The following is a 105,827-nucleotide window of genomic DNA, read 5'->3' on the forward strand; positions in this document are numbered from 1 at the left end:
TTTCGGTGGTTATGGCGAAGGGGAAACACCCGGTCCCATTCCGAACCCGGAAGTTAAGCCCTTCAGCGCCGATGGTACTGCACTGGAGACGGTGTGGGAGAGTAGGACACCGCCGGACATTCACATAGATCAGGAAAGCCCGCCAGGCTACACGCCGGCGGGCTTTCCTGCGTTCTGGACCAATTTCGTGACGGCGGACAGAGGAGCCCTGACAGGTGATCGAGGAGTCCTCGATCGACGATGTGACGGATTGGCTGGCCCGGAATGCCGTGCCGTTGGAGGGCCTGGAAGCCGGCGCCCCCACGGCCGACCTTCAACCCCTCAAAGCCACCCTCCAGGGCGTACGCGTGGTCGGGCTGGGTGAGGCCACCCACGGCACGCGAGAGTTCTTTCAACTCAAGCACCGCCTGCTGGAGTTCCTGGTCACCGAAATGGGGTTCTCCGTCCTCGCGATGGAGGCGAGCGCGTCCGCGGGCCAGGCCGTCGACGCGTACGTCCGCCATGGGACCGGGAACGCCGCGGAGGTACTCACGGGCCTCGGCTTCTGGACGTGGCGCACCCAAGAGGTCCTCGCCATGCTCGAGTGGATGCGCGCCTACAACCACGGCCGCCCGGAGAAGGACAAGGTCGGTTTCGTCGGAATCGACCCCCAGCGATGCGGTGACTCCATCGCGGCCCTCGAGGCCTTTCTGCGCGAGACGGCGCCGGAGCGGATCGAGGACCTGCACGCCACGCTCGGCGTGCTCCGTACGGCCGCTCCCGGATCGCGACCCGATCCGGAGAGGCACCTCGTACGCGAGGCCGAGGACCTCCTGGAGTTCGTCCGCATCGAGGACCCCGACGCCACGGAGGCGATCCGGCACGCCGGGGTCGTGGTGAAGGCCGCAGACCTGGTGACGCGTCCCCGCCGGCATGAGGACCCCGAGCAGACGGTCTTCGCCGCGCGCGACCGGTACATGGCCGATGCGGTGGGGGAGCTGCTGGGCGACCCGTCCGCGCAGGTCGTGCTGTGGGCGCACAACGGCCACATCGCGAAGGGCCGTTACTCCGGCGGGGTGCCGGCGATGGGGAGCCACCTGCGCGCGCGGTACGGCGATGCGTACTACGCGCTGGGCCTGCTCTTCGGCCGGGGCGCCTTCCGGGCCCGCCGGGGATGGCCCGGCCGGTGGGCGAGGAGGGGAAGCCGGAAGCCGGCCGCCAACGCCGTCGATGCCGCTCCTCCCGCCACGCTCGAGGCTCGGCTCGCGGCGGCCCATTCCGGCGATCACCTCATCGACCTGCGCGTGACCGCCGACGCACCGGAGGCGGTCCGTGCGTGGGCACGGGACCGCCACCCGGCCCGGACGTTCGGTTCCTCCGTACCGCGCTGGACCTACCGGTTCGGCTTCGGCCGGACCGCGCCGTCCGAGGAATACGACGGTCTGGCCTATGTCCCGGTCTCGACATGCTCCCGGCCGCTTCCATCCATCTGAACCAGGCGCCGCCGTTCACCATCGCAGGGAAACACCGGCGTGCCGGTCCGCCGTAAGGATCGTGCCGGAGGGTGCCGGCCCAGCCGGTCAGCGGCCTGAGCCGCATCTCGCGAGCATGTTGATCATGCACTGTTATGATCTTGGACCGAATCGCCCCGTCGTCGAGTCGGCTCGCGCGTCAGTGCGGCCACTTCGTCAAAGGAGAGCACATGACGAACCACACTCTCCCCCGTGAGACCGACGCCGCGTCGAACCAGGCGGGTGCCGACCTCGACGCCTTGTTCATCACGGACGTCACCCTGGTGCATCAGCACGCCGAGAACCACGCCGGGTACGGTGTGCCGGCCAACGATGAGACCGTCTATGCCCCGGGTCTGGACGCGTTGTTCACCGGTGATGCCGCTCCGGCGTACGGGCACGGGAACTCCCACGCCACCTTCGGTCTTTCGGCCAACGACGAGACCGTCTACGACTCGGTCTCCTGAGCCCGGCGGATCAGAGGAGGACCACGGCCCGTACCGCGATGGACGAGGCCGTCCGTATGGTTGTTTCCGCAACGGAGTCACGATGCAGAAGGTCTTCTTCACGGGCACTCATCGCGTTCGGGCTCCCGAGGAGACCTTTGCGTCGATCCTGCCGCTGCTGATGGATTACGGCATCACCCGGCTCGCCGATGTCACCGGGCTGGACATCATCGGTATTCCGGTCGTCATGGCCGTACGCCCGCTGGCGACGACGCTGTCGGTGTCCCAGGGGAAGGGCGCGACGCTTCTGCTCGCGAAGATCTCCGGGGCCATGGAGGCCATCGAGCTCTGGCACGCGGAGAACGCCGTTCCGCCGGCGGAGGTCCTGGACACCCCCGGCTCGGCACTCGCCCTGCCGTACCGGATCGCCGAGCTGGCCGGGGCCGAGGGAAGTCTGCTCACCGAACGGACACGGCTGGACTGGATTCAGGCGCGTACGGTGGCCGAGCGCACACCCGTCCTGGTACCCCGGACGGCGGTCCGGATGGGACACCCTCCGGCCGGCTGGCGCGTCCCCGGCTTCATGGAGACCTCCAACGGCCTCGCGTCCGGCAACACCGTGGCCGAGGCGACGGTGCACGCGCTGTACGAGGTCGTCGAGCGCGACGCCGTGGACGGCCTGCGGCGCGTCCCCGCGCCGAGGCGCCGGTACATCGATCCGGTGAGCGTCTCCGAAGGCCACTGCGCGGAGCTGGTGGAGCGCGTCTCTCGCGCGGGCGCGTGGCTGGAACTGGAGCACGCCCCCAGCCGGATGGGCGTGCCTTGTGTGGTCGCCCACCTGTGGCATGAGGACTCACCGGCGTCGATCATGTTCGGCGCCGGCGCCCATGCGGACCCGGCCGTCGCCCTGTCGCGCGCCATCACCGAGGCCGTGCAGGCGCGGCTCACCCACATCACGGGCACCCGCGACGACCTGACGTCGGCGGCGTACCGTCCCGGCCATTTCCCGCGTCCGGTGACCCCTGGCCCCGTGGAGCCCTGGGAACGAGTGACAGGCGGGTTCCCCGACGCGTATTCCGCCACCGACACCGCGGAGGCGGACTGGCTGGCCGAACGGATCGGGGCGGTCACGGGCTCCTCGCCGCTCCGGGTCGTCCTCGCCGATCGGGACGAGTTCGCGGTGGTGAAGGTGCTCTGCCCGGGGATGCGGCAGGCGCCACCGCACCAGGGCGCCCGGGCCACCGACGTGAGAAACGAGAGCGCCGCGTGACCGTCCACGTCTTCTGCGGCCCGACGATCAGCGCCGAGCAGGTCGGGCGGATCATGCCCGAAGCCCGTACGCACCCGCCGGTGCGCCACGGCGACCTGCTCGCTCTCGACTGCCGGCCGGGAGACGTCGTCGTCATCATCGACGGGGTCTTCCACTCCACTCCTCCCGTCCGGCACAAGGAGATCATCCTGCTGCTCGCCTCGGGTGTGGCCGTGGTCGGCGCGTCGAGCATGGGAGCCCTGCGCGCCGCCGAGCTGTATCCGTACGGCATGCGGGGGGTCGGCCGGATCTTCGAGATGTACCGCGATGGCCGGATCGAGGCGGATGACGAGGTCGCCGTCGCGCACACGCCCGATGATCTCCGCCCGCTGTCCATCCCGCTGGTCGACGTCCGGGCGGACCTCGACGACGCCGTCGTCGCCGAGGTGATCACCCCGGTCGAGGCGGACCGGCTGCTCGCCGTCGCACGCGAACTGCACTATCCGGAGAGGACCGCACGCGCACTGGCGAAAGCCGTCGCCGGCGATCCGGTATTGCGGGAGGCTCTCGACCGGATGACGCGCCGGCGACAGCACCGTCCGGAGGCGACCGACGCCAAGCACGCGGACGCGGTCGAGGCACTGACCCTGGTGGCCGAGGGAATGATCAAGCCGCCCGACACGGGCGACTGGGCCGGCGGCTCATGGCGGACGACGCAGATCGACCAGTGGATCACCCGCTTCCGCATCCGCCGCCCGGACGCCGGGAGGATCCCACTGGCGGCGGAGCTGCAGCACCAGCAGCTGTACGACCCGGACTACCCGGCTCGCTGGCGCCACGTCACCTTCTCCTGGATCACCGGTGACCCACTCGATGCCGACCCCGCCGCGGTCGAGCGGCGTGCGATCGAGGTGGCCCGCGCCCACGGTCTGGATCGAGCGTCGCTGAGTCAGGAGCAGGCACTGTACTGGCTCACGCGAGCGGAGTTCGACGGCCTCAGCGAGGACGAACAGCTGTTGCGCGTTCTCGTCCGGTCCGCCCGTTTCGACGCGGCCGGGCACACCCGGCTCACCACTCCGGAGAAGACGGCGTTCCTGCTCGATCCCGAACTGGACAGTGCTGGGGCGGTGCGAGACGCCTGGCGGGTGAATGACGCCGTGGCGGCGACGGCTCCCCACCGTGCGGTGCATCGCCTCCGCCCGGACCTCGTGCGTGCCCATGTCGCCGCCCGGTGGAACCTGTCCGCCCCGGACCCCGGGGCGCTCGACGCCGCAGCCCGCGACCGTGGCTTCCTCGACGCGGCCGCGGCGGTGGAGGTCGCTCGCGCGTTCTACCTGCACGCCTCCGGCGCCGTCCCCCCGACTCTGGGCACCTCTGCGGCGCTCAGCGGCTGAGCGCCGACCTGGTCTCAGTCCTGGGGATGGCGAAGCGCGGCGACCGCGGTTCGCAGCTCCTCGACGCGCTGTTCGAGCGTCGCGACCGCCTTGGCGGCCCCCTCGTCCTGGGCCGCCAGCGGGGCGAGCGCGCCGAGTTGCTCCTCCACGGCCGCCACGCGCCGCTGGAGCTCCGCGGCGAGCTCTTCGGACGGCGCCGCCGCGAACTGCGTGCGCAGCAGCTCAGACTGCTCGCGCAGCTGCTGGTTCTTCCGGTAGAGCTCGACGAAGACCGAGACCTTCGTCCGCAGCACCCACGGGTCGAACGGCTTGGAGATGTAGTCGACGGCGCCCGCGGCGTACCCCCGGAACGCGTAGTCCGGGTCCGCGTCCGCGGCGGTCAGGAAGATGATCGGGACCTCGCGCGTCTTCCGGCGCCGTTTGATCGCTCGGGCGATCTCGAAGCCGTCCATCCCGGGCATGACGATATCGAGAAGGATCACCGCGAACTCGTTCGTCAGCAAGGCCCGTAGGGCCTCTTCCCCCGAACGCGCACGGATCATGTTCTGATCGAGTGAAGAGAGGATCGCTTCCAGCGCGACGAGGTTCTCCTCTCGGTCGTCGACCAGAAGAATGTTCGCCTTCTCGGCCACAGTCAAAGCCCTCCATCAGGTGCGTGGCCGGCTGAGCCACGCTCTCATGATGTCAAGAAGGTGGTCAGCGTCGACAGGCTTGGGCACATAGTCCGATGCGCCCGACTCGATGCTCTTCTCCCGATCGCCCTTCATGGCCTTGGCCGTCAGGGCGATGATCGGCAGGTCGGCGAACTGCGGCATCCGCCGGATGGCCTCGGTCGTGGCGTAGCCGTCGAGCTCGGGCATCATCACGTCCATGAGGACCAGGTCGACGTCCTCGTTGCGGTCGAGCGTGTCGATGCCCTCCCGACCGTTCTCGGCGTACAGCACCTCGATGCCGTACTGCTCGAGCACACAGGTCAGCGCGAAGATGTTGCGCACGTCGTCGTCGACGATGAGGATCTTACGACCGGACAGCACCTCGTCGTCGATCGGCGACGTCTCGAACGCGTCGTCCGGCCCGGGAGGATCGAACGCCACCGTCTCGACGGCCGGAGCCGGCTGCGGGCGGCGCTTCTCCTTCTCCCGTACGGGCGTGGAGGTGCCCTCGCGGCCCTCGAGGTAGCGGGCCGGCAGGAAGAAGGTGAACGTGCTGCCCTCGCCGGGACGGCTGGCCACGTGGATCTCCCCGCCGAGCAGCTGGGCGATGTCGCGGCTGATGGACAGCCCGAGGCCGGTGCCGCCGTACCGCCGGCTGGTCGTGCCGTCGGCCTGCTGGAAGGCCTCGAAGATCGCCCGCAGGTTGTGCTCGTCGATGCCGATACCGGTGTCGCTGACCGAGAACCCGAGGACGTCGGGCGTACGGGCCAGGACCGGGTCGGTGAACTCCACTCCCTCCGCCCGCCGGATGGTCAGCCGCACCTCGCCGGAGGAGGTGAACTTCACCGCGTTGGACAGGAGGTTGCGCAGCACCTGCTGGAGTCGCTGCTCGTCGGTGAAGAGGTGTTCGGGCAGGCCGGGCTCGGCGTACACGTCGAAGCTCAGGCCCTTGTCGACGGCCAGCGGCCGGAAGTTGGCGTCGACGAAGTCGACGACGTCGGCGAGTGCCACCTGCTGTGGCACGAGGTCCATCTTGCCCGCCTCGACCTTGGACAGGTCGAGGATGTCGTTGATCAGCCGGAGCAGGTCGCTGCCCGATTCGTAGATCGTCTTGATCAGCTCGACCTGCTTGGGCGTGAGGTTCTTGTCCGGGTTTCCGGCCAGCAGCTTGGCCAGCACCAGCAGGCTGTTGAGCGGCGTCCGCAGCTCGTGCGACATGTTGGTGAGGAACTCGGACTTATACCGCGAGGACTGGGCGAGCTGTTCGGCGCGCTCCTCCAGGGTGCGGCGGGCCTGCTCGATCTGGAAGTTCTGCATCTCGATCGCGCGGTTCTGCTTGGCCAGCAGCGCCGCCTTCTCTTCCAGCTCGGCGTTGGACCGGCGCAGCTCCTCCTGCTGGCGCTGGAGCTCGCTGGAACGGTCCTGTAGCTCGGCGGTGAGCCGCTGGGACTCGCCCAGCAGCGCCTCGGTCCGGGAGTTGGCGGTGATCGTGTTGATCGTCACACCGATCGTCTCGACGAACTGGTCGAAGAACGCCAGGTGGACCTCGCTGAACGGGCTGAACGAGGCCAGCTCGATCGCGCCGAGCACGCGGTTCTCGAACAGAATCGGCAGCACGATCAGGTTGACCGGCGAGGCCTGGCCCAGGCCCGTACCGATCTTGATGTAGCCGGGCGGCAGGTCGTGGATGAGGATCGGCTTGTGCTGCACGGCGGCCTGCCCGACGAGGCTGTCGCCGAAGTGGAACCGCACATTGTCGATCTTGTCCTGGCTGAGGCCGTACCCCGTCTTGAGCACGAGCTCGGGCTCGCTCTCCTCGGGCTCCTCCACCAGGTAGAACGCGCCGTACTGGGCGGAGGACAGCGGCGTGACCTCGCTCATGATCAGCCGGGCGACCTCCATGAGGTCGCGGTGGCCCTGCATCAGCCCGGCGATGCGGGCGAGGTTGGTCTTCAGCCAGTCCTGCTGCTGGTTGGCGCGGGTGGTCTCGCGGAGGTTCGCCACCATGAGGTTGACGTTGTCCTTGAGCTCGGCGACCTCGCCGCGGGCCTCGACCGAGACCGACCCGGTGAGGTCGCCGCGGGCGACCGCGCTCGCGACCGACGCGATCGCGCGGACCTGCGTGGTCAGGTTGCTGGCGAGCTCGTTGACGCTCTCGGTGAGGCGCTTCCACGTGCCGGACACGCCCTCGACCTCGGCCTGGCCGCCCAGACGGCCCTCGCTGCCCACCTCGCGGGCGACACGGGTGACCTCGCCGGCGAAGGCCGACAGCTGGTCCACCATCGTGTTGATCGTCGTCTTCAGCTCGAGGATCTCGCCCTGGGCGTCGACGTCGATCTTCTTGGTGAGGTCGCCATTGGCGACCGCCGTGGTGACCTGGGCGATGTTGCGGACCTGGCTGGTCAGGTTGTCCGCCATGGAGTTGACGTTGTCGGTGAGGTCCTTCCAGACCCCGCTGACCCCGCCGACCTTGGCGCGACCGCCGAGCCGCCCCTCCGTACCGACCTCACGGGCGACGCGGGTCACCTCGTCGGCGAACGAGGACAGCCGGTCGACCATGGTGTTGAGGGTGTCCTTGAGCTGGAGGATCTCGCCCTGGGCGTCAACGGTGATCTTCTTGGACAGGTCACCGCCGGCGACGGACGTGGCGACCTGGGCGATGTTCCGCACCTGGCTGGTCAGGTTGCCGGCCATGGAGTTGACGTTGTCGGTGAGGTCCTTCCAGACGCCGCTGACGCCGCTGACGCGGGCCTGGCCGCCGAGGCGGCCCTCGGTGCCCACCTCGCGGGCCACGCGGGTGACCTCGTTCGCGAAGGCCGACAGCTGGTCGACCATGGTGTTGAGGGTGTCCTTGAGCTGGAGGATCTCGCCTTGGGCGTCAACGGTGATCTTCTTGGACAGGTCACCGTTGGCCACCGACGTGGCGACCTGCGCGATGTTCCGCACCTGACCGGTGAGGTTCCCCGCCATGGAGTTGACGTTGTCGGTGAGGTCCTTCCAGACGCCGCTGACGCCGCTGACGCGGGCCTGGCCGCCCAGGCGGCCCTCGGTGCCCACCTCACGGGCCACCCGGGTCACCTCGTCCGCGAACGACGAGAGCTGGTCGACCATCGTGTTGACGGTCTCCTTGAGCTCCAGCAGCTCGCCCGTCGCCTCGACCGTCACCTTGCGCGTCAGGTCGCCGCGCGCGACCGCCGTGGTGACGAGGGCGATGTCGCGGACCTGCCCGGTCAGCCGGCTCGCCATCGCGTTGACGGCACCGGTGACGTCACGCCACCGGCCCGACATCTCCCGCGGCGTGGCCTGCCCGCCCAGGCGGCCCTCCGCGCCGACCTCCCGCGCCAGCTGCGTCACCTCGGCGGCGAACTCGTCCAGGTGCTCGACCATCCGGTTGACGCCCGAGCCCATGCGCAGCAGCTCGCCGCGCCAGGGACGGGTGCCGGTGTCGAGCTCGATGCGCTGACTCAGGTCGCCGTCGGCGACCGCGTCGACGACCCGCGCCATCGCGGTCGTGGACTGGACGAGCGTGTCGATCAGCGCGTTGGCGGAGGCGTTGCCCGTCGCCCACGACCCCTCGCCGTCGGCTCTCAGCCGCTCGTCGATCCGTCCCTCGTGGCGAACCTCACGCTGGACGCGTACGAGTTCGCCGGTCAGATGGGACGCGCGGTCCTGAACCTCGTTGAAGACACCGGCGATCTCAGCCAGTATGTCGTCACCCGAGGGATCGAGTCGCACGTCGAAGTCGCCGTCGCGCATCGCGCTGAGCGCGTCGAGCACCGACCGCAGATCGGTCTCCGCGTATCGGGCGCGGGTCGGCGCATGGGACGTGCTTCGAGGCATTGATTTCCTCCCTGCCTTCCCACGGGTATGTACAGTCCACCCAGGGGGTCTGCCACGATGGCAGCGTCCTGCATCCCCGAGACGAATCCAAGTGGCCGTGGAGAAGAACGCAAAGACGTACACGACCTTCCCGCCGGAGGTCGCCTCTGTCGCGGCCGCTCGGCGCTTCGTGGGGGAGACACTTCGTGGCTGGGGTGTGGATGACGTGGATGACGCCATGCTACTCACCAGCGAACTGGTTACGAACGCAATCGTCCATGCGGGGACCGAGGTCGAGGTCGTCTGTGAGCTCGTCGGCGGGCAGGTCAGGGTCGAGGTCCACGACCGGCATCAGGCCCGGCGCGTGCCCGTTCCCGGCGATCAGGTGAGCGGCCGCGGACTGCTGTTCCCCGAGACGCTCGCGATCTCGTGGGGTGTGACGTACGGCCAGGGCGGCAAGAACGTCTGGTTCACCGTGCCCGGCATCGGCGCCACGGAGCACCCGCCGCCGCCCCCGCCCCGCGAGGAGATCATCTCCGCGCCGCAGGCCGCCCGCCCCACCGTCGACCAGCTCGCCCAGCGCACCGCGCAGGCCGCCCAGGACATCCTCGGCGCGGACTGCGTCTACGTCCTGCTCGCCGACGACGACGCCGAGCTCAGCCTTCGGGCCACCGCGGGTGTACGGCCCGAGGGCGCCGCCCTGGAGATCGGCCTCGAGGGCGCCCCGGTCGGCGGCCGGGGGGTCTACGCCGACCTGGGCGGCAGCCCGTACAACCTCCCCGCCCTGCAGGCCGCCGGGATCCGGTCCCTCGTCACCGCGCCGTTCACGGTCGACGGGCGGGCGATCGGGCTGCTGATCGCCGCTTCCCGCGACCCGGGGCACTTCATCGAGGCCGACGTCGAGCGCCTCCAGGAGATCGCCGACCGGCAGGCGCCGTCGATGGAGCGCGCCCGCCTCATGGAGCTGGAGCGGGCCCGCCGGGGCTGGCTCGGGTTCCTCGCCGAGGCGAGCAGCATGCTGGCCGGCACCCTCGACCAGCAGATGACCATGGCGCTGGTCTCCCAGCTGATCGTGCCGCGCCTGGCCACCTGGTGCGCGGTGTTCACCGTCCGCGACACCGACCTGGCGTCCCCCGCGTACGCCTGGCACGCCGACGAGACCATGGTCGCCGATCTGCGCACCCTGCTCGAGCAGCTGCCGCCCGCACCACCGCCCGCCGAGCCCGGACCCTGGGAGGGGTTCACGCCCGCGCCGGCCGGCGACCTGCCCGAGACCGCGCACCGCGTCACCGGCGACGTCGCCCACGTCTTCCCGCTGCTCGCCCGCGGCCGCAAGATCGGCATGCTGGTCGTCGGCGGCCCGAAGGGCGCCCGCTTCACCCGCGACGCGCTCGAGCTGACCGAGGACCTCGCGGGCCGGGCCGCCCTCGCCATCGACAACGCCCGGCTGTACGAGGAGCAGGCGGACATGAGCCGCACGCTCCAGCGCAGCCTCCTCCCGCCCGACATCCCGACGGTCCCCGGCCTGGACGTCGCCGTCGTGTACGAACCGGCCGGGGAGCACAGCGAGGTCGGCGGCGACTTCTACGACGTCTTCAGCGTCGGCACCCGCTGGCGCTTCGCCATCGGTGACGTGTGCGGCACCGGCCCGGAGGCCGCGGCCGTCACCGGCCTCGCCCGCCAGGCGCTGCGCATCCTCGGCCGCGAGAACCACTCCATCCCCGAGGTCCTCGAACGCCTCAACGCGCTGATCCTGGACGAGGGCACCCGCGCTCGGTTCCTGACCCTGCTGCACGGCGAACTGGAGGATCTCGGCGAGGGCCGGTTTCGTGTGACGTACGCCACGGCCGGGCACCCGCCGCCGCTGTTCCTGAGCCCGAGCGGTCTCGTGAAGGCCGAGGAGGACTCCGACCTGATGCTCGGCGTCTTCCCCGACGCGACGTTCACCGTGCGGACAGAGATCCTCAAGCCCGGGCACCTCCTAATGGGGTTCACCGACGGGGTCACCGAGCGGCGGCGCGGCAAGCAGCTGCTCGGCGACGACGGCGGGCTGGAACGCATCCTCGAGGGCTGCGTCGACCTCAACGCCGGCGCCGTGGGGGCCAAGGTCATGCGAGCGGTCCGCGGCTTCTCCGTCGAGCCCTCCCACGACGACATGGCCTTGATCGTCCTGCGCGTCGAGGAGTGAGCCGGGTCGCGGCCCGTACGGCGTCTCAGCGCAGACCCTCCCGGATGGCGATCTCGACGGGGGAGTAGGCGCCGTCAGTGCGCTCCAGCTCATGCGGGACGGCGGGGTGCAGCGGCGGCTGCGCCATGAACCGGGGCCGGTGCCCGTGGTGCGGCTGTGCGGCGTGCACGAGGAACGGATGGCACAGGTAGACGTCGCCGGGCCGACCCGTCGCGTACGCGAGCGGACGGTGTGCGGAGGCCGCCTCCACCCGCGCGGCGACATCGAAGATCGAGACGCCGTCCTCGCCGTACGGCTCGAGGATCGGCGGCACGTCCAGGTGCGAGCCGACGCGGATCCGGGTCGGCGAGTCGGCCTCCCCGACCTCGCTGAACAGGAACAGCATCAGCAGCGCGCGGTCCTTCGACCGCACGTTCGCGTGCGCCCACGCGACGCCGTCGCCCGAGTAGCTCGCCTCGATGTGCCAGCCCGCGTCGTCCGGCTCCTCCTCGTGCGGGAACCGCAGCGGGAACGTGCCCAGCGACCGGCGCGGCACCCAGCGCCCCGGCCCGACCAGCCGGTCGAACACGTCGTGCAGGACCGGCGTGTTCGCCGCCTCGACGAACGGCTCGGCCGTCATGTCCCCGACCCGGTGCACCGGCTTCACCCACGTCGCGGGATCGTCGGGATCGAACCCGGTCTCCGCCCACAGCCGCGACGCACACTCCCGCGCCGTGCGGTCCGGGAACGCCTGCTCGATCTTCACGAACCCGTCCCGCACGAACCGCTCGACCATCGCGTCAGCCATGAGACGGCATTCTGGTCATGGCGGGATGGAAAGGCACCCGGTTTTCCGGGCGGCTGTCCCTACCGCGCCGGTGCCCTGGTGCCGCTGCAGACTGATGCTCGCCGGCCGTCGCTGACCGGGCGGGCCGGGGATCAGAGGTCGAAGAGGCGTTCCGTGTCCGCGTCGGCGAGATCGAGCAGCCGGCCGATGAAGTACACCGTTCCGAGCGCGAGGATCCGCTCGCCGAGCGAGGCGAGGTGGCTTCGGCTCAGCTCCGTGTCGTCGACGACGGTCCAATGCCCCGGCACCGCGTGCGTGAACCTCAGGTGCCGGTAGCTCGGCATCCGTACGTAGGTCACGGGCAGGTCGGCCAACTCGGCGGCGACGCCGGCGACGTCCTTGTGGTCCGGCAGGCAGGCGAGGACATGATCGATGCGGTCCCAGCGGCGGTACGCCTCGGCGAGGGCGGCCGCGGTGCCCGACCGGTCGATCGCCGAGTCGACGAGCAGCGTGGTGTCCGTACCGGCGACGTGATGCCAGGACAGGCGGCCGGGCAGGCGTACGGAGGAGAGGACCCGGTTCAACCGCTCCTGAGGCGGCCGAGGGCACCCGATCGCGTCGAGGAGGCGGTCGGCGGCGGCACAGCCCAGCTCGGCGTTCCGGCGTCCATGGCCGGTCGGCAGCAGGTCGGCCGGGACGCCGCTCGTGCCGATCACTTCCGGCTTCACGCGGCCGCCGGTACGGTCCGCGACGGTCGAGGCGATCGCCTCGGTCACCGCCGGGCGCTGCGGGAGTGAGATGACCGCCGACGTCGCGGCGGTCACGACGCCGGCCTTGTCCTTCGCGATCTCGGCGGGGGAGTCGCCGAGCACGCCGATGTGCTCGGCGAAGACCTCGGTGATCGCGAGGACATCCGGAGGGAACAGGCTCACCTCGTCCGAGATGCCGCCCATGCCCGCCTCCAGCACGATCACGTCGGCACCGGCCGCCCGCGCGTACAGCACGCCGGCCAGCGTGAACAGGCCGCTCGGCGACAGGTAGCCCTCTCCGCTCCGCCGCTCCGGCAGGGAGGCCGTCGCGTCACGGACGCGCCGGCCGAGCCGCGCCAGGACGTCGGCGGAGATCGCCGTGCCGTCGACGCGGATGCGCTCCCGGTCCTCGCGCAGCGCCGGGCTGGTGACCGTGACCACGCGGCATCCGGCGGCGGCGAGACATGCGGAGGCGTACGTCGCCGCCGTGCCCTTGCCCTTCGACCCCACGACCGTGAGCACCGGCACCCCGGCGGCGTCCAAGCCGAGCGCGCGGGCGAGCCGCCGCGCACGCCCGACGCTGCGCCGCGCTCCCGACCCACGCCGATCCCACTCCGCGTAGAAGGTCCCCGTCACGCCTAGACGATAGCCACGTGCGGCGAGCGGAGCGGTCGCCTGATCCCCGGTGGGCACTGTCACCACAGCGCACCGATCGCAGGGGATCATGGGTGGTCTCGGGCGGCGGGCGGGCGTTAGTAGGCTTCTTCCGTGAGTGCGACCAGGTATGAGGAGGCCGTCAAGGGCGTCAGGGCCCGGGGGGTCGAATGGGACATCGATCCGACACTGGACCGGATGCGTGATCTGGCGGATGTTCTCGGGTCGCCGCAGCGGGCGTACCCCGTCATCCACGTCACCGGGACGAACGGCAAGTCGAGCACGGCCCGGATGATCGAGGTGCTGTTGCGGGAGCGCGGGCTGCGGGTCGGCCTGTACACCAGCCCCGAGCTGCATTCGATGCGGGAGCGGATCACGATCGACGGCGCGCCGGTGAGCGAGCAGCGGTTCGCCGAGCTGTACGAGGACGTCCTGCCGTTTCTGGAGATGACGGACGCGAAGCACGACGTGAAGGTGTCGTTCTTCGAGACGTTGACCGCGATGGCGTACGCCGCGTTCGCGGACGCGCCGGTCGACGTCGCCGTCGTCGAGGTCGGCATGGGCGGCACCTGGGACGCCACGAACATCGCCGACGGGGCGGTGGCGGTGGTCACCCCGATCGGCCTCGACCACACCCGCTGGCTCGGCGCCACGGTGGCGGAGATCGCGGCGGAGAAGTCCGGGATCATCAAGCCGGAGTCGATCGCCATACTCGCCCAGCAGCCGGTCGAGGCGGCGGAGGTGCTGATGCGGCGCGCCACCGAGGTCGGCGCGACCGTCGCGCGCGAGGGGCTGGAGTTCGGCGTGCTGAACCGCGAGCTCGCGGTCGGTGGGCAGCTGGTCCGGCTGCAGGGGCTGCACGGCGTGTACGACGAGGTGTTCCTGCCGTTCTTCGGCGCGCATCAGGCCGGCAACGCGGCGTGCGCGCTGGCGGCCGTGGAGGCGTTCGCCCGCGGCCGCGCCACGGGCGAGTCGGAGACCGACAGCGACCAGCTCGATGCGGACCTGGTGCGCCAGGCGTTCGTGAACGCCACGTCCCCGGGACGGCTGGAGGTCGTACGCACCGGGCCGACCGTCCTGGTCGACGCCGCGCACAACCCGGCCGGCATGGCCGCGAGCGTCGCCGCGCTGACGGAGGAGTTCGGGTTCACCCGGCTGGTCGGCGTCCTGGCGATGATGGCGGACAAGGACGTGGCCGGCGTGCTCGAGGAGCTCGAGCCGGTGCTGGACGAGCTGATCGTCACCCGCAACTCCTCGGCCCGGTCGATGCCCGCGGGTGAGCTGGCGGAGCTGGCGCGCGACGTCTTCGGTGAGGACCGGGTGCACCTGGTGCCCCGGCTGGACGACGCCATCGACCAGGGCATCACGCTCGCCGACGAGTCGGGGGAGTTCGCCGGCGCCGGCGTGCTCATCACGGGGTCGGTCACGACCGCGGGCGACGCCCGCGTCCTCCTGAGGGCGGGCGAATGACCGGCCGTACGGGACCGGGCGCTGTCGTCCGGGTCGCGACCCACGCTGTGCCGGCAGGTGACGCATGAGGCGGCTGTGCGCGGTCATGCTCACCCTGCAGGCGGTGGTGACGTTGCTGGCGATCCCGGTGGCGATCTCGGTGGCGCACGCGGACGCGACCACGGCCGGGGCCGTGGGAGGCGTGTTGGCGGTCGCGGGGCTGCTGATCGCCGGCCTGCTGCGGTACCGGTGGGCCTACATCGCGGGCACTGTGCTCCAGGTTCTGGTCATAGCGACGGGTTTCGTGGTTCCGGTGATGTTCTTCCTCGGTGTCATATTCGGTGCCCTGTGGGTGGCGTCGATTTGGGTCGGTCGCCGGGTCGAAGGGGCGCACCCGCGCTAATCTCGCGGGTGGCCTTTTCTCATCGCCCCGTCTTTTCAATCCGGTTAAATGTCTAAGAAACCGACATTTAACGTAAAGCGTCCATTCGGATGGCTGGCGGGAGCGACGATCTCCTGAGGAGATTCCGGATGCCCACGCCCCCCGAGAAACGCGACGCCACGGGATTCGCCGTGCGGCTCGTCGTCATCGCCACGGCCGTCCCCGCCGCCGTCGTCACCCTGCCGGACACGGCCTCCTACGTGATGCCGCAGGCGGTTCGCGACCTCGGCCTGTCCGGCGGCGAGGCGGCCGGGTTCGTCCGCGCCTGCGGCCTGGCCCTGCCCGCCTTACTGCTCGTCACCCCGGCGGCGGCCGCGGTCGTCCGGCGCGTGCCCGCCTGGCTCCTGCTCTTCGCCGGGCTGGCCGTCCTGCTCGCCGCACAGGCGCTCTCGGTGCACGCCACGTCGATCGCCCTGATCGGCGCCGTACGCGTGGCGGAAGGGGCGGGCGGCGGGGTCGTCCTGCCCGCGACGCTCGCGCTCGCCCGGGAGCGGCGGGAGTGCCGGGCGGCGCCCGCCGTGTGGGCCGGCACCCTCGTGGCGTCGCTCCTGCTCGCCACGCCGCTCACGCTGGCCGCGACGGCCGCGCCGGAGCCGGACGGGGTGGAGTGGCGGGCGATCCTCCGTCCCTACTGGTGGCTGGGCGCGATCGCGCTGGTCGGCGCCGCGCTGCTCGGCCTGCTGCGGACGCGATCGGGGCGCAGACACGTCGCGTCGTCCCCGTCGCGCGGGGAGCGCGTCCAGCTGCTGCTGCCCGCCGTCCCGGCCGCGGGGTTCGCGTTCCTCGCCGTGGTCACGACCTATGACTGGTCGCCGGGCGCGCAGCTGCTCCTGGCGGCGTGCGGGATCGCCGGGCTGCTCGGCCTGGCCGTCGTCGGCTCGTGCGACGCGGTCACGGGCAGCCCGCTCGGATACGCCGTCGTCATGCTGGCCGCCGGGCTGCTGACCATGCCGGTGACCGGTCCGCTGGCCGGGCTGGTCGGCGGCCGGGCGGTGCCCCTGACGGCCTTCGCGGCGGGCGCGGCGGGCGCGCTGGTCGCCGCGCTGCCGACCGGCGTGCTCGGGCGGGGCGCCGGCCGCGGCGCGGTGCTGTGCGGGTACGGCCTCGTCATCGTCGCGATCTTCCTGTTGCTCACCATGGGCGCGACGGCGGACCAGTGGACGCTGCTGGCGCCCCTGTGCGCCCTGGGCGCGGGGACGGGCCTGGCGGTCGGGGCCGCGCTGGGCCACACCGACCTCGGCCCGGCCCTGTTCGGCCTGTCGCTGTGCTTTCCCGCGGTGCTCGGCGGCCATCTCGTCGTCGGGCCGCTGCAGGTCGCCAAGGTCGGCGCCGTCACGAAGGCCGGTGGGGGACCGATGGCGGCGCTGTACGCGCTCACCGCGGCGTACCGGCTGTGGCTCGTGGCGGCCGGCGTCCTCCTGGTGGTCCTCGCGGCCGTGACCGCGTGGGTGAGCCGGAGCCGCCCGCGGCCGTCGGCCGCCGGCCCCGCCGAATCGGACGGAGCCGCCCTGCCCGCCGGGTAAGATCGCACCGATATGCGGCGGCCCGGCCGTGGCGACCTGCGGTAACACGGTCAGGGCCCCGGTCGGCCGGCGACCTCTCGCCGTGGCCCGCGCCGACGATCGTAACCTGGCAACCAAGGAGAATCATCCGTGTCCGAACGCAGTCTTGTCCTCGTCAAGCCCGACGGCGTGCGCCGCGGCCTCGTCGGCGACGTCATCGCGCGCATCGAGCGCAAGGGCCTCAAGATCGTCGCCCTCGAGCTCCGCACGCTGGACCGCGAGGTCGCCGAGACGCACTACGAGGAGCACCGCGAGAGGCCGTTCTTCGGCTCGCTCGTCGAGTTCATCACCGGCGGCCCGCTCGTCGCCATGGTGGTCGAGGGGCCGCGCGCGGTCGAGGCGTTCCGGGCCCTGGCCGGCGCCACCGACCCGGTCGCCTCCGCCCCGGGAACCATCCGTGGCGATCACGCGTTGGAGATCCAGGAGAACATCGTCCACGGCTCCGACTCCGCCGCCTCGGCCGAGCGTGAGATCAAGCTGTTCTTCCCCGACCTTTTCTGACATTGGTCGCATAACCGCGCGGGCCCGACGACGTCGGCCCGCGCGTTTGTTTTCCCAGGTAACAAACCCCCAGGACAGCCCTGACCCGGATGACGACGCGCGGGGGTGGGTCTGCGTCAACCGGGATCTCTCGCGTTACCATGAGAATGCGTTCCGCACGCCCGCCAATCCGGAAGGGCTCCCTTTCTTCATGGGTAACAAGCTGTCGTTCCTGGGCCGTGACATGGCAGTCGATCTGGGTACGGCGAACACCCTGGTCTATGTGCGCGGTCGGGGCATCGTTCTGAACGAGCCGTCGGTCGTGGCGATCAACACCAACACGGGCAAGATCGTGGCGGTGGGCATCGAGGCCAAGCGGATGATCGGCCGTACTCCTGGCAACATCGTCGCGGTGCGTCCGCTCAAGGACGGTGTCATCGCCGACTTCGACGTCACCGAACGCATGCTGCGCTACTTCATCCAGAAGGTCCACAAACGCAGACATTTTGCCAAGCCGCGGATCGTGGTGGCCGTGCCCAGCGGCATCACCGGCGTTGAGCAGCGTGCGGTGAAGGAGGCCGGCTACCAGGCCGGCGCGCGGCGGGTGTACATCATCGAGGAGCCCATGGCCGCCGCGATCGGCGCGGGGCTGCCCGTCCACGAGCCGACCGGCAACATGGTCGTCGACATCGGCGGCGGCACGACCGAGGTGGCGATCATCTCGCTTGGCGGCATCGTGACCAGCCAGTCGATCCGGGTGGGCGGCGACGAGCTCGACCAGGCGATCATCTCCTACGCCAAGAAGGAGTACTCCCTGATGCTCGGGGAGCGCACCGCGGAGGAGATCAAGATGGCCATCGGCTCGGCCTATCCGTTCGACGACGAGCCGCACGCCGAGATCCGCGGGCGTGACCTCGTCAGCGGCCTGCCGAAGACCATCGTGATCTCCGCCGACGAGATCCGCCGCGCCATCGAGGAGCCGGTCAACACGGTCGTCGACGCGGTCAAGACGACGCTCGACAAGTGCCCGCCCGAGCTGTCCGGCGACATCATGGACCGTGGCATCGCCCTCACCGGCGGCGGCGCCCTGCTGAAGAACATCGACGAACGGCTCCGGGAAGAGACCGGCATGCCGATCCATATGGTCGACAACCCACTCGACTCGGTCGTCCTCGGATCCGGGAAGTGCGTCGAGGACTTCGAGGCGCTGCGCCAGGTCCTCGTGCCCGAACCACGACGTTAGGGAACCGGCCGGTGAACGACACCCGGCGAACCCGCGCCGTCCTCGGGATCCTGCTGCTGATCTCCCTGGCCATGATCACCATCGACTACCGCGGGGGCGATGACTCACCGCTGCGCGGGCTGCGCTCCTTCGGTGAGGCGATCTTCGGGCCGATCGAGGGCGCCGCGGCGGCCGTCGTCACCCCGGTCGGGCACGCGCTCGACACCATCCTCGGCAGCCCGGGCGCGCACCGGCGCATCAACCGGCTCGAACGCGAGAACCAACGTCTGCGCGAGCAACTGCGCGCCCAGCAGATCGACAAGACCCGTGCCGAGCAGCTGAACCGGCTGCTCGGCACCGCCGGTCTCGGCCGCTACCGGATCGTCGCCGCCCAGGTCATCTCGGCCGGTGAGGGCGTCGAGGAGACCGTCTCCATCGACGCGGGCAGCACGGACGGCGTCCGTACGGACATGTCGGTGATCACCGGGGACGGCCTGGTCGGGCGGATCACGCAGGTCGGGCCCGCGTCCTCGACCGTGCTGCTGGCCACCGACGCGGCGTCGGCGGTCGGCGGCCGCCTCGAGGGATCGGGCGAGATCGGCGTCGTCCGGGGCACCGGCCGGCGCAGCGGCTCGTCCCTGACCTTCGAACTCCTGGACTCCACCGTGGAGATCAAACCGGGCCAGCGGATCGTCTCCTTCGGCTCACAGGGCGACCGGCCGTACGTCCCCGGGGTGCCGATCGGCACCGTCACGAAGATCGAGCGGACGCCCGGCTCGCTCACCCGCACCGCCATCGTCCGCCCGTTCACGCACTTCACCGGCCTCGACGTCGTCGGCATCGTGGTCGCGCCGCCGAAGAAGAACCCCCGCGACGCGGTGCTGCCGCCCGTGCCGAAGACCTCGGCGCCGGCCCCGCCGCCCAAGGCGTCCAGCCCGCCGCCTTCGTCGCCGCCGGCCGCGCCGAGCGCCCAGTCATCCGCGTCCGCCGAGTCCACCGAGCCCACCGAATCACCGAGGTCGCGGAGGCCACGCAGGTCTCCCAGGCCGGGAGATTGATCCATGTCACGCAACGTCCTGGCCACGATCGTCATCACCGCCGCGCTGCTGCTCCAGGTGACGGTCGCCAACCGGCTGCCGCTGCCCGGTTCGGTCAGCCCTGACCTCGTGCTGCTGGCCGTCGTGGCGCTGGCGCTGGTCAACGGCTCGATGACGGGCCTGGTCACCGGGTTCTTCGCCGGGCTGACCACCGACATCGTGCCGCCCGCCGACCACACGATCGGGCGCTACGCGTTCGTCTACTGCCTGATCGGCTACATCTGTGGCCTGGCGGCCGACGAGATGGAGCGATCACCCGTGCTGCCGTTCCTCGCCGTGGCCGCCGGCGCGCTCGCCGGATCCGTCCTGTACGCCATGGTGGGCATGATGCTCGGCGACCCGCGCACCCGCTGGCCGGTCGTCTCGCACCTGCTGCCGATCCAGGTGCTGTACGACGTGATCGCCAGCCCGTTCGTCGTCTGGGTGGTGCTGCGCCTGACCAGGAGGGCCGAACACGAGCGCGGACCCGGTGGACTCGACGCGGTTCCCGGCTTCTACCGCGCACGCTAGGGAGGGAAATTGGGCCCGCGCTCGCACGTACGGCTCGTCGTGCTGCACGTGCTCGTCATGTCGCTGCTGCTGTCGCTCGGCGGGCGGCTCTGGTACCTGCAGGTGATGAACGGCGCGCACTACAAGAAGGTCGCCGCCGACAACCGCATCCGCGACATCGTCGTGCCCGCGGTCCGTGGCCAGATCCTCGACGACGTCGGGCGCCCGCTCGTACGCAACCGGACCGCGCTGGTCGTCTCCGTCGACCGGACGGCGCTCGCCCGCCAGGACGACGGCGGCAAGGAGACGCTGCGGCGCCTTGCGGCCCTGCTCGGCACGCCGTACGAGAAGATCGCGCTGAAGATCCGGCTGTGCGGTCCCGGGATCAAACGGCCCTGCTGGTCCGGCTCCCCGTACCAGCCCATTCCGATCGACGACCGCGTCGACTCCCGCAAGGCGCTGCAGATCATGGAGCGCCAGGAGGACTTCCCCGGCGTGACCGCCCAGCTCGAGCCGGTGCGCGACTATCCCCGCACCGCCGGGGCCACCGCCGCGCAGGCCCTCGGGTATCTCCAGCCGATCACCCAGGACGAGCTGAACAAGCGCAAGGGGCTGAAGGTCACCGGGTTCAGCGGCGTCGACCTGATCGGCCGCGACGGCCTGGAGGCGACCTACGACGGCGACCTGCGCGGTGCCCCGGGAGACCGGAAGGTCCTCGTCGACAGCCGCGGGCGCGTCACCGGCATCGCCTCCGAGCAGCCTCCGGTCGGCGGCGGCACCCTCGTCACCAGCATCGACGCCAAGGTGCAGGGCATCGTCGAGGCGGCCCTCGGCCGCGCGGTCAAGGACGCCCGCCACCGCGGCACGCCGGCCGACTCGGCGGCGAGCGTGGTCATGGACGTCCGCACCGGGCGCGTCATCGCCCTCGCCAGCCTCCCGACGTACGACCCCACCGTCTGGACGGGCGGCATCTCCCAGGACGAGTACGACGGGCTGCTCAGCAAGGCGCACGGCCAGCCGCTGATCTCCCGGGCCACGGACGGGCAGTTCGCGCCCGGATCGACGTTCAAGATCTCCTCGCTGCCGGCCGCCGTCAAGGACGGCTACTCCCTGCACGGCATCTACTCCTGCCCGTCGTCGTACATGGTCGGCGCCCGGGCGTTCAGCAACTTCGAGGGCGAGTCGGGCGGGGACATCAACCTGCACCAGGCGCTCGTCATGTCCTGCGACACGATCTTCTACCGGTTCGCCTACGAGGAATGGCAGCGCGACGGCGCCATGCATCCGGTGAAGAACCCCAAAGACCCGATGATGAAGATGGCCAAGGCGTACGGCTTCGGCAAGCGCACCGGCATCGACCTGCCCGGCGAGGCCTCCGGCCGCATCCCGGACCGCGGCTGGAAGCTCGGCTACTGGAACGACACCAAGAAGACCGACTGCAAGCGCGCCAAGACCGGCTATCCCGAGATCGCCAAGACCGACCCGTCGCGGGCGGCGTACCTCAAGGCGATCTCCTCGGAGAACTGCGTCGACGGGTACGTCTTCCGCGCCGGTGACGCCGCCAACTTCTCCGTTGGCCAGGGCGACGTCCTGGTCACGCCGCTACAGCTCGCCCGGGCGTACGCCGCTGTCGCCAACGGCGGCACGCTGTGGAGCCCGCGCGTCGGCAAGGCCGTCCTGGCGCCGGACGGCTCCGTCGCCCGCCGCATCGACCCGGCGAAGGCCGGGCGCCTGCCGGTCGATCCCAAGGTGCTCGCCTACATCCGGAGCGCGCTCACCGACGTGCCCAAGTCGGGTACCGCCGCCGGCGCCTTCACCGGCTTCCCCTTCGACAAGCTGGCCGTCGCTGGCAAGACGGGCACCGCCGAGGTGTACGGCAAGAAGGACACGTCCTGGTTCGCGTCGTTCGCCCCGGCGAAGAAGCCGCGCTACGTCGTCGTGGCCATGGTCACCCAGGCCGGCACCGGCGCCACCACGGCCGCACCGGCGGTCCGGCAGATCTGGGAGGGCATGTACGGCCTCGGGAAGGATCAGAGCCCCGCGCTACCCGACGGCAACATCCCGGACCGCCTGCCGGCCCTCGCGCCCGACGGCACGGTGGCGGCCCCACCGGGCTTCGCGGACACCGCGAAGACGGAGCGCAAGGCACCCGCGGCGGTCAAGACGCCCCCGAAGGGCAGGAAACCGGCGGCGGGCGACGAGCCCGTGGCGGGCCCGGCGCCGACGGCGGGCGGCACGGCATCGGCGACGGGCACGGCTCCGGCGAGAGGCAGGGACCCGGCGACAGGTGACGAGCCCGTGGCGGGAACGGCCTCCGCGACGGCGCACCACCGGAGACGCCGGTGATCCGGGGTGAGGTGGCGGCATGATCACTGAGTACGGCCCCGCGCTCGGCCGGCGGCGGTCCCTGCCGGCCCGGCTGCTGGCCTCGCCCGCGCGGCGTCTCGACTGGTTGCTGATCCTCGCCGTGCTCGCCCTGTCGCTGATCGGCTCCCTCCTGGTCTACTCCGCGACCCGGGCCGGCCGCGCCGGTGCCGGCGCCGAAGGCTTCCTGGCCAAGCACATCCTCAACCTGGCGATCGGGCTGGTCCTCGGCGGCGTCACGACGGCCCTGGACTACCGGCTGCTGCGCGCGTACGCGCCGATCGTCTACGCCGCCGCCTGCGTCGGCCTGGCCGTCGTGCTGACACCCCTCGGGGCCACGGTCAACGGCTCCCACTCCTGGATCGTGGTCGGCGGCGGGTTCCAGATCCAGCCGTCGGAGTTCGCGAAGGTCGGCATGGTCGTGCTGCTCGCGATGATCCTCGGCGAGCCGCGCGACGGAGAGGTCGGGCCGGGGCGGCGCGACATCCTGCTCGCCCTGGCGCTCGCGGCACTGCCCGCCGGCCTCGTCATGCTGCAGCCCGACCTCGGCACCACCCTGGTGTTCGGCACCGTGATCATCGGCGTGCTCGCGATGTCCGGCGCGCCCAAACGGTGGGTCGGCGGCCTCGTCGGCTCCGGAGCCGCGCTCGCCGTGGCCGTCTGGTGGTTCCACCTGCTGAAGCCGTACCAGCTGCACCGGTTCACCGCCTTCGCCGACCCGACGGCCGATCCGCAGGGCGCCGGGTACAACGCCCAGCAGGCCCGCATCGCCGTCGGTTCCGGCGGCGTCTTCGGCAACGGGCTGTTCCACGGCGAGCAGACCACCGGGCACTTCGTCCCGGAGCAGCACACCGACTTCATCTTCACGGTGGCGGGGGAGGAGCTCGGGTTCGTCGGCGCCGCGCTGATCATCGCCCTGCTGGGCGTGGTCCTGTGGCGCGGGCTGCGCATCGCTCGCGAGGCCGCCGACCTGTTCGGCGGGCTGGTCGCCACGGGCGTCGTCTGCTGGCTGGCGTTCCAGACGTTCGAGAACATCGGCATGACCGTCGGCATCATGCCGATCACCGGCCTGCCCCTGCCCTTCGTGTCGTACGGCGGATCGGCGGCCTTCGCCGACTTCATCGCCGTCGGCCTGCTCCAGACCGTCCACCTGCGCCACAACCCGTACGAGTGATCCGTCACTTTATGTAAACGAGTGGCTACATTCGAGAGTGACCACTAGCGTACGCTCTGTGGCGTACACGATTCGCCGCAGGTGGCACGCATGCGTCATGCATGGCGCATGTTACTGTCGAGACATGGCGAAGACGCTTCAGGTTCGCGATGTTCCCGATGACGTCCACGCGGCCATCACTCGCAAAGCCAAGGCTGCGGGCATGACGATCTCGCAGTACCTCCTTCGCCTGGTGACGGAGGACGCCGGGCACCTCAGTAACGCGGAGGTGATGAGGCGCGCCAGGAATCTTCCGTTCCGCAAGGAGCGGAGCATCGGCACGTCCGACATCCTCGCGGCGCTCGACGAAGGTCGCGGCGAACGATGACGGTCGTAGTCGATGCGTCAGCGATGGTCGAGGCCTTCGTCGGTGTCTTGAGCGGCCAGACCTGCCTTCTCATGGAAGAGATCGAGGAAAACGATGTCGCGGCACCTCATTTGATCGACTCGGAGGTCCTCCACGTGCTTCGTAAGCTCGAGCATCGCAAGGTCTTGAGCGATGAAGAGGCGGATCATGTCCGTGAGTTGTTCACCAGCCTGAAGATCACCCGGTATTCCGCGGATGGCCTTCTAAACCGCATCTGGGCGCTCAGGCACAATCTCACCTGCTACGACGCAACGTATGTGGCGCTGGCAGAGGTGCTCGACGTTCCGTTCTTGACCACTGACGCGAGGATCGCACGTGCCAGCGGGCATGGCGCGGACGTGCGCGTCTATGAGGTGGCCGCCGACCGGTAGGGTGAGGGGAATCCCATACGTGTTCCCGGAGGCTTTCCGTCATGGCCGTCGAGTCGCTCTTCGCCCGTCTGGAGCCCCTGCTCCCCAAGGTGCAAAAGCCGATTCAGTATGTCGGCGGGGAGCTGAACTCCACCGTCAAGGACTGGGACTCCGCCGATGTGCGCTGGGCGTTGATGTACCCCGACGCGTACGAGGTGGGGCAGCCCAACCAGGGCGTGCAGATCCTCTACGAGGTGCTGAACGAGCGTGAGGGCGTGCTGGCCGAGCGCACCTACAGCGTGTGGCCGGACCTCGAGGCGCTGATGCGCGAGCACGGCATCCCGCAGTTCACGGTGGACGCGCACCGGCCGGTCGGCGCGTTCGACGTGCTGGGGGTGAGCTTCTCCACCGAGCTCGGCTACACCAACATGCTCACCGCCCTGGACCTGGCCGGGATTCCGCTGCGGGCGACCGAGCGGTCCGACGAGCACCCGATCGTGATGGCCGGCGGCCACGCGGCGTTCAACCCCGAGCCGATCGCCGACTTCCTCGACGCGGCGGTGCTGGGCGACGGCGAGGAGATCGTCCTGGCGATCACCGAGGTGATCCGCGAGTGGAAGGGCGAGGGACGACCCGGCGGGCGCGACGAGCTGCTGATGCGGCTGGCGCGGTCCGGCGGCGTGTACGTCCCGAAGTTCTACGACGTGAGCTACCTGCCGGACGGCCGGATCCAGCGCGTCGCGCCCAACCGTCCGGGCGTGCCGTGGCGGGTGGCCAAGCACACGGTCATGGATCTCGACAACTGGCCGTACCCGAAGAAGCCCCTCGTCCCGCTGGCCGAGACGGTGCATGAGCGCTTCAGCGTCGAGATCTTCCGCGGCTGCACCCGCGGCTGCCGGTTCTGCCAGGCCGGGATGATCACCCGGCCGGTGCGCGAGCGCTCGATCACGACGATCGGTCAGATGGTCGAGACGGGGCTGAAGGAGTCCGGCTTCCAGGAGGTCGGCCTGCTCAGCCTGTCCAGCGCCGACCACTCCGAGATCGCCGACGTCGCCAAGGGGCTCGCCGACCGCTACGCGGGCACGAACACGTCGCTGTCACTGCCGTCGACCCGCGTCGACGCCTTCAACATCACCCTCGCCAACGAGTTCTCCCGCGGCGGGCGCCGGTCCGGACTGACGTTCGCCCCGGAGGGCGGGTCCGAGCGGATGCGCAAGGTCATCAACAAGATGGTCAGCGAGGACGACCTGATCCGCACGGTCACGACGGCGTACGAGAACGGCTGGCGGCAGGTCAAGCTCTACTTCATGTGCGGGCTGCCGACCGAGGAGGACGAGGACGTCCTCGCGATCGCCGACATGGCCCGGCGGGTCATCCAGGCGGGCCGGCAGGCCACCGGCCGCCGCGACATCCGCTGCACCGTGTCCATCGGCGGATTCGTGCCCAAGCCGCACACGCCGTTCCAGTGGGCCGCCCAGTGCGACCACGAGACCGTCGACCGCCGCCTGCGCGCGCTCAAGGACACCCTGCGCCGCGACAAGGAGTACGGCCGGGCGATCGGCCTGCGCTACCACGACGGCCAGCCGTCGATCATCGAGGGCCTGCTGTCGCGCGGTGACCGCCGCGCCGGAAAGATCATCCAGGCGGTCTGGGAGGACGGCGGCCGCTTCGACGGGTGGAGCGAGCACTTCTCGTACGACCGCTGGACGGCCTGCGCGGAGAAGGCGCTCGCCGACGAGCCGATCGACCTCGACTGGTACACCGTCCGGGAGCGCGACGAGGTCGAGGTGCTGCCCTGGGACCACCTCGACGCCGGTCTCGACCGCGAGTGGCTGTGGCAGGACTGGCAGGACTCCCTCGACGAGACCGAGGTCGAGGACTGCCGGTGGACGCCCTGCTACGACTGCGGCGTCTGCCCGACCATGGACACCGAGATCCAGATCGGCCCGACGGGCAAGAAGCTCCTCCCGCTCACCGTCGTCTGAGCCGCGAACGTACGGCGGGCCGGGACGTTCGGCGTCGCCGGTCGCCGCGTCCCGTCGACGGCGTGAGGTGGGATGCGGGAGGCGACGGGCCTGGAACGAAAAAAGATCCGGTGGGCCCAGGGGGCCCGCCGGATCCGGTGCGTGGTGGGTGTTCGGCGCCGTCGGCCACCGAACATGCTCGATGATCGATCATCCCACTGACGGCTCCAGGCGAGGGTCGACGCGGTCGGCGGTTCGGCGGAGCAGCGCCGCGAGGGCGGTGCGGACGACCGGCGTACGGGGCTCGACGGGCTCGTAGGGGATCTTCGGCGCGTCGGGAAGGGCCGACTGGGCGTGCGCGCGCATCGTCTCCTGCGACGCGATGAAGGTGACGACCTGCAGCGGAGTCATGTCTTCCTTTCTTGATCACTTGATCGATTCAGTTACCTCTTCGAGAGTACGTCCTGCTCGCTTCTTAATCAATTCAGAACTAGGGTTCGTCTCGTGGAACGCGTCACACTACAGACGATCGCCGATCGGGTCGGCGTCTCGCGTACGACTGTGTCCAACGCCTTCTCCAGGCCCGACCAGCTCAACGAGGAGTTGCGCCGGCGGATCCTGCAGGTGGCGAGCGAACTCGGCTATCCCGGCCCGCATCCGGCGGCGCGCACTCTGCGGCGCGGCCGGGCGGGCGTGATCGGAGTGATCTTCACCGAGGCCCTGTCGTACGCCTTCGCCGACTCCTACGCCGTCGGCTTCCTGCGTGGCCTGGCGAGCGTCGCGGAGCAGTCGGGCACCGGGGTCCACCTCATCGGGTGGCCGTCCCCGGACGCCGCCGAAGAGGTGATCGGCGACGCGGTGGTGGACGGGTTCTGTCTCTTCTCGCCCGAAGGGCACCCGCTCGTCGAGACGGTGCTGCGCCGCCGCCTCCCGGTGGTCACCGTGGACTACCCGTACGTCGAGGGCGTGCCGTTCGTGGGGATCGACGACCGGACCGCCGCGCGCCGGGCGGCCGAGCACGTCCTCGACCTCGGGCACCGGCGCGTCGCCGTGCTGGGCGTGCAGCCGGTCGCGGGGCGCACCAACCGCGACTGGCTCGACCTGGACCGGCCTGGGGACCTGCGGTTCGGGGCGGGCCGGGCCCGGCTGGCCGGCTATCGGGACGCCTGCGAGGCCGCCGGTCTGGCCTGGTCGGAGGTTGCCGTGGACCGGACGGCGAACGACCGGGAACTCGCCCGGCAGGCCGCCGCCCGCCTCCTCGACCGGGACCCGCGGCCGACGGCCGTCCTGGCCCCGACCGACGAGGTCGCCTTCGCCGTCCTCGACGTCGCGGCGCAACGGGGAATCGAGGTCCCACGGGACCTGTCGGTGATCGGTTTCGACGATGTGCCCGCCGCCGCGCCCGCCGGCCTGACCACCGTGCGCCAGCCGATCACCGAGAAGGGCACCACGGCGGGGCTCCTGCTCCTCCAGCCGTCCCGGAACGACACGGCCCCCTGCGTACTCATGGACACCGATCTCATCGTCCGCCGTACGACCGCGCCACCGCCCGGCGCCGGAGCGTGACGCAGATCCCCGCCGGTGCCCTACGCCGCCGGCGGAGACGCCTTGGACGACGCGAGAGGTCGACGCGGACCCGCCACTTGGGGGACGCCCTGGACGGGGCGAGAGGTTGACGCGGACCCGTCGGTAGGGGAGACGCCCTGAGCGACGCGAGAGGTTGGCGCGGACCCGTCGGTAGGGGAGACGCCCTGAGCGACCCGAGAGCGTGACGCGGGCCCGCCAGTGGGGGAGAAAGGCCCTGGACGGCGTGAGAGCGTGACGCGGGCCCTACCGGCCTCGTACGGCGTGTCCTACGGTGGCGTCTGCCCGCCGAACGGCGTCGGCCGCGTTCCGGGCGTACGGACGGTCGGCGTCACTCGCGAGAACGAAACGAGAACGGAAGAGCGTGCGTCGAACAGGCGTGAACGAAGGACCCGGGTGCCTCACCGTCCCCGCACTGATCATCGTCGTGCCCATCCGGCTGCTCTGGGAGCTGCTCGCCCTGATCGGGCGCGCCGTCGGCCGGTACGTCCTGCGGCCGATCGGATGGCTGGTGTACCAGGTCCTCCTGCGGCCGCTCGGATGGCTGATCCGCGTGCTGATCGTCATCCCGCTGCGGTGGGTGGGCACGGCGATCCTCGCGCCGCTCGGCCGGGCGATCTACCGCTACCTCCTGCGCCCGATCGGCCGGGGCCTGGCCTGGTGCCTGGCGATCGCCCTGGTGCCGTTCGCGTACGCCGCGCACTGGATCGGCCGGGCCATGGTCGCGCTGTGGCGCGCGGTACGGCCGGTACTGGCCGCCGTCGGCCGGGGGATCGCCTACGTCTGGCGGCTCGCCGGAATCGTGCTCTTCCACATCCTCGTGCGGCCGGTGCGGTGGGTCTGGCGGACGTTCGTCCGTCCGGTCCTGCGCGCCCTGGCCTGGGCGTGGCGGGTCACCGTGCTGACACCCGCCCGGTGGGTTCGTGTCAACGTCCTGAAACCCGCCGGAGCGGCCGTTCGTTCGGCATTCCGGGCACTGGGGCTGGATACGCGGCGCCCGTGACCCCGTACTCTTAGGAGACAGAGACTTCTGGATTGGCACGAGTAGGAAGGACCGAAACCCTGGCACCCATGCCGGAGGGCCCGGCGCCGGCCCCCGTGACCCAGCGCCTGCGCGTGCGGTACGCCAAGCGCGGCAGGATGCGGTTCACCAGCCACCGTGACATCTCCCGGGCCGTGGAACGCGCCGTACGGCGTGCCGGGATCCCGGTGGCATTCAGCGCCGGATTCTCTCCGCACCCGAAGATCTCCTACACGGGTGCGGCGGCAACCGGGGTCGCCAGTGAGGCGGAGTATCTCGAGATCGGGCTCACTGCCCACCGCGTTCCGGACCAGGTGCGGACCGCCCTCGACGCCGTGCTGCCCGACGGACTCGACATCGTCGAGATCGTCGAGGCGCGGGCCGGGGCTCTGGCGGACCGCCTGGAGGCCTCGCGGTGGCTCGTGCGTCTCGACGGCGTCGCCCCTGACGTCGCCGACGCGGCCGTCCGGGTGTTCCTGGCGGCCGATGAGATCGAGGTGGAACGCCTCACGAAGAAGGGACGCCGGCGCTTCGACGCCCGCGCCGCGGTTATCGCGTGCGAGCTCGACCGGCGTGCCATCGAGGACACGGATGTCGACTGTGCCATACTTCGAATGGTTGTTCGGCACATGACACCCGCTGTCCGACCGGACGACGTCCTCACCGGTCTTCGTCAGGTGGCCGACCTCGCGCCGCCGTCACCGCCCATGGTGACGCGGCTGGCGCAGGGGCCGCTCGACGAGTCCACCGGTGAGCTCACCGACCCGCTGGCCTCTGACCGGCAGACCGCACCGGCAGGCGACGACGCCGCCGCGACCGCGGACGCCGTACGGGCCGCCGTGCCGGACGCCGTCGGCGCTCAGTCGTAAACGGATCCGTGCGACGCATGGGTTCTCGGGGACGACCGGGCGCACCCCTGATGACTTTGTCGGCACGGCCCGCCAGGGCCACGCCGGCGACGACGACAAACGAAGAGCTCCTGTGCGGCGCACCCCTCGCGGGTCGCGCCCGGGAGCCTGACGGGAGACAGCCCGCATGCTTGACAAGGAGTTCGGTGACGCCACCGGCGGCACCGAGGACAACGGTATTGAAACCGGCGATCAGACCACGAGGACGTCCCGGCCGCGACGCGCGAGCCGACCGGCGGGACCTCCGCCGGAGCCGGAGGAGGACACCACTCCGCGCCCGGTGACCCGGCCCGCATCAACCCAGGCGACGACCCCGGCCGACGGCCCGGCGTCCGCCACGTCCCCGGCGACGGCGCCGGCGGGCGAGGGCGATGCCCCGGCGAGCGCCGGTGACGCCGCGAGCGCCGAGAAGGCCGCCAAGCCGACCCGCCGCCGCGCCACCCGCAAGGCCGCGCCTCCGCCCGAGCCGGAGCCGGCCGCCGCCGAGGCGCCCGCCGCCGCGCAGCCGGAGTCCCCGGCGACGCGGCCCGCCGCCGCGCAGCCGGAGCCGCCGGTGACCCGGCCCGCCGTTCCGCAGCCCGAGGCGTCGGCGCCCACGGGGCCGGTGACCCGGCCCGCGGGCCCGCCGCCGGTTCCTGAAGCGGCGTTCCAGCCGCCGATGGTCGTGTTCCAGCCGCCGCAGCTGCTGGAGGAGGCCGTCGAGCCGGCTCCGCGGACCCGCGCCGAGGCGCAGCCGAAGGCCGAGGCGAAGGCCAAGGCCAAGCCCGAGCTGAAGGAGAAGGCCGAGCCGGCCCCGGCGCCCGAGGAGCCGGAGGACGAGCAGGGCGACGAGGACGACGACACCGACCGGTCCAGCCGCCGGCGCCGCCGCCGCGGCGGCCGGGGACGCGGCAAGGCCCGCGACGGCCAGGAGACCGAGGAGACCACCGGCAAGGCCGAGGCCGAAGACGAGGCCGAGGGCGAGTCGCGGCAGGCCGACGAGGAGTCCGAGCAGGACTCCGCCGACGACGACCAGACCGAGGGCGGCAGCACCCGCCGCCGGCGCCGTCGTCGTCGCCGCAGCTCCGGCGCCGACGGCGACGAGCTCACGCCCGACGACCCGCCCAACACCGTCGTGCACGTCCGCGAGCCCCGCGTCGTCGAGGACGAGGTCCAGGCCGTCAAGGGCTCGACCCGCCTGGAGGCCAAGAAGCAGCGCCGCCGCGAGGGGCGCGAACAGGGCCGCCGCCGCCCGCCGATCGTCACCGAGTCGGAGTTCCTGGCCCGGCGCGAGTCGGTGGAGCGGGTCATGGTGATCCGCTCGGAGGGCGAGCGGACCCAGATCGGCGTGCTCGAGGACAAGGTGCTGGTCGAGCACTACGTCGACCGCTCCAGCCACCAGTCCTACATCGGCAACGTCTACCTCGGTAAGGTCCAGAACGTCCTGCCGTCGATGGAGGCGGCGTTCGTCGACATCGGCAAGGGCCGCAACGCCGTCCTGTACGCCGGCGAGGTCAACTGGGACCTCGCGGGCCTGGAGGGCCAGCCGCGCCGCATCGAGTCGGCCCTCAAGTCCGGCCAGTCGGTCCTGGTGCAGGTCACCAAGGACCCCGTCGGCCACAAGGGCGCCCGGCTGACCAGCCAGATCTCGCTGCCCGGCCGCTACCTCGTGTACGTCCCGGACGGCTCGATGACCGGCATCAGCCGCAAGCTGCCCGACAAGGAGCGCTCGCGGCTCAAGCAGATCCTCAAGAAGGTCATGCCCGAGAACGCCGGCGTGATCGTGCGCACGGCGGCGGAGGGCGCCACCGAGGAGGAGCTGTCCCGCGACGTCTCCCGGCTGGCCGCCCAGTGGGAGAACATCAAGCGCCAGTCGAAGACCGCGTCGGCGCCGGCGATGCTGTACGGCGAGCCGGACCTGACCATCCGCGTGGTCCGCGACATCTTCAACGAGGACTTCACCAAGCTCGTCGTCCAGGGCGACGACGCGTGGGACATGGTCCAGGAGTACGTCGGCTACGTCGCCCCGCACCTGGCGGACCGCCTGCAGAAGTGGACCGACGAGGACGACGTCTTCACCTCCTTCCGGGTCGACGAGCAGATCGCCAAGGCCCTCGAGCGCAAGGTGTGGCTGCCGAGCGGCGGTTCGCTGGTGATCGACCGCACCGAGGCGATGACCGTCGTCGACGTCAACACCGGCAAGTTCACCGGGCAGGGCGGCAACCTCGAGGAGACGGTCACCCGCAACAACCTCGAGGCCGCCGAGGAGATCGTGCACCAGCTGCGGCTGCGTGACGTCGGCGGCATCATCGTGGTCGACTTCATCGACATGGTGCTCGAGAGCAACCGCGAGCTGGTGCTGCGCCGTATGCTCGAGTGCCTGTCACGGGACCGCACCAAGCACCAGGTCGCCGAGGTGACCTCGCTCGGCCTCGTCCAGATGACCCGCAAGCGGGTCGGTGGCGGTCTGCTGGAGTCCTTCTCCGAGCCCTGCGAGTGCTGCAACGGCCGGGGGATCCACGTCACCCTGTCGCCGGTCGAGCCCAAGCCGGACAAGGCCGGCACCTCGAGCCGCCGGAAGAAGCGCAAGGGCGAGGTCGAGAAGGCCGTCGAGGACAAGCTGGCCCGTGCCGAGCGCCGGTCCGCCCGCGTCGAGGCCGCCAAGTCCGGTGCCGAGTCCGGGCCCGAGGAGGCCGTGAGCGCCGGGGCCGATGAGGCGACCGAGGCCGTCTCCGGTCCCGTGGAGTCCGAGCGGGCCGACGCCGGGACTCCGTCCGCAGAAGCCGCCGAACCGGCCGCCACGGGGGCCGAGGAGGCCGGGCACGAGGCGACCGAGGCCGAGCCCTCGGCCAACGGCCGCCGCCGGCGCACCCGCCGGTCCACGCGGGCCAGGTCCGAGGCGACCGCGGACTGACGCGCAGCGACGGGCCGCCGCCGATCGGCGGCGGCCCGTCGCTGCGCACGCCGTTCCGCCGTGCGGCCGTCCGCGCGGGAACCAGCAGGTGCGGGGCGATGAGCCGTCCGCGCGGGAAGCAGCGGGCGAAGGGCGATGCGCCGACCACGCGGCTCCCGCCGGACCCATGGCCGTTCGCGGTGGTCTGCCTGCGGCGGGCTCCCCACGCGGCCCCCGGCCGGACGCTTCCGGGAGCGGCCGGGACGCCTCCCGGGGGAGCGGCCGAGGGGCTCCGAGGCCGCCCCATCCGCCGGGTAGGCGCCGAAGGTCCGCCGGTTCGACCTCCGCCCGCAGGATCCGGTACTCTAGATATCCGGCGCTTTCCCGCGCCGTTGTTAGCGCGCCCGAGGCCCCCGGCATTCGGTGGGAGCGGGCTGCAGCTTCCGAGATGAGCTTGTTCGGTTAGTCGTGCCCGAGGCACGCAAAGGAAAGGTTCCGCGGTGTACGCGATCGTCCGTTGCGGCGGCAGGCAGGAGAAGGTGGCCGTCGACGATGTGCTCACCGTCGACAAGGTGGCCGGTGAGGTCGGCTCGACGGTGACGCTCCCGGCCGTGCTCGTCGTTGACGGCGACAACGTCGTCAGCGCGCCCGGCGAGGTGGCCAAGTACACGGTCACCGCCGAGATCCTTGGCGCGACCAAGGGCCCGAAGATCAACATCATGCACTACCGGAACAAGACCGGGTACAAGCGGCGCATGGGTCACCGCCAGCCGTACACCCAGGTCAAGGTCACCGGTATCAAGGCCGGAAAGTAGGTCGCAGACATGGCACACAAGAAGGGCGCCTCGTCCAGCCGTAACGGCCGTGACTCCAATGCCCAGCGGCTCGGCGTCAAGCGGTTCGGCGGCCAGCTCGTCAACGCCGGCGAGATCATCGTCCGGCAGCGCGGCACCCACTTCCACCCGGGTCCGGGTGTGGGCCGTGGCGGCGACGACACGCTGTTCGCGCTGGTCGCGGGTGCGGTCGAGTTCCGCCGCTACCGTGGCCGTCGCGCCGTGAGCATCGTCCCGCCGGCGGAGTAGGTCCGCCGACGCGACAGGGTTTTCCGGACGAGGGCGGGCCGTTGATCGGCCCGCCCTCGTCGTTTTTTCAATGAAGGGTGAGGGACATGCCGGACGAGACGCTCCCGTCGGCGCCGGTGCGGCGCGGTCATTCGGGGCCGCCGGGGGCGCAGTTCATCGACCGGGTGGTCCTGCACGTCCAGGCTGGCAACGGCGGGCACGGCTGCGCCTCCGTACACCGGGAGAAGTTCAAGCCGCTCGGCGGGCCGGACGGCGGCAACGGTGGGCGCGGCGGCGACGTCATCCTGGAGGTCGACCCCAGCACCGCGAGCCTGCTCGACTACCACCACCGGCCGAGCCGCAAGGCCACCGGCGGGAAGCAGGGGCAGGGGTCGAACAAGAACGGCGCCAACGGCGGCGACCTCGTGCTGCCCGTGCCGAACGGCACGGTCGTCAAGACCGCCGACGGCGAGGTGCTCGCGGACCTCGTCGGTGCCGGCACCCGGTTCGTCATCGCCCAGGGCGGCCACGGCGGCCTGGGCAACGCCGCCCTGGCGTCCGCCAAGCGCAAGGCGCCCGGGTTCGCGCTGCTCGGCGAGCCGGGCGACGAGCTCGACGTCGTACTGGAGCTGAAGACTGTCGCGGACGTCGCGCTGGTCGGGTTCCCCAGCGCGGGCAAGTCGTCGCTGATCGCGGCGATCTCGGCCGCCAAGCCGAAGATCGCCGACTATCCCTTCACCACGCTCACCCCCAACCTCGGAGTAGTCAGCGCGGGCGAGGTCGTCTACACCGTCGCCGACGTCCCGGGGCTGATCGAGGGCGCCAGTGAGGGCCGGGGTCTCGGCCTGCAGTTCCTGCGCCACATCGAGCGGGCCTCCACGCTCGTGCACGTCCTCGACTGCGCGACACTGGAGCCGGGCCGCGACCCGATCTCGGACTTCGAGGTGATCGAGGCCGAGCTCCGCGCGTACGACTCGCTGGGCGACGAGCCGCTGTCCGACCGCCCGCGCCTGGTCGTGCTCAACAAGGTCGACGTGCCCGATGGGCGGGACCTGGCCGAGCTGGTCCGCCCCGAGTTCGAGAAGCGCGGCCTGACGGTCTTCGAGGTGTCGGCCGCGACCCACGAGGGCCTGCGCGAGCTGAGCTTCGCGATGGCCGAGATGGTCGCGGCGCACCGCGCCGCGCAGCCGGTGGAGGAGGCCACCCGGCTCGTCATCCGGCCCGAGCCCGTCGGCGGCGCCGACTTCGAGGTGCGCCCGCTCGGCGACGACACCTACCTCGTCACGGGCGAGAAGCCGCTGCGCTGGCTCCGGCAGACCGACTTCACCAACGACGAGGCGGTCGGCTACCTCGCCGACCGGCTCGCCCGCCTCGGTGTCGAGCAGCGCCTCGCCGAGGCCGGCGCCGAATCGGGGGCCACCGTGTACATCGGCACCGAGGACGAGTCGATCGTCTTCGACTGGGAGCCCGAGGTGCTCGCCGGATCCGACAGCGGTCTCGGCCGTCGCGGCACCGACCGGCGCCTGGAGGGCCGGTGACGGTGAACCACCAAGGGGGACGGGGCCGTGCGTGAGGCTGTGGTACAGGCGCGGCGGATCGTCGTCAAGGCCGGGTCGTCCTCGCTGACGACCCCCGACGGCTCGATCGACTCCGCCCGGATCGACGCGCTCGTCGACGTGCTCGCCCGGTGGAGCCGGGCCGACGGCCGGCGCGAGGTCGTGTTCGTCTCCTCCGGCGCGATCGCCGCCGGGCTCGGGCCGCTCGGCCTGCCGGACCGCCCCCGCGACCTGGCGCTCCAGCAGGCCGCCGCGAGCGTGGGGCAGGGGCTCCTGGTCGCCCGGTACACCGCGTCGTTCGCGCGGTACGGCCTGGGCGTCGGGCAGGTCCTGCTGACCGCCGACGACATGATGCGCCGCTCGCACCACCGCAACGCTCAGCGCACCCTCGAACAGCTCCTCGCCTTCGGGTTCGTGCCGATCGTCAACGAGAACGACACCGTCGCCACCGATGAGATCCGCTTCGGGGACAATGACCGGCTCGCCGCCCTCGTCGCGCACCTCATCCGCGCGGACGCGTTGATCCTGCTGTCCGACGTGGACGCGCTCTACACCGGCGACCCGCGCGAGCCGGGCGCCCGGCGGATCGAGGACGTCCGTGAGCCGGCCGACCTGGACGGCGTACGCCTGGGCGGCTCCGGGCGCGTCGGCACCGGCGGCATGGTGACCAAGGTGGAGGCGGCCCGCATCGCCGGCGTCCCGGTCGTCCTGACCAACGCCGACTCGGCCGGGGCGGCCCTGGCGGGGGAGAACGTCGGAACGTACTTCCACCCCGCCGGCGTCCAGCCGTCCACCCGGAGGCTCTGGCTGGCGCATGCCACGACCGGGCAGGGACGGCTCCGCCTCGACCCGGGAGCGGTCGAGGCTGTGGTCCACCGCCGCAAGTCCCTGCTGCCCGCCGGCGTGACCGGCGTGGAGGGCGACTTCAGCGCGGGCGACCCCGTCGACATGTGCGACGACGAGGGCCGTGTCGTCGCCCGCGGACTGGTGAACTACGACGCGGCGGAGATCCCCGACCTGATGGGCAGGTCGACACGCTGGCTGGCGCGGGAGCTCGGCCCGGAGTACGAACGCGAGATCATCCACCGGGACGACCTCGTCGTCCTGGTCACCGAGGAAGCGGCGGCCCGGCGGCCCTGAGGCCGGTGCGGGGTCAGGAGGAGGAGAGATGGGCACCCAGGAGCAGGTTCTCGAGGTGGCGCGGCGCGCCCGGCAGGCCGCCGCCGAGCTGGCCCCGCTGCCGCGCGCCGTCAAGGACGCCGCGCTGCACGCCATCGCGGACGCCCTCGTGGCCCGCTCCGCGGAGATCGTCGAGGCCAACGCCGCCGACGTGGCCCGGGCCCGCGAGGACGGCACGTCCGAGTACATGATCGACCGGCTCAGCCTGACCACCGACCGGGTCGCCGCCATCGCCGCGGCCGTCCGTCACGTGGCGTCCCTGCCGGACCCGGTAGGGGAGTCGGTTCGCGGCTACACGCTGCCGAACGGCCTGGAGCTGCGGCAGGTGCGGGTCCCGCTCGGCGTGGTCGGCATCATCTACGAGGGCCGCCCGAACGTCACCGTCGACGCCGCCGCGCTCACGCTCAAGAGCGGCAACGCGGTGCTGCTCCGGGGCTCCTCCTCGGCGTACGAATCCAACACCGCGCTGGTCGAGGTGATGCGCTCGGCGCTCGCCGGCCTGCCGGCCGACGCGATCCAGCTGGTGCCCGGCCGCGACCGCGACTCGGTCAAGCACCTGATGCGGGCCCGCGGCCTGGTCGACGTGCTCATCCCCCGCGGCGGGGCCTCGCTGATCAACTCGGTGGTCGAGGAGTCGACGGTGCCGGTCATCGAGACGGGCACCGGCAACTGCCACGTGTACGTCGACGCGGACGCCGACCTGGACATGGCCGTGGGAATCCTGATCAACGCCAAGACGCAGCGCCCCTCGGTCTGCAACGCCGCCGAGACGGTCCTCGTGCACCGCGACATCGCCGAGGCCTTCCTGCCGCGCGCGCTGCGGGCGCTGGGCGAGAAGGGCGTGACCGTGCACGGCGACGCCGCGATCCGCGCGCACGCCGGCGAGGGGGCGACCGTCGTCGAGGCGACCGAGGAGGACTGGGGCACCGAGTACCTCTCCCTCGACCTCGCCGCCGCCGTCGTCGACTCGCTCGACGACGCCGTCGCGCACATCCGCCGGTACGGCTCGGCGCACACCGAGGCGATCGTCACGACCTCCCAGTCGGCCGCCCGGCGTTTCACGGCGCTCGTCGACTCCGCCGCCGTCATGGTCAACGCCTCGACGCGGTTCACCGACGGCGAGGAGTTCGGATTCGGCGCGGAGATCGGCATCTCCACCCAGAAACTGCACGCCCGCGGCCCGATGGGCCTGCCCGAGCTGACCTCGACGAAGTACGTCGTCACCGGCGACGGCCACCTCAAGGGCGCCTGAGCGTACGAGGTCGGTGGCCGTCGTCCGTGACGGCCACCGCGGCGAGCCGACGAGCGAGCGAGGTTGGGGGTGGGCCCCCGACAGGGGGCTGGAGACCAGCATGCGGCCGGCGAGGTACGAGCCGGCCGCGGAGCGAGTGAGGAGGTGAGCGCGGCAGTGACCCGATGGCGCTCAACCGCAGGCGATCAGCTGGAAGGTGTATCCGCGCTTCTTGAGCGCCTTGAGGATCTTCGGCAGGGCCGCCACGGTCTGGCTGCGGTTCCCGCCGCCGTCGTGCATGATGACGACGGAGCCGGGGCGTACATGGGTGAGGACACGATGGACGATCGCGGACGTGCCCGGCCGCGCCCAGTCCTGTGGGTCGACCGTCCATAGGACGACCTTCTTGTGCAGCGCTCGCGCCCGGGCGTAGACGCTGTGGTTCACCGCCCCGTACGGCGGGCGCAGGCACTTCGGAGTCCGGCCGATGGCCGCGTGGATCGCGTGGTCGGTCCGGATGACCTGGGACCGGAAGACGCTGGCCGAGACCCTGGTCAGGTCGGGATGGGACCAGGTGTGGTTCTGCACGCTCCCGCCCTGCGCGATCACCTTCCTGGTCAGGCTCGGGTGGCGGACGACGTTCTGGCCGATCTCGAAGAAGGTGGCCCGGGCGCCGTACCTGCTGAGGACCTTGAGCACCTTCGAGGTGTACGGCCCCGGTCCGTCGTCGAAGGTCAGGTAGACGACCTTGGCCTTGCGGGAGCCGACGCGGCTCGTCCCGCCGTGCGTCTCGGGGCGGCTTCCCGGCACGCCGCGCGTGCGGGGGGCCGGCGCGGTTGCGCCGAGTGCTGTGCCGGGCGTCGCCGCGCGGGGTGCGGCGTGCGCGGGTGTCGCGGAGAGGGCGGCGGCGAGCAGGGCGATCGCGGTTCCGAGCAGGGCGACGGGCCGGCGGAGTGCGGCCGGTCTTCCTCCGGGCATGGGGGGTTCCTCACTTCACGAGCAACGGGGCGAACCCGTGAAGTGTCCTGATCATGAGGACCGCTGAGCGAGGCGTTTTTCCGCTTTTTAACTAATCGCGCCGGATGTGGCCACCAGGGCGGTTCTCAGCGGCGACCGGAGTCCCCGGGTCGGCGCGTCGGACGCCCGTCGTCCCGCACGGCCCCGGTCGCGGCGTACAGCAGTTCGCGGACGGCCTCCTCGCGATCGGCCCGCCAGACGAGGCGCAGCGCGATGTCCGGCGTCTCCACCGGATGCCGTACGAGAACGCCCGAGGCGAGATCCTCGGCGACGGCGAACTCCGGCAGCACGGCCGCGCCGAGACCCCGGCGCACCCATCCGTGGATCACGGTGACCGAGGCGAGTTCGGTGCGCTCGCCGTCGACGCCGAGCACCCGGTCGGCGACCATGCGGAAGGAACAGCCGGGAGGCGTGACCAGCAGCCGCTCATCGGAGGTTCCGGGAGCGGTGACGAACGCCAGCGGCACGTCCTCCACGTCGAGGAAGTCCAGCCGCGTGGGCGCGTCGAATCCGAGGCCGCCCAGGGCCGGCCCGCTGTCCAGGAGCAGTCCGGCGTCGAGGGATCCCGCGTCGATGCCGGTGAGGATCTCGCGGCGGTTGAGCGGCGAGATCTCGACACCTAGGTCCGGGCGGCGGGCCGCGAGCCGGGCGACGATGCCGGGGAACAGCGTGGCGGCCAGCGTCTCCAGTGCCCCGAGCCGTACGACGGGCGGTCGGCCGGTCACCTCGCGGCGCGCCTGGTCCGCCTGGTCGAGGAGCCGCCGGGCCCAGACCGTCATGCGCCGTCCGGCGTCCGTCAGGCGCATGCCGTCCGGCGTCCGGTCGAACAGGGCGACGCCGAGCGACCGTTCCAGCGCGCGCACCTGCTCCGAGACCGAGGAGGGCGCGAGCTCGACCGCGGTCGCCGCGTCGGTGACCGTCCCTTCGGCGGCGACGGCGAGGAAGGTGCGCAACTGCCGGAGTTCCACGCTGACCTGGCCTTTCGGTTTCGCCGAACGAGGGGTTCGCCGTCGCCGGTGGAGGAGCGCGGCGGGCGACGTGAGGGTGGTCGCATCCCATTCTCCTGGAGTCGCAACGTGGTCTCGTCTTCCGAAACCGTCACGATGTCCCGGGCGAGCCGGTTGTTCGGCCTGTCGCTCGGCTATTTCATGGTCTTGCTGGACACCACCGTCCTGACCGTCGCCCTGCCCGACCTGCACGCCTCGCTCGGCGGCGGGGTCGCCGGGCTGCAGTGGGCGGTCACCGGCTACACGGTGACGTTCGCGGCGCTGTTGCTCACCGCCGGGGCGGTCGCGGACCGGTTCGGTGCGCACCGGGTGTTCGCCGCCGGTGTCGTCGCGTTCGGCGTGCTGTCGCTGCTCAGCGCGGCGGCGCAGACGCTGCCGGTCCTCGTCGTCCTGCGTGCGCTGCTCGGCGTGGCGGGCGCGCTGTGCCTGCCCAGCTCCCTCGCGATCATCGCCCGCCTGTACCCGGACCCGGCCGATCGCGGCCGCGCCCTCGGCGCGTGGGCGGCGATCACCGGGTGCGCGCTGGCGACCGGGCCGGTCGCGGGCGGGCTCCTGGTCTCGGTCGGGGGGTGGCGGGCGGTGTTCCTCGCCAACGTCCCGGTGGCGCTGCTGAGTCTGGTGCTGGTACGTGGCGTCCGCGTGCCGGCGACCGGGCGTGGCCTGGACTGGCGGGCGCAGCTCGTGGCGTGCGCGTTCCTGGCGGCGCTCACGGACGCCGTCATCGACCGCCGTGCGGTGTCGGCGATCGCGGCTGGCGTCCTGGCGGTGGTCATGTTCCTGGTGGAACGGCGCAGCGCGTCCCCGGCCGTGCCGGGCGCGGTGGTGGCCGAACCGGGCGTTCGCCGTGGTCTCGTCGCGGGTGCGGCGGTGAACTTCGCGCTGTCGGGCGGCCTGTTCGTGCTCACCCTGTCGCTGCAGCGTCACCTCGGGCCGGTGGCCACCGGCCTGGCGTTCCTGCCGCTGACGCTGCCGACCGCGTTCAATCCGCTGGTGACCGGTCGGCTGGTGGCGCGGTACGGGCCGCGTCCACCGGTGCTGGCCGGGCTGACGCTGCTGACCCTCGGCTGCCTCACCGCCGCCCCGGTGCCGTGGCTGGGCATGCTTCTGATCGGCTTCGGCGTGTCCTTCTCCCTGCCCGCCCTCGTCACGGGAGTCGTGCAGGCGGCGCCCGAGGGCGCGGCCGGTGTGGCGAGCGGCCTGCTGAACGCGGTACGCCAGGTCGGCGCCACGCTCGGCGTCGCCGTGATGGGCGGGCTCGCGGCCGGGACGGCGTTCGCTGCGGCGGCGGCCCTCTGCCTGGTGGCGGGCCTCATCCTGGCGATCGGCGGCCGCCGCTCCTGACGCGGAAGTCGTGGGTTCCTCTCCTGTCGATCCCTGGACCAGAGGGCCGGACACTTGCAGCTCACACAGCTGGGGCGGCACGGCCCTCAGGTGCCGGGGTGGCCAGATGTCAGTGTCGGGCCCGATGTTGGTGTGTTCGGGCACCGTCGGCGAGCGCATGGGGCAAGCAGCGACATGTGTCCCGGGGTAGACCGTGAAAGGGCCCGCGCTGTGGGTCGCGCGGGCCTGGTCGATGGCGTGACAGCGGTTTTGGTTGCTCGGCGCTGTGAGGCGGCTCGTGCTGCGGTGGCCGCCTCGCGGGCCGGGGTGGTGATCGGGTGCGGGGCTATCGGCAGTACTCCCCCTCGACGGCTTCGGGGAGGTAGGCGTATCCCCTAAATATTGAGGCGACGCTGCAGGAGACGGCGGAGGGATAGCCCTGGCGCGCACGGATGATGAACGACACGGTGATGCGGCCTTGCTGAGGGAGGTTGTCGGACGTCGTGCAGCGCCCAAGACCGGCGTATCCGTCCGTGCCGCGGATGCGTTCGACCGTGTCGCAGGTGTAGGCCGGCAGATCCTGGCGGACCTGCGCTGCAGCGGGCTGCACCGGGTGGGGGTTGGCGTGCTGCTGGCCGTCGATGGCCGGTGTTCCGTTGGCTGCGGGGGCGGCCAGCGTGAGCAGGCCGATGATGGGCAGGGCGCCGAGCGCCGTGACGATACCTCGCATGGGGGTTTCCTGTCTCGAATGTCTCGGGAGTGTCCGACCCCTACGAGCTATCACGCTAAGCAACTAAACAACTACCCATTGTCGGGCTGGTGTTTCGTCACCGCGGGCTTCGCCGGCGGCTGCCACCAGGACCGGCCGCTGTCCGGGCCTGGGCCACCGGGATCGATGGTGCTCGAACTCGTCAACCTCGCCTCCCAGGCCAAGAGGGTGGTGCCGTCGCTCGCCGAGAAGTGTGGCTCGTTCACGGCGACAAAACCACCCATGCCCGGGCGGGTCGACGGGCACGGGTCCGCCGAAGTGGCACGGTGAAGTTGAACAGCTCAGGCCGACGGTTCGGAGACGCCCTGCCAACCCGCAGCTCGCCGCGCGGGGCACTGACAGGGATCGTCGGTGAGAACGGATCCGCCAAGACCACCTTGCTGCGCCTGCCAGCCGGGCGCGAACGGCCCGATCGGGGAGCGACAGGCGAGTTCCTGCTGATCGCGGGGCTGAACGGGAGCGCCCTGCTCCGCGTCCTGACCGGAGAAGTCGCCTCCGACAGCGGGAGCGTCACCCACCGCAACAGGGTCGGCCATCTCCCACAAGAGCCGCCGAGGGTCCGGAAGCTGCTCCGACGGCGCCCCGTCGTCGGCTACGATCGCCGGCTGCGCCGGGGCCGACAGGCGCCCACCTCGTGATGCGGGCGACAACGGCATCCTGTGCCAAGGCCTGACCTTCTCCAAGCCCGCAGACATCTCCTCAGAGAGGAAACGATCCGTGATGCCGGCTGTTCCCACCGACCCGACCGTGGTGCATCCCATGCCTGAGCAGCCGCGTGTGGTGCTGCTGAAACCGCTGATCACTTCGCCGCTGATCGAGGTCGGGGAGTTCTCTTACTACGACGACCCTGATGATCCGACCGCCTTCGAGACCCGTAACGTGCTGTACCACTACGGGCCGGAAAAACTGGTCATCGGGAAGTTCTGCGCGCTGGCCGAAGGCGTGCGGTTCATCATGAACGGCGCCAACCACCGCATGGACGGCCCCTCGACATTCCCGTTCCCGATCATGGGCGGTTCCTGGGCCGAGCACTTCGACCTCATCACCGGCCTGCCCGGACGGGGCGACACCGTGGTCGGCAACGACGTCTGGCTCGGCTACCAGGCCGCGGTGATGCCCGGCGTCCGCATCGGCCACGGAGCGATCATCGCCTCCGGTTCCGTCGTCGTCGACGACGTCCCCGACTACGGCATCGTCGGCGGCAACCCGGCCCGGCTCATCCGCCGCCGCTACAGCGACGTGGACATCGACCGCCTCCTGGCCCTGGCCTGGTGGGACTGGCCGCTTCAGCACATCACCGAACACGTCCGCGCGATCATGTCCGGCAGTATCGACGACCTGGAGAACGCGGCACCCGCGTTCCCGGATCGGTGATCCACCCGCGTTCCCGCATCGGTCTCAGTTCGACGGCATCCTCAACACGTCGACCTCCACCGTGGCCGACGACATCTTACGGAAGGACCGACACATATGACCTTCACTCAGGCTGAACTCGACTATCTGGCCACGCAGCACATCGGGCGGCTGGCCACGGTCTCGCCCGACGGGCAGGTGCAGAACAACCCGACCAATTTCTACCTCGATGCCGGCACCGGCACGATCTTCATCGGCGGGGGCGCGATGGGCAGGTCGAAGAAGTTCCGGAACGTCCAGCAGGGCAGCACGGTCGCGTTCGTCGTGGACGACCTGGCGACGATCGATCCCTGGGCGCCCCGGGGCATCGAGATCCGAGGCGAGGCAATGGCGCTGACCGACCAGGAGCCACCCGTGCCCGGCATGTCTCGAGAGATGATCAGGATCACACCCACCAAGATCGTCTCGTGGAATCTCGATGGGCCGCGAGCGAGCCGTACGGTATGAAAACGTGAAGGCCGCGAGGCGATCGACGATCGCCCCGCGGCCTCTTCGTGATCAGTCGCGGCCTGCGGCCGGTTCGGTCAGTTGATCGTCAGGTCGGCGGACTTGTCGCCGGCGACGATCTTGTACAGGCCCGGGAGCACCGCGCGGGTGCCCGAGCCGTCGATGTCGCCCTGGGTCACGGCGAGGCGGGACCGGGGGAAGGACAGCGACACGGTGGTCGACTCGCCCGCCTTGAGCGGCACCCGGGTGAAGGCGACGAGGCGGTTCGGCGGGGCGATGATCCGGCTGACCGGCTGCTGGGCGAACACCGGCACCACGAAGTCGCCGTCCCGCGAACCGGTGTTGGCGACCTTCACCGACACCTTCACCGTGCTCCCGCCGGACACCGTCACGCCCTGCACCGCGTACGTCGTGTAGGACAGGCCGGCGCCGAAGGCGAACAGCGGGTCGTAGCCGGAGCTGGTGCCGCTGTTCGTGCCCGGCAGCTGCTGGTAGAACATCGGCTCGTCGCCGGTGGTCTTCGGCCAGGACACCGGGAGCCGTCCGCTCGGGTTGGCCTTGCCGAACAGCACGTTCGCCACGGCGGTGCCGCCCTCGCTGCCGGGCAGCCACGTCATGAGCAGCTGCTTGGCGTCGGCCGCCTTACCGAGTACCAGCGGCCGGTCGGCGACGACCACCACGATCACCGGCTTTCCGGTGGCCTGCAGGCGGTCGACGAGGTCCTGCTGGTCGGCGGCGAGCTCGGGCTGCTCCTGGTCGTTGACGCCCTCGGCGCCGGGCTTGTCGCCCACGACCACGATCGCCGCGTCGGCGTCCTTGGTCTGGTCGACCGCGTCGTCCGCCTTCGCGACGAGCTTGGCGTGGTCCCCGATGACGTTCTTGATGCCCTGGTAGACGGTCACACCCGGGTCGTTGACGCCGCTCGGGATGCCCTGCCACTGGATGGTCCAGCCGCCGTCCTGGTTCGGGATCGAGTCGGCGCTCGGGCCGGTCACGACGACCTTGCCGGTGCCGGTCGACAGGGGCAGTACGTTGCCGTCGTTCTTCAGCAGGGTCTGCGACTCGGTCGCGGCCCGGACGGCCAGGTCCTTGTCGGTGCCCAGCACGGCCGCGTCGGCCTTGGACGGGTCGACGTACGGGTGCTCGAACAGGCCGAGCTTGAACTTCAGGGCGAGGACCCGGGACACGGCCTGGTCGAGGCGGCGCTCGGTGACCTTGCCGGTCTTGACGTCGTCCAGCAGGCCCTGCACGAACCCGTCGACCTCACCGGGCGGCAGCATGCCCATGTCGACGCCCGCGTTGATCGCGATGGCCACCGCGCCCGCGTAGGTGTCGGTCAGATGGTACGACGTCCGCAGCGCGTCGACGTCGTTCCAGTCACTGACCACGACGCCCTTGAAGCCCCACTGGCGGCGCAGCAGGTCGGTGAGCAGGTAGTGCGACGCGTGCGCCGGGATGCCGTTGACCGACCCGGAGTTGACCATCACCGTGTCGGCGCCCGCGTCCACCGCCGCCTTGTACGACGGCAGGAACGTGTCCTGGAAGTAGCGCGGGTCGAGGTGGGCCTCGGAGCGGTCGTGGCCGGCGAACGGCTGGGAGTACCCGGCGAAGTGCTTCACCGTCGCGCTGACCTGTCCGGTCTTCTGCAGGCCCTGGATGTTGGCCGCGCCGAGCGCGCCGGCGAGGTAGGGGTCCTCGGAGTAGGTCTCGTAGTAGCGGCCCCACCGGGTGTCGCGCGCGATGTCCTGGACCGGCGCGAAGTCCCACTGCGGGCCGGTCGCCTTGACCGCGCGGGCCGTCGACTCGCCCATCGCCTGGGAGAGCTGCGGGTCCCACGTCGCGCCGACGCCGATCTGCTGGGGGAACTTGGTCGCGCCGAGCACGTTGTTGTGCCCGTGCACCGCGTCCACGCCGTACACGATCGGGATGTGCAGCCGCGAGTGGTCGATGGCGAACTTCTGGACCGTGTTCACCATCTCGGCCCAGTCCTTCGGCGTGTTGTTCACCGGGGTCTCGCCGCCCCCGGACAGCACCGAGCCGACCTTCAGGTCGCCGAGGACGTGCTGCATGCAGGACTCGGTCAGGGGGCCGCCGGACCACTGGCATCCGCCCTGCATGTTCACGACGGCGGGCTGGGCGAGCTGGCCGACCTTCTCCTCGATCGTCATGCGCTTGAGGAGGTCGGCGACACGGGTGGAGACGGAGGCGTGCGGGTCGAGGTAGGGCGACTGGGCGCTGCTGGCGCCGGTCGCGGTCAGGGCCAGGCCTGACACGGTGATCGCCATGGCCGTCCCGATACGGGCGGCCTTGATCCGGAGTCTCATGAAGCGTGCTCCAGGCGGGGTCAGGAGGGACGAAGCCCTGTGATCAAAGACCCAACACCAAGATCAAATCAAGACCTGAATTAAGATCTGGCCAAAGTGTGCCACGTGCGTTCACTAGTTAAACGATTTCCCAGGCGTTCATGACCAGCGCCAACGCCCCGAGGACCTCCGCCCGGTCGCCCAGCACACCGGGCACGATCGACACGAGCGCGGCGGCGCTGGAGACGGCCGAGCGCCGTACGGCCTCCAGCATCGGCTCCAGCAGGAGGTTCCCCGCCCGGGCCAGGTCGCCGCCGACCACGACCAGGCGGGGGTTGAGCAGGTTGCACAGGCTGGCCACGCCGGTGCCGACATACCGGCCGGCGTCGCCGACCGCCCGGCGGCACGGGGCGTCCCCGGACAGCGCCAGCTCCACGATCCGCGTCGTCGTCAGGCCGTCGCCGTGCGTCGGCCGCAGCAACTCGGCGAGGTAGCGGCCGCCGGCGTAGGTCTCCAGGCAGCCTCGGTTGCCGCAGCGGCACATGGGGCCGTCCTCGTTCAGCGTGATGTGCCCGATCTCGCCGGCCGTCCCGCCCGGCCCGTGGTACACCCGGCCGCCGATGACGATGCCCGCCCCGACCCCCGTGCTGATCTTGATGTAGGCGGCGTCGGCGTGGCCACGTGCGGCGCCCCACGTCACCTCGGCCAGCGCGCCGAGGTTGGCGTCGTTGTCCACGTGCACCGGGCGGCCGAAACGGCGCCGGGCCTCCTCGGCCGCCTCGATGCCCGCCCAGCCGGGCAGGATGGTGCTGGATCCGAGGGTGCCGCTGGCCGCGTCGATCGGCCCCGGCACGCCGAGCCCGATCCCCAGCACGTCGGCCCGCGCCGCGTCCACGGTGGTGAGCAGCTCGTCCACCAGGCGCTCGGCCGCCGCGAGCCCGTCGGCCGCCGACGCGCCGACGTCCAGGGGCATCGTCCGCTCGGCGACGACCTCGCGGGCGAGGTTGCCGATCGCCACGCGCAGGTGCGCGTGGCCGAAGTCCACGCCGACGGCCAGCCCGGCGGAGGGTGCCAGGGACACCGCACGGGCCCGGCGGCCGCCCGCCGACGTCGGCGTCGTGACCAGCATGCCGTCCGCCGACAGCTCCCGCACGATGTTGGAGACGGTGGCCCGCGACAGCCCCGTGCTGCGGGCGATCTCGGCCTGGGTGGGCGTCCCGGCGGCGCGCACCGCCTGGATCACCCGCCGCTGGTTCGCCTCTCGGAGCGACGACTGCGATCCCGGGGTCGCGGATGAGCCTGGCCTCGCCATGGAGTCCCCTCGAGTGTTCAAGAAGTGAACCCAAGGTTACGCGGAAACTCCGTGCCGGTAGGGCGTGTCCGGTGGGTCTTGTTCGTAGCGAGCGGTGTCCAGAGTGTGCCTCGCAAGGCGGAGGAGGGAGTCAGCCTGGTGTTGGCTGGCGACCGACGACAACGCGGCGAGGCGCGCTCTGGACACCGCGCAGCCGGACGGAGATCCACCGGACACGCCCTAGGGCCGAAGGCCAGGTGCGGCCCCGGCGGTGGGCTCAGTTCTGGCGGTTGTCGTCGTCGTCCCCGCCCCGGCCGAATCGGCCGAAGAGCCGCTCGCCCGCGTTGACGGCCCCTTCGGCGACCCCCTTGACCGCGCCGATGAACGGGTCCGCGCTGCGGTTCCACGACTCCCGGTAGGCGTTCGCGGCGTTCTTGATCTCTTCGGAGATCGAGGCGCTCGAGTCGTCCGCGCGCCGCTCGTAGTCGCCGCCGAGGATGCGGGCGTACTCGCCGTCGCGCGCCCACCGGTCGAGCTCGGCGAACCGGATCACGGCGTACGGGTGCGAGCGGTTCAGCAGGTTGAGGAACTTCAGCAGACCGTCGCGGACGTCACCGGCCGCGTCGTACTCCCGCGCCTGCTCCAGGAACGATTCGGCGTCCATCTCCGACAACCGCGCGCCGCCCGCGAGCTTCATCAGCGCCCGCTTGCCCGCCTCGACGTCCTGACCGGCCAGCAGGCCCGCACGATCCGCCGACAGCTCGGACTTGCGCTGCCATTCGTTCAGGCCCATGAGGATCGCGGCGATCGCGATGTTCCCGAGCGGCAGCCACGCGATCCGGGCGCCGAGGTTGGTGAGGATCATGGCCATCGTGCGGTACACCGCGTGGCCGGACAGCACGTGCCCGACCTCGTGCCCGATGACGAACCGCAGCTCCTCGTCGTCGAGGAGGTCGATCAGGCCGGTGTTGACGACGATGAACGGGTTGTCGACGCCGATCGTCATGGCGTTCGGCGCCGGGTCCTGCGTGATGTACAGCTCCGGCACGTCGGGAAGGTCGAGGATGTAGGCGCTGTCCCGCATCATGTCGTACAGATGGCGGTACTGGCTCTCGCTCGCGCGCACGGTGCCGCCGAGGAACATCAGGCGGATCGCGCGCTCGCTGAACAGCCCGGCGAGGCGCCGCAGCACCGTGTCGAAGCCGCTGAGCGACCGGAGGGCGACGAGCGCCGACCGGTCCGCTGGATGCTCATAGGCACGGGAACTGATCCCGGGGAAACGCGTGCGAGAACGGTCGGGTGTGTTGCTCGTCATAGTCGGCATGCTATGTCTGACGGGCCGCCGTGGCCCGGAGTTCCCCAGGCGCGATCCGGCCACCGGCCCGTACGGGACGGGCATCCCCCGCGGCGGCGCCCACGCGCGACGGATCTCCCATGGCGATGCGGGCGCGCTGTGGTTCCCGCACCGCGGCCCGGCGCGTCGCAGCCGGGCCGCGTGCGTACGTTCCGGACCGGCCTCGAGCGGTGTGCCCTTGCGCGGCGGGCCGAGGCGGGTTCTACTCCCACCATGGCGGAGGCGTACGGGCCGGTGCCCGCGGAGACGATGTCGCGCGACGAGCTAACCGCGGTGCGCCAACGCCGCCTGCGCGACCTGATCGACCGGCTGATCGCCGCGGACGGCCTGCAGGGCCGGCGGCTGCGGGAGGCCGGCGTCGCCGGCGGCCCGGACGTCGCGCTCGACGAGCTGCACCGCCTGCCCTTCACCACCAAGCAGGACCTGTGGGACTCCTATCCGTACGGGATGCTCGCCGTGCCGATGGAGGAGGTCGCCGCCGTACACGGCTCCAGCGGCACCGGAGGACGGCCGACCCTCGTCGCGTACACGCGCCGTGACCTGACGCTGTGGGCACAGATGTGCGCGCGGTCGCTGGCCTGCGCGGGGGCCGCACCCGGCAGCGTGGTCCACAACGCGTACGGGTACGGGCTGTTCACCGGCGGCATCGGCTTCCACCAGGGGGCGATCGCCCTGGGCGTCACCGTGGTCCCGATGTCGGGCGGTATGACCGAGCGCCAGCTCCGCCTGCTCGCCGACCTGCGGCCCGACATCCTGGCGTGCACGCCGTCCTATGCCGTACGGCTCGGGGAGGCGGCGCGCGAGGCGGGCGTCGAGCTGAACCTCAAGGCGGGCCTGTTCGGGGCCGAACCGTGGTCGGAGGGGCTCCGTTCGACCATCGAGGACCTGCTCGGCCTGGCGGCGCTGGACATCTACGGCCTGTCGGAGATCATTGGCCCGGGGGTGGCCACCGAGTGCCTCGAACGCTCCGGGCTGCACGTCAATGAGGACCATTTCCTCGTCGAGGCGGTGGACGCCTCGGGCGCGCCGGTCCCGGACGGCACGCCGGGGGAGTTGGTGTTCAGCACGCCGAAGGAGGCCATGCCGCTGCTGCGGTACCGCACCGGCGACGTCGCCTCCCTGTCCCACGATCCCTGCCCGTGCGGGCGCACGCTCGTCCGGATGAGCAAGGTGCTCGGCCGCCGTGACGACATGCTCGTGATCCGGGGCGTGAACGTCTTCCCACGGGAGATCGAGGCCGTCGTCCTGCGGCACGCCTCCCCGCATTACCAGGTCGTCGTCGACCGCCGGAAGGCGATGGCGCGGATCCTCGTCGCCTGCGAAGGGGCCGGGCCGGGCCTGGCGGACGCGCTGTCGGCCGATCTGGGCGTGTCGTGCGACGTGCGCGTTCTTCCGGCCGGGACCATTCCGCGCGTGGAGACCGGTAAGGCGGTCCGCGTCGTGACCTGGGAATCGGGCGAACCGCCGCTCCCCGGACTCGAATAATTCATCCGGGCCTGGCCGGTATTCGTCGTGGAGGGCGAACAATTAACTGTTAAAGTTCTTCATAAATAACAGATAAGTCAGTAAGGCGAGAACATGACGAGTGGGCAGGGCGGCGGGCCTGAGTTCCAGAACTCAGGATGGGGCACCCCGTCGCAACCGTACGGCGGAGCGCCGTACTACGGCGGGCCGATGCCGGGTGGTGGCGGTCCGCCGATGCCAGGGGGCGGCCCACCGCCGGGCGGACCCGGGCCGTGGCAGCCGTACGGGCCCGCCCCCATGCCGCCCAAGAAGAGCCGCGCCGGCCTGATCATCGCGCTGTCCACCGCGGGCGCCGTCGTCGTCTTCGGGGGGCTCGCTATCCTCATCGGGCTGTCGTCGTCCGGGGACAAACAGAACCCCAGCGCGGCCACGGCGGCCCCCTCGGCACCGTCCGCGTCGTCGAGCGTTCCGGCGGCCGCCCCGACGGACACCCCCCGTTCCCTCGACACCCCCGCGTCGGTCGGCGACTACAAGCGCATCACGGGCAGCGTCGCCGACCGGATGATCCAGAACATGCGCAAGTCGATGGGCAAGGGCACGGGCACCACCGCGACGGTCTACGCCAAGGCCAAGATCGCCATCTACCTCAAGAAGGGCGATACCCAGGAGCCCCTCGTCTTCGTCGGCATGTCGGGCGACGACATCCCCGAACTCGCCACGGAGCTGCACTCCCGTTCGTCCTCGGAGGAGGTCGACTCCATGTTCCTGGGTATGGGGGTCACGGACACCAGTGACTTCCCGGCAGGACCCCTCGGCGGCGTCCTGCGCTGCGGGAAGGGGACGACGGGGGCGAGCGCCGCGTGTGCCTGGGCCGACGGCTCGGTCGTGGGGATGGTGCTGACGCCGCTCGGTTCGGACACCGTCACCCTCGGGGCGACCACGCTCGCCCTGCGGAACGCCGCCGAGCACTGATCCCGCCCGCAAGGAGGGGCATGCGATCAGGACCGATCCAAACGCTCACTAAGGTCGGCGCATGAGCACCGCCCCGGAGCCCCGCCGTCTCGGAATCATGGGTGGCACGTTCGACCCGATCCACCACGGCCACCTGATCGCCGCGAGCGAGGTCGCCCACCTGTTCCGGCTGGACGAGGTCATCTTCGTGCCGACCGGTCAGCCCTGGATGAAGGAGGGCCGCAAGACCTCGCCCGCCGAGGATCGCTACCTGATGACGGTCATCGCGACCGCCTCGAATCCGCGGTTCTCGGTCAGCCGCGTCGACATCGAACGTCCCGGGCTCACGTACACGATCGACACCCTTCGGGAGATGCGCGAAATACACGGGCCTGACGTCGAGTTGTACTTCATCACGGGGGCCGACGCGCTCGCCCAGATGTTGACGTGGCGTGACACGGATGAGCTCTTCAGGCTGGCGCATTTCATAGGCTGTACCCGGCCCGGCCACCACCTCGCCGATCCCGGCCTTCCCGAGGGCGGTGTCAGCCTGGTGGAAGTGCCCGCGCTGGCGATCTCCTCGACCGAGTGCCGAGAGCGCGTACGGGCCGGAGAACCCGTCTGGTACCTCGTCCCAGACGGAATCGTGCAGTACATAAACAAACGGGGGCTTTATCGTGACGGTTGACGGTAACGCCCCACCAGGAGGAAAACGACCACACCGTGACCGCATCCGAGAGGGCCACCCAGCTGGTCCAGATCGCCGCCGAGGCCGCGGCCGAGAAGCTGGCTGACAACATCATCGCCTACGACGTGAGCGACCAACTGGTCATCACCGACGCGTTCGTCCTGTGCTCGGCCGCCAACGACCGCCAGGTGCGCTCCATCGTCGACGAGATCGAGAAGAGGCTGCGCGAGGACGCCGGCGCCAAGCCCATCCGCCGCGAGGGAGAGCGCGAAGGGCGCTGGGTGCTCCTCGACTACGCCGACATCATCGTGCACGTCCAGCACGAAGAGGACCGCGTCTACTACGCGCTCGAACGGCTGTGGAAGGACTGCCCCCAGGTCCCCCTGCCCGACGACATCAACGCCCACTCGGAGCAGCGCGTACGGGCCGGTGACGGTCAGTGACCGAATTGCGCAAGATCGTGCTGTGGCGGCACGGTCAGACCACCTGGAACGTCGAACGCCGTTTTCAAGGCTCCACCGACATCCCGCTCGACGACACCGGACGCGAACAGGCGGTCAGGGCCGCCCGGCTCCTCGCCGCACTGCGCCCGACCGCCATCATCGCCTCCCCGCTGCAGCGCGCCGCCGACACGGCCGACGCGCTCAGCGCGGTCACCGGCCTGTCCATCACCCTCGACCGCGACCTGATCGAACGCGGCGGAGGGGAATGGGAAGGCCTCACCAACGCCGAGATCCGGGCGAAGTACCCCGCCGAGCATGCCCTCTGGCAGCCGCCCGGCGGTGAGACCACCGAACAGGTCTCCAAACGGGTCACCGCCGCCATCGACCGTGGCCTGGCCGAGGTCCCCGCGGGCGGCCTGCTCGTCGTCGCCTCCCACGGCGCCGCGCTACGACTCGGCATGCTCCGCTGGCTCGGCTTCCCCGAAGAGCTCTGGAGCCGGTTCGGCGGGCTGTCCAACTGCTGCTGGTCCGTCCTCGAAGAGGGCCGCAGCGACTGGCGCCTCGTCGAACACAACGCCGGCACCCTCCCCGAACCGGTGCTGAGCGACGACCGTGCGGAGAGCGACGGCTGAGTCCCGGACCACCTCTGGGTTCAGGCGAATATCGAGGTCAGGACCGCTGCGGCTATTCGATTACAGGTCTGGTCGCGAAGTCCTATAGACTGGCGCAGCACCGAGCGGGGGAAACCCCGATCGGGAAGCGCGGGGCTATGGCGCAGTTGGTAGCGCGCCTCCATGGCATGGAGGAGGTCTGGGGTTCGAATCCCCATAGCTCCACTCGGGCCGAGGGCTGGTGTGGTCGGAAGCTTTCGCTTCCTCCCCACCGGCCCTCGTCATTTTTCCCGGGGGGAAACCCCCCGGAGCCCCCTACCTCGGGGGGCTGCCGCCCCCCACGCCCCCCTGGTGGTGGCCGTCTGTTTGTTGCTGTGGGGTTTCCGGCTTCTCTGATGTGGGGGCTTCGCCCCCTACACCCCCTGTTGGATGATCGGTCGGGCTGAGTGGGGCGGGTGGGTTGTGCTGGACTGGGCGGTATGGAGTATTCGCGGTTTCTTGACTTTCTTGAGGCTGACTTCGCTCGGCTGCGGGCCGTTGTGCCGGGTGGCCTGTCCGCAGTGGTGCCGAGTTGTCCTGGGTGGACCGTCGGCGATCTGACGCGCCATGTTGGCCAGGTGTACCTGCACAAGACCCTCGCGATGCGTGAGGGGGGCGAGAATCCGGGCGGTGAGCCTGAGTGGCCGCCGAAGGAGCTTGCGGACGAGGAGCCGCTTGCGCTGCTCGACCGGGCGTACGCGGGGCTGCGTCAGGAGTTCGACACCCGCAGGCCGGAGGATCCGGCCGGTTCCTGGTACGCCCCTGACCGGACCGTCGGCTTCTGGATCCGGCGGATGGCGCAGGAGACGGTCATCCACCGCATCGACGCGGAGCTCGGCACCGGGCAGCCGGTCGCGCCGGTCCCGGACGATCTTGCTGTTGACGGCATCGATGAGTTGCTCAAGGTCTTCGTGGCGTACAGCGTTGCCGAGTGGGGCGACTACTTCACCGACATCCTGGGTGGCTCGCCGGGTTGGACGTACGCGGTGCGGACCGACGGCGGGGCGTGGCGGGTGCGGACCGGTCCGGGGCTGTTCACGGTCGAGGACGGTGCCGGTGACGGCGCGGCCGACGTGACCGTGAGCGGTCCGCCAGCGGCCGTGCTGCGGTGGCTCTGGAACCGGGAGAGCGCCGACGAGCAGAGCCGCGTCACGGTCGAAGGTGCCCCCGAGGCGATCGAGGAGTTCCGGCGCTGCCTCGTCACGGCGACGCAGTGAGGCGGGTGCCGCCGGTGCCCGGCGCAGAGCACGCTTTCGTCTACGGCCGCGGCCGAAAGCGCCGACCTTACTACGTCAAGGGCGCAGGCCAGGCCGCCGATGAGTTCCGGCCGCGCAAGCGGCCGGTGCCCGGCGTCTCGTCTGGAGCCGAGTGACGTACTCCCGGTGACGTAGCCGGGTTTCCGGCCGCCTACCCTGCCGGGCGCAGGGGTGGTTCGTCTCGGTGTGCGACGACGCGCGCCGGAGCACGCGGAGAGCCTTTCCAGAGCAGACGAGCTCGAGGAGAGGCGCGATGAGAGACGAACCGGCGGCCCGGGCTGTGGCCGCCACGAAGGTGTACGGGGCCGGTGACGCTGCGGTGCGGGCGCTCGACGAGGTCACCGTGGCGTTCCCGGCTGGGCGGTTTACCGCGATCATGGGGCCGTCGGGGGCGGGCAAGTCCACGTTGATGCACTGCGTCGCCGGCCTGGACACCGTGACGTCCGGGCAGGTCTTCATCGGGGAGGTCGAACTCGGTGAGCTGACGGACCGGCAGCTCACGTGCCTGCGGCGGGAGCGCGTCGGGTTCGTGTTCCAGTCGTTCAACCTGGTCCCGGCCCTGAACGCCTGGGAGAACATCACCCTGCCCATGACCCTCGCGGGGGCGCGGCCGAACCGGGACTGGCTCGACAGCGTGATCGACACGGTCGGCATCCGGGACCGGCTCTCGCACCGGCCGGCCGAGTTGTCCGGCGGGCAGCAGCAGCGGGTGGCGGTGGCCCGGGCGCTCGCGGGACGCCCGCAGATCATCTTCGCCGACGAGCCGACCGGGAACCTGGACTCGCGGACCGGCGCGGAGATCCTCGCGTTCCTCCGTGAGGCAGTCACGGAGCTGGAGCAGACGGTCGTGATGGTCACGCACGACCCGGCCGCCGCCGCGTACGCCGACACGGCCGTCTTCCTCGCCGACGGCCGGATCGCCGGCCGGATCGAGGCGCCCACCGCCAGGACCGTGCTCGATCGCATGAGCGTCCTGGCCGACGGCGGCACCGTACGGGGGCGGCGATGACGCGCGTCGCGCTGAAGGCGCTGTGGGCGCGCAAGCGCCGTCTCGCCGGGTCGTTCGTCGCCGTCTTCCTGGGCGTGTCCTTCCTGACGGGGACGCTCGTGCTGGGCGACACCCTGAATCGCTCGATCGGCCGGTTCTTCGCGCAGGCGTACGCGGGCACGGACGTGTCGGTGCGGAACGCCACGAGCGTCAGCGACGGTCCCGGGGCGATACGGGGACCGGTCGACGCCTCCGTCGCCGACCGGGTGCGCGGCGTGCCGGGTGTGGCCGCCGCCGAACCGGTGATCCAGGGCATCGGCCAGCTCCTCGGCAGGGACGGCCGGCCGATCGAGGTGCTGGGGCCGCGGACGGCCGGCAACTGGCTGACCGACCCGCGGCTCAACCCGTACCACCTCGTCGAGGGACGCGCGCCGTACGCCCTGGACGAGGTCGTGGTGAACCGGGCCGTCGCCCGGCAGGGACGGCTGCGCGTCGGCGACGTGACCGCCGTCCTCACGCCGCGGCGGATACCGGTACGGATCGTCGGGCTGGCGAAGTTCGGCGACCAGGACGGGTTCGGCGGGACGTCGTTCACCGCCTTCACGCTGGAGGGCGCCCGCCGCTACGTGGCGGGATCGCCCGACCGCGTCACCAGTGTGTCGATCCGCGCGGCGGCGGGCGTGCCGCAGGCCGCGCTGGCCGAGCGCGTGCGGCGGGTGCTGCCGCCCGGAACCGAGGCGGTCACCGGCAGGGCGCTCGGCGACGAGGGCATGTCGGCCGTCGCGAAGGGCTTCTTGACGATGTTCCGGGCGTTCCTGCTCGTCTTCGCCGGGGTCGCGCTGCTGGTCGGCTCGCTCAGCATCCACAACACCTTCTCGATCACCGTGGCGCAGCGGGTCCGGGAGTCGGCGCTGCTGCGGGCACTGGGCGCGTCGCGGAGGCAGGTGCTCGGCTCGGTCGTCGTCGAGGCGCTGGCCGTCGGCCTGGTGGCCTCGCTGGCCGGCGTGCTGGGCGGTCTCGGCTTCGCCACGCTGCTGGGCGGCGTGTTCGCCGCGATGGGCGCGGCCCTGCCCGTGGGCGGGCTCGTGCTCACGCCGGGGACGGTCGCCGTCGCCGTGCCCGTCGGCCTGCTCGTCACGCTGCTGGCCGGCCTGGTCCCGGCGGTGCACGCCGCGCGGACGCCGCCGCTGGCCGCGCTCCGTGAGACGGCGGCCGAGCCGCCCGGCGTCCCCCGGGCCCGGGCGGTCGCCGGCGGGGCCCTTCTGGCGATCTGCGTCGCCCTCGTCCTCGCTTCGGTGGTCGCCGGCGACTCGATGCCGGTCGCGGGCGCGGCGGCACTGGTCGGTGTCGTCGGCATGGTGGTGTTCGGGCCGGTCGCGGCGCGGTACGCCGCCGCGCTGCTCGGCGTGCCGCTGCGCCGCCTCACCGGCACGCTCGCCCGCCGGAATGCCGTGCGCGCCCCGCGGCGCACCGCCGGGGCGGCGACCGCGCTGATGGTCGGGGTCGGGGTGGTCACGCTGGTGACCGTGCTGGCCGCCTCGTCGGAGGCGTCCGTCCGGAGCACCGTCGCCCGGTCGTTCGGCGGCGACCTCGTGATCTCCGCTACCGGCACCTCCTCCACCGCGGGGTTCAGCCCGCGGCTGGCCGACGACGTCGCGCGGCTTCCCCAGACGTCGGCCGCCGCCGGGGTGGGCGTCGGCGACCTCCGGATCGGAGGCAGGCCCGTACAGGTGCGGTACGCCGATCCGGCCGCGCTCGGCCGGGTGATCGACCTGGGTCCCGCAGCGCGGATCGGGCCGGGGCGGTTCGCGGTGGCCGAGGACGTCGCGGCGAAGCGGGGCTGGCACGCCGGGACGCCGGTGAACGTCCGGTTCGCCGACGGAACGTCGCGGGCCCTGACCGTCGGCGGGATCTACCCCTCGGGCGGTCCCATCGGCGGCTACCTGATCCCGCGCGCGGAGTGGACGCCCCACGACCGGCAGCCCCAGGACACGACGGTGCTCATCACGCTGCGGGGCGGTACGGACCTGGCGGCGGCGAAGCGCGCCGTCACGGACGCCGCGCGGCCGTACGGCGCGCCGTCGGTACGGGACCGGGCGGCCTACCTCGACGCGCAGGCGTCCGGGGTGCGGCAGCTGCTGACGCTGGTGTACGTCCTGCTGGCGCTGGCGATCGTCATCGCTCTCCTCGGCATCGCCAACACCCTCTCGCTGTCGGTGCACGAGCGCACCCGCGAGCTCGGGCTGCTGCGCGCCGTCGGCATGACCCGCGCGCAACTGCGCTCGATGGTCCGCTGGGAGTCGCTCATCATGGCGGTCTTCGGCACGGCGGGCGGGCTGGGGCTGGGGCTGCTGCTCGGCTGGGCCGTGGGCCGGGCGGCGAGCGACGGCGCCTTCGCCGCTCCGGTGGCACAACTGGCGATCATCGCGGTCGTCGGCGCGCTCGCCGGGGTGGTCGCGGCCGTCCGCCCGGCCCGGCGAGCGGCGCGGCTCGACGTCCTCGCCGCGATCGCGACGGCCTGACGTGACCCACCGCCGTCCGGCCGTGTGCCACCGCGCCGGCCGGACGGTGGTTGATCCCTGCCGCAGCCGGTGGCACGCCGAGTGATGATCACGACGTCGAAGATCGCCCTAGGCTGTTGCGCGCCCTCGGTCGCGAAAAGCGAAGGATGCGCTGATGAGCTTCGGTGACCCCAAGCCTTGGACCCTTGAGGAACTGCTGGAAGGGCCCCGCTCACGCGCGGCATGGCGGGAGCTCTGCCCGTTCCTGGAAGGCCTGAGCGCGGAGGAGCTGGCAGCCGTCACTCCGCGCCTGCGCGCCTGGCCGCCCGAGGTACGGACGATGCCGGACGCGTGGTGGGCGAGCACGCTGGCCGGTGACATCCGCCCGTATCATCGCCTGGCCGCGACCCGCAGGCTCGGCCGCCTGCACGACGTGGAGTGCGGACGCGCACCCGCCTTTCCGGAGGCCGACGCGGACTCCTACGCGGAGGAGAACGATCACGACCACCTGAACGGCGAGGCCTCCTTCTTCTACAGCGCCACCGCGGTGGCCGCCCTGCCCGGCCTGCGCCGCGTGGTGCTCGGCGCGACGGCCGAGTGGCACCACAACGGCGGCGACATCGTCGGCTGGAGCACGGTCGACGGGCCGCCGCTGATCACGTATCTGGACGGCGCCGACTACCACGACAACCCGTTCGCCATCGAGGTGTCACCGGACGGCGGGGTCGTCGCCACCTCGGTGGAGGGCCGGTGGTTCGCCTGGTCGGCGGCGACAGGGGAGCGGCTGTGGACGCTCGACTCCCGCAGGCCCTGGTCGGGCCAGATCGCACCCGGCTCTGAAATCGAGGAGGACGATCTCGACGAGGACGACGCGGACCTCGAGGAAGACGATCTCGACGAGGACGACGGCGAGGTCGAGCCGGACGGACGCGGCTCGACGCGCTTCTCCTTCAGCGGGGACGGCCGGCTGCTGGCCGCGGGGCGATACACGGGCGGACCGGTCGTCGTCCTGGACGTGCCCACCGGCAAGGTTCTGGCGGGCGGCCCGGACGACGCGATCGACGGGCGCGGGCCGGTCGCGCTCGACAGGTCCGGACGGCTCCTGGCCTACGTCCGAGATGGGGCGCGGGTGGTGGTCCGGGACGCGACGAGCGGCGGCGCGGTGCTCGCCGAGGCGGACACCGGGCTGGCCGACGTGATCGATCTCGCCATGGCCCCGGACGGCGGGCAACTGCTGGCCGTGGGCCCGGACGGCGACGACCTCCCTGCGGCCTGCCGCCTGACCTTCGACACCACGCCCGCCGGGGCGTCCCTTGAGCCGGTCACCGTGGCGCGCCCCGCTCAGGGGCCGGGCGGGAAGGATCTCGCGCCGCTGGGCGAGAGCTGGGCGTCATGGCGCGCGGCATGGACCGGTCGGGGCCCGCTCGCGCATCTTTCCGTCCAGCGTCGCGGTGGCGTTCTGTTCGACGGCGACGGGCGGGTGCTGTTGACCGAGCCGTCAATCCGCATTGTCTCGTTCACTCCGGACGGGCACGCGTTGGTCGGCGTGACCTCCCTGGAAGAGGACAACCTCGACCCCATCGATGTCTGGTTCCTTGACGCGTTGGAGTGACGGTGCCCGGCGAGGCGGAACCGGCGGGGTTTTCCTTGCTGCGCGCTGGAATTCGCCTGAGGTCTGGCACGTTCGTACGGACATTGACGTGTTGAGGAGGGCTTGTGGCCGATCAGAGTGAGCTTTACACGCTGGCCGAGGAGATTCCCGAGCTGGACCACCCCGTGCTCGTGTACCACCTGGACGGTTTCATGGACGCCGGGCGTGCCGGGCGGCTGGCCACCGAGCACCTGAAGACGCTCGGCGCGCGGCGGATCGCGACGTTCGACACCGACTCGCTGATCGACTACCGGTCCCGGCGGCCGCCGATGATCTTCGACACGGACCGCTGGACCGACTACGAGGCTCCCGAACTGGCCGTGTACGCGGGTGAGGACGCCGTCGGGGTGCCGTTCCTGGTGATGACCGGGCCGGAGCCGGACCGGGCGTGGGAGCGGTTCGCCGCGGCGGTGATCTCGCTCGGTGAGCGGCTCGACGTCCGGCTGGCGATCGGCGTGCACGGCATCCCCATGGCGGTGCCGCACACGCGGGAGACCGGCCTGACGCCGCACGGCAACCGGCCTGACCTGCTGGGGGAGCACCCGGCGTGGATCAACCGGGCCGAGGTGCCCGGAAGCGCGGCCGCGCTGATCGAGTACCGCATGGCGGAGGCCGGGCGCGACTCGGTCGGGTTCGCGGCGCACGTGCCGCACTACCTCGCCCAGGCGGCGTATCCGACGGCCGCGATCGCGCTGCTGAACGGCATCAACTCCGCCACCGGGCTGATGTTCCCCACCGCGGACCTCGACGAGGCCGCGGCGGAGGCGCGTCAGCAGATTGACGGCGAGGTCGCCGCCTCCGAGGACGTCGCGGAGGCGGTGCGCAACCTCGAGGTGCAGTACGACGAGATCATGGAGGCGGGCCGGAACAGCCTGCCGCTGGCCGGCTCGCCGGCGCGGATGCCGGACGGCGAGGAGATCGCCGCGGAGTTCGAGCGGTTCCTCGCCGAACAGAACGACCAGTAGACCCGGCGGATCCGGCGCAGCGCCTCTCGGGGGCCGCTGTGCCGGATCGTCGTTCACGGAGTACGGGCGGGGTCGGCCACGGTCGGCGTGCCGCCCTCTTTGTGCGCGCGGCGCACGTCCTCGATGAACTCCCGGGAGAACATCGCGGACAGCACCGCAACGCCGGCGCGGTTCACGCGGATCTCGCCGTGCCGGATCCGCCCGCTGAGGTGGATGCGGCGGCCCGGCGTCTCGACGGCGGCCCCCTCCGCGTCCTTGACCTTTCCGCGGCCGAGCCACTCCAGGTCCCAGTGGTCGATGACGGCGTTGTCGGGGACGAGCAGCTTGACCATCGCGTGGTCGAGGTCGACGCGCACCTCGATGTCGCCGTCCGGGATGTGGGGCGAGCGCAGGTCCAGGACGACGCTGCCGCGACGGGCGCGGACCTCGAAGTCGCGGCTGGTCGTCCAGTGGCCTAGGTGCTTGACGGTGTCGTAGTGGGCCTGGACGCGGACGCTGTCGGTGCTGGTGGCGTTCATCGCGGTTTTTCCTCCTCGGAAATCGGGCAACGCCGGGACGTTCGGACGCTCTCTTCTTGAGAGCTTCTCGATATAAGAGATAATACTCGATGGGAAGGTCCTGTCAACGACTGTCCCTGCCGGGAGGTCGTCCGGTCAGGCCACTACCACGGATGACGCCGAATGCGGAAGGGGCCGTGCATACCCGGTCCGTTCCGGGGAACCATCCGACCACCCGGAGCCCCGAGCGAAAAGGAAGCCCTGGATATGCACGTCACTGGGATCATCACCGCCATCATCATCGGCCTGATCATCGGTGCGCTCGGCCGTCTGGTCGTGCCCGGCCGTCAGCACATCCCGATGTGGCTCACGATCGTCATCGGCGTCGTCGCGGCGCTCATCGGCACCGCCATCGCGGGCGGTCTGGGTGTCGCCAGTACCAAGGGCGTCGACTGGATCGAGCTGATCATCCAGATCGGCCTGGCCGCCGTCGGCGTGACTCTCGCCGCGGGCATGTACGGCCGCCGGGGAGTGCGCTGACCGCCGACCCTCTCGCCACGGGCCGGCCGACGCCATGTCGGCCGGCCCGCGGCGTCCATGCACCGGCCCGACGACGTCTACGCGGCGGCTTCTGGCGGCGTCTACGCGGCGTGCCTCGCGGCGTCTACGCGGCGTGCCTCGCGATGGCTATGCGGCGGGCCCCGCGATGCGGCCGCGGAGGAGGTCGACGAGCGTCGCGTGCACGTCGGTGAGCGGGCGCGCGGGCTGTAGCGTGCGCCAGTCGAGCGCGACCGTCAGCACCATGCCGAAGACCGCCGACGCCGCCATGCCGACGTCCAGGTCGGCGCGGAGATCCCCGTGGGCGACGGCGGCGCGCAGCACGTCGGCGATCACCCCGACCGCGCGCTCCCGGATCAGCCGCGCCGTCGCCTGCCAGTCGCCGCCCGCCCGCCAGGTCTCGGCCAGCAGGAGCCGGGCGAACGCCTCGTACTCCCCGATGAAGGCGAGTTCCGCGCCGACCACGGCGTCGAGCGCCTCCAGCGGGGGACGGTCGTCGGCGGCGGCGCGCAGCGTCTCGGCGAGCCGGTCGATGCCGTACTCCAGCAGTTCGCCGAAGAGCGCGGCCTTGCCGGCGAAGTTGTAGTAGACGGTCCCCTTGGCGACTCCGGCCCGCTCGGCGATCTGGTCGACGGTCGTGGCGGAGTAGCCGTGCTCGGCGATGAGCTCGACGGCGGCGTCGTACAGGCGTTGCCGCGTGCGTTCCCGTCGGGTGGGCATGGTCTCCCTACAGCTTGAGCACGGGGTGCAGGCGCTTGAGCGTCCACACGCGTTCCCGTCGAACGGTGAGCATGGTCAGTGCCAGGCCGCCCACGAGGTAGGCCAGCAGCACCGCACAACACTCCCATACGGAGGTCAGCGGCCCGCCGCTGATCAGATGGCGGAGCGCGGTGACCACCCAGCCCATGGGCAGGATGGGGTGCAGGGCCTGGAAGAACCCCGGGCTGGTCTGGATCGGGTACGTCCCGGCCGACGAGGTCAGCTGGAGCATCAGGAGCACCAGCGCGATCACCCGTCCGACCGGCCCGAACTTGCCGTACACGAACTGCACCACCGCCATGAACGAGGCGGCGGTGAGGACGAGGAGGCCGATCATCCCGGCCCAGCGCACCGCCGTCAGCCCCAGGGCGAACTTCAGCACGAGCAGCAGCACCGCGACCTGGGCCGCGCCGACCAGGACGGCCGGGAACCAGCCGGCGAACGCCACCCGCCGGGCCGGTGCCGCCGCCGCCAGCGCCCGGGGGTTCAGCGGGCGCAGGATCATGTAGACGAACATCGCGCCGACCCACAGGGCGAGGGGGACGAAGAACGGCGCGAAGCCGGTGCCGTAGTCCGGGGCGGGGTTGGACTTGGCCGTGGCCAGGCGTACCGGGTCGCTCATCACGCCGGAGCGCTGGTTCCGCTCGTTCTTGGTGTAGTCGGGGACCTGCCCGGCCCCCTGGTTCAGGCCCTTGGCCAGCCGGTGCGCGCCGCTGGACGCCTGGCTCAGCCCGGACTCCAGCTGCTGGGCGCCGGTGTAGAGCCGGCCGAGCCCGGAGTCCAGCTGTGCTGCGCCGGACTGCAGCTTCCCGAGGCCCTGCGACAGCTTGACCTCTCCGGCGTAGGCGGTGCCGATGCCCTGGTGCAGGGTGGCCAGGCCGGTCGCGACCTGGTGCGCGCCGTTGTTCAGGCGGTGGATGTCACGCCGTGCCTGCTCGACCTTGCCGGCCAGGTGCGGCGCCTCCGCGGCGAGCCTGCGGGCGTCGCCGGCCAGCCGCCGCGCCTGGGCGGCGACCCGGCGCAGTTCCCCGGTGTGCGCCCGTACCTGGGCGTTGACCTCCTTGGCGGTGGTGAGCACCGTCGTGGCCGCCGAGCAGGCGGGTGCCGCCTCCGGATGCGTCTCGGCGAGCGTGCAGATCGTCTTGCGGGCGGCCGCCGCCTGGCGTACGGCCTGCGCGGTCTGGTTCGGGAGGGCGTCGAGGGCGGTGGCCGCGGCGTCCGCGCCCCTGGCCACGAGCAGGGCGGCGTTCCTGATGTCGTCGGGATGCCCCCGCAGGACCGGCAGAAGCTTGTCCGTGACCTGGTCGAACGTCGTGGTGAGCCGCTGGGTCCCCGACGCCACCTGCGCGCTGCCCGACTGCAGCTTCGCCGCGCCGGAGTCCAGCTTGGCGAGGCCGGCCACGAGCTGGTCGGCGCCGCTCTTGGCGGTGGCGAGTCCGCCGGTGAGCTGACCGGCGCCGCTCCTGGCCGTGCCGATGCCCTTCCGCAGCTGGGCGGCGCCGCTCTCGGCCTTGTCGATGCCCTGGGCCAGCTTGTCGGCGCCCTCCGCGGCCTGCTGGAGCTTGTCGTGCAACTGCCCGAACGAGACGAAGATCTGGTCGAAGTACCCGTGGACGGCGCTGGACGCGGCGGCCGCCTTGATCTCGTTGAAGGCGGCGCCCGCGATCGTGCTCGCGATGTAGCTGTTGGCGTCGTTGAGATGCACCTGGAGGGAGGCCGGCTGCGGCGCGTTCTGCTGGTCCTGGGGGGACGTGAGGCTTGAGCTGAAGCCGGCCGGGATCGTCAGGGACATGTAGTACCGGCCGTTCGCCACGCCGTCGGCGGCCGTACGGTCGTCGACCCGGTGCCAGTCGAAGACCTTGCGCCGCTCGAGCTCGTCGGCCAGCTCCTGCCCGGCGTTCACGGTCTTGCCGCCGACGGTGGCGGGCCTGTCGTCCACCACCAGGGCGACGGGCAGCCGCGAGATCTTGCCGTACGGGTCCCAGAACGACCACAGGTACAGCCCGGCGTACAGCAGGGGCAGCATCACCAGCGCGACGACCGCGATCCGGGTGAGCTTGGCCCGGGCGAAACGCCGCAGCTCCAGCCCGGACAGGGACACGGAGGGGAGTCTCACAGCACGACCTCCAGGTCGGCGAGGCCGGACGCGGGGGCGGCGTCGACGCAGCCGGCGACGATGGTCACGCCCGCCCGCTCCGTGAGGGCGCGCAGGGACTCCCACATCTCGCGCTGATGGTCGCCGCGCATCCCGCGGTCGATGTCGTCGAGGACGAGGAGCCGTGGCCGGTCCATGAGGGCGAGCGCCGCGCCGAGCAGATGCCGGTCGCGCGGGCCGAGATCCCCGGTCGGCGTGCCGGGGTCGAGCGCGAGTCCCACGGGGGCGAGCGCGGCGGCGACCTCCTCGTCCCGCCTGGCCGGCCGGCGGGGGAGGAGCCCGGCGCGCAGGTGCCTGCGCTCGAAGACGTGCTCGGTGACGGTGAGCGCGTCGTCGAGGTCGTTGACGCCTTCGGTCTCGCCGATCGCCGCGACGCGCTGGATCGTGGCCGCTGCCGCCTGCCCGGCGACCGTGACCTCCCCGGAGGTGGGGCGCATCCGGCCTGCCAGGGTGAGCAGCAGACAGGTGCGGCCGGTGCCGGCCTCCCCGGAGACCACCGCGAGCCCGCCCTCGGTCAGGGACAGGTCGACGTCGCGGTACACCCAGCCGCGGGGGCCCTTCAGCGACAGCCCGCAGGCGGTCACGAGAGGCGCGGGGGATCGCTGCTCGGCCGCCTCCGGCGAGCCGGAGGCCGGCGGCTCCGTCGCGGTGCGTTCGGGGTGAGCGTTGCCTGTCACGGTCGTCCCTGGTTGTTTTTGTACTGACTGGTCAGTTCAAAAATACCGTGGTACGGGAGAAGGCCAAGCGCGATCTGTGGTGACATGACTCACCTGTGGGACGTCGTCTGCCCTCCGGCCAGGACGCAAACCGGCGCCCCGGCCGCCGATGCCGCGCTCAGCACGTGTTCGCGGCCGTCGGCGCGTGAGGTGAACTACCGAGAGGCGTGCCCGGTCGTGCCTCCAGCCAGGCGGCGGCCTTCGCGGTGGCGGCGCGTAGCGTCCCTGGGCGCATCACGATGCCCTTGCAGTCGGCCGAGAGGACTAGGGCGCGTTTCAGAAGTGGATCAGCCAAGTGATCCACTTCTGGGATGATCTTGATGTGGGTCGAGGTGATCTGACTGCAGCACAGTGGGCGGTGCTGGAGCCGTTGTTGCCTGTCGGTAAGAAGCTGGGACGGCCACCGAGGTGGACAAAACGGCAGCTCATCGACGGGATCCGGTGGCGTACCCGGACCGGTGCGCCGTGGCGGGACGTGCCTGAACGGTACGGCAAATGGGAGACGGTGTACGGGCTGTTCCGCCGCTGGCAACGGGACGGAACTTGGGCACGGATTGTCACCGACCTGCAGGCCCGAGCGGACGCTGCGGGTCTGATCACCTGGGATGTCTCGGTGGACTCCACCGTTGCGCGCGCGCACCAGCACGCCGCTGGCGTGCGGAAAAAGGGGAGGAACAGAAGGAGCCACCGGGCGGGGTGCACCATGAACCCGCAGATCACGGGCTCGGCCGATCGCGCGGCGGGCTGACCACCAAGCTGCACCTGGCCGTCGAGCAAGGACAAAAGCCGCTATCGCTGCTGGTCACCGCCGGGCAGCACGGCGACTCACCGCAGTTCAAGCCCGTGTTGGAGGCCATCCGGGTTCCCCGGGCCGGAGGCGGCCGTCCCCGCACCTGCCCAGACCGGGTCCGAGCCGATAAGGCGTACTCTTCGCGCGCCAACCGTGCCTACCTGCGGGGGCGCGGTATCAATGCACCATCCCCGAGAAGAAGGACCAGGCCGCGCACCGGCTCAAGCGGCGCTCGCGTGGTGGGCGACCGCCCAAGTTCGACAAGGCCGACTACCGCGACCGTCATGCCGTGGAGTGCGCGATCAACCGGCTCAAGCGCAACCGAGCAGTCGCGACTCGCTATGACAAGCTCGCCGTTCGTTACGAGGCCACCCTCCACATCGCGGCGATCAACGAGTGGCTCTGACCGGCCGTTCGCAGGCATCATGGGGTCATGAGCACCTCGAGCGCAGAGTGGGTCGTCATCGCGGCCTACGAGAACCTGCCCGGCTGCCCGTCGCCGATAGCAGCGACCCGCGCTTGACTACGCGACCGCGGCATCGACTGGATGCCTCTGGGGCCTGAACAGATCCAGTATGGTCTGACCTGCGGCCCCGGCCCTGAAGGCCGCTGGCGAGGCTGGTACAGCATCAGCGTCGACGCGGATGCCCTCCGAAGGCTGGGTCTTCATCCCGATCAGCCCACTGCAAGGATCATCGGGCCATCACCACCCGCCTGGTGGCATGCAGCCGCAGAACGAGCCGCCAGATCAGGCTTTTGAAACACGCCCTAGCAGGGCCGATGCCGTGCACGGCTCCGGGATGCGGGCGGCGAACTCCAGGTCGGAAGTTCCCTTAGAAGGGCTGCACCCAACGCGATTTGGCTGAGCTGCCTTTGCCGGTTGTTGTGGCTGTTGGACCGGTCATCCCGGTGAGCAGTCCAGGGCCACGGGTGACTATTCCAGCCGGTCCGGCCGGGCGGGCGCGGTCCAGGAGCGTACCTGCTCGGCCAGGGCGGTGACATGCTCCGGGGGCGTGGTCTTGACGATGCCGTGTCCCAGGTTGAACACGAACGGCCCCCCGCTCAGGGCGCGCAGGATACGGTCTGTCTCGGCATGGAGCGAGGGTCCGCCGGCGACCAGAAGCTGGGGATCGAGGTTGCCCTGCACGCAGCGTCCCAGGCCGCGCTGTACCTTCTGCGCGGCCCATCCGAGGGGAACCGTGGCGTCCAGGCCGATGCAGTCCGCGCCGGTCGCCTCGGCGAAGCCGTCGTAGGCGAGCCCAGCACCCCGGGGGAAAGCGATGACGGGGACGTCCGGGTGCTTCACCTTGAGCGCTGCGACGATAGCGGCGACTGGCTTGACGCACCAGCGTTCGAAGAGGGCGTCCGGGAGTATCCCAGCCCAGGTGTCGAACAACTGGAGTGCCTCCGCGCCCGCCTCGATCTGGCGCTCAAGGAACTGGATGACAGCGGTCGTGAGCATGTCGATCAGGGGCTGGAACCCCTCGGGATCACTCAACGCCCACTGCTTGACGATGGAGTGCTCCGACCCGCCGCTGCGTCCTTCGACCATGTAGGTGGCAATGGTCCACGGCGCGCCGGCATAGCCGATCAGGGCCACCTCGGCAGGCAGTGCCCGAGTCAGCTGCCGTACCGTCTCGTAGATCGGGGCCAGCTTTTCGTGGAGGCGGGAGACACCGAGGAACTCCGCTATGTCCGCTGCCGAGCGGACGGGTGGCGTCAGGACCGGCCCTTCGCCCACCCGGTAGTCCAGGGTCTGGCCCAGCGCGGCGGCGACCTGCGGCAGGTCCGCGAAGACGATGGCGGCGTCGAGCGGGAAGCGGCGGATTGGCTGCAGGGTCACCTCGACGGCGTGCTCGGGTGAATTGCAAAGTCCCACCATGCCGCCGGCGGCCTCACGGACCCGGTGGTACTCGGGCAGGTATCGCCCGGCCTGCCGCATCAGCCATATCGGCGGCCGCTCGGTACGCTCTCCCGCGAGCGCGCGCAGGAGCAGCTTCTTAGGTCGGAGGCTGCCGGACGCCGGCCCCAGGCTGACTTCTTCCCGCGCAGCGATGTCCATCCTGTTCCGTCCTGTTGAACTGCCCCCAGGCTTCGGGGGAACCCGGTCAGCGCACTCCGCCCCGGTGAGGGAGCGTCGTTATCGTAGCGGTGCCCAGTCCGGGCGACCCGGCAGGTGCCAGATCCGCATCGGGTGCGGTCCCGGCGCGGTCAAGCCGCAGTGCAGCGTACGGTGGCCGGTCCCGTGCGGCGTACGAGGTGAGGGGCGGCCGAACGCGGGCAGGCGGTGCAGGTCAGGCGGGCGGCGGCGCGGCCAGGGTGTCGAGGACCTGCTGGCCGTACTTGGCGAGCTTGCTCTCGCCGACACCGCTGACGGAGGACAGCTCGGCGAGGGACGTCGGCGAGCGGGTGGCGATCTCGCGGAGCGTCGCGTCATGGAAGATGACGTACGCGGGGACGCCCTGCTCCTTGGCGGTGGCCGCGCGCCAGGCGCGCAGCTGCTCGAAGACGGGAAGGGCCTCCTCCGGCAGGTCGGCGGTGGCGGTGCGGGTCTTGGAGGCCTTGGCCGCCTTGGGCGCAGTACGCACGGGGTCGCGCCGCATGCGGATCTGCCGCTCGCCGCGGAGCACGGCCGCGCTCGCGTCGGTGAGCACGAGCGTGCCGTAGTCGCCCTCGACGGCCAGCAGGCCCTGGGCCAGGAGTTGGCGGACGACGCCGCGCCACTCCACGTCGCTCAGCTCGGTGCCGATCCCGAACACCGTCAGGGTGTCGTGGTCGTGCTGGATGATCTTCGGGGTCTTCTTGCCGAGCAGGATGTCGACGATGTGACCCGCGCCGAACTTCTGACGCCGCTCGCGCAGCAGCCGTACGACCGTCGACAGGACCTTCTGCGCGGCGACCGTGCCGTCCCACGACTCCGTCGGTGACAGGCAGGTGTCGCAGTTGCCGCACGCGGTGCCCTCCTGGCCGAAGTAGCCGAGGATCTGGACGCGACGGCACTCCACGGTCTCGCACAGCGCCAGCATCGCGTCGAGGTGGGAGGCGAGCCTGCGCCGGTGCGTGGCGTCTCCCTCGGACGTATCGATGAGCCGACGCTGCTGGACGACGTCCTGCAGGCCGTACGCGAGCCAGGCGGTGGAGGGCAGGCCGTCGCGTCCGGCGCGGCCGGTCTCCTGGTAGTAGCCCTCGAGAGACTTGGGCAGGTCGAGGTGGGCGACGAAGCGCACGTCGGGCTTGTCGATGCCCATGCCGAACGCGATGGTGGCGACCATCACCACGCCGTCCTCCCGCAGGAACCGCGCCTGGTTCGCCGCGCGAGTGGCCGGGTCGAGCCCCGCGTGGTACGGCAGCGCGGTGACGCCGTTCTCCACGAGGAAGGCGGCGATCTTCTCCACCGAGGCGCGGGACAGGCAGTAGACGATGCCGGCGTCGCCGGGGTGCTCGGTGCGCAGCAGATCCAGCAGCTGCCGTTTGGGCTCCTTCTTCGGCGCGATGCGGTACTGGATGTTGGGCCGGTCGAAGCTCGCGACGAAGTGGTGGGCGTCCTCCAGACGCAGCCGGGCCGCGATCTCCTGGTGCGTCGCCGGGGTGGCGGTGGCGGTCAGCGCGATGCGGGGCACGTCGGGGCGGCGCTCGTGCAGCACCGACAGCGCCAGGTAGTCCGGCCGGAAGTCGTGCCCCCACTGCGCCACGCAGTGCGCCTCGTCGATGGCGAACAGCGAGACGTCGGCGCCGTCCAGCAGCCGCAGCGTCGACTCCAGGCGCAGCCGCTCCGGCGCGAGGTAGAGCAGGTCCAGCTCGCCCGCCGAGAACGCCGCCTCCACCGCGCGCCGCTCGTCCGGGTCCTGGGTGGAGTTGAGGAACCAGGCCCGCACGCCGACGGCCCGCAACGCGTCGACCTGGTCCTGCATCAGCGCGATGAGGGGGGAGACCACGACGCCGACGCCCTTCCGGACGAGCGCCGGGATCTGGTAGCACAGCGACTTCCCGCCGCCGGTCGGCATGAGCACGAGCGCGTCGCCACCGGCGATGACATGCTCGATGATCTCCTGCTGGCCGTCCCGGAACTCCTCGTAGCCGAAGACACGCCGCAGGACCTCGGACGCCTCGCTCACCGGGAGGTCGGTTCGGGGGGAAGCCATTCCGCCACCCTATGAGGAACCACGCCGGCCCGGGCCCGGAAACCCGCGGGCTGTGGACGACCGAGGTGGAATGATCTCCCTATGGACGTTCCCGAGCTGGTGGAGACGTGGCAGCGCATCATCATCGGCGACCACAAGTCGTGGGTGCTGTTCGCCAACGGGACCTGCGTGATCCTGATGGAGCCCGCCGGAGATCTCGCCGCCCAGGCCACGGAGATCCTCCGGGAGTACGGCCCCGTGCATGGGGGCACCCCGGCCGGTGACTTCGGAACCATCACCCTCGACCCGGGACCGGGCTGGGTGGTGTACGGCCACCACAACGACGTCCTGACCTACGTCGCGCCTGAAGAGCTGTCCGGCGACGGCGAGCCCTCCGACCTGGAGATCGGGCTGTACGGGCGAGGCAAGCGGGACCAGGACGGGCACGAACTGCGCGTCGTCCACGTCGAGGACCGGCGCGCCGCCTAAGGCCCGCCCAGGCCCGCAAGGCGGCCGAAATCCGCGCACGCCGACCACTCGTCCCGTCGGGCGGCGAAGGCGGCCTAAGGCCGGCGCAGGCGCGCCGTCGCGGCCGTCAGCGCCGCGTCGGTCTCCTTGGCGAGGATGCCGACGAGCTCGCCGGCGGGCACCTCCCGGGCGAGCGTGTGCGCCTGGCCGGCCCAGAGGTTCACCAGGTCGAGGTCGCCCGCGGCGCGCGCGGCCTTCCGCAGCGGCGCGGTGACGTGGTGGATCTCGGGGTAGGCGACGGGCGCGTCGTCGCTGTGCTCGTCGAGGAAGCGGTTGCGGACGCCGCGTGCGAGGCGGCCGGTGAACGCCCGCGTCATCGCGGTCGGGACGGAAGAGGCCACGGCCTGCCGGTGCACGGGAACGGTACCGGCCTCCGGACAGCGCAGGAACGCGGTGCCGAGCTGCGCCGCCGACGCCCCGGCCGCCAGCACCGCCGCGACGCCGGCCCCGGTCGCGATGCCCCCGGTGGCCACCAGCGGGACGCCGACCGCGTGCCGTACGAGCTGCAGCAGGGACAGTAGGCCGATTCCATCGGCGCGGTCGCCGGGATCGTCGACGAAGGCGGCCCGGTGCCCTCCGGCCTCGGCGCCCTGGACGACGAGCGCGTCGGCGCCCGCTCCGACCGCATGGACGGCCTCGTCCTCCCGCGTGACCGTCACCCACACCTCGCTGCCGACCCCGTGCAGGCGCTCGATCACGTCGGGGGCAGGGCAGCCGAAGGTGAACGAGACGACGGCGACGGGTGTCTCCGTCAGGAGGTCGAGCTTGGGTCGCCAGTCGTCGTCCTCGAAGCGGGGCTCGCCGAGCGGCGCGCCGACACGTGCCGCCTCGTCGGCGAGCCCGGCGGAGTACCGCGCGACGGTCTCGGGCGCCGTCGGACGGCCGGGGACGAAGAGGTTGACGCCGATGGGGCGGCGGGTCAGCGCGTGCGTCTCGTCGAGGCGGGTCCGCAGGGCGTCGGCGGTGAGATAGCCGGCGGCGAGAAAGCCCAGCCCGCCCGCCTCACTGACCGCCGCGGTGAGCCGCGGGGTGGACGGGCCTCCGGCCAGCGGCGCCAGCACGATCGGCACGGGCAGTTCGCCGAGGATCATCCGTCCTCCTTGGGTTCGGTCAACGAACCATCGTACGGGAGTGGTCCCGGCGGCGAATATCCGACCGTCGTGCGGGTATCGGTGCGCCGTCCCCCGTTCGCTCGGCCCTGGGAAAGGCGCAGATGCTGTTCGTCGCGAAGCGGCGCCGTACGGAACATCAGGCCTCGCGGTCTCTCCTCACACGGCTCGTCCGGTGGCTGTGGGTCCTCGTGGCGCTCGCCGCGGCCGTGGTGTTCGCCGTCGCGCTCGCCCGGCTGACGCTGCGCCCGGTGCCGGGAGCCGGAAGTCAGGTCCACGACAACCCTCACCCGGGGGCCACCCTGCGGTTCTACCTGGACCGGCCGAGCGTCAAGGAGGCGGTCCTGGAGATCGGCGGCAACCTGGCGCTGCTGATGCCGCTCGGTGTGCTGCTGCCCGTCCTGTTCTCCGGTCTTCGCGGCCTGGTCCGCCTGACCCTGGCGGCGGCGGTGATCTCCTTGGGGATCGAGGCGGTCCAGGGTCTGCTGATCACGGGACGTACGTTCGACATCGACGATGTGATTCTCAACACGGCCGGCGCGGCCCTTGCCTATCTCCTGGTGGGCCGGAGGCTCGCGCGCTGGGCACATCCCGGTTGAGGGATTCCGGAAGGCGAGTTCGTTAGTGGCGTCCGCGAGGACGACACCTGCCTGCTGATCTTCCGTGCGCTGCCGGAGCCGGTGAGCGACGCGGGCCCCGGCGGGGAGCCGTTCCTCTCGAGCAGCGGGTCGTCCGAGGGCTGACCGGGGCGGCCCCGCGTCGATGATCGCGAGGCCGCCCGGCCGGATCAGTTCACCGTGAGCGTCTCGGCGACGGGAATCGGGCTGTTCGGGGTGCACGTGGCCGTGATGTTGCCGACGAGCACGACGTTCGCCTTGATCGAGACGTTGCCGCCCGAGATCTGGTCGGTTCCCGCCGCGGTCGGGGTCCAGTCACCCGCGACGTCGGCGGCGATGGCCTGGTTCGCGGGGATCGAGCCGCCGGACCCGGTGGCCTGGAAGGACGCGGTCTGCGCCCCGCTCACGTTGGCGGTCAGGGTGGCGCTCCAGGAGTTGATCGCCAGGGGCGACGACAGGCTCGTCGCGATGTGGGCCGTGAAGTGGGTCGAGGTGCCCACCGTCGTCGGGTTGGGCGACGCGGTGGCGGTCCCGTTGACCGTGATGTTCTGCGTCCCGAGGATCGAGTTGCAGGTGTACGAGCCGGTGAAGGTGGAGGCGCTCGCCGGCGCCTGTGCCGCGACGACGCCGAGGCCGCCGAGCGCGATGACCGTGGCGGCGGTGGCCGCGCGCCGGCCCAGGGACTTGCTCATGGGGGACTCCTTCCGGCCCGGCCGGTGCGGGGGAGGTCTGACCGGGCCTCTTACTTATCTGTAACAAGCCCGTAACACCCGTCAACTTACTAGTGAGTAAGTTTCACGTTTTGTGTGTGAAAGTGCGCAAGAAGAGGCCTCGTACCATCACATCGGTACGAGGCCTCTCGCCGGTGGCGCCCGCCTCGCGGGCGCGCTCACCGGTCTTCTGGCGACTGTCAGAGACTCAGCACCAGCAGTCGTCCCAGCAGTCGTCAAAGCCGCCCCACCAGCCGCCGCAGCCGCCCCACGAGCCACAGCCGGCCCAGTGGCTGAGGGTGACCGAGTGCTGAGGGGCGCTGCGCACCGTCTGGGCGCTCGCCGGCGTCGCGGCGCCCATCGTGAGGGCGGTCGCTCCCGCAAAGGCCAGGCCAGAGATGGCGAGCGCCGTCCGCTTCGGAATCCTCATTTGAAGCAACCTCCTTGGGTCGGACCGTGGCGTGCCATGATCGTCCACGCCAGGCAATTGGACTATTCGGGTCCGATCGCCACAAACAACACCACATGGTCAGTCGGCGAGAATCAACAGCATCGGCCGAGATATGCCGATAATTGACTCTCATTCGCCATAGCTCATGTCTTGACTTTAATGCACGAATATGGCCACTTTAGTCCCGAGGGTGCCGGGTCTCCGTGCGAGGTCGGCCGACGGTGTGTGCGCGTGTGACCAGGTCGGTGCCGGTCTGTGTCGCTGTGGCCCAAGGTGCGGCCGTCGGGCGCGCCAATGCGTTGCGAAGTTCTGGCCACCCGCCGTGGGGATATCGTCCGCCGCTCCTTCTCAGGGACTCGCTCGCTTCCGTGGTCCATTAATCAAGGGCATATTGCGGCATGAGGCGATTAATCGACCCGCAACGGACGGGAAAGGGTTCTGAGGGCCCGCACAATGGAATCCTCATGCGCCGGGTTTCGGCCGGCCATGGAAGGCCAACGGAGTTCCCGCCACGTCCCGATGCGGGGGCGGCCCGGCCGCCGCCGGCGTTCCGGAGCGGCCTGGAGACTGCCGGGACGCTTACCGGGGCCGCCGGTGCTCTGGAGCGGCCTCTGGGGCCGGCAGGATCGGCCGTCGCCGCTCCGACCGGCATCCGGGACCAACGGAGGGTGTCGAGGACCTTTCGCCCCTGGGGAGCCCCTCTCCGCCCGGATGTCCTGAAGGTGGGATCTGAGCCGGCCGCCTCGACGCCGGGAGGAGACGGTGATCATGAACGTGGTCCTCGTGGGAACGGACGGATCGGACAGCGCCACGGCCGCCGTGGTCTGGGCGGCCGAGGCGGCGAGCCGTCGCGGCCTGCCGCTGCGGATCCTGCACGCCGCCGCGCCATGGCTGTACGACACGCCGGTCGATCCCCGCTTCGCCACCGTACGGACGTGGCTGCTGTCGACGGGTGGCCAGGTCGTCGACGCGGCCGTGGCGGCCGCGCGGGAGCGCGACCCGGACGTGGCGGTGGAGGGCGAACTCGTGCCGGGGCCGGCGGCACGGGCGCTCCTGGGCCGCGAAGACGCGGCCGTGATCGTACTGGGCGGCCACGGGACCGGCCCCGCCGCGGGCCTCCTGCTGGGGTCCACGACACTCCAGGTCGTCTCGCACGCGCGGGTTCCGACCGTGGTGGTACGGGGACTGGAACCCGCGGTGCGGCGCGAAGTGGCGGTCGGGGTGGACACCGTGGCGGCCGGGGAACCCGCGATCGGCTTCGCGTTCGAGGAAGCGGCGCTGCGGGGGGCGCGGCTGCGGGTGGTGCACGTGTGGTCGCACCCGGCGTCGGCCGGTCCGGGCGACATGCAGCCCCTGGTGTACGACCCGCAGATCGTCGCCGGAGAGGAACTCCGGAGGCTCGAGGAGTCCCTCGTCGCCTGGCGGGAGAAGTTCCCCGCCGTTGACGCGGTCTCGGAGGTCGTGCACGGCCGCCCGGCGCGCGTGCTCGCGGGCGCCTCCGCCCAGGCGGATCTGCTGGTCGTGGGGACCCGCGGCAGGGGCGGCTTCACGGGGCTGCTGCTCGGCTCGGTCTCACACGCGCTGCTGCACCGGGCGCACTGCCCGCTGGCCGTCGTGCCGAACGTGCCCTGAGTCCCGCCGCTCCCCGAGCACGCCCCCGCCGTGACCACAGGAGGAGACATGATCGAACCCCCGGACACCCCGGAGCGCGGCGAGGTCCTGCAGCGGCTCGTCGAGGCCGCGGTGTGGGCGCCTTCGGCGCACGACACCCGGCCCTGGTGGTTCGACACCCACGGCGAGACGGTGACGCTGCACGCCGACACCGACCGCTGCCTGAACGTCGTGGATCCGCACGGCAGGGAGATGCTGATCAGCTGCGGCGCCGCGCTGTTCACGCTCCGGCTCGCCGTCCGCCGCCTCGGACGCCGGCCGGAGGTGCGCATGGCGTCCGACCCCGACCGGCCGGGACTGATCGCCGACGTGAGCCTGGGGCCGCCGCAGCCCGTCACCGACGAGGATCGGCAGCTGTACGAGCAGGTCGAACGGCGGCGTACGCACCGCGGCGGCTTCCGGGCCAGCGCGATGCCGGTCGGGCTCCTGCAGGCCCTGCGGGCGGACGCCTGCGCCGAGCACGTCTCGCTGCGCATCGTGGCCGACCCTCGCATGCGCGTCGCGCTCGCCGCGCTGTCCGACGCGGCCGAGCAGGTGCAGCGAATGGACCCGGCGTACGTCGCGGAGGTCGCCCGCTGGGCGCCTCCCCCGGGGAGCGAGCGGCCGGACGCCGTCCACGAGGAGGCCTGTCCACGAGACCCGGACGACACCGAGCCGCACGTCGCCGAGCGGGACTTCGCGCGCGGCCAGGGCTGGGGCATGACCGGCGGGGAACCACGGGAGGCCACCGGGGTCGTCGCCCTGCTGACGACCGCCGGGGACGGCCGTACCGACTGGCTCCGGGCCGGACAGGCCCTCCAGCGAGTGCTGCTGCGGGCCGCCGAGGACGACGTGTCGGCCGCGTTCCACACACAGGTGCTCGAGGTGCCGGAGTTGCGGGAGTTCATCCGAACGCGCTTCTGCGACGCGACGTACCCACAGATGATCATGCGCTTGGGGATGGCCGACGCCGAGTTCGCCGGTGCCCGGCGGCCCGCCGCCGCCGACATCGTGGCGGACGACCTGTGACCGGCGAACCGCTCGAACCCGTCCGGCAGGCCGGACCGGAACGTCCAGGCGGCGGGTGGTCAGGAGCGGCCGGTCCAGCGGGGTGCGGTGGCGGCCCACGCGTCCTCCCACAGCACCATCCGCCGGCGTTCGAGGCGGCGGTTGACGGCGGTGTACACGCCGGCGTGCAGGATCGTCAGCGAGGTGAGAGCCGCGAACACGGCCAGGGTCGTGTCGGTCAGCGTCTGCGCGTGCGTGCGGGGCCGGGCGGTCAGGTGGCCCGCCTGGTTGATCCAGACCCGGCGATGGGCGCCGGCGCGGTCGTCGCCGGAGGGCACGACCGTACCCGTGTGGACCTGGCCCGTCCGGTCCTGCCAGCGGAGCCGCGTCTCCTGGCCGATGCCGTTCCTGGAGGCCGCCGGGCCGGTCGCGGTGACCAGGGCGTCGACCTGGTGGCGGGTCCGTGCCTGATGGTGTTCGGCCCGCAGTCCGGCGCCGCCGACGAAGTGGATCATGAGGAGAGCGGAGATCACGCCCGTGACGAGGAACACCGCCGCCAGCGCGGCCACGAGCCGCGCATGGACACGGTCGACCGGGCGCCGCAGGGGGTTGCGGTCTGGGCGCAGGTAACGGACGCAGCCCAGCACCTGGATCGTGAGTGCACGCATGGGACACCTCCATCACGGCCACCTCTACCCGCAGGTTAGGCGTCCTTGCATGAAATTGGGGAGGGTCTCTGGTCCTGGCCTGAAGGTCCGAGAGTCCTTCCCCTCCGCGGGCTTTGGCCTCTCCTCGCGGAAGGCCCGGCGCGGTTGGCTTCAAGTAGGCCGGGAGAGCCGGTGTTCGCGCCGGCCCGCGGGTTCCCGACCCTGACGGGGGGAGGCCGCCGGGTGCGAGGGAACAGGGGCCCTCACACCCGGCGGAGAGCGGGGGGAAGATCCGATGAGATCCTTCGACGGCAGTTACGTCCTGGTGGGATTCGACGGCTCCGCGGGGGCCGAGCGCGCGCTGCGCCGGGCGGTCGAGGAGGCGCGGACCCGGAGGCTCTCGCTCACCGTCTGTCACGCCTGGCACTGGCCGTACCCGGTCCCGCCTTCGGGGCCGGAGGCGCTGGAGACGGTGCGGAAGATGGGAAGACACACTCTTGACCACGGCGTGTTCGTGGCCCGCCGGATCTGCCCCACGCTGACGGTGCGTCCGCGCTTCGCGGCCGGCCCGGCCTCGGCGATCCTCATCGAGGAGTCGGAGAACGCCGCTCTCGCGATCGTCGGCTCGCACGGGCGGGGCGGGTTCGCCGGGCTCGGCGCGGGCTCGACGGCCCTGCAGCTGGCCGCGTACGGGCACTGCCCGGTGATGGTGATACGCCGGGATCCGGGGGCCGGCAGCCCGGTCGTCGTGGGCGTGGACGGGTCCACGAGCGCGGAGGCCGCCCTGGCATTCGCGTACGAGGAGGCGGCGCTGCGCGGCCGGACCGTACGCGCGGTGTACGCGTGCTGGGAGGCGGAGGCGATCGCCTCCGCCGAGATGGGGATGTTGCGCGATCCCGAACAGCTCCGGATGCTCAGCGCCGCCCGGCTGGAGCGGACGGTGTCGCCGTGGCGGGAGAAGTACCCCTACGTCGAGACCGAGACGCGGATCGTGATGCGGACTCCGCGGCACGCCCTGCTGGAGGCGGCCGCCGACGCCGGCCTCCTCGTCGTGGGGGACCGCGGGCTCGGCGGGGTCACGGGGCTTCGCCTGGGGTCGGTGAGCCAGGCCGTGCTCTTCCACGCCCCCTGCTCGGTCGCGATCGTACGGCCGCGCAGATGACCGCGCGTCACGAGAGGGCTCACCCACCGGCAGCCACCAGGCACCGAGGCCGACCCGGTAGCCCCCACTAGGCGACGGGCTCGCCGATCCGGAGGTCGGACAGATCCGTGATGACCCGGTCCGCTCCGTACTCGGGCAGGATCAACGAGCGCCCGCCCCGGTCGACGCCGATGACGAGGCCGAAGCCGCCGTGCCGCGCGGCCTGGACCGCGGTGAGGCTCTCCTCGACGACGGCGGTCCGTGCGGGAGGGGTCCGCATCCGCCCTGCGGCAAGCCGGATCAGGCCGAGGTCCGACGCGGCCGGAAGGCACCATCCGGATGCGTCCAGCCCGTCCAGCCGGACGTCGAACAGGCCTGCCAGGCCCGCTCTCCTGAGCAGTTCGGCGGCGTACCGGGTCGCGGACACGGCCGCCGTATGGAGTCCGCGCAGGCGCACCGCGTGGAGCACCGTGACGGTCGAGGCGAAGGCCTCGACCCCGCGCCGCCGGACGGCCGTGAGGAAGAGCTCCTCATGGCGCGCGGTCAGGCCGCGCAGGGCGTCGTAGCACAGGGGGATCTCGCAGGTCGCCAGATACTGCCGTACGCCGTCCAGCCGGGTCCGGCCCTGCATGTACCGCCGGTAGTCGGTGACCGCGTCGAAGTACCGGCACTGCGTCTCGTACACGGCGGCGTGCGAGCGCAGGAACGGGTCGAGGACGGCCTTCCAGGCCGAGGCCGCGGCCTGGGAGGTGTCGACGAGGACGCCGTCCACGCCGAAGATCACCGCCGTGATGTCCCCGCTGAGTACGCACTCGTGGGATGTGGTCCGCATGGGCGTTGCCTTTCTCGTGCTCTCCTTCGGCACGCTTCACGACCGCCCATCCGCGACGCGTGATCGGCGTGATCATGGCGGCATCACGACGGTGAGCGGCCACGAGGACGTCTCACCGTCCAGGCTGCGGGCCGCCCGCGAGGTGAGGACGACGATGGCGACGTCGGTGCCCAGGGAGCGCCAGGCGGCGCGGACGGCCTCCGGCTCCTCGGCGGGCAGGACGATCGCTCCGGTGAGCCCGAAGCGCGTCACCTTGGCCCCTTCCCCGATGATCGCGATTTTGGCCATGTCATGCCTTTCTCTCTGGTTTTCCCTTAATCGCCGTGGTCACGCGTTCGGGGGGTGTGGGCCGTAACGGGACGCATCACCATGTTCCGGGCGTGCAGGGGGGCGGGGGAGGGGCTCCCGGCTCCGGAAAAGAGGACGTTGGGCCCACATAGCCGGGCAAAAGGTGGAAATGAAGTAGTGGGTCACGTACGGGACCCCCGTCCCGTCTGGCGGCGCTCGCCCTCGCCTCGCCGATCCGGAGACTTCGAGGCCGATCGAGCGGCACGCGGGAGGAACGGCATGGGCGCCGGGGGAACCGATCTCGGGGCACGGCGATGAGCGGCGCCGGCGTCCCGGCGGAGGCGGGGCCCGTCATCGCCTACGTCGACGGAACACCCTCCGGAGACGAGGCCGTGACCTGGGCGATCGAGGAGGCAGGCCGGCGGAACGCCGTCGTCCGGGTGCTGCCGCGGCGTGACCCGGACCGGCTGCTCGCCGAGGCCGCCGACGCCGCCCTGATCGTCGTCGGCTCGACCGGGTTCCTGGCCATGTCCGGCCTCGCCGCCGGCTCGACCGCGATGGAGGTGGCCGTACGCGCGGACGTTCCGGTGGTCGTCGTACGTCCCGGCCTGCCGGGCGACGTGCCCGGTCCGTCCGCCGGCCGCGTGGTCGTCGGCGTGGACGGCACCGGGCTGTCGGAGGCGGCGATCGGCTTCGCCGTCGCCGAGGCGGACGACCGCGGCTGCGGCCTCACCCTCGTCCACGCCGTGGAACGAGAAGAGGACCGGGACGCGGCCGAGGCCATGCTCGCGCGGGTCGCGGTCCCGCCGCGGGACGTCCGGGCGGTCGTCCGGGTCGGCATGGCGAGCGCGGTGCTGATCGAGGAGTCCGCCGGCGCGGAGCTCCTCGCGGTCGGCTCGCGGGGCCGCGCCGGTCTGAGCGGCATGCTCCTCGGCTCCGTCAGCCAGGCCGTCGTGCACCGGGCGCACTGCCCGGTTGCCGTGGTCCGCGCGCCCGTCGGATGATCCCGCCGCCGTCAGGGCGGTCGCGCCATCCGTACCGTCAAAGGCGTGGTCGGATGGCCGGCGACCTTGGCCGCCTGCGGCCAGAGACCCGGGTCGAACCCGGCGATATGACCGAAGTCATGACGCCCGGTCAAGCGAATCCCTCGAAGATCCCCTACTCTGCGGTGGGTGCGGCTTCCTCCCAGACGAAATCGTCCTGTCCGGCGTATCTATCTGACCACGGCGGTCAGCGTCGCCTCCGTGGGCCTGGTCGCCCTGGCCGGCGCCGAGGCGGGCGAGGGCGGCTCGCTCAAACCCTGGTGGATCGTGCTCAGCATCGTGATGAGCGTGATGGGCGCCGCGGTCCCCGGGTACGAGCAGATCCGCAAGGAACGCCTGCGCAAGGAGGCCGAGCAGGCGGCGATCGAGGCCGCCGTCGAGATGCGGGTCACGCTGAACGACGCGCTCGACCCGATCGTCCGGCAGCTCGGACGCGTCGCCACCGCCACGAACCGCCAGGAGCGGAGCAACCTGCGGGAGGCGACCGTCCCGATGATCCTGGACTCTGCGGCGCACCTCCTCGACGGCCAGCGCGTCCGCGCCTGCTGGTTCCGCCTGGACGATGGGAAACCGCGCAGGCTGGTGCCGACGCAGTACGCCGGGCGCGCGGACGAACCCGTGACGATCTTCGAGGAGGGCACGCCCGTGGGCGACTCGGCCTTCGCGATGATCCGGCACAACCAGCACGCCGTGGCGCTGGACGTGGAGACCGACCCGCCGCCGGGGTGGCACGGCTCGGCGCAGCACGGGTATCGGTCCTTCATCGCGGTGCCGGTGGTCGCCGGGCAGCGGGCGTTCGGGATGCTGACGGTGGACGCGATCGACGTCGCCGGGGTGACTGAGGCGGAGGTGCCGTTCGTACGGCTGCTGGCCGGCCTCCTCGCGGACGCGCTCGCCGTCGGCGCCCCAGAGGAGGGCCTGCTGCGCCTTGGCCGATAACACATTAGGTATTGATCCAAATTGACCTTTGCCGTGGCCCCACACACACTTGCGGATAGGGAGGGAGTTGGCTATGGCTGACGACATCGTCGTGCAGGACTCCGACGATCGGTCGGAGCGCATGATCCGCGACCCCAAGCGTTACTTCGAGGAGGCTCGGCAACGGGCCGAGCGAGAGCTGAAACGCGAGGTCGAGGGCCGGCCGCACCGGAACGGCCGCGTGGAGCACGGCTGACCGACCGAGATGAGCGACGCGGGCCCCATCCGGAGCCCGCGTCGTCATGTTGAAGCCGGAAACCGCTTCCGGTTCAGTCCGGGGACGGCGTGCTCCTCGAGCCGGGCGTCCGCCCGCGCGTTCAGCGATGGACCAGCTCCGTCATCTCCTCGTGTGCCTACCTAAGGTGCGGTTCCCGGCGCACGGGTTGAAACCTGCCCGGCGGGTAAGCGGACTCATATGAGCCTTCAGCGAGATCTCGAGGCGCGGGTCGACGGGGAGGTCCGGTTCGATGCGGGCTCACGCGCGGCGTACGCGCACGACTCGTCCAACTACCGGCAGCCGCCGATCGGGGTCGTGGTGCCCCACAGCGTCGAGGCCGCCGTCGAGGCGGTCCGGGTGTGCCGCGACCACGGGGCGCCGGTGCTCTCGCGGGGCGGGGGGACGAGCCTGGCGGGACAGTGCTGCAACGAAGGCGTGGTCATCGACTGGTCGAAGTACTGCAATCGGCTGGTCTGGCTGGACGAGACCCGGCGGCGGGCGCTGGTGGAGCCGGGCATCTGCCTGGACGACCTGAACGACCGCCTGAAGCCCCACGGCCTGCATGTCGGGCCGAAACCGTCCACCCACGACACGTGCACGATCGGCGGGATGATCGGCAACAACTCGTGCGGCGCCTCGGCTCAGGCGTACGGCAAGATGGCCGACTCGGTGATCCGCCTGGAGGTGCTCACCTACGACGGCGTGCGGATGTGGGTCGGGGAGACCTCCGACGAGGAGTACGAGAAGATCCTCGCCGACGGCGGCCGCCGCGCGGAGATCTACCGGGCGATGCGCGAGCTGCGCGACGAGAACATGGCCCTGATCCGCACCCGGTACCCCGACATCCCGCGCCGGGTGTCCGGCTACAACCTCGACTCCCTGCTCCCGGAGAAGGGCTTCAACGTGGCGCGGGCGCTCGTGGGCAGCGAGTCCACGCTGGTCACCGTGCTGCAGGCGGAGATCGAGCTGTTCCCGGTGGCGAAGTACCAGACGCTCGCCGTCATGGGGTATCCCGACATCTTCCGGGCGGGCGACGCGGTGACCAGGGTCGCGAGTCACCGGCCGCTGGCGCTCGAGGGACTGGACGAGACGCTGGTCGACGTCGCCCGCGCCGAGAACGTCGCGGGCAAGGACGCCCTCGAGGGACTGCCCGAGGGGTCGGGCTGGCTGATGGTCCGGTTCGGCGGCGACACACGGGAGGAGGCCGACTCTCGCGCCGAACGGATGATCAAGGAACTGCGGGGGACCGAGCACGACCCGCACGTGGTCTTCATGGACGACCCCGCCGAAGAGGAGCGCCTGTGGAGGATCCGCGAGGCGGGGCTCGGCGCGACCGCGTACCCGCCGGGCCATCCCGACACCCATGAGGGCTGGGAGGACGCCGCCGTCCCGCCGGACCGCCTCGGCGACTACCTGCGCGACTTCCGGAAGCTGCTGGACGAGTTCGACTACGGGCGGACCTCGCTGTACGGGCACTTCGGCCAGGGCTGCGTGCACACCCGCATCGCCTTCGACCTGGAGGACCCCGACGGGGTGGCCAAGTACCGCCGGTTCGCCGAGCAGGCCGCCCGCCTGGTGGCCTCCTACGGTGGGTCGCTGTCCGGCGAGCACGGCGACGGCCAGTCCCGGGCCGAACTCCTGCCGATCATGTTCGGGACCGAGATCGTCGAGCTGTTCGGCCGCTACAAGCAGATCTTCGACGCCGACGACCGGATGAACCCGGGCAAGGTCGCCGCCCCGCCCGGCGGGCGCGTGTACCGGCTCGACCAGAACCTCGACCACCTCGGCTACGACCCCGCCGAGCCCCGGACCCACTTCTCGTACCCGAAGGACCATCACCGGTTCACCCACGCCGCCGCCCGCTGCGTCGGCATCGGCAAGTGCCGGTCCTCCTCGGGCGGCGTGATGTGCCCGAGCTACCGGGTCACCCGCGAGGAGGAGCACTCCACCCGCGGCCGCGCACGCATCCTCATGGAGATGATGCGCGGCGACGTGATCACCGACGGCTGGCGGTCGGACGAGGTGCACGACGCCCTCGACCTGTGCCTGGCGTGCAAGGGCTGCCGCGGCGAGTGCCCCGTCAACGTGGACATGGCGACCTACAAGGCCGAGTTCCTGTCCCACCACTACCGGTGGCGGCCCCGGCCGCTCGCGCACTACTCGATGGGCTGGCTGCCGCTGTGGGCCCGGATGGCGTCGGCCGCGCCGCGCGCGGTGAACGCCCTGACGCACGCCAAGGGCCTGAACCGTGCCGTCAAGCGGGCCGGCGGCATCGACCGCCACCGCGACCTGCCCTCCTTCGCGTCCGAGCGCTTCACCGACTGGTTCGCCCGGCGGGGCTCGCAGGGGGACGGCGAACCGGTGGTGCTGTGGCCGGACACGTTCACGAACAACTTCCACCCGGACGCGGGCAAGGCCGCCGTACGAGTGCTGGAGGCGGCCGGGTTCCGCGTCGAGGTGCCGCCCGTCCCGCTGTGCTGCGGGCTGACCTGGATCTCCACCGGCCAGCTCGGCGTGGCCGCCCGCGTGCTGCGGCGCACCGTCCGCGCCCTCGCGCCACGGCTCCGCCGCGGTGTGCCCGTCATCGGCCTGGAGCCCAGCTGCTCGGCCGTCTTCCGCTCCGACGCGCCCGAACTGCTGTCCGGGGAGCCGGTGTCGGAGGACGTCGAGCGGCTCGCGAAGCAGACGCACTCGCTGTCGGAGTTCCTGCTGGACCGGGCCTCCGGGTTCGTCACGGCGCCGTCGCCCGGGACCGGGATCCACGCGATCGCCCAGCCGCACTGCCACCAACACGCCATCTGGGGGTTCGACGCCGACCGCGAGCTGCTGAAGCGCGTCGGTATCGAGGCGGAGGTCCTCGACGAGGGCTGCTGCGGCCTCGCCGGCAACTTCGGCTTCGAACGCGGGCACTACGACGTGTCGGTCGACGTCGGCGAGCTCGGCGTGCTGCCCGCCGTACGGAACGCCGCGGACGGCACCCGGATCCTCGCCGACGGGTTCTCCTGCCGGACCCAGATCGAGCAGCGGACCCCGGCCCGGCCGGTCCACCTCGCCGAACTCCTGGCGGAGGTGCTCACGTGATCGGGCTCTACGCGGCCGCGTACACGATCCCGACCGACGGCCCCGAGGCGGACGGCACGCTCGAGTGGACGTCGACGACGATGGTGCTCGTCGAGGCGCGGGCGAACGGCCGCCACGGCATCGGCTGGACGTACGGCCCGGCCGCGATCGCCGACGTGGTGACCTCGGAGCTGGCGCCGGTGGTGAGCGAGGACGTCCCGGCGTCGCACGAGGCGATGTGCCGGGCGGTCCGCGACGCCGGGCGGCCGGGGATCTGCTCGATGGCGATCTCCGCGGTCGACTGCGCGCTGTGGGACCTGCGGGCCCGGACGTTCGGGCTCCCGCTGCACCGGCTCCTCGGCGCCGTCCGCAGCGAGGTGCCGGTGTACGGCTCCGGCGGCTTCACCACCTATGACGCGGCCCGGACCCGGGAGCAGCTCGGGCGCTGGGCCGGGGATCTCGGCATCCCCCGCGTCAAGATCAAGATCGGTGAGGCGTGGGGGACCCGGGAGAGCCGCGACCTGCGGCGCCTTGAGCTCGCCCGCGAGATCCTCGGTGGCGGCGTGGAGCTGTACGCCGACGCCAACGGCGCGTACTCCGCCAAACAGGCGATCCGCGTCGCCCGGCAGGCCGCCGACGTCGACCTGCGGTGGTTCGAGGAGCCCGTCTCCTCGGACGACCTGCCCGGCCTGCGGGAGGTCCGTGCGGCCGTCGACTGCGAGGTGGCCGCCGGGGAGTACGGCTATGACCTGCCGTACTTCGCCAGGATCATCGACGCCGTCGACTGCCCGCAGGCCGACGTCACCCGGGTCGGCGGCATCACCGAGTTCCTCCGCGTCGCCGGCCTGGCCCGCGCGCACGGCAAGGACCTGTCCGCGCACTGCGCGCCGCACCTGCACGCGGCCGTCATGGCCGCGATCCCGAACGCCCGCCACATCGAGTGGTTCCACGACCAGGTACGGATCGAGTCGATGCTCTTCGACGGCGCGCTGTCGCCCAAGGGCGGCTCCATCCGCCCGCGCGACGACGCCGCCGGCCTCGGCCTGGAGTTCAAACGGGCCGACGCCGAGCGCTACCGCGTCCGCTGAGCCGGAACCCGGTCAGGGAAGCCGAGTCATGCGTCCGGTCAGGTGGCGGACGGCAGGGCGACGACGGTGCGGATGCGCCGCGCCACCTCGTCGACCTCCTCCACCGGCAGGATCGGCTCGGAGTCGTGGCCGCCGCGCTCGGCGTCGGTCCACACCCAGCACCACCACAACCGGCCCCCGCGGGACTCGATCGTGACGGACTGGCTGAGCGGCGCTGCCGGCTCGAAGAGGTGGGCGACGCCGTCGCCGAGGTCGGGCGCCGGTGCGTCGCCGCGCACCGACAGGGTCAGGGGCCCGGTGATCGTGGCGTGCAGCCCGAGCCCGGTCACCTCGTCGGCGAGCGTGCGGAGCGCGTGTTCGAGCGCTTCGCGGTGGGGAGTGGGGCGTGCGCCCATCGCTGTTCCCTTCCGGAATCGCCGGTCTTCGAACAGGCCGTCGACACCTGCTGTTTCAGCTGGTCAATGAGACTGTTTCGGCAAGTCCAGCCCTTTGTTGGAAATGATGCATGCTGATCGGTGAGGGCGGTAGCGGGCGAGTGCGATACGCACTACTCTCCGAATATGGACGGTCACGGCCTCCCTGAGGCACTTCGATCGATCATGGGCCGGCGCGGCTGGTCACAACTGGATCTGGCCCGCGAGCTGGGCGTATCTCAGAGCTGGGTGTCCCAGGCGTCGCGCGGGATTCGCGACCCGGGAATCGGACGAACGGAACGACTTCTGAGCCGCGTAGGTTGGGAGGTACGCATATCGCCCATTTCGGAGGACGATCCCGTGAGGCGCAGAGAGTTCGTCGTGACGGCCGCATCAATCACATTCGTCCCCTCCCCGAAGGTCGGCCCCTATCAGGACCCGGGTTACGTCCGGCACCTCGCCGAACGGCTCGCGCACGACCGTTACCAGCAGGGCGGCACCCCGGTCGTCGCCACGGCGCTGCGGCATCTCCGGAAGGTCGGCCCGGCGGTCAACGGCTCCGACCGTGCGCTCCAGGAGGCCTCCTCCGACCTGGCCGGTGAGGCCGCACGCGTCCTCTACGACTCACGGCGCTACCCGGCGGCCGAGCGGACCGGCGTGTTCGCCCTCGAACTGGCCCGCCGCTCCGGCAGCGTCCGCGCCCAGGCCGACGCGTACAGCACGCTCAGCCGCGTCAACATCGACCAGCGGCGCGGCGACCGCGGCGCGATGTACGCGCGGCGGGGCCTGCGGCTCGGCGACCTGCCGCCGGCGCGCGAGGCGTGGCTGCGGCTGCGCCTCGGCCGCTCGCTCGCCCTACTGCCCGGGCGGGAACGCACGGCACGAGAGGTCCTCGAGGAGGCCCTGACCGTCCAGGGGCTGCCCGCGTACGAGACGGCCGACATGCTGGGGAACGTCGGGGTGGCGCTGCTCGGCATGCGGGAGTACGACGTCGCCCGGGCCACCATCGCCGAGGCCGTGCGCCTCAGCGGCCAGTGCTCCGCTCTCCTCGCCGTCGCCTACCAGGCGTGGGAGGTCGAGGCGGCGCTGCGGTCGGACGACCCGTCCCTGGCGGCCGTCCGGATGACCACGCTGGCCCGGATCGCGCCACTCGTGTCGTCCGCGCGGGTCACCACCCACATCGAGAGCGTCTACCGGATGTCCGGCCGCTGGGCCGGCGTGCCGGAGATGCGCGACGCCCGCGACCAGCTCCACTCCGTCATGCGAGGGTGAGCGGGGCCGGACACCCCCTAGGTCAGCCGATCATCCTCGGCGACCCCGTTCAGCTGGTCGCGCAGCTCATCGGCCACTGACGTGCCGAGCACCTCGGCGACCCGGTCCTGAGCCGATCGCCACAACACGAACGCCTGTTCATACCGTCGGCGTCCCTCTTCGGTGAGTGTGACGTTCACGCTGCGTCGATCTGCGAGGTCTTTGTCCAGCCGGACCAGGCCATCGCGCTGCAACGGGCGCAACGAGTGACCAAGCCCCGAGCGATCCAGCACGAGCGCACGGGCCAGCTCGTTGATGGTGACCGGCTCGCCATCGGCAAGTTCGCTCAGAATGGCGTACTGGGTCGACCGGAGACCCGTGGGCGCCAACACGTCGTCATACAGCGCCGTCAGGCGCCGTGACGCCTTGCGCAGCGTCGTGGCGTAGCACGCCCGCGTCGCCGAAACCGGTGGCCGCACCGTCCGCATGTTCACTGACCCACACCTGATCCTTCACTGCCCCGCAGGAGCTGCGTGCACCTGCGCGGGGGGCAACAACGAGCGCCGCACCCGTTATTTCTAAATTTGAGGGCATGTGCCCTTAATCATAACGGGCATATGCCCCTATCTGGGTGCGTTGCACCGGTCGGTGGCTCCAGCCACCCCACCTCGGAAGGGACCTCGTCATGGCACGCCACATCCTCATCACCGGCGCCACCGGCAAGACCGGCGCATCCGCCGCGGCCACGCTCCTCGCGCACGGCCACCACGTACGCGCGCTGGTTCACCGCACCGATGAGCGCTCCGACCGGCTCGCCGCCGCCGGCGCCGAGGTCGTCGTCGGAGACCTCCTGGACCTCGACGCCGTGACCCGGGCCGCCAAGGGCATCGACGCGATCTACCTCACCTATCCGATCGCCCCGGGCCTGATCGAGGCCACCGCCACGCTGTTGCAGGCGGCCGAAGAGAACGGCGTCGGCGCGATCGTCAACATGTCGCAGATCTCGGCCCGGCGCGACGCCGCCAGCAACGCCGCCCGCCAACACTGGATCGCCGAACGCCTTCTGGACCACTTCAGCGGGACGGTGACCCACATCCGGCCCACGTTCTTCGCCGAATGGCTGATCAACTTCTGGGACGAGACGACCGGCGAACTCCGACTGCCCTTCGCCGACGCACGCCACGCCCCTATCGCCGCCGAAGACCAGGGACGAGTGATCGCCGCGATTCTGGAGGATCCCCAGCCGCACGCCGGAAAGATCTATCCGCTCTACGGCCCGGTCGAGCTCGACCACCACCAGATCGCCGAAGCGATGACCCACACCCTGGGCCGACAGGTCACCTATGTGCCGATCGAGATCGAGGAGTTCCGGTCCGAACTCGAACAGCGCGGCCTGGACCCCCACTTCGTCCAGCACCTGATCAACGTCGCGGTCGATTACCGCAACGGGATCTTCGCCGGTACCAACGACACCGTCCGCACCCTCACCGGCGTCGAGCCACTCACCGTCGAGGCCTTCATCGAACGTAACAAGCAGTACTACGACGGCCGGGAACGCTGGAACAACCGCTGACCGGCCATCCCGGTCCCGGCCGGCCCGGGAGTCACCAGAAACACTCATCGCCGTCAAGCGAGGGTCGGCGGGCTCGGCGCGCCCGCCTCAGTCCGGGCGGCAGCCGTGCTGCCTGCATGAACGCGCCGGTCCGCTGAGCGGGACGAGTCGCTTGGCCGCAGCCTTCCGTCTGGGCAGGGTACCGCCCAATATCACGTACTTAGTACGTAACCCCGACGAGGAGGTCTGCGGATGCACGCGACCGGGCTGGGCCCACCCAGCCATCGTTCCGTGGCTGCGGGACTGGTCGGGCGGGCGATCGCCCTGCCACCGTTGACAGCGTTCATCGCCCGGCGGGTTCTTCGCGGGCTCGCCGTTCTGTTCGTGTTGTCGATCGTCGCCTTCGGGCTCGTCCGGCTGCTCCCCGGGAATCCGGCCGACGTTCTGGCCGGCCCGTACTCCGACGCGGCGACGCGGGCACGGCTGGCCCAGGATCTCGGGCTCAACCGTCCGCTGACCGAGCAGTACCTGCTGTGGCTCGGCAGGCTCCTTCACGGGGACTTCGGGGTCTCGGTCTACAACGGACTGCCGGTGCTCCAGCTCATCAAGCAGCGACTCCCGAACACCCTGGAGCTGGCCTTGGCCGCGACGGTCGTGTCGATCCTGTGGGGTGTGCCCGCCGGCACGATCGCGGCCCTCCGCCAGGGCCGGACCTTCGACCGGTTGGCCCGCGGCGCCGCCTTCCTGGGACTGGCGACTCCGGTGTTCGTCTTCGGTGTCTGTCTGGTCCTGGTGGCCTCGATCGCCGTGCCGAGCTGGCCGAGCGTTGGATTCGTCCCGTTCTCGGACCAGCCGGCGCGGAACCTGCAGAGCACGGTCCTGCCGGCGCTCGCACTGGGGCTTCCCCTCGGCGCGACGCTGTGCCGGTTCATGCGCACCTCGATGATCGAGGTCTACGAACAGGACTACCTCCGCACCGCGCTGGCGACCGGGGCGACGCGTCTGCAGGCGACACTCCGGCACGGTCTGCGGAACGCGTCGGGCCCCGTGGTCACGGTGGCCGGACTGCAGCTGGCCGGCCTGGTCGGCAACTCCATCCTGATCGAGAACGTCTTCGCCATCCCGGGCATCGGCCAGCTCACGGTGAACTCGCTGATGCAGAAGGACTACTCGGTGACGCAGGCCTGCATCCTGCTGCTCGGACTCGTGTACATCGTGATGAACCTCGTGGTCGACCTGATCCACCCGCTGATCGATCCCAGAGTAGGTGAATCGCGATGAGCGAGTCGCCGGTGTTGTCCGACGCGCCCGCGGACACGAACGAATCCCCCGAGAACGCGTCCGCCGCTCGCGCCCGGCGGCGGGGCGCCCGAATCAGCGCCGGAGTCGCCGTCGGTCTCGGCCTCCTCGTGCTGATGTTCGCCCTCGCGTACGTGGCGCCCCTGATCCGGCCGTTCTCCCCGAGTGAGGTCGCCGGGAAGCCCTTCGCCGCCCCCAACGGGACCAACTGGCTGGGCACGGACGACCTGGGCCGGGACTACTTCGTCCGGCTGTGCGTCGCCGGGCGCACGTCGCTGTCGATCGCGCTGGCGGGTTCGGTGCTGGCGCTGGTGGCCGGTTCGGCCGTCGGGTTCGCGGCGGGTGTCGGCGGTCGTTGGCTCGATGCGCTGCTGATGGGCGGCGTCGACCTTCTGCTGTCGTTCCCGTCGCTCCTGCTCGGGCTGGCGGCGGTGACGGTCTTCTCGTCCTCGATGACGACCCTGATCGCGGTGCTGTCGATCGTGTCGCTTCCGCACTTCGCGCGGATCGTCCGGGCGCGGTGCCTCGAACTCCGCGAGCTGGAATTCGTTCTGTCCGCGCGGATCTCCGGTGTGCGGTCCTCCACGATCGTCGTGAAGCACCTGTTGCCGAACGTCTTTCCCCTGATGATGGTCCAGCTCGCGAACTCGGCGGCCATCGTCATCCTGCTGGAGTCGGCGCTGAGCTACCTCGGCCTCGGCGTTCAGCCGCCGACGCCGAGCTGGGGACGGATGATCGCCGAATCCCAGAACTACCTGACGGACTCCCCGTGGCTGGTCCTCGGCGCCGGCGGGGCCCTGCTGTTGTCCTCGATCGGCTGGGGACTCATCGGCGAAGGCTTCGCGACCTCACGCCGCTCTGTCGTCTGACCGGCGCGCCCCGCACGGCGCCGGCGACCAATCGCTCCTCTCCCCACCAGGGCCGCAGAGAAAGAAGCAGCACCATGACCTCACGCATGCCGGTCAGCAGACTGGCGCTCACCGTGGCGGCGATCGCCGCCACGTCGATCACATTGGCGGGCTGCGGGGGCAGCGGCCAGACGCAGTCCGGTACCGGAGGCGGCGCGCCCCATCGCGGCGGCGTTCTCACCGTCGGCGACGAGAGCCAGCCGCTGAGCGGGCTCGATCCCATCCTGGCCCAGGCGTTCGACGCGAAGCGCTTCGCCGCACAGTTCTACGAGGGCCTTCTCTCACTCGGGCCCGACGGCAGCACCCTGAAGCCGGCACTGGCGACCTCGTGGAAGCAGACGTCGCCGACCACCTACGAGTTCACGCTGCGCCAGGGCGTCACGTTCCACGACGGCAGCCCGCTGAAGGCGAGCGACGTCGTGTTCAGCCTCAAGAGGATCGTCGACCCGGCGGTGCACTCGCCGTACGGACCGCTCTACAAGTTCAAGGACGTGACCGCTCCGAGCGACGACAAGGTCGTGGTGAAGCTGGTCGATCCGCAGTCCTCGCTGCTGCACCTGCTCGCCCAGCCGTGGAGCGCCGGCATCGTCAGCGAGCGGTGGGTCCGGTCGCATTCGGCCAACGACCTCAAGACGCAGGAGGACGGGACGGGCCCGTACAAGCTCGCGGAGTTCCGGGAAGGCTCCCTGATCAAGACCGTTCGATTCGACGGCTACTGGGACAGGCCGAAGCCGTACATCAACGAGGTCGACTACCGGGTCATCCCTGATGAGGCGACCCGCGTGCAGGCCCTGCAGTCCGGGACCGTGGACACCATTCAGGTCGTCCTTCCCAAGAACGCGTCCGTGCTGAAGCGCAGGTTCACGGTAAGCGACGGATACGACGTCGGCGCCTACTGGCTGGGCCTGAACACGGTGAGCGGTCCGCTGGCGAACGAGAAGGTGCGCCAGGCGATCAGTCTCGGCATCGACCGGAAGCAGTTGATCACCGTCGGATCGCAGGGGGCCGGCGTCGCCTCGGGGATCATCCCGCCGGGAGACCCGGTCATGGCGGGCCAGGCGGGAGACCTGCCGGGCACCCAGTACGACCCGAACCAGGCGAAGCAGCTTCTCGCCGCGTCGGGAGCGGGAGCCGTGAAGCTCAAGCTGGCGATCCGGTCGAACCGGCCGGACAAGCTCGCGACCGCGCAGCTCATCAAGGAACAGCTGTCGAAGATCGGCGTGGAGGTGGACATCACGCAGGTCCCCTTCGAGCAGCTGACCAGCAACCTGCTGTCCGGCAACTGGAACGCCGACATGATCCAGCTGACGTCCGCGCTCAACGCCGCCCCCGGCCAGTACCTGAGCCTGTGGTTCGAGAAGGGGTCGAAGACGACGAAGGTCAACGACCCGGAGCTGTGGAAGCAGATGTCGAACGCCGTCCACCAGACGGGCAGCGACCAGGAACGGCGTCAGACGTACGCGGACATCAACCGGTACGTCGCGCAGCGGGTGTACATGCTCGTCCCGTATGCCGCGCCCCCGGTGTACGACGTGTGGTCCAAGAAGCTCGCGGGGTTCAAGACCGAACCGTCGAGCACCCGGATGTTCCTGAAAGACGCATGGATCGGGTGACGGAGACGATGAAGGTCGCAGCCGCAGACGGCTCCGGAGAGACGCAGAAGGACGACGCGCGGCGCGGCGAAGCCGTGCTGAGGTGCCGCGATTTCAACGTTCGCTACGGCTCGGCGCCGGACAGCGTCCGCGCCGTCGACCTGACGGTACGAGCCGGGGAGATCGTCGGCCTGATCGGCGAGAGCGGGAGCGGGAAGACCTCCGTCGCCATGGCATGCCTCGGGCTGCTGCCCAAGCAGGCGCACGTGTCCGCTGAGACGTTCGAGGTGTGCGGCACCGACCTGGTGGCCGCCGACGGCAAGGCGCTCACGCGACTGCGCGGCAGCGAGGTCGCGATGGTGTTCCAGGACGCCATGGGAGCACTGGACCCGAGCATGCGGGTCGGCCGGCAGATCGGCGAGGTGGTGGCGCGGCACCGTGGTCTCAAGGGCAAGGCACGGCAGAACGCGGTGCTCGAGCTGCTGCGCAGGGTGCGAGTGCCGGAACCGGAGCACCGGGCCCGGCAGTACCCGCATCAGCTCTCGGGCGGGTTGCGGCAGCGCGTGGCGATGGCGCTCGCGCTGGCCGGCGAGCCACGCCTGCTGCTGGCCGACGAACCGACGACGGCACTCGACGTCACCGTGCAGGCGGAGATCCTGCGCCTGCTGCGGACGGTCCGCGACGAGTTCGGCGTCGGGATCCTGCTGATCTCGCATGACATCGGCGTCATCGCGCAGACCGCGGACCGGGTGGCGGTCATGCGGGACGGCGAGATCGTCGAGAGCGGCGCCGTGGAGGACGTGCTCCTGCGTCCGACCTCGGACTACACCGGGATGCTGCTCGGCTCGGTGCCCAAACTGGGCGACCGCGCCGGGCGCCGGCCTGCGGGAGGAGGAACCGATCCGGCCGGCGCCCCGCTCTTCGCGGTGGACGGGTTGAGCCGCAGTTTCCGGGCACGAGGCCGTGTCGTGCACGCGGTCCGGGACGTCTCGTTGCGGGTCGGCCGGGGAGAGGTGCTCGGCGTCGTCGGCGAGTCCGGCTCCGGCAAGAGCACCCTCGCCAAGATGCTGGTCGCGCTGGACCAGCCCAGCGCGGGCCGGCTGGAGATGAACGGAGCCGACTACGGCAGGCTGCGGGGCAAGCGGCTGAAGGCCTTCCGGCGTGCCGTGCAGATGGTGTTCCAGCACCCGGCGGGCTCGCTGAACCCGAAGCTTCGCGTGGTCACATCGGTGCGCGAGCCGCTGGCCGCCGGCGGCGTGACCGGCGGCGAGGCACGGCGGCGGATCGACGAGGTGCTGGCGGAGGTCGGCCTGCCGCCGGAGACCGCGGGCCGGCTGCCCCACGAGTTCTCCGGCGGGCAGAAGCAGCGCATCGCCATCGCCCGCGCGATCGCCGCCCGGCCGCAGGTCGTGGTCCTGGACGAGCCGACCTCGGCGCTGGACGTCTCCGTACAGGCACAGGTACTGGATCTGCTCCTCAAGGTCCAGCAGGCGGAGGAGCTGACCTACGTCTTCATCTCCCACGACCTCGCGGTCGTACAGGCCGTCTCGGACCGGGTGATGGTGATGTACGCGGGCCGGGTCGTGGAGATCGCGGAGGCGGAGGCGCTGTTCGCCTCGCCGGCGCACTGGTACACCAGGGCGCTGCTCGAGGCCGTTCCGTCCCCCGATCCGCGCGACCGGCCCGAATCGGGCGCGGCGAGCCCACCGGACACGGGTGATCGGCCGGAGGAAGCCCGGGGGTGCGCGTTCGCCGCTCGATGTCCCCGGGCCGAATCTCGATGCCGGGCGGAGGCCCCGGCACTGTCCACGCTGAGTGCGGGGCATGCGGTGGCGTGCCACTTCCCCGCGGATCGAGAGGGGCCGGAATGACGTCGCCGCTGGACGCCGTGGCTCAGGCGGACCTCGTACGGCGGGGCGAGGCGTCACCGAGAGAGCTGGTCACGGCCGCGATCGAGCGCATCGAGGCGACGAACCCGCAGATCAACGCCATCACGCATCGGCGGTACGACCAGGCGCTCGCCGAGGCGGACACCGTACGCGGGGACGCCCCGTTCGCGGGTGTGCCCACTCTGGTGAAGGCGCTCAACGACAGCAAGGGAGACCCGGCGAACTACGGATCCGTGTGGGTGGCCAGGCACGGCCGCGTCGCGCGGGAGGACGCCGTCATCAACCGGCGGCTCAGGGAGGCCGGGTTCGTCGTCGTCGGCCAGACCTCGACACCGGAGTTCGGCCTGGTCTCGGTCAGCGAGAGCCGTGTCCACGGTGTCACGCGGAATCCGTGGCGCACCGACCTGACCTCCGGCGGTTCGTCGGGCGGTGCGTCGGCCGCGGTCGCCGCGGGAATGGTGCCCGTGGCGCAGGGCGGCGACGGCGGCGGGTCGATCCGGATGCCGGCCGCGTTCTGTCACCTGGTCGGATTGAAACCGAGCGTCGGGCGCATCAGCGCGGGCCCGGGCAGGCCCGACCGATGGGGGCACAGTGGTCCGGCGGTGGTCACGCGGACCGTGCGCGACACGGCGGCGGTGCTCGACGCGCTGAGCGGCGGTGCGCCCGGAGACCGGGGCGGCCCCGCGCCCCTTCCGCCGGGTGGCCTGGCCTCGATGGTCGGTCGCGATCCGGGGCGGCTCCGGATCGGGGTTCTCGCCCACGCGCCCGACCACGCCCCACAGGTCGTGGAGCCGGTGCGGGAGGCCGTCCTGGACACCGCCCGGATCCTCGAGCGGCTCGGGCACAAGGTCGAGGACGCCTACCCCGAGCCGATGTTCGATCCGATGTGCCTGAAAGCCTTCTTCGACGCGCTGAGCGTCACCGCCGTCCAGACCATCGAGGCGCTGATCGCGGAACTCGGCGAGCCGCCCGGCCCCGACGACCTCGATGCCGTCACCCGGTTCTGGGTACGGCGGGGGCGGGAGATCACCGGGCTGGAACTCGCCGACGCCCTTGCCTGGCAGGGCCGGCTGCGCGCCGACATGGCGAACTGGTGGCAGGACTTCGACCTGCTGCTGAGCCCGGTGTTCGCCACGCCGCCCAAGCCGGTGGGATGGCCGTGGGAGGAAGCCGACGGCCTCCAGAAGTCGGTAAACGTGCTCACGTTCACCGCGCCGTTCAACACGACCGGGCAGCCCGCGATCGCGGTGCCCGCGGCACTCACCGAGTCCGGCGAGCCCATCGGAATCCAGCTGGCCGCGGCGTACGGGCGTGAGGACCTGCTGGTCTCCGTGGCGGCGCAACTGGAGGCCGAACGCCCCTGGGCGGAGCTTCGCCCGCCGGTCTTCGCGGAGGAGATGCCGGAGCGCCGTCGATGACTCACGAGCAGAAGAGGTACGGCATGACCGAGAATCGCAGGCAGCACTCGCCGACCCCGACCGTGTTCACAGGTGCCCGGCTGGTGGACGGAACCGGCGCCGCCCCCGCCGAGTCGACGGCCGTGGTGGTGGAGGGCGGCAGATTCACCTACGTCGGGCCGGAGGGTTCACGGCCGCGGATCGACGGCGCGACGGTCGTCGATCTCGACGGGCGCACGCTGCTGCCGGGGTTCTTCGACTGCCATGTGCACTTCCTCATGGACAGCAACGCCGACTTCACCGGAAGGTTGGTGACCAACCGGCCGACGGTGACCGTTTTCGAACGGGCACAGCGCATGCGGGACACGTTGCACGCGGGAGTCACGACGGCGCGCGACCTCGGCGGCATCGACGCCGGCTACCGGGACGCGGTGGCGCTCGGCCTGATCGAGGGTCCCCGGCTGCACGTCGCCTTGCGGTTGATGAGCCACACCGGCGGCCACGCCGACTTCCGGCTGCCCAGCGGGTACGACCCGTCGGCCCTTGTGGGGCCGTTCAGCGAGCTCGCCGACGACCCCGACCAGGTCCGGTTGGCGACGAGGCGGCTGCTCAGCGAGGGCGCCGACGTCATCAAGGTCTGCGCGACCGGTGGTGTGAACAGCCCGAGCGACCAGCCCGAGGACGAGGGCCTGACCGTCGAGGAGATCAGGGCGGTCGTGGAGGAGACGCGCCGGCACCGCGGCCGGCCGGTCGCCGCGCACGCACAGGGCACGCAGGGCATCAAGAACGCCCTGCTGGGCGGCGTGTCCAGCATCGAACACGGCTATCTCATGGACGATGAGTGCATCGACCTCATGCTGGAGACGGGTGCGTTCGTGGTCCCGACCCTGTCGACCTTCCACATCGATCGGGGGCTCTACACGGCAGCGGCCTATGAGCAGAAGATGCGCATGGCCGAAGCCGCCGTGGACCGGCTGGGTGAGGCGGTCCGGCGTGGGGTGAAGGTGGCGCTCGGCACCGACTCGGGCGTCTTCGCGCACGGCCAGAACCTCCGGGAACTCGCTCATATGGTCGAGCTGGGGCTGTCCCCGCTGGAGGCCATCCGCGCCGGGACGCTGAACGCCGCCCAGCTGCTGGGCCTGGACGAGACGCTCGGCACCGTCGAGGTGGGCAAGATCGCCGACCTCGTGGTGTGCGACGGTGATCCGGTCGCCGACATCGACATGCTCGGCGACCCGGCGAACGTGGTGCTGGTGATGCAAGAGGGCCGGCTCGTCAAGCGCGCACTCGCCGAGGCCGCCCGGTAGCGAAGACCCGATCGAGGCCGGCGGCGAACGCGTCCCGTCGCCGGCCGCTCGATCACCGCCGAGACGGAAACACCGACGTACCGTACGCTTTGACCAGCGTACGAAGGGATTTCATGTCTCGGGGGCAAAGAGGGCGCGACCGCTCACTGACGCGCGACCGCATCATCGACGTCGCCCTGCGCATCGCGGACAACGAAGCAGACCTCGACCGGCTGACCGTGCGCCGGCTCGCAGGCGAGCTGAATGCCGGCACGATGACGCTGTACGGGTACTTCCGAAACAAGGACGAGATCCTCGACGCGATGGGGGACCGGGTGCTGGGCGGGATGTACCTGCCCGACGAACCCGACGCCGGGCCGGCAGAGGCGTTGCACACCGTCGCGCACGCGTTCTTTCGAATGATGCGCGAACATCCCAGCGTCGTCCGGCTGCTCACCACGCGCATCACCGACAGCCGGCGTGCCTTGGGCGGCGCGATGGAGGCAGTGCTTCAGCGGCTGGTGGACGCGGGGATTCCCGGCCCGCTGGCGGTGCGGTGCTACGGGTTCCTGATCACCTACACGATCGGTTTCGCCGGCTATCAGGTCCCACGCCGCTGGGGCCGCGAGGACGCGGCCGACGGCGCCGAGGCACGCTCGCGGCGGAGGCATTTCTACCACGGGCTCCCCACCGAGGATTTCCCGCAGGTGGTGAGCCTGGTCGACGAGATCGTGGAGCTGCCGTCCGACGAGCAGTTCGAATCCGGCCTGGCGGCCTATGTCGACGGCATGCTCCACATGCTGACCCGCGCGGGAGTCGAGGTCTGAAACGAGACGAGTTGGGCCAAAGGGCAAGCCTCATGGCGGCTCGTCAAGGACTGCGGCTACGCGGCCGCGGCCGTGGTGCGGCGGAGAGCGCTGAGGTCGCCTCGAACGACGTCGGTATAGGGGATCGTGAAGTCCCCGTTCGGCATGGTGCTGGTGAAGCGTGCGCCCATCACTCGAGCCGGGAGGTACGGGGCGGCGGGTCCGTGCCGGTCGGGGTGCCGGCCGTGTCCGGTACGGCTGTCGTCGGCGGTGTAGGTGACCGGGACACCCCATGAGGCCGGTGGGTCGTCTCGTCCGAGGATGACCCAGTGGTCGGTGGGGACGTGCGCCGTCAGATCGGGGACGCCTCCGGTGTGGCAGTCCAACGCGGGCAGTACGAAGTGGCGGAGGCTGTGCGGCCGGTACCACATGAGCAGTGGGTTGGCCGATTTCGCCTCGGTGTTGTCGAAGCAGCACACGATGATCGCGTGTCCGGGATAGCGAGCGGCATAGAAGTCGAACAGTGGCCTGTTGGGCCGGATCCGCCGGTGCTCGGGCACTTGTTCCAGCGCCCGAGGGATCAGGGTGGGGTCGGTGGCCAGGACCACGGTGTAGATGTCATGGTCGAAGATCTGGACGGGCGGTGGTCCGCCGGCCGCCGCCACACAGCCCTCTGGCATCGGCCCCCGGCCGCGGGTCGGGGGAGCGAGGGCGTCGACCATGTCGCGCAGGACGCGCGGGCAGTGGCGGGTGTCGACGAAGTTCGCCGGGGTCATGCCGGTGGCGGGCACGTGCAGGAGCATCGCGTTCGGTCCGCTCGCCAGGTTGACGGCGGTGTTCTGATAGCCCAGCACATGGACCCGGCCGTGCTCGGGGTGCCTGGCCTGACCGTGATACAGGACCGTGCCCGAGAACCGTGACGCCGCCGTCGACACGCACATCCGACATCCTCCAATGCTGAGATCACCTGGAACCGGTGGAAAAGGGGCCACGTATCAGACGTCTTAGTGAGTGTTTGGGACGTTATTGTTCCGTCCCGTTGCACTTGGCGCACGTCCCGGTGATCTGACGTATTTGCCGGTTGTCCCGTCACATACGACGCATGACCGCAGCTCGACCCTTAGGCGGCCAGCTTCTCGAGGCCGGTCCGAACCCAGCTGAGGCCCAGTTCGTCGGCTAGGTTCCGAGCGGTCGCGACGAGTGTGGCACGCTCAGGATCATCCTCGGGCAGCTCGCCGGCGAGCAACAGTTGGGCCGCAGCGATCTGCGGACGCATGCCGGCTGCAGAACGCAGGTGCAGCGAGCGTCGCAGCATGCGCAGCCCCTCTTCGCGATCGCCGTCGTCGATCACGTGCCAGGCCGAGTGGCGGAGCACGATGGACTCGAGGATCAAGTCACCTTCCTGGTGGGAGGCCTGTAGAGCCTTGGCGTAGTGCGCCTTCGCGGCAGCACTGTCTTCGCGGACGTTGTCGAGGAGCGCACCCCAGTGGAACTCGGCCCATCCGTGCGTCTTCGGGTGGGCGGCGGCGAAACGGTACCCGGCCTCTGCGGTCTCGTAGTCGTCTGGCAGCGGGTCCAACTGGAAGAGCAGACGGGTGTAGGCGAGCCGTGCGGTGAGAAGGCGAGCCTGCGGCGATTCCGGATCGAGGGCCGCTATCGCGTCGGCCGCGGCTTCGATGCCGTCGACCCGGAACAAGAACCGCTCGTAGAGGATCTCGGCCTTCAGTTCGAGCGCTTCGGTGCTCTTCTCTTCGGCCAGCAGCGCAGCGGCGTGATCCCAGTCACCGAGTACGTGGAGGCGGCGGGCCGCGCCAAGGCTAGTGTAGGTGCCATTATCCGTCATGCTGCCGACATTAAGAGTCGGGCATGTAGGTGGTCAAGTGGATTACAGCGACTACATGGAGAATGTGGCCCGTGGTTGTCGGCGTCTGTTGGCACGGCGTCATCGGGTGGTGGCCGCCTTGCGGCGGGCGCGGTGGTTGGCGACGGTCGTCCGGCTGGCGCAGGCGTTGGAGCAGAAGCGGCGGCTGCGGTTGCGGGAGTCGTCGACGTAGAAGCGATTGCAACCGTCCGCCTGGCAGCGGCCCACGGTCACCGCCGGGTCTCCGCAGATCGCGTGTGCGAGGGCTGCGGCGCAGCTGCGGCCGAGCCAGGCGACGGGCTCCTCCCCGTCGCGGGCGAAGTGCAGGTGCTGCTGGCCCTCCCCGTCGTGCTCACTGACATGGATCGCGGGCGGGAAGCGTTCCAGGAGCAGGTTGACGGGGGCGATCGGTCCGGTGTCCGCGACGGCTGCGACCGCCTCGCGCAGGGGCCGGAGGAGATCTCCCAGCTCGTCGGTGTCCGGTTCGGCTATGTGGTGCTGGCGGAAGAACTCTCGCCGCAGCTCGCTGGGCTCGTCACCGTTGACCAGTTCGACGGCTAGCCGGGTCAGATTACCAATGTAGGCAACGTAACGCATTTGACCACCTACCTCCTTGGTTTTGATAGTAAGCAGCATGAGCATGAACACCGACGACACTATGACGTCTAAGGTCCGGTGAAAATGATCGCCGACATCGACCTGGGCCAAGGCCTGCGGCTGCGTACCTTGACTGCACATGACGTCGACCTCGTGGTCGAGGCCACCGGCACCGAGACGGCTCGGGCCCTCTGGGGGCCACGCCCGGCCGGACCCTACACACCTCGGGACGCGCGCGCGGCGCTGAACGCCTGGGATCCAGCCGCAGGATGCCAGGCGTCCTACGGGATCCTCAAGCACGACCGCCTGCTCGGCGCCCTGGGACTGATGATCGACGGCCCGCAAAGCGCCGAACTCGCCTACTGGGTGCGACCGGAAAGCCGTCGCCAAGGCCTGGCCCTGCGCGGTATCAACGCGCTGACCCGCTGGACGCACGACGAACTGGGCCTCGACCGGATCTGGCTTGAGATCAACCCCGCCAACACCCCCTCGCTAGGTCTGGCCGACCGCGCCGGCTACCGGTACGAACAACGCCTCCCACACCACTGCCGTGCCTGGACCACGCCCGAACCCGACCACGACACCTGGCACGACTGCATGATCTGGGCACACACCAGCCTCATGACATCATCAGCCACCTGAGCCCGAGCAGGCCTCCCACGGCAGCGGGCGCCGATGATCACGCCGGCCGACCGGCCCCGTGCGACGTGAAAGGGGGCCGGGTGCATGAACGCACCCGGCCCCCTCACAGACCGACTTGACCGGTTAGAACCGGTAGGACAGCAGGTACTTCGCCGTCGGGGTGCCGACGCCGGTGATGTCGTCGTAGCCGCGGACCGCAGGCAGTGCGTCACCCTTGGGGATGCCGTAGTTGCCGGTGGTGCGCAGCACGTAGACCAGCGGGGTCTTCTTGGCGTACGGGTCGGTGTAGTTGGTCCGTACGAAGGCCACCGGGTTCTTGCCGAGCGGGTGGTCGGTCACGTCGTGGTACAGGCCCTTGCCCGCCCGCAGGTAGATCGCCGGGTTGGCGAAGCCGAGCGGCGCGCCGCCCTGGCGCTGCTGGGCGAGCGCCTGCAGGCCGGCGATGACCGGGCAGGCGAGGCTGGTGCCGCCGACGCGGCTCTCGGCGTAGCCGAACGTTCCGTCCGGCAGCTGCGCCCAGATCGGGTAGCGGATGCCGGTCGTCGAGTCGGCGACGGCCGAGATGTCCGGGATGACGCGCATCGGCTTCGCAGCCTTCGAACCGTCCGGCAGCGTCCTGCTCAGCGACGACGGGACGACGGCCCGCTGGTAGCCGGGCTGGGTGAACCGGTCGCTGGTGCCGCCACCAGAACCGCCGGCGTAGTTGTCCGGGTAGTGGCCGGGAGGCGCCGGGTCCCACGTCTTGCCGTCCTTGGACAGCGAGTCGGTGGTGAAGTTCCAACCGGTCTCGAACTTGTAGCGGTTGTGCCCGTCCACGGCGAGGCTCGTGCCGCCGACCGCGGTCACCCACGGGTCGGAGGCCGGCATGTCCGTCTGGCGCTTCGTGGAGCCGGAGGCGCCGTACCGAGCCTGGCACGGCGTGTTCGGCACCTCGTAGCCGCAGTCACCGGTGGAGAAGTAGAAGCCGATGCCCTCGATGGCACCCTGCTTGTAGATCGTCTCCTCCGCCTGGACCATGGTGTCGTCGTAGTGCTCCGACAGGTCGCCCCAGGAGTTGCTCACGATGTCGGCCAGGTGGTTGTCGACGATCTTCAGAAGAGCATCGTCCAGGCCGGTGTCGTAGCAGTTCTGCGCGCCGACGTAGACGACCTTGGCCTTGGGCGCCACCGCGTGCACGGCGGTGACGTCCAGGGCCTCCTCGCCGTACCATCCGGCCGCACCGCACTCGTCCGTCTTGTCGAAGGTGGCGGGCAAGGCCTCCTGGTACTGGCCCTTGGCGAACGGGCGCTCACCGTACTTCTTGGCGTAGATGTTCGAGACCTCGAGCATCTTCGGCGCGGCGTAGGCGTCGACGATGGCGACCGTCGAGCCCTTGCCGGTGAGGCCGCTCGCCGTGGCGCCGTACGCCCCGCGCAGCTGCTTGGGCAGCAGGCCGCACATCGCGCGCGGCTGGTGCTTGCCGTATGCCTTGGGCTGCGCGGTGGCCACCTTCTGTCCGTAGTACTGCGCGCACGGCTGGGCGACCCAGTAGTTCGGCTCGGGCGGCGGCAGCGAGTCGCCGTGGACCCGGACGTGCTTGGCGCTGTCCAGGCCAGTGATCGTGAGCACGGCCGAGGAGACCGAGGTGGGGACGGTCGCCTCGCCGGCGGGCGCCCGGACGACCGCGCCCTGGGCGGCGTAGTTGCGGAAGTCGGTGCCGAAAGCCTTCTTTGCCTGGGCGACCTGCCCGGTGACGTGGATGTAGTGGCTGTTGACGGCGTCGACCCGCAGATGCGAGGAGGTCAGCCAGGACTTCACGGCGTTCACCTGCTCGGCCGTGGGGCCGAAGCGGGCGTTGAAGTCGGCGGGGCTGAGGAACTTGCGGTACTGCGGGCTGCCCGGCGTGGAGACCGCCTGGGCGTAGGCGTCGAGGCCCTTCGGGTCCTTTCCGGCCAGCCAGATCCTCGCGTCGAGCTGCTGCTCGTCGCTGGTCTTGCCGCGGTCGGCGGAGGCACGCGCCCAGGTGGGCTTGGTGCCGGCGACCGGTTTGCGGTCGTTCGCCTGCGCCGTGGTCGTGGCCGCCAGGCCCGCCGCGATGAGCGGCAGTGCCAGGGCCGCGGCCGTCAGCGCGCGACGACGTCGTCCGTCTCGGGACATCCACCAGTCCTTTCGTGAGCGGCGGAATGATCGCCGCGACGCGAGGATTTCGGTGGGGCTCCCGTGAATCAAGAGACGTTATGAAATAGATGCAAGAATCGGGAACTGAGGGCCACATGTGGACACCGAGCAGGGCTCTTGCGTGTCGCGTCACGAGGGCGAATAGTGGATTGCGGCGATGCCTCAGGGCAGGGGAGACCACCTCATGGTCCTACTCGGTCGTACGCCCCCGGCCGCGCCGGCGCGGTCCCGGCCCCGTACGAAGGGGCACCTGGTCGTCTCGTGGCTCACGTCGACCGATCACAAGGTGATCGGTCAGCTCTACCTGGCGACATCGTTCGGCTTCTTCCTGGCCGCGGGTCTGATGGCCATGCTCATGCGCGCCGAGTTGACCAAGCCGGGCCTGCAGCTGGTGAGCAGGGAGCAGTTCAACGTGTTGTTCACGATGCACGGGACGATCATGCTGCTGCTCTTCGCGACGCCGCTGTTCGCCGGCTTCGCGAACGTCATCATGCCGCTGCAGATCGGATCGCCGGACGTCGCGTTCCCGCGTATGAACATGTTGAGCTACTGGCTGTTCCTGCTCGGCGGGCTGATCGTGCTCGCCTCGGCGTTCGCGCCCAGCGGCGCGGCGAGCTTTGGCTGGACCGCCTACGCGCCGCTGAACAGCGTGGTCAGATCGCCCGGAATCGGCGGGGATCTGTGGATCATGGGGCTGGTGCTGTCCGGCCTCGGCACCATCCTGACCGCGGTCAACTTCATCACGACGATCATCGGAATGCGGGCGCCGGGCATGACGATGTTCCGGATGCCGATCTTCACGTGGAACGTCCTGTTCACCAGCGTGCTCGTGCTGATGGCCTTTCCGATCCTGGCCGCCGCGCTGCTCGTCCTCGAGGCCGACCGGAAGCTCGGCGCGCACGTGTTCGACGCCCAGTACGGCGGGGCCATGACCTGGCAGCACCTGTTCTGGTTCTTCGGCCATCCCGAGGTCTACATCATCGCGCTGCCGTTCTTCGGGATCATCACCGAGGTGATCCCGGTGTTCAGCCGCAAGCCGCTGTTCGGGTACATCGGCATGGTCGGTGCCACCATCGCGATCACCGGGCTGTCGATGGCCGTTTGGGCGCACCATATGTTCGCCACCGGCCAGGTACTGCTGCCCTTCTTCTCCTTCGTGACGTTCCTGATAGCGATTCCGACCGGGGTGAAGTTCTTCAACTGGGTCGGCACCATGTGGCGGGGGCACCTGTCCTTCGAGTCACCGATGCTGTGGGCCATCGGGTTCCTCGTGACCTTCCTGTTCGGGGGCCTGACCGGCGTCATCCTCGCCTCGCCGCCGCTGGACTTCCAGGTCACCGACTCGTACTTCGTGGTGGCGCACTTCCACTACGTGGTCTTCGGGACCGTCGTCTTCGCCATGTTCGCCGGGTTCTTCTTCTGGTGGCCGAAGATGACCGGGAAGATGCTCAACGACCGGCTCGGAAAGATCCAGTTCTGGATGCTGTTCATCGGCTTCCACACGACGTTCCTGGTCCAGCACTGGCTCGGGGCCGAGGGGATGCAGCGGCGGGTCGCCGACTACGCCCGGGAGTTCGCCACGCTCAACTTCATCTCCAGCATGGGCGCGTTCCTGCTGGGGGCCTCCACGCTGGTGTTCTTCTGGAACGTGTTCATCACCGCGCGGAAGGCGCCGCGCGTCGGAGTCGATGATCCCTGGGGTTTCGGCAACTCCCTCGAGTGGGCGACCTCATGCCCGCCGCCGCGCCACAACTTCACCTCGATCCCGCGGATCCGCTCCGAGCGCCCCGCCTTCGACCTGCACTACCCGCGTCTGCCATCGCCACCGGCCGAGGAGCTCCCGGCCGGTGAGGAACGCTGAGAGCAGCCCCTCGGGCCCGGCGCCCGCCGCCCAGAGCCGTACGCCGAGGCCGGCGCCCCTCATCGCGGGCGGGCCGGGCCGGCGAGCGGTTCGGAGGTCAGCGGGCGAAGCCGCCCATGCGCCGTACGCTGAGGCCGGCGACGCGCACGGCGCCCCGGGGCCACAGCCGGGCGGCCAGCCACGCCGCGCGGGACGAGGCGGGGGCCACGATGAGGGCGTCGTTCCGGTCGACGCCTCGCAGCACGTCACGGGCCAGCGCGGGGGCGGGGTAGAGCCTGCGCTGCACGCGCTGTGCCGCCCGCCGGGCGTTCGTCGCGGCCTCGGTCGCGGGCAGGTCCGGGTTGGCGTTGTCGAGCAGGGGCGTGTCCACGAAGCCGGGACAGATCGCGCTGACCCGTACGCCCCGGCTCGCCGCCTCAGCGCGGAGCGCGAGGCTCATCCCGACGACCGCGTGCTTGGTGGCGGTGTAGGGCAGCATCAGCGGCGCGGGCACCAGGCCGGCCATCGACGCGGTGTTCACGATGTGCCCGTGCCCCTGCTCCAGCATGATCGGGTACGCCGCGTGCACGCCGTGGACGACGCCTCGCAGGTTGACGTCGATGGTGCGGTTCCAGTGGTCGAGGGTCAGCTCCTCGGCCAGCCCGCCGACCGCGATGCCGGCGTTGTTGAACACCAGGTCCAGCCGGCCGTGCTCCTCCCGGACCGACCGGTACAGCGCGGCGACCGCGTCGGCGTCCGTCACGTCGAGGGCGGCGGCCGTGACCTTCGCGTGCGCGGACAGCCGGTCCGCGACCTTCTTCGCGCCGTCGGCGTCGATGTCGGCGACGGTCACGGTGTCGCCGCGCGCCGCGAGGGCGGTCGCGATGGCGCGGCCGATGCCGGAGGCTCCGCCGGTGACGATGGCGATCCGGGAGGTCATGCGAGGACTCCTCATACGGGTCTAGGGGGTGGCCGGTGGATCTTGTTCGTAGCGAGCGGCGTCCAGAGTGCGCCTCGCAAGGCGGAGGAGGGAGGCAGCCTGGTTTTGGCTGCCGACCGACGACAACGCGGCGAGGC

General features: G+C 71.0%; 93 protein-coding genes, 1 tRNA gene, 1 rRNA gene and 1 pseudogene. 66 read left to right on the top strand and 30 right to left on the bottom strand.

The window, feature by feature from the left end; genetic code table 11:
- Position 1: 1 nt before the first annotated feature.
- From rrf to ABEA24_RS49040, 5 genes are all read left to right on the top strand, one after another.
- Positions 2-118: ribosomal RNA gene (gene rrf, locus ABEA24_RS49020) — 5S ribosomal RNA — on the top strand.
- 97 nt (positions 119-215) lie between these two features.
- On the top strand, positions 216-1,472 hold the full coding sequence (locus ABEA24_RS49025; protein ID WP_345442656.1) for an erythromycin esterase family protein: 1,257 nt from the start codon (positions 216-218) through the stop codon (positions 1,470-1,472).
- Between the two features lie 209 nt (positions 1,473-1,681).
- Positions 1,682-1,957, top strand: a complete 276-nt coding sequence (locus ABEA24_RS49030; protein ID WP_345442658.1) for a hypothetical protein — start codon at positions 1,682-1,684, stop codon at positions 1,955-1,957.
- Between the two features lie 82 nt (positions 1,958-2,039).
- The gene (locus ABEA24_RS49035; protein WP_345442660.1) at positions 2,040-3,206 is read left to right on the top strand and encodes a YcaO-like family protein; all 1,167 of its coding nucleotides are present in this window, start codon (positions 2,040-2,042) and stop codon (positions 3,204-3,206) included.
- Complete coding sequence (locus ABEA24_RS49040; protein ID WP_345442662.1) at positions 3,203-4,579, top strand: TfuA-like protein; 1,377 nt, start codon at positions 3,203-3,205, stop codon at positions 4,577-4,579. Before ABEA24_RS49035 ends, ABEA24_RS49040 begins: the two co-directional genes overlap by 4 nt.
- Before the next feature lie 14 nt (positions 4,580-4,593).
- Here the strand turns inward: ABEA24_RS49040 and ABEA24_RS49045 are convergent, their stop codons facing one another.
- Both ABEA24_RS49045 and ABEA24_RS49050 read right to left on the bottom strand, forming a co-directional pair.
- Entirely contained in the window at positions 4,594-5,211 is a 618-nt protein-coding gene (locus ABEA24_RS49045; protein ID WP_345442664.1) for a response regulator, read from the bottom strand.
- A gap of 15 nt (positions 5,212-5,226) precedes the next feature.
- Positions 5,227-9,072, bottom strand: a complete 3,846-nt coding sequence (locus tag ABEA24_RS49050; protein WP_345442666.1) for a HAMP domain-containing protein — start codon at positions 9,070-9,072, stop codon at positions 5,227-5,229.
- Between the two features lie 97 nt (positions 9,073-9,169).
- Between ABEA24_RS49050 and ABEA24_RS49055 the strand changes: the two genes are divergently transcribed.
- On the top strand, positions 9,170-11,239 hold the full coding sequence (locus tag ABEA24_RS49055; protein ID WP_345442668.1) for a SpoIIE family protein phosphatase: 2,070 nt from the start codon (positions 9,170-9,172) through the stop codon (positions 11,237-11,239).
- 25 nt (positions 11,240-11,264) lie between these two features.
- On the opposite strand, the gene ABEA24_RS49060 is transcribed toward ABEA24_RS49055, so the two are convergent.
- Together ABEA24_RS49060 and ABEA24_RS49065 are read right to left on the bottom strand one after the other, a co-directional pair.
- Positions 11,265-12,026, bottom strand: a complete 762-nt coding sequence (locus ABEA24_RS49060) for a phytanoyl-CoA dioxygenase family protein (protein ID WP_345442670.1) — start codon at positions 12,024-12,026, stop codon at positions 11,265-11,267.
- Positions 12,027-12,157: 131 nt separating this feature from the next.
- Complete coding sequence (locus ABEA24_RS49065) at positions 12,158-13,390, bottom strand: folylpolyglutamate synthase/dihydrofolate synthase family protein (protein WP_345442672.1); 1,233 nt, start codon at positions 13,388-13,390, stop codon at positions 12,158-12,160.
- Between the two features lie 132 nt (positions 13,391-13,522).
- On the opposite strand from ABEA24_RS49065, the gene ABEA24_RS49070 reads away from it, so the two are divergent.
- The 12 genes from ABEA24_RS49070 (at position 13,523) to ABEA24_RS49125 (ending at position 26,428) form a co-directional block, all read left to right on the top strand.
- A complete protein-coding gene (locus ABEA24_RS49070; RefSeq protein WP_425551334.1) occupies positions 13,523-14,878 on the top strand; it encodes a bifunctional folylpolyglutamate synthase/dihydrofolate synthase in 1,356 nt (451 codons plus the stop codon).
- A 64-nt stretch (positions 14,879-14,942) separates the two neighbouring features.
- Positions 14,943-15,260, top strand: a complete 318-nt coding sequence (locus tag ABEA24_RS49075; RefSeq protein ID WP_345442673.1) for a DUF4233 domain-containing protein — start codon at positions 14,943-14,945, stop codon at positions 15,258-15,260.
- A gap of 128 nt (positions 15,261-15,388) precedes the next feature.
- Entirely contained in the window at positions 15,389-16,822 is a 1,434-nt protein-coding gene (locus tag ABEA24_RS49080; RefSeq protein WP_345442674.1) for a hypothetical protein, read from the top strand.
- A gap of 129 nt (positions 16,823-16,951) precedes the next feature.
- Entirely contained in the window at positions 16,952-17,362 is a 411-nt protein-coding gene (gene ndk / locus ABEA24_RS49085) for a nucleoside-diphosphate kinase (RefSeq protein WP_345442676.1), read from the top strand.
- Positions 17,363-17,552: 190 nt separating this feature from the next.
- Positions 17,553-18,584: a rod shape-determining protein gene (locus ABEA24_RS49090; RefSeq protein WP_425551335.1), complete on the top strand. Its 1,032-nt coding sequence runs from the start codon at positions 17,553-17,555 to the stop codon at positions 18,582-18,584.
- Positions 18,585-18,595: 11 nt separating this feature from the next.
- On the top strand, positions 18,596-19,621 hold the full coding sequence (mreC, locus tag ABEA24_RS49095; protein ID WP_345442678.1) for a rod shape-determining protein MreC: 1,026 nt from the start codon (positions 18,596-18,598) through the stop codon (positions 19,619-19,621).
- A 3-nt stretch (positions 19,622-19,624) separates the two neighbouring features.
- The gene (mreD, locus tag ABEA24_RS49100; protein WP_345442680.1) at positions 19,625-20,170 is read left to right on the top strand and encodes a rod shape-determining protein MreD; all 546 of its coding nucleotides are present in this window, start codon (positions 19,625-19,627) and stop codon (positions 20,168-20,170) included.
- Positions 20,171-20,179: 9 nt separating this feature from the next.
- Positions 20,180-22,495: a penicillin-binding protein 2 gene (mrdA, locus tag ABEA24_RS49105; protein WP_345442682.1), complete on the top strand. Its 2,316-nt coding sequence runs from the start codon at positions 20,180-20,182 to the stop codon at positions 22,493-22,495.
- Between the two features lie 19 nt (positions 22,496-22,514).
- Complete coding sequence (gene rodA / locus ABEA24_RS49110) at positions 22,515-23,687, top strand: rod shape-determining protein RodA (RefSeq protein WP_345442684.1); 1,173 nt, start codon at positions 22,515-22,517, stop codon at positions 23,685-23,687.
- A 124-nt stretch (positions 23,688-23,811) separates the two neighbouring features.
- Positions 23,812-24,054: a hypothetical protein gene (locus tag ABEA24_RS49115; RefSeq protein WP_345442686.1), complete on the top strand. Its 243-nt coding sequence runs from the start codon at positions 23,812-23,814 to the stop codon at positions 24,052-24,054.
- Complete coding sequence (locus ABEA24_RS49120) at positions 24,051-24,464, top strand: type II toxin-antitoxin system VapC family toxin (protein ID WP_345442688.1); 414 nt, start codon at positions 24,051-24,053, stop codon at positions 24,462-24,464. The genes ABEA24_RS49115 and ABEA24_RS49120 overlap by 4 nt, the downstream gene beginning before the upstream one ends.
- 41 nt (positions 24,465-24,505) lie before the next feature.
- Positions 24,506-26,428 carry a TIGR03960 family B12-binding radical SAM protein gene (locus tag ABEA24_RS49125; RefSeq protein WP_345442690.1) on the top strand — a complete coding sequence of 641 codons (1,923 nt, stop codon included), beginning with the start codon at positions 24,506-24,508 and terminating at the stop codon, positions 26,426-26,428.
- Positions 26,429-26,617: 189 nt separating this feature from the next.
- Here ABEA24_RS49125 and ABEA24_RS49130 read toward each other — a convergent pair whose 3' ends face one another.
- Entirely contained in the window at positions 26,618-26,818 is a 201-nt protein-coding gene (locus tag ABEA24_RS49130) for a hypothetical protein (protein WP_345442692.1), read from the bottom strand.
- A gap of 93 nt (positions 26,819-26,911) precedes the next feature.
- Here ABEA24_RS49130 and ABEA24_RS49135 point away from each other — a divergent pair, with 93 nt between their 5' ends.
- From ABEA24_RS49135 to ABEA24_RS49175, 9 genes are all read left to right on the top strand, one after another.
- Positions 26,912-27,973 carry a LacI family DNA-binding transcriptional regulator gene (locus tag ABEA24_RS49135; RefSeq protein WP_345442694.1) on the top strand — a complete coding sequence of 354 codons (1,062 nt, stop codon included), beginning with the start codon at positions 26,912-26,914 and terminating at the stop codon, positions 27,971-27,973.
- Positions 27,974-28,370: 397 nt separating this feature from the next.
- Complete coding sequence (locus tag ABEA24_RS49140; RefSeq protein WP_345442696.1) at positions 28,371-28,994, top strand: hypothetical protein; 624 nt, start codon at positions 28,371-28,373, stop codon at positions 28,992-28,994.
- A 68-nt stretch (positions 28,995-29,062) separates the two neighbouring features.
- Positions 29,063-29,881, top strand: coding sequence for a TIGR03936 family radical SAM-associated protein (locus tag ABEA24_RS49145; RefSeq protein WP_345442698.1), 819 nt, complete (start codon positions 29,063-29,065; stop codon positions 29,879-29,881).
- 166 nt (positions 29,882-30,047) lie between these two features.
- Entirely contained in the window at positions 30,048-32,813 is a 2,766-nt protein-coding gene (locus tag ABEA24_RS49150; RefSeq protein WP_345442700.1) for an Rne/Rng family ribonuclease, read from the top strand.
- Positions 32,814-33,292: 479 nt separating this feature from the next.
- Complete coding sequence (gene rplU, locus ABEA24_RS49155) at positions 33,293-33,607, top strand: 50S ribosomal protein L21 (RefSeq protein WP_345442702.1); 315 nt, start codon at positions 33,293-33,295, stop codon at positions 33,605-33,607.
- A gap of 9 nt (positions 33,608-33,616) precedes the next feature.
- Entirely contained in the window at positions 33,617-33,874 is a 258-nt protein-coding gene (gene rpmA / locus ABEA24_RS49160) for a 50S ribosomal protein L27 (protein WP_345442704.1), read from the top strand.
- 86 nt (positions 33,875-33,960) lie between these two features.
- The gene (gene obgE / locus ABEA24_RS49165; protein WP_345442706.1) at positions 33,961-35,391 is read left to right on the top strand and encodes a GTPase ObgE; all 1,431 of its coding nucleotides are present in this window, start codon (positions 33,961-33,963) and stop codon (positions 35,389-35,391) included.
- A gap of 27 nt (positions 35,392-35,418) precedes the next feature.
- Entirely contained in the window at positions 35,419-36,549 is a 1,131-nt protein-coding gene (proB, locus tag ABEA24_RS49170; protein WP_345442708.1) for a glutamate 5-kinase, read from the top strand.
- Positions 36,550-36,577: 28 nt separating this feature from the next.
- Positions 36,578-37,840, top strand: a complete 1,263-nt coding sequence (locus tag ABEA24_RS49175; RefSeq protein WP_345442710.1) for a glutamate-5-semialdehyde dehydrogenase — start codon at positions 36,578-36,580, stop codon at positions 37,838-37,840.
- Positions 37,841-38,011: 171 nt separating this feature from the next.
- On the opposite strand, the gene ABEA24_RS49180 is transcribed toward ABEA24_RS49175, so the two are convergent.
- Together ABEA24_RS49180 and ABEA24_RS49185 are read right to left on the bottom strand one after the other, a co-directional pair.
- Positions 38,012-38,797 carry a polysaccharide deacetylase family protein gene (locus tag ABEA24_RS49180; protein WP_345442712.1) on the bottom strand — a complete coding sequence of 262 codons (786 nt, stop codon included), beginning with the start codon at positions 38,795-38,797 and terminating at the stop codon, positions 38,012-38,014.
- 125 nt (positions 38,798-38,922) lie between these two features.
- The gene (locus ABEA24_RS49185) at positions 38,923-39,804 is read right to left on the bottom strand and encodes a LysR family transcriptional regulator (protein WP_345442714.1); all 882 of its coding nucleotides are present in this window, start codon (positions 39,802-39,804) and stop codon (positions 38,923-38,925) included.
- Between the two features lie 108 nt (positions 39,805-39,912).
- Between ABEA24_RS49185 and ABEA24_RS49190 the strand changes: the two genes are divergently transcribed.
- A complete protein-coding gene (locus ABEA24_RS49190; protein ID WP_345442716.1) occupies positions 39,913-41,184 on the top strand; it encodes an MFS transporter in 1,272 nt (423 codons plus the stop codon).
- Positions 41,185-41,509: 325 nt separating this feature from the next.
- Here ABEA24_RS49190 and ABEA24_RS49195 read toward each other — a convergent pair whose 3' ends face one another.
- Positions 41,510-41,893, bottom strand: coding sequence for a hypothetical protein (locus tag ABEA24_RS49195; protein ID WP_345442718.1), 384 nt, complete (start codon positions 41,891-41,893; stop codon positions 41,510-41,512).
- A 78-nt stretch (positions 41,894-41,971) separates the two neighbouring features.
- On the opposite strand from ABEA24_RS49195, the gene ABEA24_RS49200 reads away from it, so the two are divergent.
- The 4 genes from ABEA24_RS49200 to ABEA24_RS49215 all read left to right on the top strand — a co-directional run bounded on the left by ABEA24_RS49200 (position 41,972) and on the right by ABEA24_RS49215 (position 43,792).
- Positions 41,972-42,202, top strand: coding sequence for a hypothetical protein (locus ABEA24_RS49200; RefSeq protein WP_345442720.1), 231 nt, complete (start codon positions 41,972-41,974; stop codon positions 42,200-42,202).
- Entirely contained in the window at positions 42,199-42,570 is a 372-nt protein-coding gene (locus tag ABEA24_RS49205; protein WP_345442722.1) for an ATP-binding cassette domain-containing protein, read from the top strand. The genes ABEA24_RS49200 and ABEA24_RS49205 overlap by 4 nt, the downstream gene beginning before the upstream one ends.
- 82 nt (positions 42,571-42,652) lie before the next feature.
- On the top strand, positions 42,653-43,306 hold the full coding sequence (locus tag ABEA24_RS49210) for a CatB-related O-acetyltransferase (RefSeq protein ID WP_425551336.1): 654 nt from the start codon (positions 42,653-42,655) through the stop codon (positions 43,304-43,306).
- Positions 43,307-43,402: 96 nt separating this feature from the next.
- Positions 43,403-43,792, top strand: coding sequence for a PPOX class F420-dependent oxidoreductase (locus tag ABEA24_RS49215; RefSeq protein ID WP_345442726.1), 390 nt, complete (start codon positions 43,403-43,405; stop codon positions 43,790-43,792).
- A gap of 77 nt (positions 43,793-43,869) precedes the next feature.
- On the opposite strand, the gene ABEA24_RS49220 is transcribed toward ABEA24_RS49215, so the two are convergent.
- The 3 genes from ABEA24_RS49220 to ABEA24_RS49230 all read right to left on the bottom strand — a co-directional run bounded on the left by ABEA24_RS49220 (position 43,870) and on the right by ABEA24_RS49230 (position 48,701).
- On the bottom strand, positions 43,870-46,116 hold the full coding sequence (locus ABEA24_RS49220; RefSeq protein ID WP_345442727.1) for a glycoside hydrolase family 3 N-terminal domain-containing protein: 2,247 nt from the start codon (positions 46,114-46,116) through the stop codon (positions 43,870-43,872).
- 118 nt (positions 46,117-46,234) lie between these two features.
- Positions 46,235-47,407, bottom strand: a complete 1,173-nt coding sequence (locus ABEA24_RS49225) for an ROK family transcriptional regulator (RefSeq protein ID WP_345442729.1) — start codon at positions 47,405-47,407, stop codon at positions 46,235-46,237.
- A gap of 256 nt (positions 47,408-47,663) precedes the next feature.
- Positions 47,664-48,701 carry a M48 family metallopeptidase gene (locus ABEA24_RS49230; RefSeq protein WP_345442731.1) on the bottom strand — a complete coding sequence of 346 codons (1,038 nt, stop codon included), beginning with the start codon at positions 48,699-48,701 and terminating at the stop codon, positions 47,664-47,666.
- Between the two features lie 252 nt (positions 48,702-48,953).
- Between ABEA24_RS49230 and ABEA24_RS49235 the strand changes: the two genes are divergently transcribed.
- From ABEA24_RS49235 to ABEA24_RS49285, 11 genes are all read left to right on the top strand, one after another.
- Positions 48,954-50,225: a phenylacetate--CoA ligase family protein gene (locus tag ABEA24_RS49235; RefSeq protein ID WP_345442733.1), complete on the top strand. Its 1,272-nt coding sequence runs from the start codon at positions 48,954-48,956 to the stop codon at positions 50,223-50,225.
- Positions 50,226-50,318: 93 nt separating this feature from the next.
- Positions 50,319-51,176: a hypothetical protein gene (locus tag ABEA24_RS49240; RefSeq protein WP_345442735.1), complete on the top strand. Its 858-nt coding sequence runs from the start codon at positions 50,319-50,321 to the stop codon at positions 51,174-51,176.
- Between the two features lie 61 nt (positions 51,177-51,237).
- Entirely contained in the window at positions 51,238-51,843 is a 606-nt protein-coding gene (gene nadD / locus ABEA24_RS49245; protein WP_345442737.1) for a nicotinate-nucleotide adenylyltransferase, read from the top strand.
- A 35-nt stretch (positions 51,844-51,878) separates the two neighbouring features.
- On the top strand, positions 51,879-52,286 hold the full coding sequence (gene rsfS / locus ABEA24_RS49250) for a ribosome silencing factor (protein ID WP_345442739.1): 408 nt from the start codon (positions 51,879-51,881) through the stop codon (positions 52,284-52,286).
- Positions 52,283-52,918 (top strand): histidine phosphatase family protein, encoded by a 636-nt coding sequence (locus ABEA24_RS49255; protein WP_345442741.1) that lies wholly within the window; start codon positions 52,283-52,285, stop codon positions 52,916-52,918. Before rsfS ends, ABEA24_RS49255 begins: the two co-directional genes overlap by 4 nt.
- A gap of 131 nt (positions 52,919-53,049) precedes the next feature.
- Positions 53,050-53,122: transfer RNA gene (locus ABEA24_RS49260), tRNA-Ala, on the top strand.
- Between the two features lie 254 nt (positions 53,123-53,376).
- The gene (locus tag ABEA24_RS49265) at positions 53,377-54,153 is read left to right on the top strand and encodes a maleylpyruvate isomerase family mycothiol-dependent enzyme (protein ID WP_345442743.1); all 777 of its coding nucleotides are present in this window, start codon (positions 53,377-53,379) and stop codon (positions 54,151-54,153) included.
- Between the two features lie 292 nt (positions 54,154-54,445).
- Positions 54,446-55,201 carry an ABC transporter ATP-binding protein gene (locus ABEA24_RS49270; protein WP_345442745.1) on the top strand — a complete coding sequence of 252 codons (756 nt, stop codon included), beginning with the start codon at positions 54,446-54,448 and terminating at the stop codon, positions 55,199-55,201.
- Positions 55,198-57,702, top strand: coding sequence for an ABC transporter permease (locus ABEA24_RS49275; protein ID WP_345442748.1), 2,505 nt, complete (start codon positions 55,198-55,200; stop codon positions 57,700-57,702). Before ABEA24_RS49270 ends, ABEA24_RS49275 begins: the two co-directional genes overlap by 4 nt.
- A gap of 154 nt (positions 57,703-57,856) precedes the next feature.
- The gene (locus ABEA24_RS49280) at positions 57,857-59,293 is read left to right on the top strand and encodes a WD40 repeat domain-containing protein (RefSeq protein WP_345442750.1); all 1,437 of its coding nucleotides are present in this window, start codon (positions 57,857-57,859) and stop codon (positions 59,291-59,293) included.
- A 104-nt stretch (positions 59,294-59,397) separates the two neighbouring features.
- Positions 59,398-60,297: a proteasome assembly chaperone family protein gene (locus ABEA24_RS49285; protein WP_345442752.1), complete on the top strand. Its 900-nt coding sequence runs from the start codon at positions 59,398-59,400 to the stop codon at positions 60,295-60,297.
- Between the two features lie 53 nt (positions 60,298-60,350).
- Here the strand turns inward: ABEA24_RS49285 and ABEA24_RS49290 are convergent, their stop codons facing one another.
- A complete protein-coding gene (locus ABEA24_RS49290; RefSeq protein WP_345442754.1) occupies positions 60,351-60,815 on the bottom strand; it encodes a hypothetical protein in 465 nt (154 codons plus the stop codon).
- 246 nt (positions 60,816-61,061) lie between these two features.
- Here ABEA24_RS49290 and ABEA24_RS49295 point away from each other — a divergent pair, with 246 nt between their 5' ends.
- Positions 61,062-61,334, top strand: a complete 273-nt coding sequence (locus tag ABEA24_RS49295; RefSeq protein ID WP_345442756.1) for a GlsB/YeaQ/YmgE family stress response membrane protein — start codon at positions 61,062-61,064, stop codon at positions 61,332-61,334.
- Between the two features lie 147 nt (positions 61,335-61,481).
- Here ABEA24_RS49295 and ABEA24_RS49300 read toward each other — a convergent pair whose 3' ends face one another.
- The 3 genes from ABEA24_RS49300 to ABEA24_RS49310 are packed head-to-tail and all read right to left on the bottom strand — an operon-like array spanning position 61,482 to position 64,943.
- On the bottom strand, positions 61,482-62,072 hold the full coding sequence (locus tag ABEA24_RS49300; protein WP_345442758.1) for a TetR/AcrR family transcriptional regulator: 591 nt from the start codon (positions 62,070-62,072) through the stop codon (positions 61,482-61,484).
- Between the two features lie 7 nt (positions 62,073-62,079).
- The gene (locus ABEA24_RS49305) at positions 62,080-64,227 is read right to left on the bottom strand and encodes a YhgE/Pip family protein (protein WP_345442760.1); all 2,148 of its coding nucleotides are present in this window, start codon (positions 64,225-64,227) and stop codon (positions 62,080-62,082) included.
- A complete protein-coding gene (locus ABEA24_RS49310; RefSeq protein ID WP_345442762.1) occupies positions 64,224-64,943 on the bottom strand; it encodes an ATP-binding cassette domain-containing protein in 720 nt (239 codons plus the stop codon). Before ABEA24_RS49310 ends, ABEA24_RS49305 begins: the two co-directional genes overlap by 4 nt.
- 361 nt (positions 64,944-65,304) lie before the next feature.
- On the opposite strand from ABEA24_RS49310, the pseudogene ABEA24_RS49315 reads away from it, so the two are divergent.
- Positions 65,305-66,178 (top strand): annotated as a pseudogene (locus ABEA24_RS49315) (IS5 family transposase).
- A 528-nt stretch (positions 66,179-66,706) separates the two neighbouring features.
- Here ABEA24_RS49315 and hemE read toward each other — a convergent pair.
- Both hemE and recQ read right to left on the bottom strand, forming a co-directional pair.
- Positions 66,707-67,834, bottom strand: coding sequence for a uroporphyrinogen decarboxylase (gene hemE, locus ABEA24_RS49320; RefSeq protein ID WP_345442764.1), 1,128 nt, complete (start codon positions 67,832-67,834; stop codon positions 66,707-66,709).
- A 232-nt stretch (positions 67,835-68,066) separates the two neighbouring features.
- Positions 68,067-69,914 carry a DNA helicase RecQ gene (gene recQ / locus ABEA24_RS49325; protein WP_345442766.1) on the bottom strand — a complete coding sequence of 616 codons (1,848 nt, stop codon included), beginning with the start codon at positions 69,912-69,914 and terminating at the stop codon, positions 68,067-68,069.
- 81 nt (positions 69,915-69,995) lie between these two features.
- Between recQ and ABEA24_RS49330 the strand changes: the two genes are divergently transcribed.
- The gene (locus ABEA24_RS49330; RefSeq protein ID WP_345442768.1) at positions 69,996-70,382 is read left to right on the top strand and encodes a hypothetical protein; all 387 of its coding nucleotides are present in this window, start codon (positions 69,996-69,998) and stop codon (positions 70,380-70,382) included.
- 74 nt (positions 70,383-70,456) lie between these two features.
- Here the strand turns inward: ABEA24_RS49330 and ABEA24_RS49335 are convergent, their stop codons facing one another.
- The gene (locus ABEA24_RS49335; protein WP_345442770.1) at positions 70,457-71,512 is read right to left on the bottom strand and encodes an NAD(P)H-dependent flavin oxidoreductase; all 1,056 of its coding nucleotides are present in this window, start codon (positions 71,510-71,512) and stop codon (positions 70,457-70,459) included.
- Between the two features lie 122 nt (positions 71,513-71,634).
- Between ABEA24_RS49335 and ABEA24_RS49340 the strand changes: the two genes are divergently transcribed.
- Positions 71,635-72,129 (top strand): VanZ family protein, encoded by a 495-nt coding sequence (locus ABEA24_RS49340; protein WP_345442772.1) that lies wholly within the window; start codon positions 71,635-71,637, stop codon positions 72,127-72,129.
- 188 nt (positions 72,130-72,317) lie between these two features.
- Here the strand turns inward: ABEA24_RS49340 and ABEA24_RS49345 are convergent, their stop codons facing one another.
- On the bottom strand, positions 72,318-72,839 hold the full coding sequence (locus tag ABEA24_RS49345; protein ID WP_345442774.1) for a hypothetical protein: 522 nt from the start codon (positions 72,837-72,839) through the stop codon (positions 72,318-72,320).
- Positions 72,840-73,065: 226 nt separating this feature from the next.
- Positions 73,066-73,287 carry a hypothetical protein gene (locus ABEA24_RS49350; RefSeq protein WP_345442776.1) on the bottom strand — a complete coding sequence of 74 codons (222 nt, stop codon included), beginning with the start codon at positions 73,285-73,287 and terminating at the stop codon, positions 73,066-73,068.
- Positions 73,288-74,076: 789 nt separating this feature from the next.
- Between ABEA24_RS49350 and ABEA24_RS49355 the strand changes: the two genes are divergently transcribed.
- Positions 74,077-74,940 (top strand): universal stress protein, encoded by an 864-nt coding sequence (locus ABEA24_RS49355; RefSeq protein WP_345442778.1) that lies wholly within the window; start codon positions 74,077-74,079, stop codon positions 74,938-74,940.
- Positions 74,941-74,988: 48 nt separating this feature from the next.
- A complete protein-coding gene (locus ABEA24_RS49360) occupies positions 74,989-75,987 on the top strand; it encodes an Acg family FMN-binding oxidoreductase (RefSeq protein ID WP_345442780.1) in 999 nt (332 codons plus the stop codon).
- A gap of 59 nt (positions 75,988-76,046) precedes the next feature.
- On the opposite strand, the gene ABEA24_RS49365 is transcribed toward ABEA24_RS49360, so the two are convergent.
- A complete protein-coding gene (locus tag ABEA24_RS49365) occupies positions 76,047-76,634 on the bottom strand; it encodes an Rv1733c family protein (protein WP_345442782.1) in 588 nt (195 codons plus the stop codon).
- 274 nt (positions 76,635-76,908) lie between these two features.
- Here ABEA24_RS49365 and ABEA24_RS49370 point away from each other — a divergent pair, with 274 nt between their 5' ends.
- Positions 76,909-77,775 carry a universal stress protein gene (locus ABEA24_RS49370; protein ID WP_345442784.1) on the top strand — a complete coding sequence of 289 codons (867 nt, stop codon included), beginning with the start codon at positions 76,909-76,911 and terminating at the stop codon, positions 77,773-77,775.
- 67 nt (positions 77,776-77,842) lie between these two features.
- On the opposite strand, the gene ABEA24_RS49375 is transcribed toward ABEA24_RS49370, so the two are convergent.
- Together ABEA24_RS49375 and ABEA24_RS49380 are read right to left on the bottom strand one after the other, a co-directional pair.
- Entirely contained in the window at positions 77,843-78,586 is a 744-nt protein-coding gene (locus tag ABEA24_RS49375) for an HAD family hydrolase (RefSeq protein WP_345442786.1), read from the bottom strand.
- A gap of 72 nt (positions 78,587-78,658) precedes the next feature.
- A complete protein-coding gene (locus ABEA24_RS49380) occupies positions 78,659-78,874 on the bottom strand; it encodes a V-type ATP synthase subunit F (protein WP_345442788.1) in 216 nt (71 codons plus the stop codon).
- Between the two features lie 314 nt (positions 78,875-79,188).
- Between ABEA24_RS49380 and ABEA24_RS49385 the strand changes: the two genes are divergently transcribed.
- The 5 genes from ABEA24_RS49385 to ABEA24_RS49405 all read left to right on the top strand — a co-directional run bounded on the left by ABEA24_RS49385 (position 79,189) and on the right by ABEA24_RS49405 (position 85,260).
- Complete coding sequence (locus tag ABEA24_RS49385) at positions 79,189-79,878, top strand: universal stress protein (RefSeq protein WP_345442790.1); 690 nt, start codon at positions 79,189-79,191, stop codon at positions 79,876-79,878.
- A 240-nt stretch (positions 79,879-80,118) separates the two neighbouring features.
- Positions 80,119-80,856 carry a GAF domain-containing protein gene (locus ABEA24_RS49390; RefSeq protein ID WP_345442792.1) on the top strand — a complete coding sequence of 246 codons (738 nt, stop codon included), beginning with the start codon at positions 80,119-80,121 and terminating at the stop codon, positions 80,854-80,856.
- A gap of 73 nt (positions 80,857-80,929) precedes the next feature.
- Positions 80,930-81,091 (top strand): hypothetical protein, encoded by a 162-nt coding sequence (locus ABEA24_RS49395; RefSeq protein ID WP_345442794.1) that lies wholly within the window; start codon positions 80,930-80,932, stop codon positions 81,089-81,091.
- A 219-nt stretch (positions 81,092-81,310) separates the two neighbouring features.
- Positions 81,311-84,193, top strand: coding sequence for an FAD-binding and (Fe-S)-binding domain-containing protein (locus tag ABEA24_RS49400; RefSeq protein ID WP_345442796.1), 2,883 nt, complete (start codon positions 81,311-81,313; stop codon positions 84,191-84,193).
- Positions 84,190-85,260: an enolase C-terminal domain-like protein gene (locus ABEA24_RS49405; protein ID WP_345442798.1), complete on the top strand. Its 1,071-nt coding sequence runs from the start codon at positions 84,190-84,192 to the stop codon at positions 85,258-85,260. Before ABEA24_RS49400 ends, ABEA24_RS49405 begins: the two co-directional genes overlap by 4 nt.
- Before the next feature lie 38 nt (positions 85,261-85,298).
- Here the strand turns inward: ABEA24_RS49405 and ABEA24_RS49410 are convergent, their stop codons facing one another.
- Positions 85,299-85,655, bottom strand: a complete 357-nt coding sequence (locus tag ABEA24_RS49410; protein ID WP_345442800.1) for a hypothetical protein — start codon at positions 85,653-85,655, stop codon at positions 85,299-85,301.
- 378 nt (positions 85,656-86,033) lie between these two features.
- On the opposite strand from ABEA24_RS49410, the gene ABEA24_RS49415 reads away from it, so the two are divergent.
- Entirely contained in the window at positions 86,034-86,945 is a 912-nt protein-coding gene (locus ABEA24_RS49415) for a hypothetical protein (protein WP_345442802.1), read from the top strand.
- 17 nt (positions 86,946-86,962) lie between these two features.
- Here the strand turns inward: ABEA24_RS49415 and ABEA24_RS49420 are convergent, their stop codons facing one another.
- The gene (locus tag ABEA24_RS49420) at positions 86,963-87,412 is read right to left on the bottom strand and encodes a MarR family winged helix-turn-helix transcriptional regulator (RefSeq protein WP_345442834.1); all 450 of its coding nucleotides are present in this window, start codon (positions 87,410-87,412) and stop codon (positions 86,963-86,965) included.
- A gap of 197 nt (positions 87,413-87,609) precedes the next feature.
- On the opposite strand from ABEA24_RS49420, the gene ABEA24_RS49425 reads away from it, so the two are divergent.
- The 8 genes from ABEA24_RS49425 to ABEA24_RS49460 all read left to right on the top strand — a co-directional run bounded on the left by ABEA24_RS49425 (position 87,610) and on the right by ABEA24_RS49460 (position 97,674).
- Positions 87,610-88,497 carry an NmrA family NAD(P)-binding protein gene (locus tag ABEA24_RS49425; RefSeq protein ID WP_345442804.1) on the top strand — a complete coding sequence of 296 codons (888 nt, stop codon included), beginning with the start codon at positions 87,610-87,612 and terminating at the stop codon, positions 88,495-88,497.
- 270 nt (positions 88,498-88,767) lie between these two features.
- The gene (locus ABEA24_RS49430) at positions 88,768-89,757 is read left to right on the top strand and encodes an ABC transporter permease (protein ID WP_345442806.1); all 990 of its coding nucleotides are present in this window, start codon (positions 88,768-88,770) and stop codon (positions 89,755-89,757) included.
- Positions 89,754-90,644: an ABC transporter permease gene (locus tag ABEA24_RS49435; protein WP_345442808.1), complete on the top strand. Its 891-nt coding sequence runs from the start codon at positions 89,754-89,756 to the stop codon at positions 90,642-90,644. The genes ABEA24_RS49430 and ABEA24_RS49435 overlap by 4 nt, the downstream gene beginning before the upstream one ends.
- Before the next feature lie 74 nt (positions 90,645-90,718).
- Positions 90,719-92,296, top strand: a complete 1,578-nt coding sequence (locus tag ABEA24_RS49440) for an ABC transporter substrate-binding protein (RefSeq protein ID WP_345442810.1) — start codon at positions 90,719-90,721, stop codon at positions 92,294-92,296.
- A complete protein-coding gene (locus ABEA24_RS49445; protein ID WP_345442812.1) occupies positions 92,293-94,146 on the top strand; it encodes a dipeptide ABC transporter ATP-binding protein in 1,854 nt (617 codons plus the stop codon). Before ABEA24_RS49440 ends, ABEA24_RS49445 begins: the two co-directional genes overlap by 4 nt.
- The gene (locus ABEA24_RS49450; RefSeq protein WP_345442814.1) at positions 94,143-95,582 is read left to right on the top strand and encodes an amidase; all 1,440 of its coding nucleotides are present in this window, start codon (positions 94,143-94,145) and stop codon (positions 95,580-95,582) included. Before ABEA24_RS49445 ends, ABEA24_RS49450 begins: the two co-directional genes overlap by 4 nt.
- Before the next feature lie 23 nt (positions 95,583-95,605).
- Positions 95,606-96,868 (top strand): amidohydrolase family protein, encoded by a 1,263-nt coding sequence (locus ABEA24_RS49455; RefSeq protein WP_345442836.1) that lies wholly within the window; start codon positions 95,606-95,608, stop codon positions 96,866-96,868.
- Positions 96,869-96,981: 113 nt separating this feature from the next.
- On the top strand, positions 96,982-97,674 hold the full coding sequence (locus tag ABEA24_RS49460) for a TetR/AcrR family transcriptional regulator (RefSeq protein WP_345442816.1): 693 nt from the start codon (positions 96,982-96,984) through the stop codon (positions 97,672-97,674).
- 56 nt (positions 97,675-97,730) lie between these two features.
- On the opposite strand, the gene ABEA24_RS49465 is transcribed toward ABEA24_RS49460, so the two are convergent.
- From ABEA24_RS49465 to ABEA24_RS49475, 3 genes are all read right to left on the bottom strand, one after another.
- Positions 97,731-98,594 carry a hypothetical protein gene (locus ABEA24_RS49465; protein ID WP_345442817.1) on the bottom strand — a complete coding sequence of 288 codons (864 nt, stop codon included), beginning with the start codon at positions 98,592-98,594 and terminating at the stop codon, positions 97,731-97,733.
- A 179-nt stretch (positions 98,595-98,773) separates the two neighbouring features.
- On the bottom strand, positions 98,774-99,496 hold the full coding sequence (locus ABEA24_RS49470) for a hypothetical protein (protein ID WP_345442819.1): 723 nt from the start codon (positions 99,494-99,496) through the stop codon (positions 98,774-98,776).
- A gap of 99 nt (positions 99,497-99,595) precedes the next feature.
- The gene (locus tag ABEA24_RS49475; protein ID WP_345442821.1) at positions 99,596-100,111 is read right to left on the bottom strand and encodes a CGNR zinc finger domain-containing protein; all 516 of its coding nucleotides are present in this window, start codon (positions 100,109-100,111) and stop codon (positions 99,596-99,598) included.
- An 84-nt stretch (positions 100,112-100,195) separates the two neighbouring features.
- On the opposite strand from ABEA24_RS49475, the gene ABEA24_RS49480 reads away from it, so the two are divergent.
- Positions 100,196-100,753 (top strand): GNAT family N-acetyltransferase, encoded by a 558-nt coding sequence (locus tag ABEA24_RS49480; RefSeq protein ID WP_345442823.1) that lies wholly within the window; start codon positions 100,196-100,198, stop codon positions 100,751-100,753.
- 123 nt (positions 100,754-100,876) lie between these two features.
- Here the strand turns inward: ABEA24_RS49480 and ABEA24_RS49485 are convergent, their stop codons facing one another.
- The gene (locus ABEA24_RS49485) at positions 100,877-102,889 is read right to left on the bottom strand and encodes a S53 family peptidase (protein WP_345442825.1); all 2,013 of its coding nucleotides are present in this window, start codon (positions 102,887-102,889) and stop codon (positions 100,877-100,879) included.
- A 205-nt stretch (positions 102,890-103,094) separates the two neighbouring features.
- On the opposite strand from ABEA24_RS49485, the gene ctaD reads away from it, so the two are divergent.
- Positions 103,095-104,771: an aa3-type cytochrome oxidase subunit I gene (gene ctaD, locus ABEA24_RS49490; RefSeq protein ID WP_345442828.1), complete on the top strand. Its 1,677-nt coding sequence runs from the start codon at positions 103,095-103,097 to the stop codon at positions 104,769-104,771.
- Positions 104,772-104,868: 97 nt separating this feature from the next.
- Here the strand turns inward: ctaD and ABEA24_RS49495 are convergent, their stop codons facing one another.
- Positions 104,869-105,690, bottom strand: coding sequence for an SDR family NAD(P)-dependent oxidoreductase (locus tag ABEA24_RS49495; protein WP_345442830.1), 822 nt, complete (start codon positions 105,688-105,690; stop codon positions 104,869-104,871).
- Positions 105,691-105,827: the final 137 nt, after the last annotated feature.

This window comes from Actinoallomurus vinaceus, assembly GCF_039542055.1.
GTDB lineage: Bacteria > Actinomycetota > Actinomycetes > Streptosporangiales > Streptosporangiaceae > Actinoallomurus > Actinoallomurus vinaceus.

Coding starts and splice junctions, on each gene's coding strand:
- ABEA24_RS49380 (WP_345442788.1), bottom strand. CDS start 78,874: ATGGCCAAAATCGCGATCATCGGGGAAGGGGCCAAGGTGACGCGCTTC.
- ABEA24_RS49375 (WP_345442786.1), bottom strand. CDS start 78,586: ATGCGGACCACATCCCACGAGTGCGTACTCAGCGGGGACATCACGGCG.
- ABEA24_RS49495 (WP_345442830.1), bottom strand. CDS start 105,690: ATGACCTCCCGGATCGCCATCGTCACCGGCGGAGCCTCCGGCATCGGC.
- rpmA (WP_345442704.1), top strand. CDS start 33,617: ATGGCACACAAGAAGGGCGCCTCGTCCAGCCGTAACGGCCGTGACTCC.
- ABEA24_RS49295 (WP_345442756.1), top strand. CDS start 61,062: ATGCACGTCACTGGGATCATCACCGCCATCATCATCGGCCTGATCATC.
- ABEA24_RS49125 (WP_345442690.1), top strand. CDS start 24,506: ATGGCCGTCGAGTCGCTCTTCGCCCGTCTGGAGCCCCTGCTCCCCAAG.
- ABEA24_RS49365 (WP_345442782.1), bottom strand. CDS start 76,634: ATGCGTGCACTCACGATCCAGGTGCTGGGCTGCGTCCGTTACCTGCGC.
- ABEA24_RS49455 (WP_345442836.1), top strand. CDS start 95,606: ATGACCGAGAATCGCAGGCAGCACTCGCCGACCCCGACCGTGTTCACA.
- ABEA24_RS49290 (WP_345442754.1), bottom strand. CDS start 60,815: ATGAACGCCACCAGCACCGACAGCGTCCGCGTCCAGGCCCACTACGAC.
- ABEA24_RS49115 (WP_345442686.1), top strand. CDS start 23,812: ATGGCGAAGACGCTTCAGGTTCGCGATGTTCCCGATGACGTCCACGCG.
- ABEA24_RS49090 (WP_425551335.1), top strand. CDS start 17,553: ATGGGTAACAAGCTGTCGTTCCTGGGCCGTGACATGGCAGTCGATCTG.
- ABEA24_RS49240 (WP_345442735.1), top strand. CDS start 50,319: ATGACGAGTGGGCAGGGCGGCGGGCCTGAGTTCCAGAACTCAGGATGG.
- ABEA24_RS49360 (WP_345442780.1), top strand. CDS start 74,989: ATGATCGAACCCCCGGACACCCCGGAGCGCGGCGAGGTCCTGCAGCGG.
- ABEA24_RS49480 (WP_345442823.1), top strand. CDS start 100,196: ATGATCGCCGACATCGACCTGGGCCAAGGCCTGCGGCTGCGTACCTTG.
- ABEA24_RS49475 (WP_345442821.1), bottom strand. CDS start 100,111: ATGCGTTACGTTGCCTACATTGGTAATCTGACCCGGCTAGCCGTCGAA.
- ABEA24_RS49150 (WP_345442700.1), top strand. CDS start 30,048: ATGCTTGACAAGGAGTTCGGTGACGCCACCGGCGGCACCGAGGACAAC.
- ABEA24_RS49225 (WP_345442729.1), bottom strand. CDS start 47,407: ATGGCGAGGCCAGGCTCATCCGCGACCCCGGGATCGCAGTCGTCGCTC.
- ABEA24_RS49145 (WP_345442698.1), top strand. CDS start 29,063: ATGCCGGAGGGCCCGGCGCCGGCCCCCGTGACCCAGCGCCTGCGCGTG.
- ABEA24_RS49470 (WP_345442819.1), bottom strand. CDS start 99,496: ATGACGGATAATGGCACCTACACTAGCCTTGGCGCGGCCCGCCGCCTC.
- ABEA24_RS49385 (WP_345442790.1), top strand. CDS start 79,189: ATGAGCGGCGCCGGCGTCCCGGCGGAGGCGGGGCCCGTCATCGCCTAC.
- obgE (WP_345442706.1), top strand. CDS start 33,961: ATGCCGGACGAGACGCTCCCGTCGGCGCCGGTGCGGCGCGGTCATTCG.
- ABEA24_RS49410 (WP_345442800.1), bottom strand. CDS start 85,655: ATGGGCGCACGCCCCACTCCCCACCGCGAAGCGCTCGAACACGCGCTC.
- nadD (WP_345442737.1), top strand. CDS start 51,238: ATGAGCACCGCCCCGGAGCCCCGCCGTCTCGGAATCATGGGTGGCACG.
- ABEA24_RS49370 (WP_345442784.1), top strand. CDS start 76,909: ATGAGATCCTTCGACGGCAGTTACGTCCTGGTGGGATTCGACGGCTCC.
- ABEA24_RS49400 (WP_345442796.1), top strand. CDS start 81,311: ATGAGCCTTCAGCGAGATCTCGAGGCGCGGGTCGACGGGGAGGTCCGG.
- ABEA24_RS49330 (WP_345442768.1), top strand. CDS start 69,996: ATGGACGTTCCCGAGCTGGTGGAGACGTGGCAGCGCATCATCATCGGC.
- ABEA24_RS49355 (WP_345442778.1), top strand. CDS start 74,077: ATGAACGTGGTCCTCGTGGGAACGGACGGATCGGACAGCGCCACGGCC.
- mreD (WP_345442680.1), top strand. CDS start 19,625: ATGTCACGCAACGTCCTGGCCACGATCGTCATCACCGCCGCGCTGCTG.
- ABEA24_RS49350 (WP_345442776.1), bottom strand. CDS start 73,287: ATGAGGATTCCGAAGCGGACGGCGCTCGCCATCTCTGGCCTGGCCTTT.
- rodA (WP_345442684.1), top strand. CDS start 22,515: ATGATCACTGAGTACGGCCCCGCGCTCGGCCGGCGGCGGTCCCTGCCG.
- ABEA24_RS49230 (WP_345442731.1), bottom strand. CDS start 48,701: ATGACGAGCAACACACCCGACCGTTCTCGCACGCGTTTCCCCGGGATC.
- ABEA24_RS49335 (WP_345442770.1), bottom strand. CDS start 71,512: ATGATCCTCGGCGAACTGCCCGTGCCGATCGTGCTGGCGCCGCTGGCC.
- ABEA24_RS49130 (WP_345442692.1), bottom strand. CDS start 26,818: ATGACTCCGCTGCAGGTCGTCACCTTCATCGCGTCGCAGGAGACGATG.
- ABEA24_RS49195 (WP_345442718.1), bottom strand. CDS start 41,893: ATGCGAGGTATCGTCACGGCGCTCGGCGCCCTGCCCATCATCGGCCTG.
- recQ (WP_345442766.1), bottom strand. CDS start 69,914: ATGGCTTCCCCCCGAACCGACCTCCCGGTGAGCGAGGCGTCCGAGGTC.
- ABEA24_RS49050 (WP_345442666.1), bottom strand. CDS start 9,072: ATGCCTCGAAGCACGTCCCATGCGCCGACCCGCGCCCGATACGCGGAG.
- ctaD (WP_345442828.1), top strand. CDS start 103,095: ATGGTCCTACTCGGTCGTACGCCCCCGGCCGCGCCGGCGCGGTCCCGG.
- ABEA24_RS49080 (WP_345442674.1), top strand. CDS start 15,389: ATGCCCACGCCCCCCGAGAAACGCGACGCCACGGGATTCGCCGTGCGG.
- ABEA24_RS49450 (WP_345442814.1), top strand. CDS start 94,143: ATGACGTCGCCGCTGGACGCCGTGGCTCAGGCGGACCTCGTACGGCGG.
- ABEA24_RS49425 (WP_345442804.1), top strand. CDS start 87,610: ATGGCACGCCACATCCTCATCACCGGCGCCACCGGCAAGACCGGCGCA.
- ABEA24_RS49180 (WP_345442712.1), bottom strand. CDS start 38,797: ATGCCCGGAGGAAGACCGGCCGCACTCCGCCGGCCCGTCGCCCTGCTC.
- hemE (WP_345442764.1), bottom strand. CDS start 67,834: ATGGACATCGCTGCGCGGGAAGAAGTCAGCCTGGGGCCGGCGTCCGGC.
- ABEA24_RS49275 (WP_345442748.1), top strand. CDS start 55,198: ATGACGCGCGTCGCGCTGAAGGCGCTGTGGGCGCGCAAGCGCCGTCTC.
- ABEA24_RS49345 (WP_345442774.1), bottom strand. CDS start 72,839: ATGAGCAAGTCCCTGGGCCGGCGCGCGGCCACCGCCGCCACGGTCATC.
- ABEA24_RS49030 (WP_345442658.1), top strand. CDS start 1,682: ATGACGAACCACACTCTCCCCCGTGAGACCGACGCCGCGTCGAACCAG.
- ABEA24_RS49175 (WP_345442710.1), top strand. CDS start 36,578: ATGGGCACCCAGGAGCAGGTTCTCGAGGTGGCGCGGCGCGCCCGGCAG.
- ABEA24_RS49435 (WP_345442808.1), top strand. CDS start 89,754: ATGAGCGAGTCGCCGGTGTTGTCCGACGCGCCCGCGGACACGAACGAA.
- ABEA24_RS49120 (WP_345442688.1), top strand. CDS start 24,051: ATGACGGTCGTAGTCGATGCGTCAGCGATGGTCGAGGCCTTCGTCGGT.
- ABEA24_RS49075 (WP_345442673.1), top strand. CDS start 14,943: ATGAGGCGGCTGTGCGCGGTCATGCTCACCCTGCAGGCGGTGGTGACG.
- ABEA24_RS49440 (WP_345442810.1), top strand. CDS start 90,719: ATGACCTCACGCATGCCGGTCAGCAGACTGGCGCTCACCGTGGCGGCG.
- ABEA24_RS49035 (WP_345442660.1), top strand. CDS start 2,040: ATGCAGAAGGTCTTCTTCACGGGCACTCATCGCGTTCGGGCTCCCGAG.
- ABEA24_RS49215 (WP_345442726.1), top strand. CDS start 43,403: ATGACCTTCACTCAGGCTGAACTCGACTATCTGGCCACGCAGCACATC.
- ABEA24_RS49235 (WP_345442733.1), top strand. CDS start 48,954: ATGGCGGAGGCGTACGGGCCGGTGCCCGCGGAGACGATGTCGCGCGAC.
- ABEA24_RS49270 (WP_345442745.1), top strand. CDS start 54,446: ATGAGAGACGAACCGGCGGCCCGGGCTGTGGCCGCCACGAAGGTGTAC.
- ABEA24_RS49300 (WP_345442758.1), bottom strand. CDS start 62,072: ATGCCCACCCGACGGGAACGCACGCGGCAACGCCTGTACGACGCCGCC.
- ABEA24_RS49485 (WP_345442825.1), bottom strand. CDS start 102,889: ATGTCCCGAGACGGACGACGTCGTCGCGCGCTGACGGCCGCGGCCCTG.
- ABEA24_RS49465 (WP_345442817.1), bottom strand. CDS start 98,594: ATGTGCGTGTCGACGGCGGCGTCACGGTTCTCGGGCACGGTCCTGTAT.
- ABEA24_RS49420 (WP_345442834.1), bottom strand. CDS start 87,412: ATGCGGACGGTGCGGCCACCGGTTTCGGCGACGCGGGCGTGCTACGCC.
- ABEA24_RS49460 (WP_345442816.1), top strand. CDS start 96,982: ATGTCTCGGGGGCAAAGAGGGCGCGACCGCTCACTGACGCGCGACCGC.
- ABEA24_RS49265 (WP_345442743.1), top strand. CDS start 53,377: ATGGAGTATTCGCGGTTTCTTGACTTTCTTGAGGCTGACTTCGCTCGG.
- ABEA24_RS49280 (WP_345442750.1), top strand. CDS start 57,857: ATGAGCTTCGGTGACCCCAAGCCTTGGACCCTTGAGGAACTGCTGGAA.
- ABEA24_RS49220 (WP_345442727.1), bottom strand. CDS start 46,116: ATGAGACTCCGGATCAAGGCCGCCCGTATCGGGACGGCCATGGCGATC.
- ABEA24_RS49210 (WP_425551336.1), top strand. CDS start 42,653: ATGCCGGCTGTTCCCACCGACCCGACCGTGGTGCATCCCATGCCTGAG.
- ABEA24_RS49395 (WP_345442794.1), top strand. CDS start 80,930: ATGGCTGACGACATCGTCGTGCAGGACTCCGACGATCGGTCGGAGCGC.
- ABEA24_RS49340 (WP_345442772.1), top strand. CDS start 71,635: ATGCTGTTCGTCGCGAAGCGGCGCCGTACGGAACATCAGGCCTCGCGG.
- ABEA24_RS49060 (WP_345442670.1), bottom strand. CDS start 12,026: ATGGCTGACGCGATGGTCGAGCGGTTCGTGCGGGACGGGTTCGTGAAG.